General features: G+C 69.0%; 117 protein-coding genes and 1 tRNA gene (1 of these 118 cut by a window edge). 51 read left to right on the top strand and 67 right to left on the bottom strand.

What is annotated here, in order from left to right:
* Positions 1–200 precede the first annotated feature (200 nt).
* The gene (locus tag OX958_RS33010; RefSeq protein WP_270134179.1) at positions 201–905 is read left to right on the top strand and encodes a GAF and ANTAR domain-containing protein; all 705 of its coding nucleotides are present in this window, start codon (positions 201–203) and stop codon (positions 903–905) included.
* Between the two features lie 35 nt (positions 906–940).
* Here OX958_RS33010 and OX958_RS33005 read toward each other — a convergent pair whose 3' ends face one another.
* On the bottom strand, positions 941–2,854 hold the full coding sequence (locus tag OX958_RS33005) for a DUF1906 domain-containing protein (protein WP_270134178.1): 1,914 nt from the start codon (positions 2,852–2,854) through the stop codon (positions 941–943).
* Between the two features lie 391 nt (positions 2,855–3,245).
* On the opposite strand from OX958_RS33005, the gene glgX reads away from it, so the two are divergent.
* The 3 genes from glgX to treZ are packed head-to-tail and all read left to right on the top strand — an operon-like array spanning position 3,246 to position 9,489.
* Positions 3,246–5,363 (top strand): glycogen debranching protein GlgX, encoded by a 2,118-nt coding sequence (gene glgX / locus OX958_RS33000; RefSeq protein WP_270134177.1) that lies wholly within the window; start codon positions 3,246–3,248, stop codon positions 5,361–5,363.
* Positions 5,360–7,765 (top strand): malto-oligosyltrehalose synthase, encoded by a 2,406-nt coding sequence (treY, locus tag OX958_RS32995; RefSeq protein WP_270134176.1) that lies wholly within the window; start codon positions 5,360–5,362, stop codon positions 7,763–7,765. The genes glgX and treY overlap by 4 nt, the downstream gene beginning before the upstream one ends.
* 2 nt (positions 7,766–7,767) lie before the next feature.
* On the top strand, positions 7,768–9,489 hold the full coding sequence (gene treZ, locus OX958_RS32990) for a malto-oligosyltrehalose trehalohydrolase (RefSeq protein ID WP_270134175.1): 1,722 nt from the start codon (positions 7,768–7,770) through the stop codon (positions 9,487–9,489).
* A 362-nt stretch (positions 9,490–9,851) separates the two neighbouring features.
* Here treZ and OX958_RS32985 read toward each other — a convergent pair whose 3' ends face one another.
* Entirely contained in the window at positions 9,852–11,900 is a 2,049-nt protein-coding gene (locus OX958_RS32985; RefSeq protein ID WP_270134174.1) for a penicillin acylase family protein, read from the bottom strand.
* Positions 11,901–11,961: 61 nt separating this feature from the next.
* On the opposite strand from OX958_RS32985, the gene OX958_RS32980 reads away from it, so the two are divergent.
* Positions 11,962–12,426 (top strand): GNAT family N-acetyltransferase, encoded by a 465-nt coding sequence (locus OX958_RS32980; RefSeq protein ID WP_270134173.1) that lies wholly within the window; start codon positions 11,962–11,964, stop codon positions 12,424–12,426.
* A gap of 5 nt (positions 12,427–12,431) precedes the next feature.
* Here OX958_RS32980 and OX958_RS32975 read toward each other — a convergent pair whose 3' ends face one another.
* Positions 12,432–12,716 (bottom strand): hypothetical protein, encoded by a 285-nt coding sequence (locus tag OX958_RS32975; protein WP_270134172.1) that lies wholly within the window; start codon positions 12,714–12,716, stop codon positions 12,432–12,434.
* Between the two features lie 68 nt (positions 12,717–12,784).
* Complete coding sequence (locus OX958_RS32970) at positions 12,785–13,840, bottom strand: aldo/keto reductase (protein ID WP_270134171.1); 1,056 nt, start codon at positions 13,838–13,840, stop codon at positions 12,785–12,787.
* Between the two features lie 139 nt (positions 13,841–13,979).
* Between OX958_RS32970 and OX958_RS32965 the strand changes: the two genes are divergently transcribed.
* Entirely contained in the window at positions 13,980–14,414 is a 435-nt protein-coding gene (locus tag OX958_RS32965) for a MerR family transcriptional regulator (RefSeq protein WP_270134170.1), read from the top strand.
* Between the two features lie 10 nt (positions 14,415–14,424).
* Here OX958_RS32965 and fdhD read toward each other — a convergent pair whose 3' ends face one another.
* From fdhD to alr, 9 genes are all read right to left on the bottom strand, one after another.
* Positions 14,425–15,261, bottom strand: coding sequence for a formate dehydrogenase accessory sulfurtransferase FdhD (fdhD, locus tag OX958_RS32960; protein WP_270134169.1), 837 nt, complete (start codon positions 15,259–15,261; stop codon positions 14,425–14,427).
* Positions 15,249–16,580 carry a molybdopterin molybdotransferase MoeA gene (locus OX958_RS32955; RefSeq protein WP_270134167.1) on the bottom strand — a complete coding sequence of 444 codons (1,332 nt, stop codon included), beginning with the start codon at positions 16,578–16,580 and terminating at the stop codon, positions 15,249–15,251. The genes fdhD and OX958_RS32955 overlap by 13 nt, the downstream gene beginning before the upstream one ends.
* Positions 16,577–16,804 carry a formate dehydrogenase subunit delta gene (locus tag OX958_RS32950; protein ID WP_270134166.1) on the bottom strand — a complete coding sequence of 76 codons (228 nt, stop codon included), beginning with the start codon at positions 16,802–16,804 and terminating at the stop codon, positions 16,577–16,579. Before OX958_RS32950 ends, OX958_RS32955 begins: the two co-directional genes overlap by 4 nt.
* Positions 16,801–19,614: a formate dehydrogenase subunit alpha gene (gene fdhF, locus OX958_RS32945; protein ID WP_270134164.1), complete on the bottom strand. Its 2,814-nt coding sequence runs from the start codon at positions 19,612–19,614 to the stop codon at positions 16,801–16,803. The genes OX958_RS32950 and fdhF overlap by 4 nt, the downstream gene beginning before the upstream one ends.
* On the bottom strand, positions 19,592–21,127 hold the full coding sequence (locus OX958_RS32940; RefSeq protein ID WP_270134163.1) for a formate dehydrogenase beta subunit: 1,536 nt from the start codon (positions 21,125–21,127) through the stop codon (positions 19,592–19,594). Before OX958_RS32940 ends, fdhF begins: the two co-directional genes overlap by 23 nt.
* The gene (locus OX958_RS32935) at positions 21,124–21,618 is read right to left on the bottom strand and encodes an NAD(P)H-dependent oxidoreductase subunit E (protein ID WP_270134162.1); all 495 of its coding nucleotides are present in this window, start codon (positions 21,616–21,618) and stop codon (positions 21,124–21,126) included. The genes OX958_RS32940 and OX958_RS32935 overlap by 4 nt, the downstream gene beginning before the upstream one ends.
* Positions 21,619–21,685: 67 nt before the next feature.
* The gene (locus tag OX958_RS32930) at positions 21,686–22,336 is read right to left on the bottom strand and encodes a M15 family metallopeptidase (RefSeq protein ID WP_270134160.1); all 651 of its coding nucleotides are present in this window, start codon (positions 22,334–22,336) and stop codon (positions 21,686–21,688) included.
* Positions 22,333–23,304, bottom strand: coding sequence for a D-alanine--D-alanine ligase family protein (locus tag OX958_RS32925; RefSeq protein ID WP_270134158.1), 972 nt, complete (start codon positions 23,302–23,304; stop codon positions 22,333–22,335). Before OX958_RS32925 ends, OX958_RS32930 begins: the two co-directional genes overlap by 4 nt.
* On the bottom strand, positions 23,301–24,428 hold the full coding sequence (alr, locus tag OX958_RS32920) for an alanine racemase (protein WP_270134156.1): 1,128 nt from the start codon (positions 24,426–24,428) through the stop codon (positions 23,301–23,303). The genes OX958_RS32925 and alr overlap by 4 nt, the downstream gene beginning before the upstream one ends.
* A gap of 231 nt (positions 24,429–24,659) precedes the next feature.
* On the opposite strand from alr, the gene OX958_RS32915 reads away from it, so the two are divergent.
* Entirely contained in the window at positions 24,660–25,133 is a 474-nt protein-coding gene (locus OX958_RS32915) for a carboxymuconolactone decarboxylase family protein (protein ID WP_270134154.1), read from the top strand.
* A gap of 94 nt (positions 25,134–25,227) precedes the next feature.
* On the opposite strand, the gene OX958_RS32910 is transcribed toward OX958_RS32915, so the two are convergent.
* Positions 25,228–26,379: an ROK family transcriptional regulator gene (locus tag OX958_RS32910; RefSeq protein WP_270134153.1), complete on the bottom strand. Its 1,152-nt coding sequence runs from the start codon at positions 26,377–26,379 to the stop codon at positions 25,228–25,230.
* Between the two features lie 32 nt (positions 26,380–26,411).
* Positions 26,412–27,116 carry a GAF and ANTAR domain-containing protein gene (locus OX958_RS32905; protein ID WP_270134152.1) on the bottom strand — a complete coding sequence of 235 codons (705 nt, stop codon included), beginning with the start codon at positions 27,114–27,116 and terminating at the stop codon, positions 26,412–26,414.
* 354 nt (positions 27,117–27,470) lie between these two features.
* Between OX958_RS32905 and OX958_RS32900 the strand changes: the two genes are divergently transcribed.
* Complete coding sequence (locus tag OX958_RS32900) at positions 27,471–27,938, top strand: rhodanese-like domain-containing protein (protein ID WP_270134151.1); 468 nt, start codon at positions 27,471–27,473, stop codon at positions 27,936–27,938.
* A 16-nt stretch (positions 27,939–27,954) separates the two neighbouring features.
* Here the strand turns inward: OX958_RS32900 and OX958_RS32895 are convergent, their stop codons facing one another.
* Positions 27,955–28,476, bottom strand: a complete 522-nt coding sequence (locus tag OX958_RS32895; protein WP_270134150.1) for a hypothetical protein — start codon at positions 28,474–28,476, stop codon at positions 27,955–27,957.
* A 178-nt stretch (positions 28,477–28,654) separates the two neighbouring features.
* Between OX958_RS32895 and OX958_RS32890 the strand changes: the two genes are divergently transcribed.
* Both OX958_RS32890 and OX958_RS32885 read left to right on the top strand, forming a co-directional pair.
* On the top strand, positions 28,655–31,882 hold the full coding sequence (locus OX958_RS32890; protein ID WP_270134149.1) for a BTAD domain-containing putative transcriptional regulator: 3,228 nt from the start codon (positions 28,655–28,657) through the stop codon (positions 31,880–31,882).
* 102 nt (positions 31,883–31,984) lie between these two features.
* Positions 31,985–32,395 carry a hypothetical protein gene (locus OX958_RS32885; RefSeq protein WP_270134148.1) on the top strand — a complete coding sequence of 137 codons (411 nt, stop codon included), beginning with the start codon at positions 31,985–31,987 and terminating at the stop codon, positions 32,393–32,395.
* A 46-nt stretch (positions 32,396–32,441) separates the two neighbouring features.
* Here the strand turns inward: OX958_RS32885 and OX958_RS32880 are convergent, their stop codons facing one another.
* The 4 genes from OX958_RS32880 to OX958_RS32865 form a co-directional block, all read right to left on the bottom strand.
* Positions 32,442–33,263 carry a pyridoxamine 5'-phosphate oxidase family protein gene (locus tag OX958_RS32880; RefSeq protein ID WP_270134147.1) on the bottom strand — a complete coding sequence of 274 codons (822 nt, stop codon included), beginning with the start codon at positions 33,261–33,263 and terminating at the stop codon, positions 32,442–32,444.
* Entirely contained in the window at positions 33,260–33,853 is a 594-nt protein-coding gene (locus tag OX958_RS32875; RefSeq protein WP_270134145.1) for a CGNR zinc finger domain-containing protein, read from the bottom strand. Before OX958_RS32875 ends, OX958_RS32880 begins: the two co-directional genes overlap by 4 nt.
* A 96-nt stretch (positions 33,854–33,949) precedes the next feature.
* Positions 33,950–34,309 (bottom strand): nuclear transport factor 2 family protein, encoded by a 360-nt coding sequence (locus OX958_RS32870; protein WP_270134143.1) that lies wholly within the window; start codon positions 34,307–34,309, stop codon positions 33,950–33,952.
* A gap of 84 nt (positions 34,310–34,393) precedes the next feature.
* Complete coding sequence (locus OX958_RS32865; protein WP_270134142.1) at positions 34,394–35,101, bottom strand: SDR family NAD(P)-dependent oxidoreductase; 708 nt, start codon at positions 35,099–35,101, stop codon at positions 34,394–34,396.
* Positions 35,102–35,226: 125 nt separating this feature from the next.
* Between OX958_RS32865 and OX958_RS32860 the strand changes: the two genes are divergently transcribed.
* Positions 35,227–36,138: a LysR family transcriptional regulator gene (locus tag OX958_RS32860; RefSeq protein ID WP_270134141.1), complete on the top strand. Its 912-nt coding sequence runs from the start codon at positions 35,227–35,229 to the stop codon at positions 36,136–36,138.
* On the opposite strand, the gene OX958_RS32855 is transcribed toward OX958_RS32860, so the two are convergent.
* Genes OX958_RS32855 through OX958_RS32845 form a run of 3 tightly spaced genes read right to left on the bottom strand, consistent with a single transcriptional unit; the run spans position 36,129 to position 38,986 of the window.
* Positions 36,129–36,929, bottom strand: a complete 801-nt coding sequence (locus OX958_RS32855; protein ID WP_270134140.1) for a fructosamine kinase family protein — start codon at positions 36,927–36,929, stop codon at positions 36,129–36,131. The genes OX958_RS32860 and OX958_RS32855 overlap by 10 nt on opposite strands.
* Positions 36,930–36,972: 43 nt before the next feature.
* Positions 36,973–37,962: a cation diffusion facilitator family transporter gene (locus tag OX958_RS32850; RefSeq protein ID WP_270134138.1), complete on the bottom strand. Its 990-nt coding sequence runs from the start codon at positions 37,960–37,962 to the stop codon at positions 36,973–36,975.
* Between the two features lie 22 nt (positions 37,963–37,984).
* Complete coding sequence (locus OX958_RS32845; protein ID WP_270134137.1) at positions 37,985–38,986, bottom strand: saccharopine dehydrogenase; 1,002 nt, start codon at positions 38,984–38,986, stop codon at positions 37,985–37,987.
* A 79-nt stretch (positions 38,987–39,065) separates the two neighbouring features.
* On the opposite strand from OX958_RS32845, the gene OX958_RS32840 reads away from it, so the two are divergent.
* Positions 39,066–39,632 carry a TetR/AcrR family transcriptional regulator gene (locus OX958_RS32840; RefSeq protein WP_270134136.1) on the top strand — a complete coding sequence of 189 codons (567 nt, stop codon included), beginning with the start codon at positions 39,066–39,068 and terminating at the stop codon, positions 39,630–39,632.
* A 204-nt stretch (positions 39,633–39,836) separates the two neighbouring features.
* On the top strand, positions 39,837–41,000 hold the full coding sequence (locus OX958_RS32835) for a hypothetical protein (RefSeq protein WP_270134135.1): 1,164 nt from the start codon (positions 39,837–39,839) through the stop codon (positions 40,998–41,000).
* Between the two features lie 288 nt (positions 41,001–41,288).
* On the opposite strand, the gene OX958_RS32830 is transcribed toward OX958_RS32835, so the two are convergent.
* Complete coding sequence (locus tag OX958_RS32830; protein WP_270134134.1) at positions 41,289–41,558, bottom strand: hypothetical protein; 270 nt, start codon at positions 41,556–41,558, stop codon at positions 41,289–41,291.
* Positions 41,559–41,828: 270 nt separating this feature from the next.
* Here OX958_RS32830 and OX958_RS32825 point away from each other — a divergent pair, with 270 nt between their 5' ends.
* From OX958_RS32825 to OX958_RS32815, 3 genes are all read left to right on the top strand, one after another.
* Positions 41,829–42,479, top strand: coding sequence for an SRPBCC family protein (locus tag OX958_RS32825; RefSeq protein WP_270134133.1), 651 nt, complete (start codon positions 41,829–41,831; stop codon positions 42,477–42,479).
* Positions 42,476–42,979 carry an SRPBCC family protein gene (locus tag OX958_RS32820; protein WP_270134132.1) on the top strand — a complete coding sequence of 168 codons (504 nt, stop codon included), beginning with the start codon at positions 42,476–42,478 and terminating at the stop codon, positions 42,977–42,979. The genes OX958_RS32825 and OX958_RS32820 overlap by 4 nt, the downstream gene beginning before the upstream one ends.
* 204 nt (positions 42,980–43,183) lie before the next feature.
* Positions 43,184–43,330: a hypothetical protein gene (locus OX958_RS32815; RefSeq protein ID WP_270134131.1), complete on the top strand. Its 147-nt coding sequence runs from the start codon at positions 43,184–43,186 to the stop codon at positions 43,328–43,330.
* A gap of 92 nt (positions 43,331–43,422) precedes the next feature.
* Here OX958_RS32815 and OX958_RS32810 read toward each other — a convergent pair whose 3' ends face one another.
* Together OX958_RS32810 and OX958_RS32805 are read right to left on the bottom strand one after the other, a co-directional pair.
* Positions 43,423–43,752: a hypothetical protein gene (locus OX958_RS32810; protein WP_270134130.1), complete on the bottom strand. Its 330-nt coding sequence runs from the start codon at positions 43,750–43,752 to the stop codon at positions 43,423–43,425.
* Between the two features lie 499 nt (positions 43,753–44,251).
* Positions 44,252–44,324 (bottom strand) — tRNA-Lys (locus tag OX958_RS32805).
* Positions 44,325–44,534: 210 nt separating this feature from the next.
* On the opposite strand from OX958_RS32805, the gene OX958_RS32800 reads away from it, so the two are divergent.
* From OX958_RS32800 to OX958_RS32785, 4 genes are all read left to right on the top strand, one after another.
* Entirely contained in the window at positions 44,535–44,957 is a 423-nt protein-coding gene (locus OX958_RS32800; protein WP_270134129.1) for a DoxX family protein, read from the top strand.
* Between the two features lie 50 nt (positions 44,958–45,007).
* Entirely contained in the window at positions 45,008–45,517 is a 510-nt protein-coding gene (locus OX958_RS32795; protein WP_270134127.1) for a sigma-70 family RNA polymerase sigma factor, read from the top strand.
* A complete protein-coding gene (locus OX958_RS32790; RefSeq protein WP_270134126.1) occupies positions 45,514–46,176 on the top strand; it encodes an anti-sigma factor family protein in 663 nt (220 codons plus the stop codon). The genes OX958_RS32795 and OX958_RS32790 overlap by 4 nt, the downstream gene beginning before the upstream one ends.
* Before the next feature lie 303 nt (positions 46,177–46,479).
* Positions 46,480–47,151: a GAF and ANTAR domain-containing protein gene (locus OX958_RS32785; RefSeq protein WP_270134125.1), complete on the top strand. Its 672-nt coding sequence runs from the start codon at positions 46,480–46,482 to the stop codon at positions 47,149–47,151.
* A gap of 191 nt (positions 47,152–47,342) precedes the next feature.
* On the opposite strand, the gene OX958_RS32780 is transcribed toward OX958_RS32785, so the two are convergent.
* Genes OX958_RS32780 through OX958_RS32765 form a run of 4 tightly spaced genes read right to left on the bottom strand, consistent with a single transcriptional unit; the run spans position 47,343 to position 50,236 of the window.
* Positions 47,343–47,582 carry a hypothetical protein gene (locus OX958_RS32780; RefSeq protein ID WP_270134122.1) on the bottom strand — a complete coding sequence of 80 codons (240 nt, stop codon included), beginning with the start codon at positions 47,580–47,582 and terminating at the stop codon, positions 47,343–47,345.
* A 53-nt stretch (positions 47,583–47,635) separates the two neighbouring features.
* Positions 47,636–48,442 carry an arylamine N-acetyltransferase family protein gene (locus OX958_RS32775; protein WP_270134120.1) on the bottom strand — a complete coding sequence of 269 codons (807 nt, stop codon included), beginning with the start codon at positions 48,440–48,442 and terminating at the stop codon, positions 47,636–47,638.
* Positions 48,443–48,485: 43 nt separating this feature from the next.
* A complete protein-coding gene (locus OX958_RS32770; RefSeq protein ID WP_270134119.1) occupies positions 48,486–49,358 on the bottom strand; it encodes a serine hydrolase in 873 nt (290 codons plus the stop codon).
* Entirely contained in the window at positions 49,355–50,236 is an 882-nt protein-coding gene (locus tag OX958_RS32765; protein ID WP_270134117.1) for a LysR family transcriptional regulator, read from the bottom strand. Before OX958_RS32765 ends, OX958_RS32770 begins: the two co-directional genes overlap by 4 nt.
* A gap of 115 nt (positions 50,237–50,351) precedes the next feature.
* On the opposite strand from OX958_RS32765, the gene OX958_RS32760 reads away from it, so the two are divergent.
* Positions 50,352–51,281 carry an MBL fold metallo-hydrolase gene (locus OX958_RS32760; protein ID WP_270134116.1) on the top strand — a complete coding sequence of 310 codons (930 nt, stop codon included), beginning with the start codon at positions 50,352–50,354 and terminating at the stop codon, positions 51,279–51,281.
* A gap of 10 nt (positions 51,282–51,291) precedes the next feature.
* Here OX958_RS32760 and OX958_RS32755 read toward each other — a convergent pair whose 3' ends face one another.
* Entirely contained in the window at positions 51,292–52,068 is a 777-nt protein-coding gene (locus OX958_RS32755) for a GntR family transcriptional regulator (protein ID WP_270134115.1), read from the bottom strand.
* Between the two features lie 90 nt (positions 52,069–52,158).
* On the opposite strand from OX958_RS32755, the gene OX958_RS32750 reads away from it, so the two are divergent.
* From OX958_RS32750 to pqqB, 6 genes are all read left to right on the top strand, one after another.
* The gene (locus tag OX958_RS32750; RefSeq protein WP_270134113.1) at positions 52,159–53,241 is read left to right on the top strand and encodes a YeiH family protein; all 1,083 of its coding nucleotides are present in this window, start codon (positions 52,159–52,161) and stop codon (positions 53,239–53,241) included.
* Between the two features lie 155 nt (positions 53,242–53,396).
* Positions 53,397–53,495 carry a pyrroloquinoline quinone precursor peptide PqqA gene (gene pqqA, locus OX958_RS32745; protein WP_270134112.1) on the top strand — a complete coding sequence of 33 codons (99 nt, stop codon included), beginning with the start codon at positions 53,397–53,399 and terminating at the stop codon, positions 53,493–53,495.
* A 141-nt stretch (positions 53,496–53,636) separates the two neighbouring features.
* The gene (gene pqqC, locus OX958_RS32740) at positions 53,637–54,317 is read left to right on the top strand and encodes a pyrroloquinoline-quinone synthase PqqC (RefSeq protein WP_270139191.1); all 681 of its coding nucleotides are present in this window, start codon (positions 53,637–53,639) and stop codon (positions 54,315–54,317) included.
* Entirely contained in the window at positions 54,314–54,580 is a 267-nt protein-coding gene (gene pqqD / locus OX958_RS32735; RefSeq protein WP_270134111.1) for a pyrroloquinoline quinone biosynthesis peptide chaperone PqqD, read from the top strand. Before pqqC ends, pqqD begins: the two co-directional genes overlap by 4 nt.
* Positions 54,577–55,641, top strand: a complete 1,065-nt coding sequence (pqqE, locus tag OX958_RS32730; RefSeq protein WP_270134110.1) for a pyrroloquinoline quinone biosynthesis protein PqqE — start codon at positions 54,577–54,579, stop codon at positions 55,639–55,641. Before pqqD ends, pqqE begins: the two co-directional genes overlap by 4 nt.
* Positions 55,638–56,516: a pyrroloquinoline quinone biosynthesis protein PqqB gene (gene pqqB / locus OX958_RS32725; RefSeq protein WP_270134109.1), complete on the top strand. Its 879-nt coding sequence runs from the start codon at positions 55,638–55,640 to the stop codon at positions 56,514–56,516. The genes pqqE and pqqB overlap by 4 nt, the downstream gene beginning before the upstream one ends.
* A 3-nt stretch (positions 56,517–56,519) precedes the next feature.
* Here pqqB and OX958_RS32720 read toward each other — a convergent pair whose 3' ends face one another.
* A complete protein-coding gene (locus OX958_RS32720) occupies positions 56,520–58,334 on the bottom strand; it encodes a glycoside hydrolase family 2 protein (protein WP_270134108.1) in 1,815 nt (604 codons plus the stop codon).
* Between the two features lie 235 nt (positions 58,335–58,569).
* Here OX958_RS32720 and OX958_RS32715 point away from each other — a divergent pair, with 235 nt between their 5' ends.
* Entirely contained in the window at positions 58,570–59,355 is a 786-nt protein-coding gene (locus tag OX958_RS32715) for an epoxide hydrolase N-terminal domain-containing protein (protein WP_270134107.1), read from the top strand.
* Here OX958_RS32715 and OX958_RS32710 read toward each other — a convergent pair.
* Positions 59,341–60,210 (bottom strand): amidohydrolase family protein, encoded by an 870-nt coding sequence (locus OX958_RS32710; protein ID WP_270134105.1) that lies wholly within the window; start codon positions 60,208–60,210, stop codon positions 59,341–59,343. The two genes, OX958_RS32715 and OX958_RS32710, sit on opposite strands and share 15 nt — an antisense overlap.
* 60 nt (positions 60,211–60,270) lie before the next feature.
* Here OX958_RS32710 and OX958_RS32705 point away from each other — a divergent pair, with 60 nt between their 5' ends.
* Genes OX958_RS32705 through OX958_RS32695 form a run of 3 tightly spaced genes read left to right on the top strand, consistent with a single transcriptional unit; the run spans position 60,271 to position 62,045 of the window.
* The gene (locus tag OX958_RS32705; protein WP_270134104.1) at positions 60,271–60,645 is read left to right on the top strand and encodes a helix-turn-helix domain-containing protein; all 375 of its coding nucleotides are present in this window, start codon (positions 60,271–60,273) and stop codon (positions 60,643–60,645) included.
* Positions 60,646–60,654: 9 nt separating this feature from the next.
* Positions 60,655–61,713: a serine hydrolase domain-containing protein gene (locus OX958_RS32700; RefSeq protein ID WP_270134102.1), complete on the top strand. Its 1,059-nt coding sequence runs from the start codon at positions 60,655–60,657 to the stop codon at positions 61,711–61,713.
* Positions 61,710–62,045: a hypothetical protein gene (locus OX958_RS32695; RefSeq protein WP_270134101.1), complete on the top strand. Its 336-nt coding sequence runs from the start codon at positions 61,710–61,712 to the stop codon at positions 62,043–62,045. The genes OX958_RS32700 and OX958_RS32695 overlap by 4 nt, the downstream gene beginning before the upstream one ends.
* Here OX958_RS32695 and OX958_RS32690 read toward each other — a convergent pair.
* The 7 genes from OX958_RS32690 to OX958_RS32660 all read right to left on the bottom strand — a co-directional run bounded on the left by OX958_RS32690 (position 62,011) and on the right by OX958_RS32660 (position 69,312).
* Positions 62,011–63,720, bottom strand: coding sequence for a transglycosylase domain-containing protein (locus tag OX958_RS32690; RefSeq protein WP_270134099.1), 1,710 nt, complete (start codon positions 63,718–63,720; stop codon positions 62,011–62,013). The genes OX958_RS32695 and OX958_RS32690 overlap by 35 nt on opposite strands.
* 125 nt (positions 63,721–63,845) lie before the next feature.
* Complete coding sequence (locus OX958_RS32685; protein ID WP_270134098.1) at positions 63,846–65,081, bottom strand: ATP-grasp domain-containing protein; 1,236 nt, start codon at positions 65,079–65,081, stop codon at positions 63,846–63,848.
* 10 nt (positions 65,082–65,091) lie between these two features.
* The gene (locus OX958_RS32680) at positions 65,092–65,838 is read right to left on the bottom strand and encodes an esterase family protein (protein ID WP_270134096.1); all 747 of its coding nucleotides are present in this window, start codon (positions 65,836–65,838) and stop codon (positions 65,092–65,094) included.
* A gap of 40 nt (positions 65,839–65,878) precedes the next feature.
* Positions 65,879–67,006, bottom strand: coding sequence for an MFS transporter (locus OX958_RS32675; RefSeq protein ID WP_270134095.1), 1,128 nt, complete (start codon positions 67,004–67,006; stop codon positions 65,879–65,881).
* A gap of 10 nt (positions 67,007–67,016) precedes the next feature.
* Positions 67,017–68,054, bottom strand: coding sequence for an alpha/beta hydrolase (locus OX958_RS32670; RefSeq protein ID WP_270134094.1), 1,038 nt, complete (start codon positions 68,052–68,054; stop codon positions 67,017–67,019).
* Positions 68,055–68,156: 102 nt separating this feature from the next.
* A complete protein-coding gene (locus OX958_RS32665) occupies positions 68,157–68,762 on the bottom strand; it encodes a hypothetical protein (RefSeq protein ID WP_270134093.1) in 606 nt (201 codons plus the stop codon).
* Between the two features lie 34 nt (positions 68,763–68,796).
* The gene (locus tag OX958_RS32660; RefSeq protein ID WP_270134092.1) at positions 68,797–69,312 is read right to left on the bottom strand and encodes a hypothetical protein; all 516 of its coding nucleotides are present in this window, start codon (positions 69,310–69,312) and stop codon (positions 68,797–68,799) included.
* Between the two features lie 199 nt (positions 69,313–69,511).
* On the opposite strand from OX958_RS32660, the gene OX958_RS32655 reads away from it, so the two are divergent.
* Positions 69,512–69,790, top strand: a complete 279-nt coding sequence (locus OX958_RS32655) for an MmcQ/YjbR family DNA-binding protein (RefSeq protein WP_270134091.1) — start codon at positions 69,512–69,514, stop codon at positions 69,788–69,790.
* 256 nt (positions 69,791–70,046) lie between these two features.
* Here the strand turns inward: OX958_RS32655 and OX958_RS32650 are convergent, their stop codons facing one another.
* Both OX958_RS32650 and OX958_RS32645 read right to left on the bottom strand, forming a co-directional pair.
* Complete coding sequence (locus OX958_RS32650; RefSeq protein ID WP_270139190.1) at positions 70,047–70,784, bottom strand: response regulator; 738 nt, start codon at positions 70,782–70,784, stop codon at positions 70,047–70,049.
* Entirely contained in the window at positions 70,781–72,121 is a 1,341-nt protein-coding gene (locus OX958_RS32645; RefSeq protein ID WP_270139189.1) for a sensor histidine kinase, read from the bottom strand. The genes OX958_RS32650 and OX958_RS32645 overlap by 4 nt, the downstream gene beginning before the upstream one ends.
* A 178-nt stretch (positions 72,122–72,299) precedes the next feature.
* Between OX958_RS32645 and OX958_RS32640 the strand changes: the two genes are divergently transcribed.
* On the top strand, positions 72,300–73,019 hold the full coding sequence (locus tag OX958_RS32640) for a M15 family metallopeptidase (RefSeq protein WP_270134090.1): 720 nt from the start codon (positions 72,300–72,302) through the stop codon (positions 73,017–73,019).
* Between the two features lie 29 nt (positions 73,020–73,048).
* Positions 73,049–73,423, top strand: a complete 375-nt coding sequence (locus OX958_RS32635) for a hypothetical protein (RefSeq protein ID WP_270134089.1) — start codon at positions 73,049–73,051, stop codon at positions 73,421–73,423.
* Positions 73,424–74,047: 624 nt separating this feature from the next.
* On the opposite strand, the gene OX958_RS32630 is transcribed toward OX958_RS32635, so the two are convergent.
* Together OX958_RS32630 and OX958_RS32625 are read right to left on the bottom strand one after the other, a co-directional pair.
* Positions 74,048–74,434 (bottom strand): pilus assembly protein CpaE, encoded by a 387-nt coding sequence (locus tag OX958_RS32630; RefSeq protein WP_270134088.1) that lies wholly within the window; start codon positions 74,432–74,434, stop codon positions 74,048–74,050.
* Positions 74,435–74,477: 43 nt separating this feature from the next.
* Complete coding sequence (locus OX958_RS32625) at positions 74,478–75,182, bottom strand: YqeB family protein (protein ID WP_270134087.1); 705 nt, start codon at positions 75,180–75,182, stop codon at positions 74,478–74,480.
* A 109-nt stretch (positions 75,183–75,291) separates the two neighbouring features.
* On the opposite strand from OX958_RS32625, the gene OX958_RS32620 reads away from it, so the two are divergent.
* The 3 genes from OX958_RS32620 (at position 75,292) to OX958_RS32610 (ending at position 78,563) form a co-directional block, all read left to right on the top strand.
* The gene (locus OX958_RS32620; RefSeq protein WP_270134086.1) at positions 75,292–76,305 is read left to right on the top strand and encodes an ornithine cyclodeaminase family protein; all 1,014 of its coding nucleotides are present in this window, start codon (positions 75,292–75,294) and stop codon (positions 76,303–76,305) included.
* Position 76,306: 1 nt separating this feature from the next.
* On the top strand, positions 76,307–77,710 hold the full coding sequence (locus OX958_RS32615) for an aromatic amino acid lyase (protein WP_270134084.1): 1,404 nt from the start codon (positions 76,307–76,309) through the stop codon (positions 77,708–77,710).
* Positions 77,711–77,795: 85 nt separating this feature from the next.
* Positions 77,796–78,563, top strand: coding sequence for a YsnF/AvaK domain-containing protein (locus tag OX958_RS32610; protein WP_270134082.1), 768 nt, complete (start codon positions 77,796–77,798; stop codon positions 78,561–78,563).
* A 65-nt stretch (positions 78,564–78,628) separates the two neighbouring features.
* On the opposite strand, the gene OX958_RS32605 is transcribed toward OX958_RS32610, so the two are convergent.
* The 6 genes from OX958_RS32605 to OX958_RS32580 are packed head-to-tail and all read right to left on the bottom strand — an operon-like array spanning position 78,629 to position 84,675.
* Positions 78,629–79,399 (bottom strand): polysaccharide lyase family 7 protein, encoded by a 771-nt coding sequence (locus OX958_RS32605; protein WP_270134081.1) that lies wholly within the window; start codon positions 79,397–79,399, stop codon positions 78,629–78,631.
* A gap of 45 nt (positions 79,400–79,444) precedes the next feature.
* On the bottom strand, positions 79,445–80,404 hold the full coding sequence (locus OX958_RS32600) for a D-2-hydroxyacid dehydrogenase (RefSeq protein WP_270134080.1): 960 nt from the start codon (positions 80,402–80,404) through the stop codon (positions 79,445–79,447).
* Positions 80,401–81,390 (bottom strand): hydroxyacid dehydrogenase, encoded by a 990-nt coding sequence (locus tag OX958_RS32595; protein ID WP_270134079.1) that lies wholly within the window; start codon positions 81,388–81,390, stop codon positions 80,401–80,403. The genes OX958_RS32600 and OX958_RS32595 overlap by 4 nt, the downstream gene beginning before the upstream one ends.
* Positions 81,390–82,541 carry a hypothetical protein gene (locus tag OX958_RS32590; protein WP_270134078.1) on the bottom strand — a complete coding sequence of 384 codons (1,152 nt, stop codon included), beginning with the start codon at positions 82,539–82,541 and terminating at the stop codon, positions 81,390–81,392. Before OX958_RS32590 ends, OX958_RS32595 begins: the two co-directional genes overlap by 1 nt.
* Positions 82,535–83,800 carry a glucarate dehydratase family protein gene (locus tag OX958_RS32585; protein WP_270134076.1) on the bottom strand — a complete coding sequence of 422 codons (1,266 nt, stop codon included), beginning with the start codon at positions 83,798–83,800 and terminating at the stop codon, positions 82,535–82,537. The genes OX958_RS32590 and OX958_RS32585 overlap by 7 nt, the downstream gene beginning before the upstream one ends.
* A complete protein-coding gene (locus tag OX958_RS32580; RefSeq protein ID WP_270134075.1) occupies positions 83,797–84,675 on the bottom strand; it encodes a 5-dehydro-4-deoxyglucarate dehydratase in 879 nt (292 codons plus the stop codon). Before OX958_RS32580 ends, OX958_RS32585 begins: the two co-directional genes overlap by 4 nt.
* A gap of 171 nt (positions 84,676–84,846) precedes the next feature.
* Here OX958_RS32580 and OX958_RS32575 point away from each other — a divergent pair, with 171 nt between their 5' ends.
* The 3 genes from OX958_RS32575 (at position 84,847) to OX958_RS32565 (ending at position 87,765) form a co-directional block, all read left to right on the top strand.
* On the top strand, positions 84,847–85,860 hold the full coding sequence (locus OX958_RS32575) for a LacI family DNA-binding transcriptional regulator (protein ID WP_270134074.1): 1,014 nt from the start codon (positions 84,847–84,849) through the stop codon (positions 85,858–85,860).
* Positions 85,861–85,864: 4 nt separating this feature from the next.
* A complete protein-coding gene (locus OX958_RS32570; protein WP_270134072.1) occupies positions 85,865–86,929 on the top strand; it encodes a hypothetical protein in 1,065 nt (354 codons plus the stop codon).
* 182 nt (positions 86,930–87,111) lie between these two features.
* Positions 87,112–87,765: a hypothetical protein gene (locus OX958_RS32565; protein WP_270134070.1), complete on the top strand. Its 654-nt coding sequence runs from the start codon at positions 87,112–87,114 to the stop codon at positions 87,763–87,765.
* A 79-nt stretch (positions 87,766–87,844) separates the two neighbouring features.
* Here OX958_RS32565 and OX958_RS32560 read toward each other — a convergent pair whose 3' ends face one another.
* Together OX958_RS32560 and OX958_RS32555 are read right to left on the bottom strand one after the other, a co-directional pair.
* Positions 87,845–88,996, bottom strand: coding sequence for an NAD(P)/FAD-dependent oxidoreductase (locus OX958_RS32560; RefSeq protein WP_270134069.1), 1,152 nt, complete (start codon positions 88,994–88,996; stop codon positions 87,845–87,847).
* Positions 88,993–90,537 carry an aldehyde dehydrogenase family protein gene (locus tag OX958_RS32555; protein WP_270134068.1) on the bottom strand — a complete coding sequence of 515 codons (1,545 nt, stop codon included), beginning with the start codon at positions 90,535–90,537 and terminating at the stop codon, positions 88,993–88,995. The genes OX958_RS32560 and OX958_RS32555 overlap by 4 nt, the downstream gene beginning before the upstream one ends.
* Positions 90,538–90,703: 166 nt before the next feature.
* On the opposite strand from OX958_RS32555, the gene OX958_RS32550 reads away from it, so the two are divergent.
* Complete coding sequence (locus OX958_RS32550; protein WP_270134066.1) at positions 90,704–91,186, top strand: J-domain-containing protein; 483 nt, start codon at positions 90,704–90,706, stop codon at positions 91,184–91,186.
* A 13-nt stretch (positions 91,187–91,199) separates the two neighbouring features.
* Here the strand turns inward: OX958_RS32550 and OX958_RS32545 are convergent, their stop codons facing one another.
* Positions 91,200–93,347 (bottom strand): thiamine pyrophosphate-dependent enzyme, encoded by a 2,148-nt coding sequence (locus OX958_RS32545; protein WP_270134065.1) that lies wholly within the window; start codon positions 93,345–93,347, stop codon positions 91,200–91,202.
* A gap of 99 nt (positions 93,348–93,446) precedes the next feature.
* Here OX958_RS32545 and OX958_RS32540 point away from each other — a divergent pair, with 99 nt between their 5' ends.
* Positions 93,447–94,880, top strand: coding sequence for an MFS transporter (locus tag OX958_RS32540; RefSeq protein WP_270134063.1), 1,434 nt, complete (start codon positions 93,447–93,449; stop codon positions 94,878–94,880).
* On the opposite strand, the gene OX958_RS32535 is transcribed toward OX958_RS32540, so the two are convergent.
* On the bottom strand, positions 94,832–95,302 hold the full coding sequence (locus OX958_RS32535) for a GNAT family N-acetyltransferase (RefSeq protein ID WP_270134062.1): 471 nt from the start codon (positions 95,300–95,302) through the stop codon (positions 94,832–94,834). The genes OX958_RS32540 and OX958_RS32535 overlap by 49 nt on opposite strands.
* An 86-nt stretch (positions 95,303–95,388) precedes the next feature.
* On the opposite strand from OX958_RS32535, the gene OX958_RS32530 reads away from it, so the two are divergent.
* The gene (locus OX958_RS32530; protein WP_270134061.1) at positions 95,389–96,087 is read left to right on the top strand and encodes a hypothetical protein; all 699 of its coding nucleotides are present in this window, start codon (positions 95,389–95,391) and stop codon (positions 96,085–96,087) included.
* A 53-nt stretch (positions 96,088–96,140) separates the two neighbouring features.
* Here the strand turns inward: OX958_RS32530 and OX958_RS32525 are convergent, their stop codons facing one another.
* Entirely contained in the window at positions 96,141–96,803 is a 663-nt protein-coding gene (locus OX958_RS32525; RefSeq protein WP_270134060.1) for a type 1 glutamine amidotransferase domain-containing protein, read from the bottom strand.
* A gap of 72 nt (positions 96,804–96,875) precedes the next feature.
* Here OX958_RS32525 and OX958_RS32520 point away from each other — a divergent pair, with 72 nt between their 5' ends.
* A complete protein-coding gene (locus tag OX958_RS32520; protein WP_270134059.1) occupies positions 96,876–97,751 on the top strand; it encodes a LysR family transcriptional regulator in 876 nt (291 codons plus the stop codon).
* Here OX958_RS32520 and OX958_RS32515 read toward each other — a convergent pair.
* The 5 genes from OX958_RS32515 to OX958_RS32495 form a co-directional block, all read right to left on the bottom strand.
* Positions 97,748–98,197: a hypothetical protein gene (locus OX958_RS32515; protein ID WP_270134058.1), complete on the bottom strand. Its 450-nt coding sequence runs from the start codon at positions 98,195–98,197 to the stop codon at positions 97,748–97,750. The two genes, OX958_RS32520 and OX958_RS32515, sit on opposite strands and share 4 nt — an antisense overlap.
* 87 nt (positions 98,198–98,284) lie before the next feature.
* The gene (gene ku, locus OX958_RS32510; protein WP_270134057.1) at positions 98,285–99,238 is read right to left on the bottom strand and encodes a non-homologous end joining protein Ku; all 954 of its coding nucleotides are present in this window, start codon (positions 99,236–99,238) and stop codon (positions 98,285–98,287) included.
* A 45-nt stretch (positions 99,239–99,283) separates the two neighbouring features.
* A complete protein-coding gene (locus tag OX958_RS32505) occupies positions 99,284–100,165 on the bottom strand; it encodes a hypothetical protein (RefSeq protein ID WP_270134056.1) in 882 nt (293 codons plus the stop codon).
* 95 nt (positions 100,166–100,260) lie between these two features.
* Entirely contained in the window at positions 100,261–100,434 is a 174-nt protein-coding gene (locus OX958_RS32500) for a CsbD family protein (RefSeq protein ID WP_270134055.1), read from the bottom strand.
* 57 nt (positions 100,435–100,491) lie between these two features.
* Entirely contained in the window at positions 100,492–101,280 is a 789-nt protein-coding gene (locus OX958_RS32495) for a sigma-70 family RNA polymerase sigma factor (protein WP_270134054.1), read from the bottom strand.
* A gap of 269 nt (positions 101,281–101,549) precedes the next feature.
* Between OX958_RS32495 and OX958_RS32490 the strand changes: the two genes are divergently transcribed.
* Together OX958_RS32490 and OX958_RS32485 are read left to right on the top strand one after the other, a co-directional pair.
* Positions 101,550–101,693 carry a GPGG-motif small membrane protein gene (locus tag OX958_RS32490; RefSeq protein WP_270134053.1) on the top strand — a complete coding sequence of 48 codons (144 nt, stop codon included), beginning with the start codon at positions 101,550–101,552 and terminating at the stop codon, positions 101,691–101,693.
* Between the two features lie 144 nt (positions 101,694–101,837).
* Entirely contained in the window at positions 101,838–102,569 is a 732-nt protein-coding gene (locus tag OX958_RS32485; RefSeq protein WP_270134052.1) for an NIPSNAP family protein, read from the top strand.
* Positions 102,570–102,582: 13 nt separating this feature from the next.
* Here OX958_RS32485 and OX958_RS32480 read toward each other — a convergent pair whose 3' ends face one another.
* The 6 genes from OX958_RS32480 to OX958_RS32455 form a co-directional block, all read right to left on the bottom strand.
* Positions 102,583–103,152, bottom strand: coding sequence for a hypothetical protein (locus OX958_RS32480; protein WP_270134051.1), 570 nt, complete (start codon positions 103,150–103,152; stop codon positions 102,583–102,585).
* Position 103,153: 1 nt separating this feature from the next.
* Positions 103,154–103,678, bottom strand: coding sequence for a DUF6286 domain-containing protein (locus tag OX958_RS32475; RefSeq protein ID WP_270134050.1), 525 nt, complete (start codon positions 103,676–103,678; stop codon positions 103,154–103,156).
* Entirely contained in the window at positions 103,675–104,079 is a 405-nt protein-coding gene (locus OX958_RS32470; RefSeq protein ID WP_270134049.1) for an Asp23/Gls24 family envelope stress response protein, read from the bottom strand. The genes OX958_RS32475 and OX958_RS32470 overlap by 4 nt, the downstream gene beginning before the upstream one ends.
* The gene (locus tag OX958_RS32465; RefSeq protein WP_270134048.1) at positions 104,072–104,251 is read right to left on the bottom strand and encodes a DUF2273 domain-containing protein; all 180 of its coding nucleotides are present in this window, start codon (positions 104,249–104,251) and stop codon (positions 104,072–104,074) included. The genes OX958_RS32470 and OX958_RS32465 overlap by 8 nt, the downstream gene beginning before the upstream one ends.
* A gap of 58 nt (positions 104,252–104,309) precedes the next feature.
* On the bottom strand, positions 104,310–104,561 hold the full coding sequence (locus OX958_RS32460) for a hypothetical protein (RefSeq protein ID WP_270134047.1): 252 nt from the start codon (positions 104,559–104,561) through the stop codon (positions 104,310–104,312).
* 119 nt (positions 104,562–104,680) lie between these two features.
* A complete protein-coding gene (locus OX958_RS32455) occupies positions 104,681–105,154 on the bottom strand; it encodes an Asp23/Gls24 family envelope stress response protein (RefSeq protein ID WP_270134046.1) in 474 nt (157 codons plus the stop codon).
* 128 nt (positions 105,155–105,282) lie between these two features.
* On the opposite strand from OX958_RS32455, the gene OX958_RS32450 reads away from it, so the two are divergent.
* The 3 genes from OX958_RS32450 to OX958_RS32440 all read left to right on the top strand — a co-directional run bounded on the left by OX958_RS32450 (position 105,283) and on the right by OX958_RS32440 (position 107,361).
* Positions 105,283–105,855, top strand: coding sequence for an RNA polymerase sigma factor (locus tag OX958_RS32450; protein ID WP_270134045.1), 573 nt, complete (start codon positions 105,283–105,285; stop codon positions 105,853–105,855).
* On the top strand, positions 105,852–106,286 hold the full coding sequence (locus OX958_RS32445; RefSeq protein ID WP_270134043.1) for a hypothetical protein: 435 nt from the start codon (positions 105,852–105,854) through the stop codon (positions 106,284–106,286). The genes OX958_RS32450 and OX958_RS32445 overlap by 4 nt, the downstream gene beginning before the upstream one ends.
* Positions 106,287–106,437: 151 nt before the next feature.
* Positions 106,438–107,361, top strand: a complete 924-nt coding sequence (locus OX958_RS32440; protein WP_270134042.1) for a serine protein kinase RIO — start codon at positions 106,438–106,440, stop codon at positions 107,359–107,361.
* 5 nt (positions 107,362–107,366) lie between these two features.
* Here the strand turns inward: OX958_RS32440 and OX958_RS32435 are convergent, their stop codons facing one another.
* Complete coding sequence (locus OX958_RS32435; RefSeq protein WP_270134040.1) at positions 107,367–109,022, bottom strand: FAD-binding dehydrogenase; 1,656 nt, start codon at positions 109,020–109,022, stop codon at positions 107,367–107,369.
* 101 nt (positions 109,023–109,123) lie between these two features.
* Between OX958_RS32435 and OX958_RS32430 the strand changes: the two genes are divergently transcribed.
* Both OX958_RS32430 and OX958_RS32425 read left to right on the top strand, forming a co-directional pair.
* Positions 109,124–111,040 carry a DUF5107 domain-containing protein gene (locus OX958_RS32430; protein ID WP_270134038.1) on the top strand — a complete coding sequence of 639 codons (1,917 nt, stop codon included), beginning with the start codon at positions 109,124–109,126 and terminating at the stop codon, positions 111,038–111,040.
* Between the two features lie 189 nt (positions 111,041–111,229).
* On the top strand, positions 111,230–111,530 hold the 5' portion of the coding sequence (locus tag OX958_RS32425; protein WP_270134036.1) for a hypothetical protein. It continues 44 nt past the right edge of the window; only the first 301 of its 345 coding nucleotides appear in the window; it begins with the start codon at positions 111,230–111,232; the stop codon falls past the right edge of the window.

The raw sequence follows: 111,530 nt of genomic DNA, 5'->3' as shown, positions 1-111,530 counted from the left end.
CCGCGGATCCTGCTTAGGCCTGGCGCGGACGGGCACAGGACGATCACGAGGGTGCAGGAACTCGAGGTTCTGCAGCTTTCAGGCCCCGGCGTTGAGGAAACCAGCGCCGGGGTCGTCCTGTTCGGGCAGGTCTGGCGCACACTGGTGACAGGAAGCGCCGACTCCTTGGGGGGAATCGGCTTCCGTGGAGGAGCTGACGGATGACCGGACACGATGACCTGCACCTGGAGATCGCCGACGCGATGGCCGAGGTGGCCGCTTCGCTGCGTGCTCCGATCGACCTGGACGAGACGCTGGCGGTGATCACCCGGGTGGCCGCCGACACCGTCCCGGGGATCGTCGACGCGAGTATCTCGATCACCACCAAGGAAGGCCGGATCCAGACCCTGGCGCCGACCGGGCCGACGGTGATCCGGGCCGACCACCTGCAGTACGAGCTGGGTGAAGGCCCCTGTCTGGAGGCGGCGGTCGAAGAGCCGGTGGTCGCGGTGAACGACCTGGCCGCCGACCCGCGCTGGCCGGACTTCGGCCCGAAGGCGGCGGCACTCGGCTTCGGCTCGCAGGTCGCCTTCCAGTTCCGCGCCGTACCGCACGTCCGCGGCGCACTGAACCTGTACGCGACCGAGCCGAACTCGATCGACCAGGACGCGATCCAGCTGGGCAGCATGTTCGCCGGCCAGGTCGCGCTGGCGATGGGGTGGGCCCGCCAGGACCAGACGATGACCGAGGCACTGGCCACCCGCAACGTGATCGGCCAGGCCGTCGGCATCGTGATGGAGCGCTACCACCTGGACTCCGACCGCGCCTTCGCCTTCCTGACCCGCCTCTCCCAGACCAGCAACACCAAGCTCAACGCGATCGCCGCGGCGCTGGTCAGACAGGTGAACGAGAAGTCACACAGTTGAGTCCGACCAGGACGCCGCGGCATCCGTCGCTCGAGTCAGCTGACGGTGAGGACCTTGGACGGGGTCTGGGTGCCCTGGTGGTCCGCGTCGGCCAGCCAGACGACTCGGTAGGTGTAGGTGCCTCGGGCTGTTGGCTTGATGCTGAAGGTGTACTTGCCGTTGGTGGTCAGTTTGACGGTGGTGACGGCTACCCAGGTGGTGCCGGATCTGCGCTGCAGGTAGGCCGTGGTCCCGGCGTGCGGGGGGTTGAGGTAGCCGTAGAGCAGGGTGCTTGCGCCGAGCTTGATCGCGGCCGGTGTCAGGTAGCCCGACATCGCCGGGCGGACCTCCACCAGTACTGCGCTGCTGCGCGAGCCGAGCAGGTCGGCCGAGCCGTTGTAGCCCCACATGTAGTAGGTGGAGACCGCAGGCTTCTGCAGGGACGTGGCGTCGCCGGTAGCGGAGGACATGACCGTGGTGACGGTCGTCCACTTGGTCCCGTTCTTCGCCTTCGAGTACAGCGTCATCGGTACTCCGGCCAGCCCGGCCGCAGTGTCGACCCGGGTGGCTTTGCTGCTGAGGGTGACTCCGCCGGTGTACATGATCGAGGCGGAACTCGCGGCGATGGTGGCCCGGGTGCCGGCGAGGAAGGTGTCTGCTCCCGGGCCGATCTTGCCGGTGGTGTCCTTGATCCAGGCGCGGAACGTGTAGCTGGTCGCCGCCGCCAAGCCGGGGGCACCCGCAGTACTGGCTGTGCCGGCGTAGACCGCGGTACCGCTGGTGGGCAGTGCGGGCGGGGTGGCGCCGGTGTTGCGGCGCACGATGACCTGGCCCAGCTTGGTGCCGGTCGGGACCGTCCAGCGGAGCGCTGCTGTGGCGTTCGAGCCGGTCGCGTCGAAGCCGGTCACTGGGACCGGTGGCGCGGTCAGGTTCAACGCGTTGCTGTCGATGGTGATGCTGACGCCGCCATGGGTCTCGGTGACGTTGCCGACGTTCTGGTGCACGCGCTGGTGGTTGGACCAGTAGGTGGCCGGGATGAAGCGGCTGGTGCCGGCCGGGGTCGATCCCCAGTGGGCGAACCACAGGTTGTCCGGGCGGGTGTAGGCGGTGCTGTTGTAGGCGCTGGACAGGTCAACCCCGCCTGAGCTCGCACTGACGTACGTACCGCTGACGTAGCCGTGGGAGTTGAGCTCCTGCGTCCAGCCGCTCAGATAGGACAGCACGGAGGCCTTGCAGGACGCGGTCGACGGGTAGTTCTCGATGTCGCTGTAGATCGCGCTCCGCGGCGCGAACCCGAGCGCCTGCGCCGCCACAACGGCGTTGGCCGCTGCAGTACGGCCCTCGGTCAAGGCGATGGCGGGGTCCGTCGACATCTTGCTGCTGAAGGTGGTGCAGGGGGCCTGCATGCCGACATCGATCAGCAGGAACTGCCAGCCCTTCGCCGCGTTCGCGGCGACCCACTCCGGCGTCAGGTTCGGCTGGTCACAGGCACGGAGGGCGCCGCTGGTGTAGATCCCGACCGCCCGGTACGGCGAAGCCGGGTACTTCCAGGCGTCCATCGCTGCCTGGCTCGGAGCCGCGCAGGTGTCGAACCCGGGAGCGCCGATGGTCCCGGTCGCCACGATCGAGGGTGCCGCTTGAGCCTGCCGCGGCTGCTGAACGGCCTGCGCCTTGGAGGTGACCTTGCCCGACTTCAGCACCTTCCGGGCGACCTGCTCGGCGCCCGGAGCGTGGTACGCCGTCGCCAGCACGCCCGCGTCTGCCACGGCGATCTGGAGCTCGCCGTCACTCGACCGAGCCGCCCTGGTCAACGGCTCCAGCACCAGCCCCTCGCTGCGGCCGACCAAGCGCGAAGGACAGTCCGCCTGCCCCGTACTGCGCCCCAGGTACACCGCCGGCCGGTCGAACCGGACACAAGCCGTCGGGTCCTTCGCCAGGTCCACCACCGGCCAGTTCGCCGGCACGGTCACTTCGTATCCTCGATAGGAAACGGTCCGGTCACCCGCCCCCTGAGCCGCCGCCGTGGCGACCACGCCACCCACCAGCGCCACTGCGACCGAAAACACAACAGGTCTGACTAGCCTCACCAAAGCTCCTCACAACGACGGACGGCTGCTCCGGGACGTGACTGCCTGCCCCCACATCCCCAGCCCCGACGCCATCCAAGGCGAGCAGCAGCGACTTGTCGAAGAGCCCCCGGCAATCACCCCGATCCGCGGACCCTATCGGCTCCTGACCAGGCCCACACCGGATCTCTGCTGCAGCTTGCTGCAACTTTCCGGTGCTCCGGCCAGGTGAATTCATCGGGACGAAACACCCCGCCGTTCTTCGGAAGGGGGTAGGGGTGGGTACCGTCGTCGAGTGCAGAAATGGCCTGGTCGTCCTTATCCCCTCGGAGCCACGTACGACGGCTCCGGTACGAACTTCGCGCTGTTCTCGGAGGTAGCTCAACAAGTTGACCTTGCCCTGATCGACGACGACGGCTCGGAACAGCTGGTCCAGCTGACCGAGGTCGACGGATTCGTGTGGCACGCGTACCTGCCGGCGGTCCAGCCCGGGCAGCGCTACGGGTACCGCGTGCACGGTCCGTACGATCCCGCCAACGGGCACCGGTGCAACCCGTCGAAGCTGTTGCTCGACCCGTACGCGAAGGCCATCGACGGTCAGGTCGATGCCGACGAGTCACTGTTCAGTTACCGGTTCGCGAAGCCGGACGAGCTGAACACGATGGACAACCGCGCGCACACCATGCTGTCGGTGGTCACCAACCCGTTCTTCGACTGGGGCAACGACCGGCCGCCGGGCCACGCGTACCACGAGACGGTGATCTACGAGGCGCACGTCAAGGGCCTCACCAAGACCCACCCGGGCCTGCCGGAGGAGATCCGCGGCACCTACGCCGGGATCGGGCACCCGGCGATCATCGAGCACCTCAAGGAGCTCGGGGTGACCGCGATCGAGCTGATGCCGGTGCACCAGTTCGCCCAGGACGGGCATCTGCAGGAGCGGAACCTGTCCAACTACTGGGGCTACAACACGATCGGCTTCTTCGCGCCGCACAACGCCTACTCGTCCCTGGGGGGCCGCGGCCAGCAGGTGACCGAGTTCAAGACGATGGTGCAGGCGCTGCACGAGGCCGACATCGAGGTGATCCTCGACGTGGTCTACAACCACACCGCCGAGGGCAACGAGATGGGCCCGACGCTGAGCTTCAAGGGCATCGACAACGCGGCGTACTACCGGCTGGTGGACTCGGACAAATCGCACTACTACGACACCACCGGCACCGGCAACAGCCTGCTGATGCGGCACCCGCACGTGCTGCAGCTGATCATGGACTCGCTGCGCTACTGGGTCACCGAGATGCACGTGGACGGCTTCCGGTTCGACCTCGCCTCGACTCTGGCCCGCCAGTTCCACGAGGTGGACCGGCTGTCGGCGTTCTTCGACCTGGTCCAGCAGGACCCGGTGGTCAGCCAGGTGAAGCTGATCGCCGAGCCGTGGGACGTCGGCGACGGCGGCTACCAGGTCGGCAACTTCCCGCCGCTGTGGACCGAGTGGAACGGCAAGTACCGCGACACCGTCCGGGACTTCTGGCGGGGTGAGAAGTACACGTTGGCCGAGTTCGGCTCGCGGCTGACCGGCTCCTCCGACCTGTACCGCGACGACAGCCGGCGTCCGCTGGCCAGCATCAACTTCATCACCGCCCACGACGGGTTCACCCTGCGTGACCTGGTGTCCTACAACGAGAAGCACAACGACGCCAACGGCGAGGGCGGCAACGACGGTGAGAGCCACAACCGGTCCTGGAACTGCGGCGCCGAGGGCGAGACCGACAACGTCGAGGTGCTCCAGCTGCGGGCCAAGCAGCAGCGCAACTTCCTCGCCACACTGCTGATCTCGCAGGGTGTGCCGATGCTCGCGCACGGCGACGAACTGGGCCGCACCCAGTCGGGCAACAACAACGTGTACTGCCAGGACAACGAGCTGGCCTGGGTGAACTGGGACCTGACGGAGGAGCAGCAGGACCTGCTGGAGTTCACCGGTCAGCTGGTCCGGCTGCGCAACGAGCACCCGGTGTTCCGGCGCCGCCGGTTCTTCCACGGCGACACCGGCGTCGACGGACTCGGCGACCTGGTCTGGTTCACCCCGGACGGCCAGGAGATGCAGGACGGCGACTGGAGCCGGGACGACGCCCGCGCCGTCGCGGTGTTCCTCAACGGGGACGCCATCTCCGAGCCCGATCCGCGCGGTGAGCCGGTGGTCGACGACTCGTTCCTGATCCTGCTGAACAGCAACCACGAAGCGGAGGACTTCTTGCTGCCCACCAAGGAGTACGGCGAGAACTGGACGGTGGCGGTGGACACCGTCCGCCCGACCGGCCGGAGCAACGAGGTCGAGCACGCGGCCGGCAGCACCGTCCGGGTGGAGGCGCACGGCATGTTCGTGCTGACCAGGCCGCGGCAGGCAGCGCAATGACAGCGGTCCCGCAGGCCACGTACCGGGTGCAGGTGCACGCGGAGTTCGGTTTCGACGCGGCCGCCGAGATCGTTTCGTACCTGCACAGCCTCGGGATCTCGCACCTCTACCTGTCCCCGATCCTGCAGGCCGCACCCGGCTCCATGCACGGGTACGACGTGGTGGATCACAGCAGGTTGTCCGAGCCGGCCGGGGGCCGCGAGGCCTTCGACCGGCTCTCTGCGCGGCTGGACGACCAGCGGATGGGCGCGATCGCGGACGTCGTACCGAACCATGTGGCGGTGCCGACCCCGGCCCGGCTCAACACCGCCCTCTGGTCCGTACTGCGGGACGGCCCCGGCTCGCCCTACGCGGACTGGTTCGACGTCGACTGGGGGTCGGGCAACCAGCCGCTCCTGATGGCGGTGCTCGGCCAGCGGATCGGCAAGGTGCTGGCCGACGGCGAGCTGTCCGTGGACAACGACGTCCTGCGCTACTACGACCACGAGTTCCCGCTGCGGCCCGGCACGGAGTCGCTGCCGATCGCGGAGCTGGTGACCGAGCAGTGGTACCGGCTGGCGCACTGGCGGGTCGCGGACGAGGAGCTGAACTACCGGCGCTTCTTCGACGTCGACACCCTGGCCGCTGTCCGGGTGGAGAACCAGGAGGTCTTCGAGGCCACCCACGAGCTGCTGTTCTCCTTGCTGCACGAGGGGAAGCTCAACGGGTTCCGCATCGATCACCCGGACGGCCTGGCCGACCCGCGGGGCTACCTGCGGCGCCTGGCCGAGCGCACCGGCGGCGCCTGGGTCGTGGTCGAGAAGATCCTCGAAGGCGACGAAGAGCTGCCCGGGGACTGGCCCTGCGCCGGCACTACCGGGTACGACGCCCTCCTGCGTGTGGGTGGGCTGTTCGTGGATCCCGCTGGAGCAGCGCCGCTGTCGGCCCTCCACTCGGAGCTGACGGGCGAGCCCGCCGACTTCGGATCGGTGGTGGAGCAGGCGAAGCGTGAGGTCGTGAAGCACGGCCAGTACGCCGAGGTGCACCGGCTGGTCGAGTTGCTGGCGCGTATCTGCCAGGACGACGTGCGTCTGCGCGACCACACGCGCCGCGCCTTCCACCTGGTGGTCGTCGAGCTCCTGGTGAACTTCGACCGGTACCGCGCGTACGTCGTACCGGGGGAGCAGCCTGATCCGACGTCGATCCGGGCGCTGGAGCACGCGGTCGAGAAGGCTCGGCGCAACCTGGACGAGGACCAGCAGGAGACGCTCGAACTGGTCCGCGACCTGCTGCTCGGCCGCGAGGCCGGTACCGCGAGCCGGATCGACGAGCAAGCCAGGCACGAACTGATCGTGCGGTTCCAGCAGACCTGCGGACCGGTGATGGCCAAGGGGATCGAGGACACCGCCTTCTACCGCTGGTTCCGGCTCACGTCGCTGAACGAGGTCGGCGGAGATCCGCAGCACTTCGGGGTCTCGCCGGAGGAGTTCCATGCCTTCGCCGCCCGGCTGAACGATCGCTGGCCGCGCACGATGACCACGCTGTCCACCCACGACACCAAGCGGTCGGAGGATGTCCGGGCCCGGCTGGGAGTGCTGTCGGAGCAGCCGGCCGCCTGGACGGAGGCAGTTCGGTCGTGGCGGTCGCTGAGCGAGCAGCATCGCGACTCGGAGCTGGACGGCAGTACGGAGTACCTGGTCTGGCAGACGATCTTCGGGACCTGGGACGATGGCCCGATCGCCGAGGAGCGCCTGCAGGCCTATGTTCTGAAGGCCACGCGAGAGGCCAAGCGGCACACGAGCTGGACGTCGTCGAACTCGGAGTACGAGGAGGCCGTGGCGTCGTTCATCACCGGGGTGCTCGGCGACGAGACCCTGCTGGCGGCGATCGGCCGGTTCGCCGATGGGCAGTCCGAGCACATCCGGGCGGCGACGCTCGGGCAGAAGTTGGTGCAGCTCACCATGCCCGGCGTTCCTGACGTCTATCAGGGCACGGAGCTGGTCGACCTGTCGCTGGTGGACCCGGACAACCGCCGACCGGTCGACTACGGGCGGCGGATCGAGCGGCTGGCTCGTCTGGACGCCGGTGCCCGGCCGCACGGGCTGGCCGAGGAGAAGCTGCTGGTGACGGCGAAGGCGCTGCGGCTGCGCAGGCAGAACGCGGAGGCCTTCGCGGGGAGCTACAAGCCGCTTCCGACGTCCAGTGGCCATGCGGTCGCCTTCTGCCGAGGTGACTCGGTGGTGACGGTCGCTACTCGGCTGCCGGTGGCTCTGCATCGGCTGGGCGGCTGGGGCGACAGCACCGTCGTACTGCCCGAGGGGGACTGGCAGGACGTGTTGACCGGGCGCTCGGTGGGTAGTGGAGCGACTCGGATCGCAGAGCTACTGGCAGATCTTCCGGTGGCGTTACTCGCAAGGAGCTGAGCTTGCACACGTTCACCGTCTGGGCACCCGGTGCTTCCGCCGTTGCACTGGTCCTTTCGGACTCGTCGCAGGAGATGCGGAAGGGCGACGGCGGGTGGTGGTCGTTGGAGGTGGCTTCGGCTGGGCACGGCACGTCCTACGCTTTCTCTGTCGACGGCAGCGAGCCGATGCCTGATCCGCGGAGCCCTTGGCAGCCTGACGGGGTGCATGGCTCCAGCCGGGTGTTCGACTCGAGCCAGTTCGAGTGGAGCGACGCGGAGTGGGCAGGGCGCGACGTACGAGGTGCTGTCTTCTATGAGTTGCACCTCGGCACGTTCACTCCCGAAGGCACGTTGGAGGCGGCAGCCGGCCACCTCGACTACCTGGTGGCGCTGGGAGTCGAGGTCGTCTCGCTGATGCCGGTGGCCGCGTTCCCGGGTCGGCACGGCTGGGGGTACGACGGTGTCGACCTCTACGCGGTGCACGAGCCGTACGGCGGGCCTGCCGAGCTGCAGCGTTTCGTGGACCGCTGTCACGCGGTCGGCCTGGCCGTGTGTCTGGACGTCGTCTACAACCACCTCGGGCCGAGCGGGAACTACCTGGACTCCTTCGGGCCCTACTTCACCTCGAAGCACACCACTCCGTGGGGCCCCGCGGTCAATCTGGACGACGAGGGCAGTCACGAAGTACGCCGGTGGATCTGCGACAACGCGCTGCGGTGGTTCCGCGACTTCCACATCGACGCCCTCCGGCTCGACGCGGTGCACGCACTGGTCGACGACAGCCCACAGCACCTGCTGGCCCAGCTCTCGACGGAGACCTCCGCGCTGGCCTCGGAGCTGGGCCGTCCGCTCGGCCTGGTGGCGGAGTCGGACCTCAACGACCCGCGCATGGTGGAGCCGGCGGGCGAGGGCGGGCTCGGCATGACCGCGCAGTGGAGCGACGACTTCCACCATGCGCTGCACTCTCTGCTGACCGGCGAGAAGGCCGGCTACTACGTGGACTTCGGCGATCCGGCCGTCTTCGCGAAGACGTTGACCCAGGTCTTCCTGCACGACGGGTCGTACTCCACCTTCCGGGAGAAGGACTGGGGGCGGCCGGTCGACCGGGAGCGGCACAGCGGCTGGCAGTTCCTCGCCTACACGTCGAACCACGATCAGGTCGGCAACCGGGCGCTCGGCGATCGGCCGGCCCTCACCCCGGGGCAGCTGGCGATCGGGGCCGCGCTGGTACTCACATCGCCGTACACGCCGATGCTCTTCATGGGGGAGGAGTGGGGCGCCTCGACGCCCTGGCGGTACTTCACCGACCACACCGAGCCGGACCTGGCCGAGGCGGTCCGGGCCGGGCGGCGACGGGAGTTCGCGGCGTACGGATGGGATGCGGAGGAGATCCCCGACCCGCAGGACCCGGCCACCTGGCAGAGCTCGGTGCTCGACTGGACCGAGGTGGACCAGGCGCCGCACGCGGAACTGCTGCGCTGGTACCGCGATCTGCTCGCCCTGCGGTCCCGGAGCGACGACCTGCGCAGCGGAGAGCTCTCGTCGGTCGACGTCTCGTACGCCGATGCGTGGCTGGTCGTGCGGCGCGGAGCTCACCGGGTGGTGGTCAACCTCGACGACGCCGAGGTGACGGTCCCGCTCGCCGACGCACCGGCGTACCAGGTGATGGCTTTCGGCGACGCCGCGATCGTCACCGATGGTGTGCGGCTGGCGGGACATACCGTCGCCATCTACGCGAACTGAAAGATCTTTACCTGTCCGGATGGTGCAGGTAGTTCAAGAATCGCTTGTCTTGTGGCGCTTGGTGACGGACTGTAGAGAAGGCCGAGCAGGGAGCCGTGACCGGGGGGACAACCGGGAGGACACCTATGACCGTCGGAGGCGTTGACACCTACTACGACTACGAAGAGAAGCAGTGGAAGAGCAGGAGGCTGGGCGGCGGTCCTATCGACCGCGGCCCGGTCTGCCCATCGCCACGCTCCTCGTCCCAGATCCCCACCGAACGCAGACCCCGAGACCACCGCACTGCCAAGGACGCCAAGGTCTCCAGCTGATCTCACGCCAACCGCCCGGGAGCAACGCCGGCCCCCGGGCACGGTCAGCACTCACCCTTCCACGGGCACCTCGCTGTTGACCGGGGCCAGTTCGCCGCGGAGCCAGAGCGGCAGCTGATCGTGGTGATGGGGATCGCCGAGAACGCCGGACGCGCCCAGCGGGACGATCCAGGCGCTGTTGTCGCGGTCGGCGACGTCCCAGGCGTAGCGGGCGGCGGAGGCCCGGATGCAGGTGTCGGTCAGGCCGGGGACGGCCGAGGTGGACCAGACGCAGTGGTGGTCGCCGGAGACCGAAAGGTCGTAGTGTTCCTCACCTGGAGCGAAAATCGGGCTTCGTAGTGCGTGGAGCGGGGTCAGGTGGTGAGTGTCGCCCCACGGGCCGCGAGGTTTGCGGTGGGCCACCTCCTCCAGAGCCTCCTGGGTCAACCAGGAGAGGTTGACGTCCGGCAGGAGTTCGGTGGCGATCAGGTTCTCCAGCGCGAAGTAGGCGTGGGCGAGCGTGTCGAGGTACGGGACGAAGAGCTCGGGGACGTCGAGGCCCTGGTCGAGTACGGCGAGAGCCGGGTGCTCCGCGAGCCGGCGTACCAGGGCTTTGCGAACCGCGGCGTAGCTGGAGGCGATCGTGCTGGCCGCGTCCATGCGCCGGTCCCAGGCCAGGAGTTGCTGCCGGAGATCGGTTGCCTCCGGCGACAGGTTCTCGAGGTCGACGAGCAGGTCGAGCAGCGCGGCGGACGAGCCCAGCAGGGTGTCGGTGTGGATCACCGGCATCTCGCCGACGGTCCAGTCGTCGCGCTCGAGCAGGAGTTCGCGGATCCGGCGGAAGCGGTGCGGGGCGGCGAAGTCGACGCCGAGCGGCTCGGCCAGCTCGCGGCTGTTGGCCATCACGGCCACCTCGCCGACAGTGGCCCGAGGCATCGGATCGTGCCAGCCCTGCCACTGGTGCTCCGCCTCCGACCCCGGTACGACGCGCAGGCGGTTGTCCTGGTGCCGAGTCGGGACCAGCCCCGCGGTCCGGTGCAGCAGACCGCCCGCGGTGTCGGCGGCCATCACCACGTTGACCGGCTCGACCCACCGGTCGACGGCGCGATCGACGTCCTCGACTGTAGTTGCCGCCAGCAACTGAGGGAGCGCCTCGAAGCCGATCCGGTGGGTCACCCGGGGTGGGTAGCGCAGGCTGATCGCCCGGGATTCGCCGGGTCCGCCGATGATCACCGGGCCGCGGGCCGTCTCGATCACCTCGATCTCGACCGGGTCCGCACCGGCCACCTCGACCACCTCGGTGTGCCGAGCGGCCGGTTGCCAGCCGTCGGGGCCGAGCGCTTCGACCGTGGATCCGGTGCGCCGGAGCTGTTCGGAGTACAGGTCCTGGTAGTCGGCCATCGCGTTGGTGATCGCCCAGGCGACGCCGCCGGTGTGGCCGAAATGGGCGATCCCGGGAACGCCGGGGACCGCGAGACCGATGACGTCGTACTCGGGGCAGGTGAGACGGACTTGCTGGTAGACGCCGGGGCTCTCGACATAGCGGTGCGGGTCACCGGCGATGATCGGCGTACCGGTGGCTGTTCTGCTGCCCGGGATCAGCCAGCCGTTGCTGCCGGCGGTGTCCGGGCCTTCGGCGTTGAAGAGATCGAGGAAGGGTTCGCCGAGCCGGCGGGCGACGTGCTCGCGCCAGAGCTTGGTCGGGAAGCCGGCGAACAGGATGTGGATCGCGAGCCAGTTGCTGATCGGAGCCCAGGGCTGCCACCGCGACGGGACGAGGCCGGTCGCGGCGAACTCGGGCGCGCTGCCGGCGGCGCCGGGAAGGCTGCGGTTGACGCCGTCCACGTACGCCGAGGTCCAGGCGCGGGTGCCGTCGTCGAGCTGCTCCCAGCAACGCTGCGCGGTGTCGTCGAGACGTGCCTGGCGGGCGAAGACGTCCCAGGCCAGCGCCTCCCGGCCGAGGAAGGCCGCGCTCGTGCCGAGCGCGCGGTGATGCTCGAGTTCGAGCTGCCAGGCCCGGTCGGTGGCGGCGTTCTGTCCTTGCAGGTAGGCGAGGGCGAGAGGATCTCCGGCCGTCAGCTGTGGCACGCCCCAGGCGTCCCGGTCGACCTTGGCGTCCACTCGTCATCCTCGCTCTGGCTGGGTTGGGCAGCGATCTGACAAGTCAGGCTAGCGTGGCGGGATGATCCGCGCGCTCGACCTGACCGACCTGCCCACCGCCGAACGGGTGCTGGCCGTCCAGCGGCTGGCCTACGCGGTCGAGGCCGAGCTGATCGGGTTCGACGGCATCCCGCCACTGCACGAGGACCTGGCAGCGCTGAGGTCGTCGACGGAACACTGGCTCGGCCGGTACTCCGACGGCGAACTGGTCGCCGCTGTCGCCTACGAGCTTCCCGACGCCGACACGGTCGACATCAGCCGCCTGGTGGTCGACCCGGCCCAAGCCCGCCGCGGTCACGGTCGAGCGCTGCTCGACCATCTCGACGAGTTGGAGCCAAGGGCGACCAGCCTCGTCTCGACCGGTACCGCGAACGTCCCGGCGACCACGCTCTACCTGGCCCGCGGCTACACCGCCACCGGCCAGGTCGAGATAGCGCCGGGCGTCACGATCACCAACTTCCGCCGTACGCGACGACCGGATCGGTAGCCCTGTCAGTCGCGCGCGGGATCTTCGTGCGCAGGATCGTCGACCGGCTCCGCGGCCTCGACCGGTTGGAACGCCTCGACCGGCCGGCCCGCCGCCGGATCGGCCGTCGCCTGGTGCGGGCGGCGCGGCGGGTTCGGCTGCGGGCCGGCCGAGGCCGCGCCCGGGTGGTCCAGCCCGTCGAGCTCACCGTCGGGGTTGAGTTCGAGCCCCTCGGCCCGCAGGTCCTCGTTGATCTCCACCTCATCGGCTCGGTGGCCGGGTAACGGCAGTCCAGGTCGATCGAAGCTCATCGGTCCTCCTGTGGACGGGGCTGAACCCGTCCAGTACCCATCGCTGCAGGTCCGATGCGGTGCGGAGATCAGGCGGCGGAGCGATCCGCCGCCGGGCGGCGGCGTTCGGCCGGATCGGTGAGGGCGGGCGAGGACCAGAGACCGTCCGGCTGGTAGTGGTGAAGATCGGTGCCAGGGGCAACGATCTCGTCGATCCGGTCCAGTACGTCGTCCTCCAGGGTCAGGTCGGCGCCCTGCAGTGAGCTGTCCAGGTGCTCCATCGTGCGTGGGCCGATGATCACCGACGTCACCGCCGGGTGCGAGGTGACGAACGCCAGCGCGAGCTCGGGCAGCGTCCGGCCGATGCTCTCGGCCAGCGCGGTGAACTGCTCCAGTGCCTCGAACTTCGAGGCGTTGGCCGGGATCGACGGGTCGAACCGGTGTGGTGTCAGAGCCGCCCGGCCGGCGGCCAGATCCACCGGCCGGTCCTTGCGCACCTTGCCGGACAGGAAGCCGGAAGCCAGCGGGCTCCAGGTCAGCACGCCCATGTTCAGCCGCTGCGCGGTCGGCAGCAGCGACCGCTCGATCCCGCGGGTGACCAGCGAGTACGGCGGTTGCTCGGTCCGGAACTTGCCGAAGCCGCGCCGCTCGGCGACGTGGTATGCCTCGACAATCTCCTCGGCCGGGAAGGTCGAGCAGCCGAACGCCCGGATCTTGCCCTGGCTGACCAGGTCGGTCAGCACCGACAGCGTCTCCTCGATCTCCGTCGCCGGGTCCGGCCGGTGCACCTGGTAGAGGTCGATCCAGTCCGTGCCGAGCCGCCGCAGGCTCTGCTCGACCTCGTGGGTGATCCAGCGCCGCGAGTTGCCGCCGCGGTTGGGGCCCTTCCCCATCGGGAAGTGCACCTTCGTCGCCAGTACGACGTCCTCCCGGCGCCCCTGCAGCGCCTTGCCGACAATCTCCTCCGACTCGCCCGCGGAGTACATGTCGGCGGTGTCGACGAAGTTGATGCCCTGGTCCAGGGCCGCGTGGATGATCCGGGCGGAGTCGGCGTGATCGGGATTGCCGACCGCGCCGAACATCATCGTGCCGAGGCAGTGCACGCTCACCTCGATACCGGTCCCGCCGAGAGTGCGGTAGCGCATGTCCAGCTCCTAGCCGTTGTGGTCTGGTGCAGAACCTACGAGCTGGACCGCTGTCTAGGTCAAGGTGCTTCCGCTCGGCCGCGCTGGGAGGGCTGCGAAGCTCCTGGAGTTGACTCCAGGCGCGGTTAGGGTGAGCCGCATGGCTGACGGGTTGAGCATCGGGCAGGTCTCCGAACGCACGGGGCTGAGCGTGCACGCGCTGCGCTTCTACGAGCGGGAAGGCATCCTCGCCGACCCGGTACGCCGGGAGGCCAACGGGCGTCGCGTCTACAGCCAGGACGACGTCGACTGGCTGGACATGTGCATCAAGTTCCGCTCGTCGGGGATGCCGCTGGAGACCATTCGCCGGTACACGGACCTGGTCCGGCAGGGCGCCGGCAACGAGGCGGCCAGACTGGCGTTGCTGAAGAGTCACCAGGAGGCGGTCGCCGCGCAGATCGAGGAGCTCACCGAGTGCCTCCGGGTGATCACGTACAAGGTCGACATCTACACCGACCACCTCGATCGCGGTACCGCCGACAGCCTGTGGGTCGCGCCGTCGATGGTCCAGGAAGCGACCGGCCAGGCGGTCTGACGCCGGTCGGTCAGACGCGCGCCGGCACCGTGATGCGGTCGGGGTGGGAGTAGACGTTCAGCGAGCCGTTGCGGATGAAGCCGGCGAGGGTCAGCCCGCACTCGTCGGCCAGCTCGACGGCCAGTGACGAGGGAGCCGAGACGGCGCCCAGGAGCGGGATGCCTGCCATCACGGCCTTCTGGGCCAGCTCGAACGACGTCCGGCCGGAGACGATGAGGATGTGGCCGCGGGCGGGGATCAGGCCGCCGAGCAGGGCCCAGCCGATCACCTTGTCGACCGCGTTGTGGCGGCCGACGTCCTCCCGCACGACCAGCAGTTCGCCGTCGGGAGTGAAGAGTCCGGCCGCGTGCAGGCCGCCGGTGCGCTCGAACACCTCCTGCTGCTCCCGCAGCCGGTCCGGAAGGCTCGCGAGGACCTCCAAGGACACCCGCAGTGGGTCACCCGCGGGCGAGTAGCGCGACTTCACCCGGACGGCGTCCAGCGACGCCTTGCCGCAGACGCCGCAGGACGAGGTGGTGTAGAAGTTCCGCTCGACCCCGGTTTCCGGCGCCGGGACACCGGGGGACAGCCCGAGATCGAGGACGTTGTAGGTGTTGCGGCCTTCGGCGTCCCGCGAATCGCAGTACCGGGCGTCGCGGAGGTCGCCGGCACTGCCGATCACGCCTTCGGTGTGCAGGAAGCCGTGCGCGAGTTCGACGTCGTGTCCCGGCGTTCGCATCGTCACGGCCAGCGGACGGCCGTCGACCCGGAGCTCGAGCGGATCTTCGACGGCGATCGAGTCGGGGCGCGAGCGCTCGCCGTCAGGCGTGAGACGCAGGACCTTCTTGCGGGCGATCAGACGACCCATGGGCGGACTCCCGGATCCAGTGGCAGCAGTCTCGCGGCGATAGCGGCGCCCGGGCCTGGCTCGATCACGGCCAACGCGTCGGCGGCAGCAGCACCTCGCAACATGGCCGAGCCGCCATGCCCGACCGGTACCGCGCCCTGTGTCGTCACCCGCACCGGTACCAACCTGGTACTGCGCGGATGGCACGCGAGCCCACCAGGCACCGACGCCACCGCAAGCGCGTCCAGCCCTTCACCCCGCAACCGCCTGACGGCCGCGACTCCCAGCGTGAGAAACGCCGTCAACGCGGCCAGCGGGTTGCCCGGCAAACCGGCCACCAGCCGCCCGTCGGCCAGTCGGGCCAGCGCCTGAGGATGCCCAGGCCGGCACGCGACCCCATTCACGATCAGCTCCGCACCCAGCTCGGCCAAGGCTCCTCGCAGGTGATCAGCCGGTCCTGCTGCCGACGACCCGGACACCAGGATGATCTCCGCCTCGGCACCAGCGATCGCCGCCAGCAGCCCGTCCCTGGAATCCGGCAGGTGCACCACGGCGGAGGAGAGCGAAGGTGTGCAGCCGGAAGCAGCGCCGGTGCGCGGTACTGCGCCGAAGGTCGCGCCCGCTCTGGTGATCAGGGCCGGCAGCATCGGGCCGATCGCGTCCCGGACCCGACCCGGGGCGGAGGGGCCCTGGTGAACCAGTTCGTCACCGGTGATCAGGGCGACCACTCGGGGTTTGGGGATCACCGAGAGCTGGTTCAGGCCGAGCGTTGCGGCGAGACCGAGAAGTTGGGGGAGCACCAGAGTCCCTGCTGGGAGCAGCGTTTCGCCTGCCGCGCATTCTTCGCCCGCTCGGCGGATGTGCCGGCCGAGCTCGGCCGGCCCGGCTACCTCGTCGGCAAGACGGGTCGCTTGCTCGTCGGGCAGCACAGTAGTCGTCCCGGGCGGGATGGACGCACCGGTGACGATGGTGCAAGCCTGGCCTTCTTCGAGAGGCGCGGGGAGAGCTGAGCCGGCGAGGACAGCGCCGACTATCCGCCACGGGCCGGACCCGCGTACGGCGTACCCGTCCATGGCTGAGCGATCCACCGGTGGCACTGCCGTGGGGGCGACGAGCGGGGTGGCGAGAACACAGCCGACCGCCTCCTCAAGTGGAAGCCGCCGCGGGGCAAGCGGCGCGACCGCCGTATGCGCCAGTGCCCGGGCCACATCCCAGGACACCGCGGCCGCGTCAGGCCCCCTGGCAGCCCGCGTCATCTCGCCGTCGACCTGCGCCACCTCACCATCATCCGTGGCCGGTTCACGTCCGAGCTGCGCGACTTCCTCCTCGACCTGAGTCACCGCAACGTCGCCCGGACCTGGTTGGCGGCCAGGACAGCCAGCGGAGCCAGGTCATCGGCGCCGGCGTCCACATGGGCGATCAGCGCCCGCTTCATCCGGGGATCCCAGACCGTGCCGATGTGGTTCGCGATCGCCGTCGCGGCATCGGCCGGCGCCCTGTGCTCGAACTGCCGCGCGATCTCGTTCGCCAACCGCACCGGCGGCGGCAGGGCCGGCCCGCTCACGGCGCCGGCACCGCCTCGAGTACTTCGTCCGTGGCCACCGTCTCCACCAGCAGATCCACCTGCACCGCGGTGACCTTGTACTCCGGGCAGTTGGTCGCCCAGTCGGAGTTGTTCGTGGTGATCACGTTCGCCCCCGTCACCGGGTGGTGGAAGGTGGTGTAGCAGACCCCCACCGGCATCCGCTCCGACAGCCTGGCCCGCAGCGACGTCCTCCCGACCCGGCTGGACAACGCCACCATCGAGCCGTCCTCGATACCCCGCACCTCGGCGTCGTGCGGATGCAGCTCCAGGATGTCCTCCGGATGCCAGGCGACGTTCGCGGTCCGCCGGGTCTGCGCTCCCACGTTGTACTGCGACAGGATCCGTCCGGTGGTGAGGATCAACGGGTACTTGCGGGTCGACCGCTCCGTCGTCGGCACGTAGACGGTCTCCATGAACCGTCCCTTGCCGCGGGTGAACTCGTCCTCGTGCATGATCGGCGTGCCGTCGGGATGCTCCAGGTTGCACGGCCACTGCACCGACCCGACCGCGTCGAGGTGCTGGAACGACACCCCCCTGAAGGTCGGCGTGGTCAGCGCGATCTCGTCCATGATCTGCGCCGCCGAGTCGTAGTGCATCGGATAGCCCATCGCCTGCGCGATCTCGCAGACGATCTGCCACTCCTGCTTGCCGGTCTGCGGTGCCATCACCGGCCGGACCCGGTTGATCCGCCGTTCCGCGTTGGTGAAGGTGCCGTCCTTCTCCAGGAACGACGTCCCGGGCAGCAGCACGTGCGCCCATTTGGCCGTCTCGTTCTCGAACAGGTCCTGGACGACGAGTAGGTCGAGCGCGCCGAGCGCGGCGAACACGTGCGCGGTGTTCGGGTCGGACTGCGCGATGTCCTCACCCTGCACGAACAGTGCCTTGAACGACCCGTCGATCGCGGAGTCGAACATGTTGGGGATGCGCAGCCCCGGCTCGTTCAGGATCGGCGTACCCCAGAGCTGTTCGTAGACGTCCCGGGCGCCGTCGTCGGAGACGTGCCGGTACCCCGGAAGTTCGTGCGGGAAGGAGCCCATGTCGCAGGAGCCCTGCACGTTGTTCTGGCCCCGCAGCGGGTTGACCCCGACGCCGCGCCGGCCGATGTTGCCGGTCGCCATCGCCAGGTTGGCCATCCCCATCACGGTGGTCGATCCCTGACTGTGCTCGGTGACGCCGAGACCGTAGTAGATGGCGCCGTTCCCGCCGGTCGCGAACAGCCGGGCCGCCGCGCGTAGTTCCCCGGCATCGACGCCGGTGATCGACGCGACCGCCTCCGGGCTGTGCTCCGGCTGCGCGATGAAGGTCTCCCACTGCCCGAAGTCCTCGCACCGCTGCTCGACGAAAGCCCGGTCGACCAGCCCTTCGGTGACCACGACGTGCGCGATCGCGTTGACCACGGCGACATTCGTGCCCGGCGCCAGCTGCAGATGGTGGGCGGCCTCGATGTGCGGCGACCGGACCAGGTCGATCCGCCGTGGGTCGATCACGATCAGCTTCGCGCCCTGCCGCAGCCGCTTCTTCATCCGGGACGCGAACACCGGATGCCCGTCGGTCGGGTTCGCGCCGATCAGCAGGATCACGTCGGACTTCTCGACCGACTTGAAGTCCTGCGTACCGGCCGACTCACCGAAGGTCTGCTTCAGCCCGTACCCCGTGGGCGAGTGACAGACCCGGGCGCAGGTGTCGACGTTGTTGTTGCCGAACACGGCCCGGACCATCTTCTGGACCGCGTACACCTCCTCGTTCGTGGTCCGCGACGAGGTGATCGCGCCGATCGAGCCCTGCCCGTACTCCGTCTGGATCTCGCGCAGCCGGCGCGCGGTGAAACCGATCGCCTCGTCCCACGAGACCTTCCGCCAGGGGTCGGTGATCGCGGCGCGGACCATCGGCTCCAGCACCCGGTCCGGGTGACTCGCGTAGCCGAAGGCGAACCGGCCCTTGACGCACGAGTGGCCCTCGTTCGCGCCACCGTCCTTGTACGGCACCATCCGGACCAGCTCGTCACCCCGCAGCTCGGCCTTGAAGGAGCAGCCGACGCCGCAGTACGCGCAGGTGGTGACGACCGAGCGGGTCGGCATCCCGAGCTGGATGACGGTCTTCTCCTGCAGGGTCGCCGTCGGGCACGCCTGTACGCAGGCGCCGCACGACACGCAGTCCGACTCCATGAAGGAGACGCCCGCGCCGGCCGCGATCTTGGAGTCGAAACCGCGGCCCTCGATCGTCAGCGCCAGCGTGCCCTGGACCTCGTCACAGGCGCGGACGCAGCGCGAGCAGGCGATGCACTTCGAGGCGTCGAAGTCGAAGTAGGGGTTGGAGCTGTCGGTCGGCGCGTCGAGGTGGTTGGCGCCGGCGTCGACGCCGGCGCCGTACCGTACTTCGCGCAGTCCGGTGACCCCGGCCATGTCCTGCAACTCGCAGTCACCGTTGGCCGAGCAGGTCAGGCAGTCCAGCGGGTGGTCGGAGATGTAGAGCTCCATCACGCCCCGGCGCAGCTTGCCCAGCTTCTCGTTCTGGGTGCGCACCACCATGCCGGGCGCGACGGGCGTCGTGCAGGAGGCGGGGGTGCCACGGGCGCCGTCGATCTCGACGATGCAGAGCCGGCAGGACCCGAAGGCCTCCAGGCTGTCGGTGGCACACAGTTTGGGGATGTCGAGTCCGGCCTGCTTGGCCGCGCGCATCACCGACGTACCGGGTGGGACGGCGACGCCCACGCCGTCGATGGTGAGCGTGACAGTGGGCTCGCCGTCGCGGGCCGGCGTACCGAAGTCAGGTTCCTTGAGGAGCGTCATACAGACCGAAGTCCTTTCCGAAGTGGCGGACGGCGCTGCGTACCGGCAGCGGGGTGAGGCCGCCCATCGCGCACAGCGAGCCGTCGGTCATCAGGTCGCACAGGTCGTCGAGCAGGACCAGGTTCTGTCGGCGGTCCTCGCCGCGGCGGATCCGGTCGATCGTCTCGACGCCGCGGACGGCGCCGACCCGGCAGGGCGTGCACTTGCCGCAGGATTCCTCGGCGCAGAACGCGAAGGCGAACCGGGCCATCGCGGCCATGTCGACGGTCTCGTCGAACACCACGATCCCGCCGTGGCCGACCATCGCGCCGGCGGCCGCGAACGCCTCGTAGTCCATCGGCAGGCCGAACTGTTCGACCGGTAGATAGGCGCCGAGCGGCCCGCCGACCTGGACCGCGCGGACCGGCCGCCGGGTGGCCGTACCACCGCCCAGTTCGTTGACCAGCTCACCCAGAGTGATGCCGAACGCGGTCTCGACGATGCCACCACGGGCGATGTTGCCGCCCAGCTGGAAGACGTTGGTGCCGAGCGACCGGCCGGTTCCGTATGCCGCGTAGGCCGCGGCACCGTTCGCCAGGATGGTCGGGATCGTGGCCAGTGACAACACGTTGTTGACGACGGTCGGCCGGCCGAAGAGCCCTTCCAGGGCAGGGATCGGCGGCTTGGCCCGGACCATCCCGCGTTTGCCCTCGAGGCTCTCCAGCATCGAGGTCTCCTCGCCGCAGATGTAGGCACCGGCGCCGACCCGGACGTGCAGGTCGAAGTCCAGACCCGAGCCGAGGATGTCCGGCCCGAGCCAGCCGCTCTCGCGGGCGGTACGGATGGCGGCGTCGAGCGCCTCGACGGCGTCGGGGTACTCCGAGCGCAGGTACACGTAGCCTTCGGTGGCGCCGACGGCGTACGCGGCGATCGTCATGCCCTCGATCAGCGTGAACGGATCACCCTCGATCAGCATCCGGTCGGCGAACGTGCCCGAGTCGCCCTCGTCGGCGTTGCAGCAGACGAACTTCTGGTCCGACTCCGCGCCGAGCACCGTGCGCCACTTGATCCCGGTCGGGAAGCCGGCACCGCCGCGTCCCCGCAGGCCGCTCGCGACGACCGCCTCCACCACGTCGGCCGGTGACATCGCCAGTGCGGCCCGAAGTCCCTTGTTTCCTTGGTGTTCCGTGTGGTCGTCACCGGACCGCGGGTCGATCACCCCGACCCGTGCGAACGTCAACCGCTGCTGCCGCCGCATCCAGGGCAGCTCCTCCACCAGTCCGAGACTCGCCCCCAGACCGTCGAGCATCCCGCCCGCGATCAGCCCGTCGACGTCTTCCGGAACGACCGGCCCGTAGCCGACCCGCCCGTCCGTCGTCTCCACCTCGACCAGCGGTTCGAGCCACAACATGCCCCGCGAACCGTTGCGAACCACTTCGACGTCCCGGCCGGCAGTCGCGGTCACGATCCGCTCGGCGACCTCGTCCGCGCCGACCGACCGGGCCGCTGCGTCGCGCGGTACGAAGACTCTCATCGCGCTTCCCCGAGCAGTGCGTCCAGCCGGGCCGGCGTGACCCGGCCGTGCAGTTTGCCGCTCACCTGAACCGCCGGCCCCAGAGCACAGTTGCCGAGACAGAAGACCTCGTCGACGGTCAGCCGGCGGTCGTACGTCGTCTCCCCGAACCCAGCCCCTGTCCGCCGTTTCACGTGCGCGGCAAGCTCTTCCGCGCCGACCGATCGGCAGGCCTCGGCCTGGCAGATCCGCACGGTGGTCCGGCCGGCCGGCTCGCGCCGGAAGTCGCGGTAGAAGGTGACGACACCATGGACCTCGGCCACCGCCAGGTTGAGCACGTCGGCGATCACGGCGATGTCGGTCTGGTCGACGTAGCCGAGTTCCTCCTGCACCGCATGGAGAATCGGGATCAGCGCGCCACGCAGACCGCGCAACCCGGCCGCGATCCCACGAACACGCACGGCTCGCCCGGGGGCCGGGACGGAGGCAGGGGGGATGACTTCGGTCGTCATACCTCGACTGTCCCGGGCGGTCAGCAAGGCGTCAAAGCAAACCTCCCTATGACGTGATAGCCCGCAGCTACCAACTGGCGCCGGCGACCAGCCCGGCCACTTCATCGCGGTTCGCGGGCCCGTAGATGGCGTGGTCACGACCTTCGACGAAGGCCCAGTAGCGGTCGCCGAAGGACCAGTGCCACCACTCTGTGGGGTAGTTGACCAAGCCGGCCGAGGCCAGCACATCGGCCAGCAGGGAACGGTTCGTCCGGGCCTCCCGGCTGATGTTGGTGGCGTCGAAGAAACAGGCGCCGTTGCTCTGCTCGGGAGTCGCGTCGATCGGCGTACCGAGGTCGAACGGGCCGTGCTCGCCCATCAGCGTCAGGTCCACCGCCGCGCCCGCGACGTGCGGGGCGACCTCCACCGGTGACACGAACCGGCTTGCGAGGACGTGCGTCTCGGCGTCGGAGATGCCGGGGTTCAGGGCTCGCAGTTCGGACAAGTAGCTGTGGTAGATCTCCTGCTGGCTCTCGATCGCGCGCAGTCCCTCGACGACGTGCAGCCGGACGCCCGCGGGCAGGAAGCTGTCGGCGACCGCGAGTCGGTCGGCCAAACTCTCCCGGACGAACTGGCGGCCCTGGGCGGAGATGCCGCGGGTGTGGAGGTCGACCAGCGGTTCACCGCTGTCGATGGCCGGCAGCCGGGTGATGCGCTCGTCACTCAGCAGGACGGTCATGCGGCCTTCTTCCGGGCAGCGGTGGTCAGCAGGGTCTCGATCACGTCGGCGTACGAGAGGCCGGCCGCTGCCCACATGCGCGGGAACTGCGACGCGGGCGTGAAGCCGGGGAAGGTGTTGATCTCGTTGACCAGCGGGTTGCCGTCGGCCGGCACGAAGAAGTCGACCCGGGCAAGACCTCGGCAGCCGAGTGCCTCGAACACCTCCAGCGCCGTTCGCCGAAGCCGCTCGGCCAGCGCGGCCTCCAACGGTGCCGGTACGACGAATCGCGTCCGGCCGCTGTCGTACTTGGCGGCCGCGTTGAAGAAGGGCTGGTCCGGATCGGCATGGATCTCCAGCGCGGGCGCGACGTCGACTCTGCCGTCGGGGAACTCCATCACCGCCAGGTCGATCTCACGACCCTGGACCTCCTGCTCCACCAGGACCTGCGGATCCAGTTCGGCCGCGACGGCCAGGGCGGCAGCCAGCGACTGCAGGTCAGTGGCCCGCGCGACCCCGAAGCTCGAGCCGCCACTGCCTGGCTTGACGAAGACCGGAAACTCGATGCCGACCGCCTTGAGTCGCTGGACGACCGCTTCGGTGTCGCGAAGATCCGCGCCGCGCACGGTGATGCCCGGGGTGACCGGGATGCCGTGCGCGCGCAGTACGGCCTTGGTCAGGTGCTTGTCGAGCCCGACCGCGCTGGCTGCCACGCCGCTGCCGACGTACGGGACGCGCAGTTGTTCCAGGAAACCCTGGATGACGCCGTCCTCCCCGCCTTCGCCGTGCAGGGCGGGGATCGCCACGTCGCTGTCCTGCAGCAACGCGATCGCCTCGTGCTGACCGTCCTGCCAGTTGCCTGAGGCATCGATCACCAGCGGTACGACGGTGTGCCCGGACAGCTCCGCTGCCTTGGCGATCCCGCGCCCACTGGCCAGCGAGACCTGGTGCTCCGGGCTGGCTCCGCCACTGATCACGACGACCTTCACGAACTCGTCCCCTCGACGTAACGGCGCGGGACCCGGGAACCGAGCCCGCAGTAGATCTCGTGTGGAATGGTTCCGGCCCACTCGGCCCAGTCCTCGGTGACCGGTTCGCCGGCGTCACCGTTGCCGAAGACCACGACCGGCGTACCGGGCTCGATCGCCAGGTCACCGGCGTCGACGACGAACTGGTCCATCGTGATCCGGCCGATCACCGGCAGCCGGACACCCCGGACCAGTACGCTCGCCCGGCCGGACGCGGTCCGCGGGACGCCGTCGGCGTACCCGATCGGGATCAGCGCGACGGTGGTGTCCCGCTCGGCCACGAAGTCGTGCCCGTACGAAACGCCTTCGCCGGCTGGGATCCGGCGAACCTGGGCGACCTTGGTGACGAGCCGCATCGGCTGCCGCAGGCCGGCACCGGCCTCGTCGATACCGAACAGCCCGGCGCCGATCCGGACCAGGTTGCAGTCCGGGGCATCCAGGGTGAGCGCGCCGGCCGAGTTCGCCAGGTGGATCACCTCGGGGTCCAGACCTGCGCGGCGAGCCAGGCTGACCCCGGTGCGCAGGAGCGCGAGCTGCTTCTTGCTGTGCGTGGCGTCCGGCTCGTCGCCATGGGACAGATGGGACCAGATGCCTCGAACCTTGACGGCGCCGAGTGCCTCGTAGTGGGCCGCGGCTCGGGTCAGCTCGATCCACTGGCCGGGCGCGCTGCCGCCACGATGCATGCCGGTGTCGAGCTTGAGGTGCACGTGCCGCACGTTCGGGGCCGAGACGGCCTGCTGCAGTTCGGCGACCGTGGAGACGCTGACGTCGATGTCGGACAGGAGCAGCAGTTCGCTCGCGTCGTACAGCCAGATCAGGATGGGTTCGGTCAGGCCGGCGGCGCGCAGTTGCAGAGCCTCGTCGGCGCGAGCGACGCCGAGCCAGGTCGCGCCCGCCTCGACGGCGGCCCGGGCGACCTGGATCGCGCCGTGGCCGAAGGCATCGGCCTTGACGACCGCCATGATCTCGGTGCCGGGCCGAATGCGCTTGTGCAGGGTTTGTACGTTGTCCCTGACGGCCGACAGGTCGACCACGGCCTCTGCCAGCCCCACGAAGGGGCGGGTCGGGCGCTGCACCAGGTTCATGCCGTTCATTGTTGTTTCCGGCAACGGTCGCCACATCGTTTCGCGGTCGGATGTTGTCCCACCGCCACGTACGACCCTGGTACGACGCCGCGTCGTCCGGCTCGTCCTTTCGGCCGAGTCCCGGACCGCGCTCCGGCGCGGGAGACGTAGATCACGCCCGCCGGGAGTCACACTCCGCCGCGTTGTTCTGTCGTAAGTGTGTACATCCGAATCCGACAGAGGAGTCCAGCCATGGATGCGCGTCTGAACGTCTTCAGTTCTCCGGCCGCGGGCAAGCTGATGAAGCACCTCGTCTCCGCGGCCAAGGTGGTCGGCGGGTCGACCGTGCCCTACCTGACACTCGAGTTGGTGAACCTGCGCTGCAGCCAGATCAACGGCTGCGGTTTCTGCACCGACATGCACATCAAGGACGCCGTCGCCGCCGGTGAGTCGCAGCTGCGGCTCAACCTGGTGGCAGCGTGGCGCGAGGCCACCTGCTTCACCGAGGCCGAGCGCGCCGCGCTGGAGTTGGCCGAAGAGGGCACCCGCCTCGCCGACGCCAGTGGCGGGGTCTCGGACGAGGTTTGGGCCAACGCGGCCAAGCACTACGACGAGGAGCAGCTCTTCGCGCTGGTGTCGCAGATCGCTCTGATCAACAGCTTCAACCGGCTCAACGTGATCACCCGCCAGCCGGCCGGCGACTACGTGGCCGGACAGTTCAGCTGAGCTGTCGCCCGCACTGACTCCTCGGCTGGTTCAGCGGTCTCATCGCCGCTCTCGACCAGCCGAGGGCTGGGCGCGTGACGTCAGGCGCAGGTGCCTACTTGCCGAGGACGAAGGTCTGGATGGCGATCACGGCGGCGCCGCGGGCCCACTGAGTGAAGGACGCGTCCTGCAGGACGACCGGTGGCGGGACGGCCGCAGGGTGGCGGTCGGCCCGGAGGCCCGCCTGAAGTTCGTCCTGAGCGACAGCGGCCAGCCGGACGCCTTCGCCGCCGAGCATGACCACCTCGGGCATGGTGAAGTTGCAAGCGGCCGCGATGAGCCGGCCGAGAGCGTGTCCCGCGGCGCCGACCACGCGACGTGCCTCGGGATCACCGCCGGCGGCCAGGTCGAGACATTCGTCGTACCCGACCGGGCGGCCCAGAGCCTGGCCGACCTGGCTGGTGATCGCCGCTGTGGTGAGCATCGAGTCGGCGCAGCCGCGGTGGCCGCGCTCGCAGCGGGGGCCGTTCGGGTCGAGCTGGACGTGGCCGATCAGACCGAGCCCGGCCTCCGTCGTGTCGACCAGCTTGTCGTGGACGACCAGCCCGTAGCCGACCCCCGCACCGATGGTGAGCAGGCAGAACCGGCTGATCCCGCGGCCGGCACCGAACCAGTGGATCGCCTCGGTGACGGCGGTGACGTCGTTGGCGACGACCACCTGGGCGTCGGTCCGGTCAGCGACGAGCTGCTGGAACTTCACGTCCTCCCAGCCGAGGAAGTCACCGTGCAGTACGTCGCCGGTAGCGTCGACGTGCCCGCCGAGACTGATCCCGAGCCCGGTGATCCTCGGCCGCCCGGCACCCAGCGAACGCGCGATCTCCACCACCAGCTCGGCCACCGCCTCGGGGGAGTGGTCCGGCAGCACCCGCTCCTCGGTGGCGATCACCTCGGCCCGCAGTGTGGTCAACACCCCCAGCGCCGCGTCCCCGGTCAGCTTCACCCCGACGAAGTGGTGCGAAGCCGGCACGATGTCCAACGGCTGCGAAGGCCGCCCCACCCGGGGATCGGCCGGGCCACCCGCCACCTCGACCAGCAGCCCCGACTCCACCATCGGCTTCGTCAACCGGGTCAGGCTCCCGGCCGACAGCTCCACCCGCCGAGCCAGCTCGGCCCTCGACAACGGCCCGTCCAGCAGGATCTCCAACGCAACCTGCTGGGACGGCCCACCCAACGGCCGCCAAGCCCCCGTCCCCGCCGTACCTCCCACGCCACGACCCTACCGTCGCCGCGCCGAACCGATCAGTGCGGAAGCTTGCGGGTGTCGATCAACTGCTGGGCCACGTCGCGAAGTTTGGTGTTGGTGTCCTGCGAGTAGCGCTTCAGGATCGCGAACGCCCGATCGCCGTCGACATCGAAGCGCTCCATCAGGATCCCCATCGCCTGACCGACCAGCTTCCGGGCGTCGACCGCCTGCGCCATCGTCTCCTCGTGCCGCGCCGACGCGACCGCCACCGACGCGTGCCGGGCGAGGATGTGCGCGATCGCCTCGTCGTCCTCACCGAACGCGTTCGGCTCGGGCGAGTACAGCCCCAGTACGCCGACCGTCGCCCGGCTGCCCCCACCGGTGGCCAGCGGCACGTCCAGCACGCTCCGCACTCCCAGCCCCGCCACCTTCGCCGCCCACTCCGGCCACCGCGTGTCCTCGCTGGTGTCCCGGATGAGCACGGTGCTGCGCTCCCGCAGGGAGGTGATCAACGGGCCGGTCTCGGAGCTGATCTGCAACCCGAACACGTCGCCGACCACGGGATCGGTGACCGCCGCCACCTCGGGTTGCGAGCCCCGCACATAGAGCGCGATTCCGGCGAACGTGCAGTTCAGCGCCTGCAGGGCGAACTGCACCACCGCGTCGACCGTCTCCTCGACGCCGGGTGCGTCGTGCAGTTCGACAGCGAGTCGCGCGAAGGCGTCCGCGGACGTCGCCGCGGCAACCTCGAAGTCAGCCATCAAGGGGCTCCAGACATGAGTCATCGTCAGGGGTACCCCGTGGCTGGAGTGGTCCTCAGCGGACATCATGCAGCCTGATCCGCCCGAAGTGGTAGCCGAACCCCCGATCTTGTGCGGGCTGTTGCCAAGGCTTGTCCTACCCGCCGGATAGCTGCTTCTCCCGGCGGAGATATCGCTGTCCCGCGGTGGCAGAAAACCTTTGTCAGCAGGGTGTTAGGCCGTTGCCACCGCGTGCGCGGCACCACCGCCTCACTGGCAGTAATTTGTTGCAGGAGGTCTTTACTGCCACTGGTCAGGCGGGAGCCGGTGGTCGACGCTGGTGGCTCCGGATTGCGCGCGGCGAAGGAGAAGGCAATGGCCACGGTGGTTTCAGCGGTACTGCGGACAGCGGCCGCCGAGCAGGAGCGGGCGATCGCTCACTTCGCCGGCAAACTCGCCTTCGAGACGGACCCGTCGGATGTCGCCGCAGACCTCGGCGCCGGAGTCGGCGGCTGGGTTCTCGTGGACAGCAGAAGCCAGGAAAGCTGGGACCAGGGACACGTGCCCGGAGCGATCCACCTGCCGACCCGGGAAATCGCGGCGCGTGCGGCACTCGCAGTACCGGAGGGCACTCCAGTGGTCACCTATTGCTGGGGCCCGGCGTGCAACGGTGGCACCAAGGCTGCCCTCGAGTTCGCCAAACTCGGCTATCCGGTCAAGGAGATGATCGGCGGCATGGAGTACTGGACCCGTGAAGGGCTGCCGGTCGAGACCGTCGACGGCGTCACCCGCCGCCCTTCGGACCCGCTGACCGCTCCCACGGGCATCGCCTGCGCCTGCTGAGGTCGTCTGTGAGCGGTCAACTGTTCGCGGCGGCTTCGGCGGCCCAGAGGTAGTAGGTGGGGGCGACGTCCATGCTTCCCCGGCGGAGCGAACCGGGTGGCGACCCGGTCCCGCCACCATTCAGGGAGCCGACCAGGAACATGATGATCAGCAGTGGAAGCAGCGTGACCCGCACCAGCATCGCCCACGGGCCCCGGAAGCCCGGGCGGCCGCCGTCCTTGAGCTGAACTAGCCGGGTGCCGGTCAGCAGCGCGCCGAGCGCCCGGCCGTTGCCGTAGAAAACGCCGTACAGCAAGGGAACTCCGAAGATCAGGGCGATCACGCCCACCCCGACCGTCCCGTCGTCGAGAGTCGGTGCCGTCACGAGAGCGGCTGTCCCGGCCAGCACGCCGACCCCGACCACCATCGAGTCCACCAGCCAGGACGCGAACAACGTCCACGCTCCCGGGCGGACGTACCGTCGCCCGTTGCCGAGTGGTTCCACTCGTTTGGCAACGTCCGGTCCGAGGACGTCCACCGGGTTCACATACCTGTTCATGACCCGGCACCGTACCGCTTCGCGGGCCTGCCGCGAGTACGGGCGAGGTACGGGCAGAGCGACGAGCTCTGCCCGCGCTAGAGAGCGTTCGCCGAGCTCGTCCGCACTGTTGCCTGACGCAATGATCTGCGGTCCGGGCGGCCTGCGGTGAGCCGTCGATGACGGTAAGGTACGGACCGTGTCCGGACGGTCTCCCCACGACTTCGCGGGTGATGCGCCTGCCCACGGGCCGCCGGGCCGGCTCGGCGAGCTGCTGCGATCCCTCCGGTGGCAGGCGGACCTGACCCAACGCGAGCTGGCCGACCGCGCCGGACTCAGTACGGCGGCGATCCGTGACCTGGAGCAGGGCCGGACCAGGAGCCCGAAACCGGACTCGGTCGACGCCATCGCCGCGGTTCTCGCGCTCGGCAGCGACGACGCGGGCAAGCTGCACGCCGCGGCCAGGTCCCACCGTTCGCCCGCCGCGCCCACCACCGGCGCGCTGTGGATCGGCGTCCTGGGTCCGCTGGAAATCCGGTACGGCGATGCGCCGCTCACCATCAACTCGGTGCCGCAGCGCAGCCTTCTCCTCCACCTCGCCCTCGCCGCCGGTACGACGGTCGGTCAGCGCGAGCTCGCCGAGCTTCTCCTGCCGCAGCACCCACCGGCCCACGCGGGCGCCCTGCTGCGGACCCGGATCGCCCGGCTACGCCGACTGCTGGAGTCGGGTGGTGCGTCCGGCCCGGCGATCGTCAGCAGCCCGACCGGCTACCGGCTGGAAGCGACTCCCGAGACCTTGGACCTGCTGGCGTTCCGCGAGCTCGTCGCGAAGGCCGCCGACGCCGATCCGGAAACCGCGCTGGCCGGGCTCGCGGACGCCCTGGCGCTCTGGCGTGGCGACCCCGAGGCGGCCGATCCACTCCACCTGAGCATTGCGAACGAGCACGCCGAGGCCGTTCGCGCGTACGCCGCGCTGGCCCGCGAGGTCGGCGTACCGGAGCGGGCTCTGAAAGCCCTGCGGGGCTCTGTGTCGCGGCACGAGCTCGACGAGCCGCTGCACGCGGAGCTGATCCAGACCCTCGCGGCGGCCGGGCGGCAGGCCGAGGCGCTGGCGGCGTACGAACGCATCCGCGAGGCGCTCGCCGACCAGCTCGGCATCGATCCGGGTGAGCGGCTGCGTGCGGTGCAGTTGGCAGTTCTCCGCCGGCAGAGCTCTCCGCAACAGGTCGTCGTCCAGCAGACACCCTCGGCACCCCCGGACTTCGTCGGCCGCGTCGAAGAGCTGGCGACGATCTGCGGAGCGCTCAGGCGACCGGGCGCTGTCTCGTCGCGAGCCGTTCTCGTCAACGGCATCGCCGGCGTCGGCAAGACCGCGCTCGCGCTCACCGCCGCCCATCACCTCCACGCGGAGTACCCCGACGGCCAGCTGTACGCCGACCTCCGCGGCGCGGACGCTGTCGCCCCGGCGCCGCTGCAGGTACTGGGCCGGTTCCTCCGTGCTCTCGGAGTGCCCACCAGGCGGATCAGCACCGAGGCGGAGGCGGCCGCGCTGTTCCGCAGCGAGCTCGCCGACCGGCGCGTCCTCGTGCTGCTCGACAACGCTCAGGACGCGGCACAGGTCCGTTCCCTGCTGCCGGGCGCCGGCCGGAGCGACGTGATCGTGACCAGCCGACGGCGACTACCGGATCTGGTAGCGGCGGAGGTCGTCGATCTCGAACCGCTTGCCCACGCCGATGCGGCTCAGCTGATCACCTCCACCGCCCGATCGCTGGACGCGCTCGCGGAGGACGTGGCGGCGCTCGCGGAGGCGTGTGGCCGCCTTCCGCTCGCGCTTCGCATCGCCGGCGCGCGGCTCGCGACCCGCCGCGAGTGGACGGTCGCCGACCTGGCCCGCCGGCTCGACGACAGCAACCGTCGGTTGTCCGAGCTCAGCCTCGGCGAATCCAGCGTGCTCAACAGTTTCCAGCTCAGCTACGCCGACCTCGGACCCGACGCCCAGCGAGCGTTCCGGCTCTGCAGCCTGCATCCCGGCGACGACTTCAGTGCCGACAGCACCGCGATCCTGCTCGGCCTGCCCGCCGTCGACGCCGAACGGATCCTCGAGGACCTGCTCGAGGCGAACATGCTGCTGCAGCACACCAAGAATCGCTATCGGTTCCATGACCTGCTCGGTCTGTACGCCCGCCGCCTGCTGGCCGAGGACCGCGAGGCCGACGCTGCCCGGACGAGGTTGCACTCCTGGTACGCCGAAGCGGTCACGGCCGCGACCGACTGGGCCTACCCGAAACTCGTCCGGCTCGAGACCCACGGCGAGCCGGACAGGTTCTTCGCATCGGAAGAGGCTGCCCTCACCTGGCTGGGTGACGAGTTGCGTGCGCTGGTGGCGGTGGTGACGGACGAGGCCTCCGGCGACCCGCGGTTGTCCTGGCGGATCGCCGACCAGCTCCGTGGCCACTTCCTGATGTGCCGCGAGGCCGACGGCTGGATGCAGGTGGCCCAGGCCGGTAGCGCGGCCGCGATCGAGGCCGGCGACGAAGTCGCGCAGGTGGCGATGCTGATCTGTCGCAGCCAGGCGTTGGCAGCCGCCGGCCGCGACGACGACTCGTTGGCGGACTCGCTGGCCGGTCATGTCCTCGCTGTCGCCGTCGACTGGACCGCGGCAGCCGGCTACACAGCCCACCAGGTCGGCTGGCACCACCTCGAGCGAGGGACCCTGCGCGAGGCCGACCACTGGATGAGCCGCTCCATCGAGTGGACCCAGGACGAGTCGTGCAGCCATGTCCGGGCGATCGCTCTCAACGGCCTCGGGATGACGCGCCTCTACCAGGGCAGGGTGGGCGAGGCCGCCGACCTCTTCGCCGAGGCCCTCCAGAGCAAGGGAATCGGCCGCCCGGCGTCCCCGCTGATCGTTCAGGGGAATCTGGCGAGTGCGCTACGTCAACTGGGCCAGATCGACCGTGCCGCGGACCTACTGGGCGACGTGCTGGACGCCTACCGGCAGGAGTCCTACCCGCGCGGTGAGTTGTCGACGCTGGACGAGCTGGCCCGGCTGCACCTGCAGCGCGGCGAAGGCGCCACCGCCCTGGAACTGGCCCTGCGCGCGCACGACCTCGCGATTGCCGGTCGCGACCGCAAAGCGCAGGCACAGACCGTCGCGACCGTCGCTCAGGCCCATCTCGTGTTCGGCGATACCGCGGCGGCGATCAGGTACGGCGAGAAGTGCCTCAAGATCGCCCGCGGCTTCTACCCGTACGTCGAGACGGAGGCGCTGCTCACCCTGGCCACGGCCCTGCACCACACCGGGAATCAGGTCTCCGCGCTCGAGCTCGCTGCCGAGGCCGAGTCGATCGCTGCCACGTGCGGCTTCGACCTCCTCCAAGCTGAAGCCACTGCTGCCCTGGGCGCACTTCGTGCCTCCGAACCGTGACGAGAGGTACGGGCGAAGTACGGGCAGAGCGTTGACGAGCTGACCGCCTAGCGTTGGGGATCGGCGACTTCCGCCACCCATTACGGCGGTTCAGGGGACACAGTGTCGAAGCGAGTCAGGCAGGGGGCGACCATGGTCGTCGCGCTGCTTCTGCTGCCGTTCGCGGTAGCGTGTTCGAGCAAGGCGTCCCAGTGCGAGAAGGCCTTCGCGGCAGTGGCGAACTCGGTCGATGGCGTGGCGTCGGCTCACTGGGACTGCAGCGAACAGTTCGGTGGCGGCTGGCAGCGAGGCACTGTCGTGCTCGACGTGGACACCAAGGCCGAGGCCGAGAACGTGATGGAGACCCTGCTGCGGGCTTTCGCCGCCTCCCCTGACCTGCTGGACCGTTGGTCCACGCCGCAGAAGTACACCACCCAGGATCCTGCGATCGTGGTCGCGGCGGGCTCGCTCGGCTTCAACGGTACGCCGAGGGTCGGCGAGGTCCGCGCACGGTTCGGCATCACCCCCGGCTGACTGCGCGCTGCGCCCATCAAGGACAACGTGGTTCTCCGGTGCTGCATCAGCCCCAGCTGTTGAGTACCGCGCGGGTCGGGTGGAAGCGGACGGCCCGGCCGGTCTCGCCGTCGGCGTCCCAGTCGATCGTCGCCGTACCGGACAGGTGCAACGCCGTACCGGTCGCGAAGTCGAGGAAGAGCAACGCCGCCGCCGGGTCCACCGAGATGTTGCCGAGGCTGTTGAACATGTTGTTGCCCGGGAAGTCCGGCCACACCAGGTCTCCGCCCTCGACCCGGACGAAGCCCGGCTCGCCGCCCTTGTGCGAGGTGTCGGTGCCGCGGGTCGGATGCGCGGTGCCGAGGAAGAAGGTGTCGGCACCCTCGATCAGCGCCGTCTCCGCGGCCCCGAGCGTCCCGTCGGTGACGACCGGCAGACTCGACGCGGGCTGCGTCACCTCGTGCGGATGGATGTACTGCGGGCAGTTCCCGTACGCCTGCTCAGCCGCGATCTCCAGCTCACCCCCGGTACTGCGAACCAGGTCGCCGTTGATCCGCACCCGTCGCCGCAGCGCCAGGTCGATCACCAGCACGCCGACCGGCTGCCAGGCCGGTACGCCGTGCAGCGGATCGCCCGCGCCGGGCGCCGTACGGATCGTCAAGGTGCTGTCCCGCGAGTCGAGGAAGCCGAGTGGTCCGGACATCGCCGTCGTCCACAACCTTCCGTCGCTGTCGCGTGCCGTGATCGCGACGAAATCGCGCTGCGCGAGGAACTTCTTCGCGCCACCCTCCAGCGACGCCGGCCGCAGCATCCCCTCCAGCCGGGAAGCGTCGTGGGCGACCCCGGCCTTGGCCTGAACCGCCAGTTCGCCTTCATGGAAGCCGGTCATGATCGCCTCGTCTTCTCGTAGTGGCGGGCGACCCGGGTCCGGTTGCCGCAGACGCTGCCGACGCACCACTGGCGTCGTTTGTGCTCGGCCAGGAACAGCATCGAGCAGTTCGGGTTGGCGCACCGCCTGAGCCGGCTCAACCCGGCCGCGTCGGCCATCAGCTCGATCGTCTCGCGCGCGATCATCGCCAGCGCCGCGTTCCCGCCGTACTCCGGATGCCAGCGCGTCGCCACCCGCAGCCCGTCCGTGGTCGCGGCCAGTCGCAGACTCTGCGGCGCACCGGCCGCGGCAGCGTTCACGTCGTCGACCGAGGTCGCCGAAGGCTCCCGGCCCTCCAGGTGTGAACCGAGCAGCTCACGTACGGCGGTCCGCAACCGGCGCACCGCCGTACCGTCCGGGACCGGTCCCGCAGGCAACCGCACCTGCTGAAGCGCCCACCACCTGGCCAGCTGCTCGGGCGTTCCGATCAGATCCACCGGCGGATCGACGGCCAGCAGCTCGGTGTCGACCAGATCGAGCGCGACCAGCCGCTCCCCACCCATCGCGAACCCGTCCGCGATCAGCTCCCCGGCAGTCGGCTGCATGCTCATGGAGTGACTGTAGGCATTAAGTAGTTCAGAAATCAACAGCTGAACCTAATGAGAAATGTACCGATAAGGCATTAGAGTTGGCTGAACACCATGTGGTTAGGCCAGCTTGGAGACCTGGTAGTGGTCGAGCTTCCAGCCGGTGTCGTTGCGGCGGGCAACGATGCTGAGGAAGACCTCGACGGTCGGCCGGTCGACGAACGAGAAGGCGACCTCGAGATAGCCCAGCACCAGGTCGTCGCTCAGTTGCCTGGTCTCCAGCAGGTCGTAGTCGGCTGTCAGGCCCAGCGGCTGCGATTCGTAGTACTCCGCTACGCCTACCGGCCCGATGGTGTAGGGACGCAGGCCTTGGAAGATCGCGTCATCGGTGAAGAGCTTGGCCACGGCGGCCGAATCGTGGGCGGCGATCCCCGTCTTCCACTGGTCGAGCAGGCTGGTGAGAGTGCTGGTGGTGTTCATGTTCGGGGCTCCTCGAGGTGCTGTTCATCGGATCGCTTTCTCGGGTGGGCGGGCAGTGGGAGGACCGCCCGCCCGGAGCGGGAACTAGTGGCCGGCGCTCTGGCCACCGTCGACGTGCAGGATGACGCCGGTGACGAAGGGCGCGTCCTCGAGGTAGGTGACGGCACCGACGGCGTCGGAGACCTCGCCGATCTCGCCGACCGGGTGCAGGCCGGCCAGCGCCTGGTGCGTCTCCTCCGGGTGCATCGGCGTCCGGATGATGCCGAGGGCAACGGTGTTGACGCGGATGCCGCGGGCGGCGTACTCGATCGCCAGCGACTTGGTGACGGCGTTCAGGCCGCCCTTGGTCAGCGAGGCGAACGCGGACGGTACGTTGACGTTGGCGTGCTCGACCAGGCTGGTCGACACGTTGACGATGTGGCCGCCCTCCTGGGTCAGCATCGCCTTGGCCGCGGCCTGGGTGACCTCGAAGAAGCCGCGCAGGTTCACGCCGGTGACGAGGTCGAACTCCTCGTCGGTGTAGTCGGTGAAGGGCTTGGCGATGAACACCCCGGCGTTGTTGACGAGGGTGTCGATCCGGCCGAAGGCGGCCAGGCCCTGCCGGATGATCTCCTTGCCGACGCCCGGAACGGCGACGTCGCCGGGGACGGTCAGGACGAACGGGTCGTCGGAGGGCTGGATGGATCTCGAGTTCGCCACGACGGCGTACCCGAGCTTGCGGTAGGCGGTGACCAGGCCGGCGCCGATGCCCTGGGACGCTCCGGTGACGACTGCGACTTTCTGCGTGCTCACTGTGCTGCTCTTTTCCGGGATCAGGGAGAGCGATCGTTCTCCGTTGACTCGATGGTGGCTCGGCGCCGGCCGGCTTTCCACGACTTGTTCTCTCCCTGCTGAGAGGCAACGCCTACGATCAGCCCATGGAACTGCGGCAGCTGCGGTACTTCGTCGCGGTCGCCGAGGAGCTCAACTTCGGTCGCGCCGCCGCCACCCTGCACATCGCGGGGCCTTCGCTGTCCCAGCAGATCAAGGCGCTGGAGCGCGACCTCGGCCTCCGGCTGTTCGATCGCGACCGTCGCTCGGTCACCCTGACGGCGTCCGGCGAGGCGCTGCTGGCACCGGCCCGCGAGCTGCTGAAGCAGGCCGACGAGCTCCGCCGCTCCGCTGCCGGGCTCTCGAAGGCCGAACCGGTCCGTCTCGGCTACGTCAGCTGGCACCCGCCGGACCTGCTCACCCGGGTTTCGGGGATCGCGCAACTGCGGATCGACGCCTGGGTCCTGCCGTCCCACACCCAGGCCGCGCGGGTGGCCGACGGCAGCGTCGACCTCGCGATCGCGTGGATCAAGACACCGGCCCTGACCGAGCAGGGCCTGGAGGCTCGGTTCATCGGCGCCGACCGCCTGTACGCCGTGGCGCCCGGCTCCGACGACTCACCGGTCCGGGCGAAGGACGTCGTCGTCCTGGTCGACGCCGACCTCGCGACCTGGTCGTCGTGGAACGACTATGCGGAGGAGTGGGCCCACGCCAGCGGTGCCCGCCTCGAGTACGTCGATGACGGCGGGCTCACCGGACCCGCGTTCCACGAACACGTCCGGCGCCTCCGCCGTCCGGTGCTCAACAACCCCAAGCGCACCACCACGCCGACCCCGCCCGACCTGATCGAACGCCCGGTCGTCGACCCGGCGCCGTACTGGACCTGGTCGCTGATCTCCCGCAGGTCCGATCCACGAGCTGCGATCCAGTCGAGCATCCACGCCCTGACCGACGACGTCCCAGCCCTCTGCGCCGACCTCTCCACCTGCTGGCTGCCCGCCGACGACCCCTACCGATAGGCCGCGACGACGCCCCTGATCTGCGCGAGGCAGTCCCCGATCGCCCCGAAGTGGGCGACCATGCTCAGCAGCTCGCGCAGGTTCAGCAGCCGCATCCGCTGCTGCCATCCGGGCTCGGGTGGACGCAGTTCGTGGTACGCCGCGAAGAACCGCTCCGGTACGCCGCCGGAGCAGAACATCATGCTGAGATCGACCTCCGCCCAGGTCCAGCTCACCGCCGGGTCGATGAAGACCGGAAGCCCGTCGGCGGTGGCGATCACGTTCGACCTCCAGAGGTCGCCATGCGTCAGCACGGCCGGGGCCTCAGGGAGCAACTGGGGAAACCGGGCGCAGAGCTTCTCGATCCCGGTGCGGTCGGAGGCGGTGAGAACCTCTTGTGCCTTCGGTTCGCGGAGGTAGCGCAGTACTCGGTTGGTCGCGAAGAACCGCCGTCCGTTGGTGTCCCACGCGTTCTCCTGCGGGAGCCGGCCCAGCCAGCCGTCCGCCGGCCAACCGTGCCGCGGCGAGGTCTTCGTGTGCAGGGCCGCGACGGCTCGTCCGGCAGCCTCCCAGAACTGGTTGCTTCCGGGCGGGGCCGGCTCAAGGGCCTGCAACGTCAGCGAGTGGTCGGTCACGCCGATGACGTCGGGGGTTCGGAGACCCTCGGCCCGGAGTACGGCGAGACCTGCGGCCTCTGTGGCGAACACACCCGGTTGATCGTCCTCGGCGAACTTCACGATCACGGTCCGGCCGGTCAGCCGTACTCGCCAGGTCTGGTTGGCGAAGCCGCCGGTGAGCTGTTCCGCTGTCAAGATCTCAGCGCCTTCGACGGCCTGCCGGACAGCGTGCGGGACGTCAGGCACCGAGGCTCGGTTCGTCGGGGGCGGAGAGGCTCAGTACTGCGCCGGCCACGGCGGGGGAAGCGCTGATCCTGGCCTCCAGGGCGCGGAGGCGGACGGCCACGTGGGACTCGTCGTCATCGCCGGTGAGGTCGACGTCGCCGATCACCGAGATCATCCGCGGGCCGACCACCTCGAGCCGGAGATAGGTGACCCGGGCAACTTCCGGCGCCGCCAGGAGAGCTTGCAGGGCGGCTTGCCGGACCTTCGGATCGGCCTCCTGGCCGACCAGGAACCTGCGGTTGCGGTTGATCAGCAGCAGTGCGACCCAGGCGAGCAGCAGACCGACGAGGATCGAGCCGATGGCGTCGGGGATCGAGGAACCGGTCAGCTGGTGTGCGAGCAGGCCGGCGCCGGCGATGAGCAGACCGGCCAGCGCGGCAGCGTCCTCCACGAACACCGCCCGGAGAGTCGGGTCGGAGGTCGCGAGGACGTGCTCGATCAGATCCCGGTCGAGCGTGTTCGCCTCGGCGCGAGCCTGCCGGGCGGACTGCAGGAAGGAGATCCCTTCCAGGACGAAGGCGACCCCGAGGACGACGTACCCGATGGCGAAGCGCTCGGCCGGCTCCGGCGAGATGAGTTCCTGGACGCCGTGGGTGATCGAGACCGCGGCGCCCGCGACGAACAGTCCGAGGGCGGCGAACAACGACCAGACGTACGCCTCCCGCCCGTGCCCGAGCGGATGCAGCTCGTCGGCGGGTTTGTGCGCCCGGCGATTGGCGATCAGCAGAAAGATCTCGTTGCCCGCATCGGCCCAGGAGTGGGCTGCCTCGGCCAGCAACGACGCCGACGCGGTCAGTACGGCCGCCACCGACTTCGCGATCGCGATCAGCACATTGGCAACGAACGCGACCAGTACCGTCGTCAGGCTCTCGGACCCACCCGCCGCCCCGGCGCCAGGCACATCTGCCAGCAACTCCCGGCGCCCGCCTTCTTCATCCACCATCCATCAGTGGTAACACAACGACTCACCTGACGACGGCCGCCTCCACGAACTCGGCGCCTGCCTCCTGAAGCCGCGCGGTGGCGTAGGCCGGGTCGATCAGGGACTCGGGGGTGTGAATGCCTGGGGGGACCGAAGCGCCGCGGAGGGCAAGTAGGCGTTCGACGCCGAGGGCGATACCCACCGCGGTCAGCGGGCGCTGACCTGCTGAGTGGGTGAGGAAGTGAGTGGTCCGGAGCGGTGCGCCGGCTTGGTCGGTTCCTGTCAGGTCTATGCGGAGTTCCGCGGCCGGCTGGGAGCCGTCAAGGGCATCCGCCGGATTGACGGCGAAGTCGAGTTGGACGTTGGCCGCGTCGGTCGCGAACGCGAGACTCGGTACGTCGAGCACGGCGACGGTCTGGCCGGGGAGAGTGGACCCGTCCCTGCGCTCCACCTCGGCTGCCGTCTCGGTGTCAGGCAACCAGGTGAAGGCGCCGTCGCGGCGTACCAGTCCTGCCGAGGTGATCGCCGCCCAACGCTCGAGGTCGGCCAGGGCTGCCGGGCCGCCGATGTCCTGCTCGTCAAGTACGGCGCTGACGCGGATGCTGTCGACGCGGCTGAACTCCCCAGTCGCCTGCAGCGCAGCGAGCACGACAGCTCCGGCGAAGAAGTGGCTGGCGAGCATGACCGGAGACGCGGTCGGGCGGTGGGCCACCGCGACAACTTCCGGCGCGATCTCGACCGGGCCGCTGGAGATACCGAAGTACGGCAGTTCATGGTCCTGCGCGTACCGCAAGGCGTTGTAGCTTTCGTCGCGCAGCAACGCCACCACTGCTGAGTAAGTGGCGCCGGCCGGCAGGCCGAGATCGCTACGCCCGAGATCGACGGTGACGACGGTCGCGGTACCAAGGTCGTCCGCTACTCGCTGAGCGCGTTCGAGATTGCGCGCGGCGATCGTCAGCGGCAGGTCGGGATGCCATCGCCGCAGCAGGGCAGTGGTGTCGGCGCCTGCTTGGCCGGATCCGCCGAGGACCAGTACGGGTTTCATCTGAACGCTCCCTCTCGTAGCTACATTTTGTAACCTACACTTTGTAGCCTAGAGTGGAGGTCAGATTCAAGGGAGAACGATGATCCGGCTTTCCAAGGACGCTCGCCGCGAGCAGTTGCTCGACGCTGCCCTCGGCGTGGTCCGCCGGCGAGGCGCCGACGGCCTCACCCTGGTGACGCTGGCAGAGGCAGCCGGGGTCAGCAGGCCGATCGTCTACGACCACTTCGGCACCCGCGCAGGCCTCCTGCTGGCGCTCTACCGGCAGCTCGACGAGCACCACCGAACCGCACTGGACAAAGCTCTGGCGGCCGCCGACCCCACCGTCGCCGCAACCGCTCGAGTGATGAGTACGGCGTACTTCGCCTGCGTCACCGACCTCCCCGAGTCCGGCGCGCTTTCCGCTGCGCTCAAAGGCAATCCGGAGACAGAAGCGGCGCAGCAGGCGCTCGACGCGGAGTACGTAGGAACGATGGCGCGTGCGCTCACGCCGTACTCATCGTTGCCTCTGGCAACTCTCCGGCTCCGCTGCATCGGTCTCCTCGGCGCCGCCGAAGCCTTGGCCGCTGAACTCACCTCCGGCCGCACCACCGCCGCCGACGCAAGCGCGGCCTTGACAGGACTCATCCTCGGCGACCTCACCGACTGACTGGCTTGAGTCCAATCCCAGCATCTTGTTGCGGGCCTGCGTCCGTTGACCGGGTTGCGGAGGTTCGGCTAACGTCTTGCGCAGCGTGGTTGGGGCCGCGCCGAGACTCGCCGGAAGGCTGGAAGCCACCCCGTTGATCCACTCACCGGCCAGGGCATCGTGCTCCTTGTGGCCTGTGCGAGTCCAGGCGCGAGAGGATGCGTTGTGAGATTTCTGCCTGACAAGCCGAGCCTGGGATTCCTGCGCAAAGAGGCCAAGGACCTGCTGGCCGCGCTCCGCGAATCGAGTCCGGCGGCATCGCTGACCGATGCGCAGCGGGCGCTGGCAGCGGAGTACGGGATGCGGGACTGGGCCGAACTGAAGTCCGAGGTCGAGCGGCGCGCCAACGCCGTACCGGTTGCTCCGGCGGGCCTCGCCGAAGCGTTGGCTTCCACCTTCGACCTCGGCGCCGTCACCGGTACTGCGTCGCCTGTTTCGTTCACGCCGATGGGCCGTTGCTGGTCACTCGTGACCGACCGCGGCCGCTGGCTGGCCGTCACCGTCTTCGACTGGATCACGAACGAGCAAGCCGAGCTCGGCGCCCGGCTTCGCGACGCGGCGGTCGCCGTCGGGGTTGCCGCTCCAACTCCCGTCCGCAGTCCACGAGGCTGTTTGATCGAGACGGTGCAAGACCAGAACTGGCGGGTCCACGAATGGATCGAGGTCGGTCCATCGCCCGTGCTGCCGACACCTTTGGCAGTGGCCCGCGGCGTCGGTACGGCGTACGGGAAACTGCACGCGCTGGCCATCCCAAGCGAACTCCCGATCAACTGGTACCTGACGACCCATAAGTCCGACGCCGACTGGACCGACCTCCTCGCCCGAGCCCGGTCCGCTCAAAAGCCCTGGGCCGACCAACTCGCCCAAACCCTGCCTGTACTGACCGACCTGCGCCGAATCGAACCAAACGTCGACCCCACCGACCTCATCCTCTGCAACAGCAACGTCATTCCAGAACACGTCCGCATCGGCCACCACGACCATCTCGTCATTACCGAATGGGATTTCGCCGGCCCCCTCACCCCGGCCCTCGAAATCGGCATGGCCCTCTGCCAATGGACCCTCCGCCCCACCTCCAACCCCCAAGCCGCCACCGCCTTCCGCGACGGCTACCTCGAAGCCACCGGCACCTGGCCCACCCTCAATCTCTCCTCCTTCGCCTGCGCCACCACGGCCTGGCTCAACTGGACCTACAACACCATCTGCGAATCCCTCGACCCGGCCGATCCGGACCAGGCCGACGCCACCGACCGAGGCGTGCCCGACCTGCTGGCGCACCCGATCACCCGCGAGTCCTTAGAACTGTTGCTAACAGCCACCAATATTTAGGTGACCTGAGCAACCAACGTGAAGATCCGCTGCAACGGCCGGTCCTCCGTTGAGTCTCGACCGGCCTGTCGCCGACCCGGCACCACAGACACTTTCCGCCCAAGCAGGCTCATGGGGGGCGATCCCGGACGAACCAGGATGCGTTCCACGCGCATTCAACTACCCGACGCTGTACCTGGATGGGCTGAACCCGGTTAGCGGGGTTTCGCGGCACGCTGTGAATCCTCAACCACCGGCCCGGAACATAGCGAAGGGCACCGACCGCGGTAGTCGGGCCCTTCGCTGTATTCAGAGAGAGAACGCGCCCACGGTCAAGGCGATGCCCGCGAAGATGCCGACGACGTACCACTGCCCGCCTCCGGCAATGAACCCAACCAGGCTTCCCGCGGTCAGCAGAATGCTGCCGGCAATGGCGAGCGGCTTCCGGTACTCATAGATCCCCGCCAGCACCATAGCGATCACGAACAGAACGCCGGCTGCGGCGATCAGCCCGCCGATCACGAGCAGGACGATCAGGACGCGGTCTCCTGCGGTGTCCCCGAACTCTTGGCCCCCCATGGGCCCCACCCCCTTGTCGGAGGGGCAGTCTGTCGGATCGCGCCGCGGCTGGCAACGATTCCTGCGGTTCCGCGGGGTCGGGCCTGTGCGACGCGCCCGGGCGCCGCGAAGGGGATATTCGGGTTACCCCAGTCAAGGCTTATATAAGTGAGCCCTGGTATATAGTGGTTCCGTGCACGCGTTCGATGTCCTCGGCGACCCGGCCAGCCGACCAGGCTCGGCGAAGAAGCTTAGGCACGAGGAAATCCCCTGACGGACGGAGCCATGACGATGAAGGACGTACTCGACGAACTGGCCGCCGCTCGCCGGAAGATGGGTACGGCGACCCTGCCCGCCGGTGCGGCGTACACCATGGAGCTGAGGCGTCGCTACGACGCGCACCTCGACGACGTGTGGGAGGCGATCACCAGCCCCGAGCGTCTGAGTCGCTGGATGAAGCCAGTCACCGGCGACCTACGTCTCGGCGGGGCCTTCGAGCTGGACGGCGGCGAGCACGGCGAGATCCTCCGTTGCGAGCCGCCGCGCCTGCTGCGGGTGTCCTGGATGTTCGGGCCCGGGGCTGACGAGTGGCCAGGCACGAGCGAGGTCGAGGTACGCCTGTCTCCTGATTCGGCCGGGGGCACCGAGTTCGAGCTGGTCCACGCCGCGGCCGTCGGAGAGCCTATGTTTCCCATCTACGGCCCCGGTGCCGGCGGCGTCGGCTGGGACCTGCACCTCCTCGCCCTCGCCAGGTTCCTAGGCGACGGTGAGGTTCTTGATCACGAGACGTTCCAAGCATCGCCTGCCGGACACGAGTTCAGCCGGCGCAGCGCTGCAGCCTGGGGCGAGGCTCACTTGGCCGGCGGCGGCGAACCGGACCTTGTCGCGGCGGCGGTCGAGGCCACTACCGCGTTCTACCTGCCAACCGGGGACGCGCGATGAAGTACACCACCTCGATCGAGATCGCCCTGCCTCGCGCCGAAGTGCTCCAGCTGATCGTCGACCCCGCCCAGACGCCGAAGTGGCTGCGGGGCCTGGTGATGCACGAGCCACTGAATGGTGCGCACGGCCAGGTCGGCACCACCTCGCGGGTCGTGTTCCAGCTGGGCAAGCAGCGGATGGAGGCCACCGAGACCATTACACGCCTAGAGCCCGCGGACCTGCACGCAGTACCCAGCTCGGTCGTCGTGCACTACGAACGCGAGATTGCCGCCGATGGCATGTGGCAGGCCCAGCGCGACCGGCTGTTCGAAACCGGTCCGGACACCACGCTGTGGGAGAGCGAGAGCGAGTTTCGGTTCGACGGATTGCTGATGCGGCTGGTGGGCCTTGTGATGCCCGGTTCGTTCCGCAAGCAGTCGCGACAGCACATGCAGGACTTCAAGGCATTCGCCGAACAGGGGGTGGATGTCCGCCACGGGACGAACTCCGGCCAGGCCTGATCCTCCGTGGCCGCACGCGAGTGTCGTACACCGCCTGAAAACCCACTTCAAGTGCGGACAGTGCACGACACAGAATCCAGCCCTCCAAAAGGGGTCAAACAGCGCGACACGATCGACCTCACGGTCCTGCCGACCGACTGACCAACCGCCACAGCGACCTCTGCCTGCCGAAGATCTTCATCGACCCGACACCTTGGGTGTGGCTTGACTGATTGGACCTGGACCGTCTCGGCGTCGCCGACCCCGTACGCCGACCTTGCGCTGCTACTCACCAATGCCCGCGAGATGTGGCCTGACGGGATCGATCTAGACACGCAGTGGCAGCGCTTCTGTTTTCTGCTCTACCTGTGACCTGCCCGGCCGACGCCAGGAGCGGAGGTGCATGACAATGTTCGCTCGTCCGCGGACCGGGCAGCAGGTTGCGACTCCAGGTGTCGCGTTGCTCAGATGCGGATAGTTTTCGTCGACGAACAACTCTTGTAACCGGTGCGCGTGTTCGTATTGCACACATAGAAGTCGATCCGGTCCGTCGACATGAAGGGCCCCTCGACGACATCGCCTCCGTGGCAACTGCTGTCCGAGAGCGTCTGCCAGACGATGGAAGCCCTGTAGTGCAGCGTCGCCCCTCGCGCGTCACAGCTCTGGTCGTCGACGACCAGGGTGTAGGCCTCGCTGGCCGCGATGTACACCCGCCCGAACGCCCCGCCGTCCGGCGAGGTCACCGACGCCGAGACGGCATGCGCCGGAGTTGCCACCAACACCCCGCTCGCCATCACTGCGACTCCTACCAGTGCCCCCAGTGCACGTGCCTTCATCAGTCCTCCGAGAGAGATGTTTCGAGCAGGCTCGCGCCTGCCCGTTGAATGTGTCGCGACAGTACGAGTTGTCGCCGTCGCGTCTCTGCCCGTACCGCACCCGTACTTCGCGTCACCGTCACCGTCGCCGTCGCCGTCGCTGTCACCGAGGCCGCAGTTGGCGGTACGTTCGCGGGCTGGGTTGGGACAAATCGGTCGAGGAGCCGCGCCCGGCTCTGCCTGAAACCTCTCGGGCTGTCGCGCCGGGCGGGGAAGTTCGATGGGATCACTGCGACGCCGCGTAGCCACACGCCCGGAAGGCGCCGTTGGATAACTCGTCGACGCTCCCGCCATGGATAAACGCGCGCCCCGACACGCCTTGCCTTCGCGGCGGCGGGACGAGCGACGAAGGAGCGAGGTAGCCGGGGGGTGGGGAGCAGGCGACGAAGGAGCCGGCGTGGGCGTACGACGTACAGGGTGGGCCCCGTCGGACTCGAACCGACAACCCGCGGATTAAAAGTCCGCTGCTCTGCCAATTGAGCTAGAGGCCCTGGGTGTGTTGGGGACAGTCTGGCAGGTGGGAGGGGTGGATCGCGAATGGGTAGACCAGCGAGTTTGCTGGTTTCGGAGGGTAGTGGGGAGATCACCGGGTGTTGAACCGGATGGGGTGGTGGGTCGTTCTCCGGGGGTGAGGGCATCGTCGCTGCCGGGGAGCCGGGGGTGGGGGTGCGTGGACCCGTCCGTTCACGTGAGGAGTGATCATGAGTGTGCTGGAGCGCTGGCAGGATCAGGTGGTGGCGGTTTTCAGGGTGGTGATCGGGTTTCTGTTCGCCAGTCATGGGGCGGCGGCGATCTTCGGGGTGCTGGGGACCGAGCGGGTGGCGGCGCTGGTCTGGCCGAGTTGGTGGGCGGCGGCGATCCAGTTCGCCGGTGGGGCGTGTGTGATGCTCGGGCTCGGCACCCGGTACGCCGCGCTGCTGTGTTCGGGGTCGATGGCCTACGCCTACTTCACCGTTCATCAGGCCGACGCGCTGTTGCCGGTGCAGAACGGTGGGGAGAAGGCGGCGTTGTTCTCGTTCGCGTTCCTGCTGATCGCGTTTCTCGGCTCCGGGACCTGGGCGGTGGAGCGCCTGCCCGTGTTCAGGCAGCAGGAGGCACGGCAGCTGGCAACTGCGACCGAGTGACCCCGGGGCGGCCGGAGGATGATCATCTCGACGACAGGACGGGAGTGCCGATGGCCGACGATCGAGCGGCGCTGCTGCGGGAGCTGCACGACGTGCACGCTCCCTCGTTGTGGCGGTTCGTCGTCCGGCTGACCGGCGACGACCGGTTCGCCGAGGATGTCGTCCAGGAGACCCTGCTGCGGGCGTGGCGGCGCCCGCAGATCCTGACCGAGGACGAGGCGGGGGCGCGGGCGTGGCTGTTCACGGTGGCGCGCAATCTCGTCATCGACGACCGGCGCAGTGCCCGGGTCACCCGTGAGGTGGCCAGTGACGAGCTGCCGGAGAGACCGAGCGCCGACCACGCGAACGCGGTACTGGACGCGTGGCTGGTGTCCGATTCGCTGGCCCAGCTGTCGGACGACCATCGGCAGGTGATCGTGCGCGCCTACTACGGACGCCGCACGGTCACCGACATCGCCAAGGAGCTCGACATTCCGGCCGGCACGGTCAAGTCGCGGCTGCACTATGGGATGCGAGCGCTGAAGCTCGCGCTGCAGGAGAGGGGGGTGACCAAGGAATGAGTGACCCGTACCGGCAGTGGGACGCGGCCTACCTGCTCGGGGCGCTGTCGGCGAGTGATCGGCGGGCCTACGAGGAGCACCTGCGCACCTGCCCGGAGTGTTCGGCGGAGGTGGCGTCGCTGGCCGGCGTACCGGGGACTCTGGCGGTACTGCCGGACGACCGGGCGCTGGCCACGATCACTGCCCCGCCTCCGAACCTGCTGCCCGGCCTGGTGCGCAGTGTGCAGCGGGACCAGCGACGCAAGCGGTACCGGCTGGCTGCGGTGGTGGCTGCGACAGCCGCCACCGCGGCCGTGGCCGGCGTCGTCCTGCAAGGGACGCTGGGCAAGGACGAGCCGGCCGGCGACACCGTGGTGCTCGCCCAGACGGTCGCGAGCAAGCTGACCGCCGACGCTCGGCTGGTGGACGAGCCGTGGGGGACGACCATCGAGATCAGCTGCCGGTACGACGAACTGGCCACGCCGAGCGAGCGGGCCCGCGGCTACGAGCTCTATGTCACCGACGACACGGGCAAGGCCACGCTGCTCGCGACTTGGACGGCAGCCCCCGGTACGACGGTGAAGCCGGCCACCACGACCAAGCTCCATCGCGATCAGATCAAGGGGCTGGACATCCGCGGCGCCGAGTCCGGCCGGGTGCTGCTCGCGATCACCTTCTGAACTGTTGCCCTCACCCCCGATGGGGATTGACCACCGGGTGAAAGGGCACCTGAGTGCCAGGAGTGGCCGACCGCTCGAGAGGCCGGCCGTTCCAGGCCCCGGCGTTCAGAGGCGTGCGCCGGGGTCGCTGACTGTCCGGGCACCATCAGGCCCCCGGTCCACCGGATGCTCCGGCAGCACCCGGTAGGGTTTGTCCCGGTTGGGAAGTCAGCCGGGCGGCCACGCATGCCGCCCGCGATGAACGCACCGACCACGAGGACGACCCACGGTGAGAGTTCCCCTGCCACATCCGGTGGCCGCGAGGTGAACGACGAGCTGGCCCAGGTGCTGGCTCGGATGGCGCTGGAACTCTATGAGCAGCCCGATGTCGAGCAGACCGTTGAGCGTTTCCTGACCTACGCGCGCACCGCGATCGGCGTCGACCACGCGAGCGTGGTGCTGGTTCAGCGAGGTGGCGGGCTGGATTCCGAAGCTGTCACCGGCGCGCTGGCCGAGGAGGCCGACCGGCGGCAGTTCGAAGTCGGCCAGGGCCCGACCCTGGTCGCGGTCAACGACCAGCTGATCGTCGTGAGCGCCGACGTCACCACCGACCCCCGCTGGCCGGCCTGGACGGTCCAGGGACTGCGCAGCGCCCTCAGCGTGCGACTCCGTACGCCGGAGAGCACGGTCGGAGCGCTCACCCTGTACGCCCCCACTCCCGACCGCTTCACCAGCCGGGACACCGTCGTCGCCAAGGTGTACGCCGACCACGCCGCGGTCGCGGTCGCCAACGCGCGGACCGAGGCGACGTTGTGGGAGGCGATCGAGGCGCGCAAGTTGATCGGTCAAGCTCAGGGGATGCTGATGGAGAGGTTCAACCTGACCGGCGACCAGGCGTTCGGCGTACTGCGCCGCTACTCCCAGGACAGCAACATCAAACTGCGCGATGTGGCGCAGCGGCTGATCGCCACCAGGAATCTTGGCGAAAACCTGTAACGCCGGACCGGTAACGGCCGATACACCGTGTGTAACGCCACTGAGGATCCTGCCCCAGGTCAACCGCCCGAAGGGCCTGGGGCGGGGTTCTCGCCCGTCGCTCGAGGCGCCCCGACGTCGTTACACACGAAAGCCCCCGGATGCTCCCGGGGGCCTTCCTGTGTGTTCCTCCTCTGAGAACTACCGCTTGCTCAGCTCGCGTGCTCGGTCGGTCGGTCCGGCTCCGGCAGCGCGATCCGGTCCGCCGGAAGGCGTTCCGTCCGCTCGACACCGTCGTCGTCCTCGTACTGCACCGTGCCGGTCCATCCCGTGTCCTCGTGCTCGCGGCCGATCAGCCAGCCGCGCCGCCACTGGCCGTCCACCTGGACGATCACGTGGCTGGGCAACGAGAGACGGGACACCAGTTCGGTGTCGGGCTCGAACTCAGTCATGGCCGAAGGCTAGGCCGTATCGCCGACAATTGCCCATTGCGGCGTGTTCTCGATCACACCGGGCGCGGCGGGAGGACCAGTTCCAGCCGGTCGATCTCCTCGGCGTCGAGGACGACGTCCAGCTCCCGCAGTACGCCGGGCAGCTCGTCGGTACTCACGTTCCGGGTGACGACGCGGCCGTCGGCGTACTCCGTGGTGAGCTCCGGGCCGACCAGACGACGGCTGATCCCTTCGGACAGTCGCATCACCACGAGCTTGGAGCTGAACGGGGAGTCGGGGTGAGTGGCGACGTAGTGGTGGTAGACCTGGAAGTCGATCAGCCGCTGCGGCTCGTCGCCGGAGGCGTGCTGCGGGACCCAGCCGTCGGGCGTTCGTCTCGAGAGCGTCCACACGCCTGCCTCGACGGTCAGTTGGTGGTCCCAGCCGGCCTGGTCGACCACGGCGCCGTCCTTCAGCGGCATCGGGTGCAGCAGGCCGGCGCCGAAGCCCACGTCCGCCAGGAACTCCTGCCCTTCCGCCCTGACCAGCAACAGCATGTGGGTTCGCGGGCCTGACCTGTGCGGCTGGACCCGGGCGACGCGGCGCTCCACCTCGAAGCCGACTGCTTCCAGTGCCGCGGCGAACAGCAAGGCGTGTTCATAGCAGTAGCCGCCGCGCTGCCGGCCCACCAGTTTGCGCTGGATCGCGTCGAACCCGATCCCAGGATGGGTGCCCAGGATCACGTCCACGTTCTCGAACGGGATCGCCCGGACGTGCGCGGCGTGCAAGCTGTGCAGTGCGTCGACGGTGGCTTCCACCGGCGGGTGGTCGATGCGGCGCAGATAGGCGTCGAGGTCGAGCGATTCGGTCTGCCAGGTCATGCCGCTGATCCCAACAGTTCCAGTGGACTTGAAGTCAAGACCGTCAGCGCAGCTGGTCGACGGCGAGACGTGCTGCCTCGCCGATGGCCGCGTCGACGCGTGGCAGGCGATAGTCGCCCCTTGCGGCATGCGTGAACACCGCAAGGGCGTAGGCGTCGCCACCGGGCATCACGACCACTCCCACCTCGTGCCGGAGGGCGCCGAAGGTCCCTGTCTTGCCCGCGACCCGTACGCCGTCATACGGGAAGCCCGAGGCGATCCGCTGCGAGAACACCTGCTGCTGCATGACTTTCTGCGCGAACGCCGTCTGCTCGTCCGACAACAGCCGCCCGGACCACAGCTCTGCCAGCAGCGTGGTCATGTCCCTCCCGCTGCTAGCAGCCATCCCGGCAGCGTCGTACACGCCGACTGGATCCGTCTGGTCGTTGTCCGCCAGTACTGCGAACGCTGCGTCCACGTCGCTGGCACCTGTACGCCGTCGCAGCTCGCTGAGGTTCCCGGCGGCCCCACGGCGTACTGAAGTGTGTTGCAGGCCGAACGACCGCAACAGCTCGGCAAGCCGTTCCACACCAACCTTGTTGAGCAGGGCATCCGCCGCGGCGTTGTCGGAGACGGCCATCATCATCACGGCCAGATCGCGAAGAGACAGTGTCACTGGGTCGTGAAGGATCGACAGACCACTAGCGCCAGGGATGCGGTCTTCCGGCTGCAGAGTCAGTGGCTCTCGCGGGTCCAGCTCCTGCGAGTCGACCAAGTGGCAGTAGGCGGCCAGGAGGGGGAGCTTGTAGACAGAGGCGATCGGTACGACGGCGTCGGCGTCCAGGTCGACTGTCTGGTCCGGGTGGTCCAGCGAGACGGCATGGAGCCAGCCACGAGCGCCCGCGTCGTCGAAGGTGGCGCGGATGCGGGCAGTCACGACGCGACCAGAGCCTGGGCCAGCTGTGACATGACTTCGGGCGGCAGGGCGTTCGGCGTACGGGATTGGGGCCAGACGAGGCGTAGGCGCACCGGAAGCGGATCGTCGACCAGCCGGTGTCTGCCGACTCCCGCTGCTTGCAATGAGTCGTCCGGCGTCACCAGGATCGCCTGACCGGCCGCCACCATCGCCAGCGCGGCTCGGTCGTCGGTGACGACCACTGTGCCGCCGCTCGGCCGGTGGAGGCCGATGGTGTCCAGGAAGAGATCCCTGGCAGCAGGAGCTTCAGGGCGAGGCCGTACTGCGATCGGCAGTCCGCTGAGCTTGCGGAGCGGCAGCGGCTGACCGTCGTCCGGATGGAAGGACGTCGGCACTAGCGCCCAGCTCCTCAGCAGGGTGACCGGCCCTGCCTGCAGACCGTCTAGGACGGTCGGGTGGAGCACTACAGCCATCGCTAGGCGGCTCGAGGAGACCTGGTTGACGAGAGAGCTGGTCGGGGCCGAGACGGCCGTGACGCGGCTGCCCCGGACTGCCTCACCACAGGCGGCCGCTACTGCGGCGCCCACTGAGGCAGGCACCTCGGGGGCCAGTCCGAGACGAATCTCCTGGCCGTCGGGGTCCTGCGCCACGGCAGCGTGATGGAACTCGTCGATGGCGCCCAAGGCGCGGCGGGCATACGGCAGCAGCGCAACGCCGGCCGGAGTGAGCTGCACCTGCCCAAGGCCGCGCTCGAACAGCTTGGCGCCGACCATAGCCTCCAGTCGCCGAAGCCCTTGCGAGAGCGGCGGCTGGGTGATGCCGACAACCCGGGCCGCATCGCCGAAGTGCTGCTCATCCGCCAGCGCCACGAAGATCTGCAGATACCGCTCAGTCAGCATAATGCGCCTGACCTGCGTTGATATCACCAGTGCATCGCTGCATATGTAAGAGCATATTCGACATGAGGTCGTCGCCTCCCCTTGACTGCGAGTCCGGATCGAGTGAGGAGACGACGTGACGTTGAGTCGTAGAGGCGTACTGACAGGGACGGCGGCTGCCGCAGCAGGAGCTGCGGGCGTAGTCGGCTGGCGCGGCGCCGACGGTGTGGAAGCGGCCGTCAGTGCAGCGCCGCGAGAGCCGGTGAAGTTCACCTGGTGGGGCAACCACTCCTGGGAGATCAGGTGCGGCAAGTCGGTCGTGCTGACTGACCCGTGGCTGACCAGGTTCAAGACCGGGACCTATACCCAGGCCGGCGCTGACGCCGGGACCAGAGTGGTGAGCTCGCCCAGGATCATCGACCGCTATGTGAGTACGGCGAACGCCGTGCTGGTGCACCACGGGCACTACGACCACATCCCCGACGTGCCGTACGTCGCACGGAAGACCGGAGCGACGGTGCTCGGGAACGAGACACACCTCAACCTGCTGAGGGCGATGCGGACTCCTGGCGACCAGTTGTCGCAGGTGAGCGGCGGGGAGTATCTGCCGTTCGACGGGTTCACTGTCGAGGTGTTCCGGTCGGTGCACTCGTGCGGTGGGAAGCATCACCAGTTCGCCTTCCCCGGCACGCGACCGGCCGTCGTACCGGCTCGGCCGCGGACCATCGCGGACCTGGTGGAGGGCGGCACGCTCGCCTACGTGATCACGATCGGCGGGCGGCGCATCCTCAGCCTCAGCACCGCCGGCTTCGACCCGGCCTCGCTCCGGGACCTGCAGGTCGACGTGGTGCTGGCAGCACCCGGCGGTGAGCCGGGTGTCACCGACCGGCTGCTCAGCACGATCAAGCCGGTGAAGACCGTGATAGCGACCCACTGGGACGACTTCGACGAGCCGCTGGACAAGCCGGCGGTCGACTGGGGTGGCTTGGCCAAGCTCCGCGCCTCGGTCGAAGCGTCCGGCTCGACGTTCACCGTGGTCGATCACCTGCGATCGATCACCTTGTAAGCCCTGCCGGCTAAGAGAGTGCGGCGCCGGCTGCCGACGGAGCCAAGCGGTAGCCGGCGTCTGCGGAGAACTCCGCTGCCAGCGCGAAGCGATCACCCCGTACTACGGTGTGCCGCCACTCGAGCTTGCGTCCCTGGGCATGCCCCAGCCGGTTGATCGAGAAGGCCGCGGCGTCGGCCGGACAGTGCAGCAGTGCGCGCTCTGCCGGCGTCGGGTTGACCGCGCGGATGTCCTCACGGCCGTGGTCGAGCCGCAGTCCCGTGCGCTCGGCCAACTCGTTGTACAGGCTGGTGTGACTGAAGTCGGCATCCAGTAGCCCCTCCGTCAGAGACGCGGGCAGCCATACGCGGTCCAAGGCCAGCGGCTCGTCCCCAGCGAACCGGACTCGCTCCAGATAGACCAGCGGAATCGAAGCCTCCAGATCGAGCCTGGTGGCGATCACCCCGTCGGCGCGGATGTCCAGGGCCCGTACGACGCTGTGCTGTGTCAGGCCGGACGCCTCGACCGAGGAGAAGAGGCTGTAGAGCGCCCCCATCGGCTGGCGGATCTCCGGGGAGGTCGCGACCCGTGGCTGGCGACCGCGCTCGGCGACGATCAGTCCGTCGGCCCGGAGCTTGCCGAGCGCCTGGCGGACGGTGTGCCGGCTGACCTGGTACTCCTCGACCAGCACGAGTTCGCCGGGGAACAGGTCGTCGAACTCGCCCGCCCGGAGCCGGCGTACCAGCTCCTGCTGCAGCTGCTTCCACAGCGGCTGTGCACCACTGCGATCCAGCTTGCGCTCGCTCATCGGGACCTCTCTGGTCGTACCGGGTTGCCAAATGTCCGGTCATCTCCTAACGTAAATGTACGCACATTTCTTGTCAGGAGGTACCGGCTCGTGGTGCACGTCGAGGTTAGGTCACCGGCTGCGAACGACGCCGGAGCCGTCTCGAAGCCCGTCCCCGGCCGGCATTTCATCGAGCGCGTCCCCGGCTTGCTGGTGGTCCTCGCCCTGGCGGCCGTCGCGGTGCCGCTCGGGCGGCTGGTCCCGGTGATCGGCGGGCCGGTGTTCGGAATCGTGCTCGGCGTGCTGGCCGGAGTGCTGGTCCCGTCGCTGCGCGGGAGCTGGTCGCGCCCCGGCTACGAGTTCGCCTCCAAGACGCTTCTGCAGCTGTCGATCGTCGTACTGGGGACCGGGCTGTCTCTTCAGCAAGTGATCCGTGTCGGCGGTGACTCCCTGCCGGTCATGCTCGGGACGCTGGCGGTCGCGCTCGGTGGCGCCTGGCTGTTCGGGCGGATGCTGGGAGTGCGCGGGGACACCCAAACCCTGATCGGCGTCGGTACTGCGATCTGCGGCGCGTCGGCGATCGCTGCTGCCACGGCCGCGATCGGAGCGAAGAAGACCTCGGTCGCCTATGCGCTGGCAACCATCTTCACCTTCAACGTGGTCGCCGTCCTCGCCTTTCCGCCGCTGGGTCACCTGCTCGGTCTCGACGCGCAGGCGTTCGGGCTGTGGGCCGGTACCGCGATCAACGACACCTCGTCGGTCGTTGCCGCCGGCTACACCTACAGCCAGGAGGCCGGCGACCAGGCTCTGGTCGTCAAGCTGACCCGGTCCCTGATGCTGATCCCGATCGTCATCGGCCTGGTCATCCTCAAGTCCCGTCGCGAGAACCAGAAGCACGACCCGCGGAACCAGAAGCAGAAGCTGCCGTGGCGGCGGATGGTCCCGCTCTTCCTCGTCGGCTTCATCCTGGCGGCCACCCTGCGGACCGTCGGCATGGTGCCGCAGGCCTGGCAGGAAGGCCTGGCGCTGACCGGCACCTTCCTGATCACCTGCGCCCTGGTCGCGATCGGCCTCTCGATGCGGCCCGGGGAGCTGCGGCAGGCAGGCTGGCGGCCGCTGGCGCTCGGCGCGCTGCTGTGGATCTCCGTGGCGCTCAGCAGCCTCGGGCTGCAACTGGCGACCGGAACACTCTGACCGGTTTACATTCCCGAATTCCTGCGGTATGCGCATTCCAAATCGCGGAACGGGGCTAGTAAAAGTCTCTGCATAAGTCTTATCTTGCAGCTCCCGGCCCTGCCGGGCCGGGTCTCTCATGACGGCGCCCCCCGTCACGACGCAAGGAGTACACCATGGTGGAAACTACCCAGCGCGAAGCCTGGATCGCCCCTGATTTCCTCGAGTTCGAGACACCGACCGAGGTCACTTCCTACGCGGCTCGGGTCGAGTAGACCCGTACCGGCGAGGGTCCGCGCCGCGGGCCCTCGCCGCCCGGAATTCCCGAAGCCAGTCCGTCACAGGGCATTTCTCGATGCCAGGTTCCAGTTGTGACGTTCCATTGTGCATGGGTTGCGGAGGCGCGCGTGTCCACGATGAATGCCGACGAATTCACCGCCGCATTGCGCGGGCTGTCGTACCGGTACTGGGGAACGCATCCGTTCCACCGGCGCCTGCACGCCGGCGACCTCGACGAGCGCGAGCTGCGGCTCTGGGCCGCCAACCGCTGGTACTACCAGAGCATGATCCCGCAGAAGGACGCGGCGATCATCAGCAACTGCCCGCTGCCGCACGTGCGCCGGCAATGGCTCGACCGGATTGTCTACCACGATGGCACGACCGGAGCGGACGGTGGACTCGAGCGCTGGCTGCGGCTGTGCGAAGCAGTCGGCCTGACCCGCGAAGAAGTCCTGGACCAGCGCCACCTGGCGCCCGGCGTACGGTTCGCGGTCGATGCCTATGTGACGTTCGCTCGGACGAAACCCTGGGTGGAGGCGGTCGCCTCCGGGTTGACCGAGATGTTCTCCGGTCACCTGATGAAGCAGCGCGTGGCGGACATGCTGGCGGCGTACGAGTGGATCCGCGCCGAGGATCTGGCCTACTTCACCAACCGGATCGACGCGGTGTCCGGCGAAGGGCAGGCGACCGTCGACCTGGTCGTCGAGCACTGCGTGACCCGTGCGCAGCAGGACGCCGCGATCGCCGCTCTGTCCTTCAAGTGTGACGTGCTCTGGGCGATGCTCGACGCGATCGAGCGAGCGGCGGCCAAGCAATGACGGCTCCCGCGACGAGACCTCGCCTCAAGCGCGGGGTCAGGTTGACCTACGACCACACCCGCGATCTGCAGGTGCTCCTGTACCCCGAGGGCGTGCTCGTTCCCAATCCGACCGCCACCGCGATCCTCCGGCTGTGTGACGGCAACTCCACTCTCGACGAGATCACCGTTGCCTTGAGCAAGCAGTACGCCGAGGTCCAGCCGCAGCAGGTCGCCGACGTCCTCGCCCGGCTGGCCGAACGACAGGTGGTGGAGTGGTCATGACAGAGGCGCCTCTCGGGCTGACGGCGGAGCTGACCCACCGCTGCCCGCTGCACTGCCCGTACTGCTCCAATCCGCTGGAGCTACTGCAACGCGATCAGGAGCTCGAAACCGAGCAGTGGAAGGACATTCTCACCCAGGCACGCGAGCTCGGCGTGCTCCAGGTGCACTTCTCCGGCGGCGAACCTCTCGGCCGTCCTGACCTTTCCGAGCTGATCCAGCACACCGCCGACCTCGGCGCCTATGTCAACCTCGTCACCAGCGGTCTCGGCCTCAGCGAGCAACGGCTCGGCGATCTGGTCGACAAGGGTCTGTCCCACGTCCAGCTCTCGGTCCAGGCGGCCGACGCGGAGCGGGCGAACAAGATCGCCGGCACCCGTGCCCATCACCACAAGCTGGTCGCCGCCGACCTGATCAAGCGCACCGGTCTGCCGCTCAGCGTCAATGTCGTCCTGCATCGGGCCAATCACGACCAGCTCGAAGGCATCATCGCGCTGGCCGAGCAGTTGGGTGCCGACCGGCTGGAGCTGGCCAACACCCAGTACTACGGCTGGGCACTGCGCAACCGCGAGCAACTGATGCCGACGAAGGAGCAACTCGACGCGGCGACACCCGTCGTACGAGCTGCCATCGACCGGCTGAGAGGGCGAATGCAGATCATCTACGTCGTCGCCGACTACTACGAGGAGTATCCGAAGCCGTGCATGTACGGCTGGGGTGCCCGCCAGTTGACCATCGCGCCGGACGGGACCGTGCTGCCGTGCCCGGCCGCGAGCGCGATCGAGACGCTGGACCTCGACAACGCGACCGCGACGTCGCTGCACGAGATCTGGTACGGCTCGGAGTCGTTCAACGCCTACCGCGGCGAAGACTGGATGAGCGACACCTGCCGGAGCTGTGACCGGCGCGGACTCGACCACGGTGGTTGCCGGTGTCAAGCATTCCTGCTGACCGGTGACGGCGCCGCGACCGATCCGGTCTGCAAGAAGTCGCCGGATCGCGGACTGGTCGACCTGATCCTGCGCACGCCGGCGACGAAGACCGAGTTCGAGATGCGCCGATGAAGGCGATCCTGCTCGGGACGGCCGCCGGTGGTGGGTTCCCGCAGTGGAACTGCGCCTGCCCGACCTGCTCCGATCCAGGGCTGGTGCCCCGGACCCAGGACGGTCTCGCGATCAGTGCCGACGGCAACGACTGGTACCTGGTGAACGCCTCACCCGACATCCGCGCCCAGCTACTGGCCACCAAACAGCTGCGGGCCGGGCCGGGTCCACGGGAGACGCCGATCAAGGGTGTCTTCCTGACCGACGCCGAGCTGGATCACACGCTCGGGCTGATGATGCTGCGGGAGAGCGCCGGCCTCGAGGTCCACGGTCCACCCGCGGTCCTGCGGGCGCTGAACGACGACTTCGCGGTCCGGCCGATCGTGAACCGGTACGGCGCCTGGACGTGGTCGGCGATCGGCCCCGACCAGTTCCTCGTCGGTCTCCGGATCAAGGTGCTGCCGGTCAGCGACAAGCGGCCGAAGTACGTGACCGAGACGACGGGTGGACCGTGGGTGGTCGCCTACCGGTTCGAGGATCCAGCCACCGGCGGGGTGCTCGTCTACGCGCCCTGCCTGGCGACCTGGCCCGACGGGTTCGACGAGTTCGTGGACGGCGCGACGTACGTCGTCCTGGACGGGACGTTCCACGACGGTGGGGAGCTGGCCGACAAGGCGGAATCCACCGTCCGGGCGCAGACCGTGATGGGGCATCTCCCGATCGAGGCCAGCCTGGAGCGGATCCGCGAGCTCGGCGCGGCCCAGCCGGGGACGGCCTGGGCCTACACCCATCTCAACAACACCAACCCCGCCCTGGACCCGGCGACCTCGCAGTACGCCGGAATCCGGGCGGCAGGCGTCAAGGTCCCGCCGGACGGGACCGTCCTGGTGCTGTGAAACTCAGTCCTTCTCGTACGCCGCGGCGCGGGTCTGGACGTCCCTGATCCTGGCGACGTCCAGCTTGCTGCCGCGGTCGAAGCGGTAGATGCCGTTCTCCTCCTGGAAGACGTCGGTCAGCTGCGTGTAGCAGTAGCCGAACATCAGCGGGTTGTCGAGCAGCACGTCGACCAGACCGGTGAAACGGTCGTAGAAGTCGGCCTCGTCCTTGACCCGCTGGCCGTAGCCCCACGACTGGGTGTTGTCGTTGCCGGAGGCCTGCGCCGCTTCGGGATTCCACCAGATCCCGCCGAACTCGCTGCAGAAGTACGGCTGTCCGGTGTAGGCCAGCGAGATCGGCCGGTCGTCCGATCCGCCGGTGTTCGCGTACGGCGCTCCGCCGGCCAGGCCGGCCATCTGCCGGCCGAACTCGGCCGGGTCCTGCTCGTAGTTGTGCGAGTCCCAGATGTCCGTCTCGGACACCCGGTGGGAGTAGCCCGAGGTGTCCAGCACCGGCCGGGTCGCGTCGGCCGCCTTGGTGGCCAGGAACATCGCCCGGGTCACGTCGTCGAGCTGCGTGATCCGGTCGTGCAGCAGCTGGTGCGTCTCGTTCAGCGGGCACCAGCCGACGATCGACGGGTGGTTGAAGTCGCGCTCGACCGCCTCCAGCCACTGCGTCACGAACGACGCGGACGGCTGCTGGTTGTCGTTCTGGGTGCCGTTGGCAACGTTCGCGCCCCAGTCGCCGAACTCGCCCCAGACCAGGTAGCCGAGCCGGTCGGCGTGGTAGAGGAAGCGCTCCTCGAAGACCTTCTGGTGCAGCCGCGCGCCGTTGAACCCGGCGGCCAGGCCCAGCTCGATGTCGGCGACCAGCGCCTCCTCGGACGGCGCCGTCATCAGGCTCTCGGGCCAGTAGCCCTGGTCCAGGACGAGCCGCTGGAAGACGTGCTTGCCGTTGATCAGCACCGCCTGGCCGTTGATCGAGACCGACCGCAGCCCGGCGTAGCTGTCGGCCGCGTCGACGACGTTGCCGTCGGCATCGATCAGTTCCAGCCTGACGTCGTACAGGTGCGGGTCGACGGTGTCCCAGAGCCGGACGCGATCAGCCGGTACGGCGAGCACGAGGCGCGGGGCGAGGTCGAGATCCGCCCGGACCTCCGCGGCGACCACTTCGCCGTCGGCATCGGACAGGACCGCGCGGACCTTCCAGCCAGGCTTGTTGGCCGAGAGCGGCACGGACACGTGGAAGCAGGAGCCGGCGACGTCGGGGGTGATCCGCGGCCGGTTCAGGTGCACCGACGGGACCGACTCCAGCCACACGGTCTGCCAGATGCCGGTCGTCCGGGTGTAGTGACAGTCGGCGTTGAAGTACGGCTGCGACTGCTTGCCCCGCGCCTGTACGCCGTACCGGCTGTCTCGCGCGCGAACCACGATGGTGGCCTCCTCGCCCGGGGCGGCGACGCCGCTGAGCGAGGCGCTGAACGGGGTGAAGCCGCCGCGGTGCCGGACCACCTCGACGCCGTTCACCCAGACGGTGGCGTCGTGGTCGACGGCCTGGAAGTGCAGCACCGCCTCGTTGCCGGCCCAGCCGGCGGGGACGGTCACCGTGGTGCGGTACCAGACCGCCTCCAGGAAGTCGACGTTCTCGATCCCGGACAGCCGGCTCTCCGGCGCGAATGGAACGGTGATCCGCTGCAGCAGGTCGCGCTCGCGCACGCCCCGCTCCAGACCGGAGTCGGACCGGTCGATCTCGAACTGCCACTCACCGTTGAGGTTGAGCCAGTCGGGGCGGGTGAACTGCGGCCGGGGGTGCTCGGGACGGGGCGGAGCGGTGGGCATCGAAGGGCTCCCGGGAGCTGGAGGGATGCGGGCGCCATCGACAGTACAACGTTGGAATGAGCGCGGGCAATGGCCAGTTCGGACCGTTTCCGGACCAGTTCTGGACTGGCTCCGCCGTGTCAGAAGATGCAATCGTGATTGAAAGGTTGACCGCGGTGAGCATTCGGTAGGCGCCAAGCGTCATGCTGGTGGGAGACGGACAGGCCGAGGCGGGGGAGACGGTGGAGGTTCATGGGTGGCGATTGAGCGCACAGCGGAGATCCGGCAGCTGCGGCTGCGAGTCCCGCAGGCTGAACTCGATTCCCTGTACCAACGGCTGCGAGGCTTTCGGGACGGCGGCGACTACATCGCGGCCGGGCTCGACCGGATCGTGCCCGCCGCCTACGCGGACGACCTGCTCGACTACTGGGTCAGCGGCTACGACTGGCGCGCGCACGAGAGCCGGCTCAACACCTACGACCACTACAGCACCGAGATCGCCGGCCAGTTCGTGCACTTCCTGCACCTGCGCGCGGCCGATCCGAACGCCCAGCCGGTGCTGCTGACCCACGCCTGGCCGAGTGGCGTGATGGACGTCCTGGACACCGCACTGCCGTACGAGGCGCAAGGTGGTCACCACCTGGTCATCCCGTCGATCGCCTGGACCGCACTGGCGGGTCTGCCCGAGGGCTCCCCGAGCCGGCGGACCGCGGCCGGGTGGGACGAGCTGATGTGCCGACTCGGCTACAGCAACTACCGGGTGGGGGACGACCGCAACGGCCTGGCCGGGACCCCGGCGTACACGGCCGTGACCGAGTCGCAGGCCGAGCAGCGTGGGCTGGACGCGGTGGAGCTGGCCGAGGTCCGGTGGTTCAACGAGAACCTCACTGCCTTCAACGAGCGCCAGCAGGTCTCGGCGCTGGTGCTCAGCACCGCGTTGCTGGCCTGGAACGCTCAACTGGTCGACGTGTCGCTCGACCGCGACGCGCTGCTGACCGGCCTGACTCTGGCCTGGTTCGCCGCTCAGCTACCCACCGAGTAGCCGCAGGCCGTTCTCCCAGCAGACTGCTCTCAGCCAGTCGTCGCCGAGCTCCAGGTGTTCCAGGGACTCCAGCTGTACGGCGTACTCGTACGGGATGTTGGGGAAGTCGGAGCCTAGGACGACACGGTCCTGGAGGGCGGCGTACCGGGGGAGCAGGTCGCGGGGGAACGGCGCCAGGGCCTCGGTGAAGGGCGTGCAGGCCATCGTGGTGTCCAGGTGGACGTTGGGGTAGGTCTCGGCGAGCTGTAGGTGCTCGGCGTACTCCGGCATGCCCAGGTGCGCGATGACCGCGGTCAGGCGCGGGTGCTTGCGCAGTACGTCGGCCATCGGGCCGGGGCCCGTGTGGCGGCCGGGGATCGGGCCCGAGCCACAGTGCACCACGACTGGCGTTGCTGCTTCGGCCAGCTGTCCCCAAACGCTGTCGAGCTCGTTGTCCCGCGGGTCGTAGTCGCCTACCTGCACATGCACCTTGAAGATGCGGGTGCCGAGCTCCAGCGCCTCCTTCACGTACTGCGCCGCGCTGGGCTCCGGGTAGAACGTGCCGCTCGAGACGCAGCCCGGGGTGGTCGCCGCGAACTCCCTGGCCCAGGCGTTGAGTCCTGCGGCCATGTCCGGCTTGTGCGGATAGACGAGCGCGGGGAAGCGGCGTACGCCGAGTTGCTCCAGCTTCTCCAGCCGCTCGGCCACAGGGGTCCGGTAGGTGATCGGCCAGGCGGTTCCGTAGTGGGTCGCGGCCTGGTCGAAGTAGCCCCAGACCGCGTCCATCACGCGGTCGGGGAGGAAGTGCACATGCACATCCACCAGCCCGTCGAGCCCCAGCCGCTGCCACCACCCAGGTACCTCGTCGTCACGCACCTGGTCACTCTACGTCCGGCGGTACTTGCAATAGTTACGTAACTACGTACTATCCACAATGTGGAGAAGGCTGTGGATAACCGGCTCGCAGAGCTGGAAAGGCGGATCGCCGCGCTGGAATCCGCTGCGTTGTCCACAGGCACGGATGCCGTCGGCAAGCTTCCGGAAGGCGATGGCTGGGCAGCACTGGCCGGGCCGTTGGCTGCCTTGGGCAACCCTGTGCGGCTCACTCTGCTGCAGGAGATCAGCCGGGGGCGGGCGACGGTGACCGCCCTCAGCGAGGTCGAGGGGCTCGGCACCAGCGGGCAGATCTACCATCACCTGCGGCAACTCACCGCCGAAGGCTGGCTCCACACGCCGACTCGCGGTACCTTCGCCGTCCCACCACCACGCCTGGTCGCCCTTCTGGCAATCCTGGAAGCCCTGCAGAGGTAAGCCTTGAAAGTGTCACTCAGCGCGGGGATCGCTGTGCTGGTCGCGTTCGCCGTCGTGCTCGGAGGCTGGCTGGTCCGGCCCAGAACCCTCGAGCCGGAGCCGGAACGCACCGGGGACAGCAAGCTCCAGGCCTATGTCGACCAGCACTACAACGAGCCCGGACACCGCCTGGAAGTGGCGGTGATCAGCGACAACTCGATGACGTTCGCCGGTCGCGGGGCCAACGAGCACAGCTTGTTCGAGATCGGTTCGGTGAGCAAGGCGATCACCGGCCTGCTGCTGACCGACTCGGTCCGCCGTGGCGAGGTGCGGCTCGACCAGCAGGTCGGCAGCATTCTCCCGCTCGGGGACGCCGAGGTCGCCTCCGCGACGCTGGAAGAGCTCGCCACCCACTACTCCGGCCTGCCGAGAACCTCCACCAGGCCCCAGGACGTGGCGCGCTCGCTGCTGGTCAGCCTCAGCGCGGGCAACCCCTACCCGTACGACGTCGACGACCTGATCAACCAGGCCAAGGCCGACGCCGGCGGCCGGGGCGAACCGGCGTACTCGAATCTCGGTGGCGCTCTGCTCGGCCAGGCCCTGGCGAGCAAGGCGGGCCTGAGCTACGCCGACCTGCTCAGCCAGCGCCTCCTCCAGCCATTGGAGATGCGGGAGACCCGGGTGCCCAAGACCGCCGACGAGGCGGCCCCTGACGGCTACAGCTCCGGCGGTCGCCGACAGGCGCCATGGATCCAGCCCGGCTACGCCCCGGCCGGTGGGATCGTCTCCAGCGCGGGTGACCTGGCGCTGCTGGTGCAGTCACGCCTCCGGGGGATCGGTGCCGAGGCCCTCGCGCCGAGGCGGGACTTCAAGGACGGCGAAGGTGAGGACAGCGATCGGATCGGTCTGTTCTGGTTCACCAGCAAGCTTCCCGGCACCGATCGCAGCATGGTCTGGCACAACGGCGGTACGGGCGGCTACCGCTCGTTCGTCGGTCTGGACCTGGACCGGAAGCGAGCCGTGATCGTGCTGTCCGACGTCGCCGCGGACGTCGACGACTTCGCCACCGAACTGCTGGCGGCCTCATGACGATGTACATCGCGATCGCGCTGGCGGTCGGCTACCCGCTGCTCGCGCTCTGGCAGATCCGCGGCCGCAAGTTCCGGGACCGCCTGGACCTGTTGATCGTCCTGACCGTCGGCTTCCTGTTCCTGTTCCTCGCCCGCGCGACCGCGGACTGGCAGTCGCTGCCGCCCTGGCTGTGGCTGGTGGGCCTGGTCCTGATGGCCGCCGCCACCGCGTACTCCGGCTGGGCCTGGCCGCAACTGCCCTGGCTCAAGTCGGAGCATCCGGGGCGCCGGGCCGTCTCGGCGGCGATCCAGCTCTTCATCGCAGCGGCCCTTCTGGCCTTGCTGGTCTGAACGCCCGCGGACCGGCGTACGTCGACCACACGTTCAACGGCAGCGACTCGTCGGCGCCGTACTGCCCGAGGCTGGACTCGCCTTCTTTCCCGGCCCGATAGAGCACCGCGGTCGACAGTTCAGGCATCGCGCCGACCCACCAGTTGGCCGTCGTGTCCTGCGCGCCGCGGTACCGCTTGCACCGGCACTTCTTGTTGAACCGCCGCTTCTCGATGCTCAGCCCGGCTGCCCGCGCTCCCCGGCTCACCATCGAGCCGTACACGTACTGCGCGACCTTCTGGTCGAAGGCAGGAACACGTTTCGGGTCAGCGGACCACAACACCTTCCCGTGCGAGTCCCTGATCTCCTTGATCACGTGAGGACGCACTCGCAGGCCGTCCGCGGCCACAGTTCCGTAGGCCGCCGCAAGGTCCAGTGGCGAAGCCAGCGGATCAGGTCCGAGCCCCGGAGCGCCCCGGTCGGCCCTGGGGATGCGAGGGATCCCGGCCGCTTCGGCGGCCCGCGAGATGCGCTCGCCCTGACGGGAGTCGACCAGATCGAAGAAGACACTGTTGACCCCCTTGTCGCTCGGCTCGGCCAGCAGCGCGAAAGGGCGCAGCAGCGCGGCCGGAGGAGCTTTCGTGGTTGCCCAGTTCTGCTGGTTCGCGAGATAGTCCCGGCCGCCCACCAGAGCAACCACCTCGCCCGTCCGTGGCCGGACCGAGGCCAGCGCGACGTGCACGCGCGGATCGCTCGCCCCTGCGGTCGTCGCCGCTACCGCGCGCTGCTGGAGCTCACGGTCGAAGGTCGTGATCACCCGCAGCCCACCTCCGCTGAGCCGATCCCCCTCGAACCCGTACTGCGCCAGCTCCCGGCGGGCCAGGTCGAGCAGGTAGCCGGCCGGACCGGCGTACCGGTTGCCCTTGCGGCGTTTCTTCAGCACCGGAAGGGCTTTGCGGTACCTCGCCTCCTGCCCGGCCCGGATCGTGCCCAGCTCCGCCATCCCGTGCAGCACGTACCGATAGCGGGACAGCGTGCGCCCGGCGGCCTCCGGCCGGTCGGAGTCGAACCAGGTCGGGTTGTTCAGCACGGTCGCCAGGTACGCCGCCTGCGGTGCGCTCAGGTTCCGCGGATGGTCGACCCCGAAGTAGACCTGGCCGGCTGCCCGGATGCCGTAGGCCCCCTCACCGAAGTAGATCGTGTTGAGGTAGTTCTCCAGGATCGTCTTCTTGTCCTGGGTGCGGCTGACCTTGGTCGCGATGAACAGCTCGTCGAGCTTGCGCGACAGGGTGCGTTCCTGGGTCAGGTACATCACCTTCACGTACTGCTGGGTGATCGTCGAGCCGCCCTGCAACTGCTTGCCGCGGGCAATCGCCAGCGCGGCCCGGGCCATTCCCGGCAGCGAGATGCCGGGATTGGTCCAGAAGCTGCGGTCCTCGGCCGCGATGACCGCGTCCTGGACGTGTTTCGGTACCTCGGCCAGGGCCACCGACTTGCGGTTCTGCTCGTAGAACGAGCCGAGCTGGCTGGTTCCGTCGGCGTACGTGACGATCGTCGCGTTGGCCCGGAACTCCTCGTTCACCTCCGGGATCCGGGTCCGCTGGTAGCCGGCGAAGAACGCGATCACCACGGCGATCACCAGTACGAAGAACACGGCCAGGAACCAGCCGGACAGCCGTAACAGCACGCGGCGCACGTCGAACCTCCCGGAAGCGGAATGTCTCTGCCTCCGATGACGCGCTGCCGGGCCCCGATGGGTCGGCCGGGCGGCCGATCTCGTCGTAAAGGACGAGCGCCTCGTCCGTTAGGACGAGGCGCCGGCTACTTGCTCTGGTCGGTGACCCACAGCCCGGTCAGGCCGCGGAAGTGCGCGAGGAACTTCTCGTGTTCGTGCGCCGGGTAGGTGGCCGCGACCGTCTCCCGCAGGATCCGGTCGAAGTCCTCGCTCTGCGCCCACTCGACCAGTTGCTGGTCGAAGTTCGGCAGGTTCTCGGCGCACCACTCGTGGTACTTCGCGGTCTCGAAGTACTCGTCGGCCAGTGCCAGATAGCCGGCCAGCTTGGCGTCGTAGTCCAGCGACTCGTCGTCGGCGATCGCGAAGTACCGCTCGGTGTGCAGGTCGACCTTGGTCTTGCGGCCGGTCGCCAGCGAGAACACCGACCACTTCACCAGCGCGCCGATCGCCCACGGGAAGTAGTAGTGCAGCGAGGTGATCGCCACGTCCGGACAGGCGTTGGCATAGTCGATCGGGTGCACCGAGTCGCCGTGCACGAGCATCTCGCAGGAGTTGAACTCCCAGCCGAAGAAGGCGTTCACGATCCGGCTGATCGCGACCGACTGGTGGCCGGCCGACGGGCTGAGGAAGTCGTGCGAGACGGCGTACCGGTTGTGCATCGGCTCGTCCGGCCGGAAGTCCATCACCATCGTCTCGGCGCCGATCGACAGCGCCCGGGCGAACTTCTCGTACTCGACCGTCGCCTGCAGGTGCATCAGCATCTCGCCGGACTCGTCGTAGGCGGTGTGCAGGTCCTCACGGTTGTCGATCCGCGAGACCCCGCGCCAGCCGCCGCCGTCGAACGGCTTCATGTACATCGGGTAGCCGAGGTCGTCGGCGATCGCGTCCAGGTCGAACGGCTTGTTGTACTTCGCCGCGGTGTAGGCCCAGCGGACGTTGTCGACCGGGTTCTTGTACGGCACCAGCACGGTCCGCGGGATCTTCAGGCCGAGCCGCAGCATCGCGCAGTACGCGCTGTGCTTCTCCATCGCCTGGAAGGTGAACGGCGAGTTGAGCAGGTAGGTGCCGTTCATCAGCGCGGCCTTCTTCAGCCACTCGCGCGGGTGGTAGTACCAGTAGGCCAGCCGGTCGATCACCAGCTCGACCCGGACCGGGTCGTTCAGGTCGAACGGCTCGATCGTCAGCCGGTCGGTGGTGAACTCGTGCGTGCGGCCGTTCGCGGTGACCGGTCCGACCCGCCGCAGCAGCGCCTCGAACGCCTGCGGCCAGTCCTCCTCGGCGCCGAGCAACAACCCGATCAAGTGCTGAGAGCGGTCAGCCATTCCAGGCTCCTTAGACGAATCGGGGCAGGTGGTGGGCGAGTTGCTTGCGCCACCAGGGCCAGTCATGGGCTACGTCGTACCCCCACAGGTCCAGCTCATGCGGGATGCCTTTGGCGGCCAGTAGCCCGGCGGTGGCGCGCGCCGAGGGCAACGAGCCGGTCGGGTGGGTCTCCCAGTCGCCCTGACCGACGGTGAGCACCAGGAGGAGCCGCTCGCGCAGCCAGGCCAGGTGGTCACCTTCCAGGTTCGGCAGGTAGTCGGCCGGGTTGTTGAAGTACGTCGCGTCGCCGCGCTCACCCCAGGCGTGCCAGCTGGAGGCGTCGTAGTTGCCCGACTGGCAGATCGCGACCGGGAACAGGTCGGCGCGTTTGACCGCGAAGTTGAGTGCGTGGAAGGCGCCCAGGCTGCAACCGGTGGTGATGATGTCGGAGGCGCCCGGGGTGTCGCTGCCGATCGCCGGGACCACCTGGTCCAGGATCCACGACTCGTACAGGCCGTGGCGGCGGGCTCGCTCCTCCAGCGGGATGCCGCGGTCGGACCAGCTCACCTGGTCGTAGGAGTCGACGCAGTACAGCTTGACCCGGCCGGCCTCGATCAGGTCGGCGACGGCGCCGACCATCCCGTTGTTCTCGTAGTCCCAGGCCCGGCCCTGCTCGCTCGGGAACACCAGCACCGGCCGGCCGTAGTGGCCGTAGCGGATCAGTGTGCCGGGCCGGTCCAGCCCGGGTGCGTTCAGCTCGACCTGCTCGCGCTCCATCCAGCCTCACCCCTTCTCGTGTCGCCACCCTGCCATGTCTTTACGACGTTTGCCTCGTCCCAGCGCGTCCTGCCATCGGACCGAGCACGGCGACGACTACAGCGAGTACCGCGACGCCGCCCAATGCCGTAGGCAACGACCAGATGCTGGAGAACAGGCCGACGGCGGCAGGGCCGAGCAGAAAGCCCAGGTAGGCGATCGTGGTGACGGTGGAGATCGCGCCGGCTCGCCGCTCGGGTCCGGCCCAGGCGCCGGCCATGCTGATGATGGTCGGCGCGCAGACCGACGTACCGAGGCCTGCGACGGCTATGCCGACCAGCGCGAGCCACGGGTTGCCCGCTACGGCCGCCAGAGCGCTGCCCAGGGCCGCCACGATGCCGCCTGCGACCAGGAGCTGGGTGGGCCGGAGCCGGCGCAGGAGAGCGTTGCCGCTGATTCGGCCGGTCGCTGCTGCTGCGGCGAACACGGCGGGTGCGCTGGAGGCGAGCGCCGGGGCAGCGCCCAGGGTGGTGTCGAGGTGTACGGCGCTCCAGCTCTGCCAGGCGTTCTCGACTACGAAGGCCAGGGCGCAGAGACCGCCGAACACCAGCAGTGCGGGCTCCAGCCGGCGCGGGGCCTTCTCCTGTACTACGGGCTTGATCTTCGTCGAGCCGGGCAGCAGGACCAGGAGGGCCACCAGAGCGACCAGCACGAAGACACACCCGAGTACCGGCAGGGCGCCGGCCCCGGCCGCGCGGAGGGCCGCAGTACTGAGGCTGGCTACTACTACGGCGATGGAGAACAGCCCGTGAGCCAGATTCATCAGCGGTTTGCCGGTGGCCGCCTCGGAGGAGGAGCCGGTGGCGTTGATGGCTACGTCGGTCGCACCCGAGGTGGCACCGAGCAAGAAGAGTGCGCCCCCCAGCGCGACGGCTGACCCGGCCAGCGCGGGCAGCACGCCACAGGCGGCGAACAGCAGGACGGCCACGGGCAGCACCACACCGCCGTACCGGTCGATCAGGTAGCCGGTGAAGCGCATCGAGCACAGCGCGCCGAGTCCAACACACAGCAGCGCGGCGCCGAGCTGGGCGTCACTGACCCCTGCTTCGGCCTTCACCGCAGGGAGCACCGCGCCCCAGGCACCCCAGAAGAGCCCGAACGCCCCGAATCCAGCGAGTGTCTTCAGCACCCGCTCGACCCTAGTCCCAGACTCGGTTCAGCAGATCGGTCAGACAGGGATCGAAGAGATCGCGCCAAGCGGTGAAGTTGTGCATGTCCGGCGTCTCGTCGAAGGCGACCTCGAGGCCCAGCTTGGACAGCTGAGCCGCCATCACCCGGTTGTTGTGCACGTTCTCCTCCGGCGTCCCGGCGGTCATCGCGATGCTCGGGCTGCTGGGGGCAGTGCCGGCCGTGAGCACCGAGGTGACGAACTCGGTGACTTCGGCGTAGTACTCGAACTTGGACTCCTGCGGATCGGTCTCGAGCGAGAAGAACGATCCCGACTGGAGGAACAGGCCCTCGAACGTGCCCGGGTGGTGCCACTCGGCGTACAGGGCGGCGAGCGCGCCGAGGCTGGCCCCCATCAGGACCGGCTTCTTGCTCCGGTACGCCGAAGTCGCCGCCGGCAGCACGTGCTGCGTCAGAGCCTCCGCGTACTGCGGGTTGGCGGCGTACCAGAGGTTGCGGGACCCCGGCCGGATCAGCGCGAGCCGTAACGGCGGCAGCGAGCCGTCGGCGACCAGAGCGCCGACGTAGTGAGTCAGACCGGCGTACATGGCGAACTCCGGGCCGTCGTGGGCCAGCAGCAACGGCAGCTCGAACTCCGGGGTGATCCCGTCCGGCGCCCAGACCTGGACGTCGATCGGTCCCACCGGCGTCTCCTCGACCGGCAGCGGCGTCAGGCTCGACGCGATCGGCTCGATCGTGATCCAGTCCGGCTCGACGTACCCGGGCAGCGGGAGCCAGGAGTGCTCGCCGAACGCGCCACCGACGATCCGGGGGTTCGTCGGGTCCGTCCGCATCCCGGTGCCGGCGATGTCGAACAGGTACTCCATCCGGTGCACGGACGGTCGCGGCAGCCGCAGTTCCCAGCCGCCTTCGACCGGCTTGAACTCGAGCTGCTCCGCCGCGAGCCCGAGTTCCTCCCACAACCGGACGCCGGTGAGGGCGTGCTCAGGATCGCCGAGCCGGAACACCACCTCGGCGCCTTCGACCGCGCTCACCATCGTTTCGGGCATCCGACCACGGTACAGACCTCCCGCGAACAGCCGAGCGCCGCCGGGGCAGGGAGCCTCCGGCGGCGCTCGGGCGAGTCGCCGTACTGCTGGTCCGTCCGGCGGTCAGCCGCAGTGCTGGGCCTTCTCCTCGGCGGTCATCGGCGCGGTCTTCTTGGTGATCAGACCCTTGGCGTCCTTGACCGGGCCGACGGCCTCGAACTCCTGGTACCAGATGTAGTGGTCGTAGTACCGGTCCGGGAAGTGCATCTCGTACTTGCCCTTGACCCGGCTCATCTCGGTGGCCCGCTCGATCCAGCCCCGCTCACCCGGCCGGACGTCGACGCTGTCGTCCTGGCCGACGGTGCTGGAGGTCTCCCAGGTGTGCTGGTACGACGTCTCGATCGAGACCTTGAAGACCTCCGAGAAGCCGTACTCCGCGGAGACCGAGACGCCGAAGCTGTTCGACTCACCGGTCGTCTCGGACCACTTCACGGTCGAACGCTGCAGGTCGGCGGTGCAGTTGTAGACGGAGTCGCCGACCTGGTGCACGTCGCCGCGGAAGATCTCCGGCGGGCCGTAGGGATGGAAGGTACAGGTGTCGGTGCCCTGGTCGCACTTCTCCAGCAGTTCGCGACCGGTCGGCCCGTCGGCGGCGAAGGCCGGCGCCGCGGTCAGCGTGGTGGCCGCGCAGAACAGCACGGCGGTGGTGATGGCAAGACGTTTCGGCATGGCTCTACTTCCTCACTGGGATGGGGGCGGTCGATCAGCTGAAGCCGACGGAGACGGTCCGGTCGTCGAGCATCGTTCCGATCCAGCCGGTGTTCACCTTGAACGGGCCGTCACGGTCGCCGTTGAGGTCGGCCTCGGGATACAGCCAGATCTTGCAACTGGCCCACGGCTGGACCGAACTGATCCGGTTGTGCCATTCCGGCGGGAATGTGAACTGGTAATTGATGACGCCGTCCGAGCCGTCGCACAATCCCGCGCCGGTGACCGTGAAAGAATCACCGCCGTAATCACGGTTGTCGAAGAAGGTTCCCTGGATGACCTCGCCCTGAGCTTGTAGCGGCCCCTTGGTCGCAACCTGCTTGCGGGCTTGGCCGAGCGCTTCGTCGAGGGTGCCGAAACATTGCTGTCCGACTCGATCGGCGCTGCCCACACAATGCTGTGCCGAAGGTACGGCGGCGGTCGCGGCCGGATTCACCAGAATGACGCCGGATATCCCGAGAACAGTGGCCCCGGTGATCGAAATTGCTTTCCTCACGGTGGTTTGCCTCATTTCCGGGACGCTAGCGTGAGCGCTCTCACCGGGCAATGCCGTAATCACTGACAGCCGGTGACGTGGCCCGGCTGTAAAGTCGCTGCGACACGACTGTGACATCAGCCCCGCTTTGCGCAAACCGGGAGGGAAATCAATGGCCGAGGTGGCCGATATTCGCAGGGTGACGCAAGGGTTGCCGCGCAGTTATGAGGTCATAGTGCGCGACCGGATCAAGTTCCGGGTCGGCCGGATCGTCTATCTGGCGCTGTCGCGGGACGAGCAGACGATGGGGATCGGCTTCCCGAAGGAGGAACGCGAGGCGGCGCTGGCGGCGTACCCGGGGAAGTTCCTGCCGCCGAGTCGCGCCGACGAGCGGTACCAGTGGATCGAGGTCAACCTGGCCGCGGTCGACGAGCCGGAGTTGCGCGAGCTGATCCTGGACGCCTGGCGGATGTGCGTGCCCCAGAAGGTCGCCGCCGAGTACTTCGGCGAGTGACCAGGTAGGGGCTTACGGCAACGATGTGCGGAGGTTGTCATCCCTGGGGATGATTCCGGGTCCACCGGGGGGCGACTTGTGTCACGCCAGGACCGTTCTCCGGGAGGATGGGCGGCGGCCCGTCCGCAGGCACTCTTGAAGGTATGACCGGGGACTTCTTGCCGCGCCGCCGCCAGGCGTCGCTTCGTGTACAGCTGCTGACCGTTGCCCTTCTGATCGCTGCCGCCGTCGGCGGCTGGTACCTGCTGACCTGACGTCAGCCTTCCCAGCGGACCTCTGCCTCGCCGGGCCGGACAACGCCCGCCTCGTACGCGACGACGACCGCCTGGACCCGGCTGGACAGCCCGAGCTTGGACAGCACGCTGCTGACATGGGTCTTCACGGTGGTCTCACTGACGAACAGCTTGGTCGCCAGGTCGCGGTTGGACAGCCCACGCGCCATCCAGACCAAGATCTCCCGCTCGCGCTCACTCAGGTGCGCGAGCGGCCCTGCCCAGCGGCCTGCTGACGCCGGTGCGGGTTCTGCTGGGCCACTGCCGACCTGACGCTCCAGCTCCACACACCGCTCGAGCAGCACCCGCGTCGACGCCGGGTCAACCAGCGAGTCGCCGCGGTGCACCGCGCGGACGGCGGCCACCAGCAGATCCGGGTCGGTGTCCTTCAGCAGGAAGCCCGACGCACCCGCCCGTACGGCGCTCAGCACGTAGGCCTCGTCGTCGAAGGTGGTCAGCACCAGTACGGCGGGCCGCGCGCGCCCGGACTCCTTGGCCGCGGCGGTGATCCGCTCGGTCGCCTCCAGCCCGTCCATCACCGGCATCCGGATGTCCATCAGGACGACGTCCGGGTCGTACTGCGCGATCATCCGCAGTGCCTCCTCGCCGTCGCCGGCCTGCGCCACCGTGGTCAGGTCGGGCTCGTGGTCGAGGATCATCGCGAGCCCCATCCGGATCACCCCCTGGTCGTCGACCACCAGGATCTTGATCTGTTCCGTCACCTCTGCGGCGGCAACCATGCCTGCACTCTCCATCCACCCAGTGGTCCGGCGGCGACGGTCAGTGTGCCGCCGCTCGCGTGCGCGCGCTCGCGCATTCCGATCAGTCCGTTGCCGCGGCCGCTCTGCTGGCGGCGGGCGGTCTCCAGCACGTTCGCGGGCGGCGGTCCGCCGCTGCCGTTGTCGTCGATGGTGAGCAGCTCGCCCTGCGGTCCACTCTGCCAGCTCACATGCGCGGCGGTGGCCTTCGCGTGCACCATCACGTTGGTCAGCGCCTCCTGAATGATCCGTACGGCGGTCAGGTCGACGGCGGAGGCGACCTGCCGGCTGCGGGTCGGCAGTTGCATGGTCACGTCGATCCCGACCGCCTTGAGCCGGTCACCCATCCGCGCGACGTCGGCCAGGCCTGGTACCGGCGTCCGCTCGACCCCGGCGCCCGGTTCGCCGGTGTTGAGCACTCGCACGGTCTCCCGCATCGCGGTGAGCGCCTCCCGGCCGCTGGCGGCGATCCAGCGGACCGCCTCCCGGAGCGCTTCGGGCTTCTGGTCGGCCACCCGGTCGGCCGCCTGGGCGCGGATCACCACCGCGCTCATGTGGTGCGAGACGACGTCGTGCAGGTCGCGGGCGATCCTGGTCCGCTCGGCGGCGGCCGCCCGCTCGGCCTCGATCGCCCGCAGCCGCACCAGCGCGGTGTTGCGCTGTTCCAGCACGAGCATGTTCTTCCGGCGGCGCAACGCGTTGGCGCCGAGCAGGACCATGCCGCAGATCAGGGCTTCGGCGAAGACGAACAGCGAGATGTCGATGTAGCCGTAGAGGCTGTAGATGTCGCGGGGGAGGTTCGCGTAGCGCTCGCCGTACCGGTAGATGTCCTCGGAGACGTTGCTCATCACGATCGCGACCACGGCCGGCAGGCCGATCATCAACGCGGCCAGGCTGCCCATCGTGAAGAAGAGACAGGTGAACCGGCGTACTCCGCTCGCTGCCGCGAGATAGCCGACCACCAGCAGCGGGACGAGATGCAGCTCGGACTGCAGCGCGGCGTCGCTGATCGCGGGGGCGCGCAGGAGGCTGAACCCCAGCTGCTCGGCCAGGCCGGTCTCCGCCGCCGCGTAGAACAGTGGATAGAGCACCGACACGCAGAGCAACATGGCCCGTGGGATCTGCCGAACCAGCGCCACGGTCAGCACCAGAAAGATCCCGGTGATGACGGACACGCTCGGATTCGCCGGCCGCAACTGGCTGCCGTTGAGCAACGCCAGCCCTCCGAACCACACGACGCCGACCACCGCCGCGAGCAGCAGGTCCTGCTGCAGCGCGGCCAGCCGGCGCCAATAGTCCATCACCTTGCTGAGCGTAGTCGTCCGTGAAACCCTACGGCTCCTGCGCCGGAACGGGTGGTGTCTCCAACTTTTGGATGACAACCAGCGTCCGACCCCCTACCCAGGTCCGACTTATGACTCGGGGAGACGGTCCCTGGGACCGATGTGGCGCACCCGCCGAACCGAGAGGCTGTACCCCATGACCAACCACCTGCCGCCGCGCCGTGGCTTCTCGGTGCGGGCCCGGTTGCTGTCCGTGACCGGACTGGCCGTGGTCGCCTCGCTGCTGATCTGGCACAACCAGGTGGCCGACCTGCTGGACTTCGACTCCGCTGCCGACAAGCAGCCCGTCGTCGCCGGTGGGCCGAACGGTTCGCCGCCACCGCCGGTGGTACCGCCTAGCATCCCGGTGAAGACGCCGATCCGGACGCCGGCCGGGACACCGACGAAGAAGCCGACGCTGCCACGGAAGACGCCGACGACCGAGGCGACCATCTCCACCCGCGTGGACGACAAGGTGAAGTACTCCGAGGAGAGCATCGAGGGGCTGTCCCCGAAGCTGCGCGCCCGGCTGCAGAAGGCGATGAAGGCCGCCGCGGCCGACGGCGTCACCATCCGGATCAACTCCGGCCGCCGCAGCGCCGCCAAGCAGGCCCGCCTGTTCAAGGAGGCGATCGCGAAGTACGGCTCGGTCAAGGCGGCGATGCGCTGGGTGCTCCCGCCGGACAAGTCCCAGCACGTCGAGGGCCGGGCGGTCGACATCGCCCCGCAGGCCGCGATGGTCTGGCTGAACACCAACGGCTGGAAGTACGGCGTCTGCCGCACCTACGACAACGAGCCCTGGCACTTCGAGACGCGCTCCGCGCCCGGCAAGAAGTGCCCCCCACGGTATTCCAGCTCGTACGCCGAGCTCGGCTGACCACCACCGAATCAGGAGTGCACCCCGATATGACGATGACCTACGCCCAGCCGATCACCCGCCGAGCCCGCAAGCACGCCGTACCGGCCCTTTGGCGTCAGGTCGTCCGCGGCGCCGCTCCGGCCGAGCCGGTCGTGGAGCCGCAGCAGGATCGGTCGGCGTTCACCCAGCTGGAAATCTACGACGGGGTGCTGGCGGCTTTCGACCGGCGTACCGAGGTGCTGCGGACGATCAAGGGATCATCCGACCGGCTGACCGCAGCCTTCCGGATCCGGCGGTTGCTCGGCGTGAGCCAGCTCCAGGCCACCGCGATCCTCGAGCTGCAGGAGCAGGGTCTCAGCACGGCTGCCCGTAACCGGGTCGCGCAACGCGCCGGCGAGTTGCGGGCGGCGTTGGGGCGGTAGAGGCCGCCCACGCAGGCTCCTTCGTCGCCTGCTCCCCACCCCCCCAGCTACCTCGCTCCTCCGTCGCTCGTCCCGCTGCCTTTGAAGGCAAAGCGGTCTCGCTGAGGTGTCGCGAGTCCTCAACGTGCGTGCAGGTGGTAGCCAGGTGCGGGTTCTGACTGGTCTGGTTGCTATCGCACCATCTGCACCGATACCGATACTGCGCTCAAGGCGTAGTCGCCCGCTCGCGCCGGTTCACCCGCTGTTTCCTTGAAGCAGTCGTTCGCCTGGTCGAGCCGAGCGCGGGTGCTGCGTACGGCTTCCGTGTCTTCCTTGTATCGGCATTTCACTACGCATATCCGCAGTGAAATGCCGATAGGTCACGTGATGCTCGAACACGTGGGGTGAATAGGGTTGGTTCGTGAGCGTCGCGCACGCTGAGGCGTTGTCAGGACCTGCAGCGTTCGGTGGCGTCGAGGTCCTCAGGACGACCAGGGCGGCGTTGAAGTGTTGCCGCAGCGCGTTCATCACCCGCAAGAGTCTCGGCGCCACCACCTCGCTTTCAAAGGCAGCGGGACGAGCGACGGAGGAGCGAGGTAGCTGGGGGGTGGGGAGCCGGCGACGAAGGAGCCGGCGTGGGCGTCCTCAACCCCCAAGCAAAGCAAGCACAGCTTCGGCGTACGCCTGTTCGGCGTCCTGGGCTGCGTGGGTGGTGTCGGTCAGGACGACGGTGTAACCGTCGGGGGTGGCTTCGAGGCGGCGGAAGTGGGTGCCGAGCAGGTTGCGGAGTTGGTCCTCGCGGGGTAGCCAGATCACCTCGCGTTGCTCGATGCTGTCCAGCGCCCACTCGGTGGTGCCGTTGAAGCCGATCACCTTGTCGCCGTGGTAGTCGTGCACCTCGACCGTCATGTCGCTGACGACGAACACGTCGTCGTCCATCTCCCGGTCCGGTACGACGAACCGGTCGCCGGCGCCGGGCACCCACAGCGCTCCGGCCTTCCGTAACCTCCGCGCCTGCTCAACCGTGATCACCCTTCCATCGTGCCGCGCGAGGGCAAACCGGCCAACGCGCTGTTCAGCTGACGGACCGCCAGTACTGCTTCTTGTCCCGATCGCGGATCACGTAGCCGAGCTTGGCGAGCTCCAACCGGAGTTCCCGCAGATCGGCCTTGCCCTTGTCGCCCTGGTCGAACGCTTTCGACCGGGCCCGCAGCACCGCGTTCGCCGCCGGGGACAGCTCGGGATCGTCCTCGACCCAGCGCCGGAACTTGTTCTCGTGCGGGTCGCCGCCGTCGGACCAGGGGTAGCCGTGCCGGCGGAAGGCCGCCGCGATCTTGCCGGACTCGCTGGCGAACTGGTCGTGCTTCTCCCGGGCCAGCTCGGCCGAGCGGGCGTCCTGGAGCACGATCTCCTTGCCGTCCAGGAAGGCCAGCGCAACGTTCTCCCGGCGGACCACGGTGGTCTTCTGGTGCTTCAGGAACTCGACCTCGGTGCTGCTGATCGTCGTCTTCAGGGTGTCCTCGAACGCCATCGCCGCGAGCAGCAGACCGGCGAGTACGCCGACGGCGATGCAGATCGCCACCACCCACCAGCTGTCCTGTTCCGCGAGGAACTCGAGCGGGCGCTGCCAGGGCACCCAGCGCTGCTCGGCGGCCCAGTCGGCGATCCGGGGCAGGAAGAAGCCGAGCGCCAGCCCGAGCAGCGGCAGCCCGCCGTACAGGATCAGCTTGTCGAGGGCCGAGTGGCCGATCACCGTCTTGACGGACGAGTTCGTGCTCATTCGGTGAACGTAGCGCGATCCGGCGCCGCCGGGGACCGACTTTGGTACCGGACGACCGTTCTTTGGTCGGCCGGCGAATGGGGCCGGCGCCGCCTGGCACGATGCTGACATGGCTGATGGCATCTGGCTCCGGTTCCTGTCCGGCCCCGAGATCGATTCGCTCGGGCTGACCCGGCTGGAGATCGTCGACACCGTCGAGGCGGCCGTGCGCGATCACGGCGAGGGCGATACCAGCTTCGAGCCGCGGGTGCACCTGACTCCGGACAACGGCGGGATCGGGCACTTCAACGTACTGCGCGGGCATCTGAACCGGCTCGGCGAGCACGGCGTCAGCGGGGTGAAGGTGGTCGGCGACTTCGTGCCCAACTACCAGGTCGGGCTGCCGAGCGAGCTGGCGATGGCAACCTTGTTCGACCCGACCACCGGCGTACCGCTGGCGGTGCTGGACGCGACGATGATCACCGCGGCGCGGACCGGGGCGATGACCACGGTCGGCGCGCGGTACCTGGCCCGCCGGGACAGCAAGGTGCTCGCCCACGCCGGCGCTCGCGGTACGGCGTGGTGGAACGTCACGATGCTCGACGACCTCCTCGACCTGGACGAGATCCGGGTGACGTCGCGGCGGCCGGAGTCGCGGGAGCGGTTCGCGGCCGAGCTGTCGGCTGAGCTGGCCACGCCGGTGCGGGTCTTCGCGACCGCCGAGGAGGCCTTCGACGGAGCCGACGTGATCGTCGAGGCGACCCGGCTGACCGAACCGGAACCGTTGCTGCGGACCGCGGCGGTGCGGCCCGGTGCCTTCGTCGTTCCGTACGGGACGGTCAGCGCGGTCGAGCTGGATCTGCTGGACGTGATGGACAAGGTGGTGGTCGACGACTGGCGCGAGTCGCGCTCCGGCCGTTTCGGTGCGTTGCGCCGGCACGTCGACACCGGCCGCCTGACCGAGCAGAGCCTGTACGCCGAACTCGGCCAGATCGTCGCCGGCCAGAAGCCGGGTCGCGAGTCCGCGGCCGAACGCAGTCTGTTCTGGCATCGCGGACTGTCGCTGCTGGACATCGCCATCGCGCATCTGATCCTGCGCCGGGCCGAAGCGGCCGAGGTCGGCACGATGCTTCGGTTCCACTGAGATGCGGATCGACTCCGCGGCAGACCTGGACCTCTCGGACTCGGGTCCGATCGAACTCTCCGCCGCCTTGATCGACCGCCTCCGAGCCACCCGGGCCGCCGTGCTCAATGCCCTCGCCACCGGTGCGCCCGTCTATGGCGTCAACACCGGTATGGGTGCGCTCAGCAAGGTTCGGCTGACCGAGGCTGAACAGCGGATCCACCAACGCAACCTGCTGCTGGCCCGAGCCGCCGGTGGTGAGCCTTGGCTCCCACCGGCTGAAGCCCGAGCCGTCTTGATGGGCCGTCTCAAGACCTTTCTCACCGGTGACTCAGGCGTGTCCCCGGAGCTCTGTCTCCAACTCGTTGCCTTCCTCAACAGCGGGCTGAGTCCCGCGATCCCGGCAGGCGGAGCCGGTTCGGCCGGCGAGATCATTCCGCTGGCGCACGCCTTCGGTCCGCTGGCCGGAATCGGATCGCTGCTGGTGGACGGGGCAGTAGTCCCGGCCGCGGGCAAGTTGCCGTCGTTCGAGCTCGGACCCAAGGAAGGAATCGCCTTGCTGGCGGGCATACCCGGTGCCACTGGGCGTGCCTGGTTGCAGGTGAGTGTCGCCCGACGGCTGACAGACACGCTCAGTCTGACCGCGGCGGGCGGGATCGCGGTGATCGGCGCCAGTCGCGATCCCTACAGCCCCTTGTGCGCAAGGGGAGACGAGCTGCTCGCCGCCGAGCTGGAGGTGATCCTGCGAGCAGCCGGACCAGAGGCGGAGCCTCGGTCGTTGCAGGCGCCGGTCTCGTTCCGGGTCGCGGGACAGGTGATCTCGCATCTCAGGCGTTCGGTGCTGCGGCTGGAGGAAGCGGTGGAGCGTGCCTTCACCGGGGTGACCGACTCGCCGGCGTTCCTGGACGGCGACTTCGTGGGTACGGCGGGTTTCCACGGTATCGACCTGGCCGCGCACTGCGACCAGCTCGTCGCCGCGTTGGCGCACGCGGCGGAGGTTTCCACTGCCCGCATCCATCGGCTGCTCGATCCAGGGGTCACCGGGCTCAGCGCGCAGCTCGCCGTCGAGCCCGGTCCGCAGGCCGGGCTGGTGACGGTGCACAAGAGAGCAGTTGCCACCAGCCACTACCTGCGACGCCTGGCGCTACCGTCGGCGATCGGTGCGCTCGAAACCTCGGCCGGGCAGGAAGATGTCCAAAGTTTCAGTTGGGAGGCGGCCGGCGTCCTGGGGGAGGCCGTTCGGCTGACTCGTGAGGTCGCGGCCTGCGAGTTGCTCGCGGTCCATCAGGCGTTCGCGCTGTCCCGGCGGCCGGTCCCGGCGGGATTGCGCGAGTTGTTCGGCGCGGTGGCGGACGTCGTACCGCCGATTGTCGCGGACCGGCCGTTCGGGGTGGATCTGGCCCGGCTGCTCGACCGCCTGGTCTGATCACTGCTTGTTTGGTGATCGTCACTCCGGGTACTCGACGGTCGAAGGCAGTTGCCGAAGACAACGAGAACGGGGATGGTTTCCGATGAGCACCACACAGGAGCTGGAGCGGACGATCGGCCAGGACGTCTACGACGTCGAAGGACACAAGGTCGGGACGGCGTCCCACCTCTACGCCTCCGACGTGTCCGGCGCCCCCGAGTGGGTGACGGTCCGAACCGGTCTGTTCGGGAACAAGGAGTCCTTCGTGCCGTTGACCGGTGCGCGCGCGGAGCAGGACGGGCTGCACGTCGGCGCGCACAAGGACGTGATCAAGGACGCGCCGCGGATCGACGACAACGGACACCTGTCCGAGGCGGAGGCCGCCGAGCTGTACCGCCACTACAACCTGCAGGCCGGTACGCCGCGGCAGGGGATGGCCGGCCAGGGAACGAACGGGCAGGGAACGGCCGGGCAGAAGGGCATGGCTGGGCAGGAGACGGGCGGCCAGGAGTCGATGGTCCGCTCCGAAGAGCGGCTGCGCGCGGGCACGGAGACGGTCGAGACCGGTCGGGTGCGGCTGCAGAAGCACGTGGTGACCGAGGAGCAGCAGATCACCGTGCCGGTCAGCCACGAGGAGGTTCGCGTGGTTCGCGAGCCGGTCGAAGGCAGCCGGGCGATGTCCGGCGAGATCGGTGAGGAGGAGCGTGAGGTCGTCCTGCACGAGGAGCGTCCGGTGGTGGCGAAGGAGACGGTCGCCGTCGAGCGGGTCGGGCTGGAGACCGAGACGGTCCGCGAGGAGCAGCAGGTGACCGACACGGTGCGCAAGGAGCAGATCGAGGTCGAGGACACGACCAAGAAGCGCAAGCACTGACCTCTGCAGCACCCGCACCCCGCACGCCGCAGCACCCGCACCGGGTGCTGCGGCGCGGCGGTGTCCTAGCTGTGGGTCACCGACAGGCCGTAGATGGTGTTCTGACCGTAGTTGCTGGTGTTGCAGGGGGACGAGTTGTCGCAGTTGGCCTGGGTGTAGACGCCGGCCTTGAAGTAGCCGGTGGTGAAGCTGACCGGGATGGTCGTCTGCAGGGCGCCGTTGTAGTAGGCCTTGATCGAGCCGTTGCTGACCACGAACTTCGCCTGGAAACGGGTGCCGAGCACGTAGTTGCTGTCCACCAGCTTGAAGCGGGTGTCGTTGTCGCGGGTGACGTAGAGCGCCTTGCCGTCCAGCCGGAAGGTGGCGCGGTCGTCACCGTCGTGGATCTGGCCGGCGATCACCTGCGGCTTGGTGTTCGGCAGGTGGTTGATCGCCTGGTCGATCACCATCGTGTGAGTGCCGGAGTTCGAGGACCACTTGGCCTCGGTGGTGCCGTTGGTCTGCATCTCCCGCAGTTCCGAGCGGGCGTAGGTGGTGTTCGGCGTCTTCACCCCGTTCACCGCGTTCCGGAACTGGACGCCGTCGCACGACGAGGTCGGCTTGAACCACGGCGACAGCACGTAGGTGTTCAGCCGCGGCCGGGTCACCTGCAGCACCTGGGTGCCGGACTGGTTGGGGTCGTCGATCGGGAGCTGGACCTTCCACCGGGTGAGGTCCAGTACTTCAGCAGGATAGGTACAAGCAGCAGCCGGTACGGCGCTCGCACCGCCGCTGGTGAGCAGGGCGGCGCTCGCGGCGAGGGCGGACAGCAGAGCAAGGGGGCGGACGACTCGCATGATGGAACTCCTTCGGGGCGGAAGAGGTGCTATCTGGTGTTCCTCTCAGAACCACTGGGACTTGTCGACGACGTTGATCAGGTTGTCGCCGGCAACAAAACGCCGGGCGTTCTCCAGCAGGACGGCGAAGCGCCGCTCTGCCTCGTGCGGCCCGGCTCCTGCGACGTGCGGAGTGATCAGTACTTCGGGCCGGCGCCACAACGGGTGGTCGGCCGGCAACGGCTCGGTCTCGAACACGTCCAGCGCGGCACCCCGCAACCGCCCGGCCGCCAGCGCCGCGTCGAGCGCATCCAGCCGAACGGTGGGCCCGCGCCCGACATTCACGAAGAACGCCGACGGCTTGAGCAGCCCGAGCCGGCGGGCGCCGATCATCCCCTCGGTGTCCGGAGTATGCGGCACGGTCAGGATCACCAGGTCAGCCAACGGCAGTTGAGCATCCAAAGCGTCCACCGGGAGCACCTCGGTGAATCCCGGCCGGTCCTCGGGCCGGACGTCGATCCCGGTCACCCGCGTTCCGAAGGCAGCCAGGAGCCGGCCGATCTCGGAGCCGAGAGCGCCGACGCCCACCACGAGAGCCGTTGCCTCGGACAAGGAGACGACAGCCTCCGGAGCCCAGTCGGGGTTCCACGAAGCCGTCTGCTGATCCCGGACGTAGCCTGGCAAACCACGGCACATCGCCAGCACCAAAGCCAGCGTGTGGGTCGCCACATGATCGGTGTAGGTGTCACGCATGTTCGTCACCACGACCGGATGTGCCACCAGTTCCGGGTAGTAGAACCCAGGCGGCGGCCCAGCCTGCTGCGCCTGCAGCCACCGCAGCCGAGTAGTTGCCGTTAGCAACTCAACTGGCAGTACGCCGTACGCCGCGTCAGCCTCCCGCAGAGCGGCCACGACCTCCTCGGCCTCCGGTCGAACCACGGTCAAGCCCGGCACCGAAGCCATCAACCGCTCCGGCCAGTCCACGGTCGTCTCGCGCTGCGGCGGCACCATCACCAGCAGAGTCATGCCGACTTCGCCTGCCCTGACTCGAAGATCTCGTGCTGCAACGGCTCTCCGGCGAGGTAGCGCTCCAGCTCGGCGGCCATCAACCGTCCTTGCCGCCGCCGCTCCCGGTTCAAGGTGCCCGCCAGATGCGGCGTCACGACGATGTTCGCCGCCGAGAACAACGGTGACCCAGGCAGTGGCGGCTCCGGATCGGTCACGTCCAGTACCGCGAACAGGTCCGCGCGCTCCCGCAGTACTGCGACCAACGCGTCCTCGTCGATCAAAGCCCCCCGTGCGGTGTTGATCAACGTCGCGTCGTGCTTCATCGACGACAGCAGGTCCGTGCTGACGATCTTGCGCGTCGCGTCCAGCACGGGAGCGTGCAGTGAGACGACGTCAGAGGTCGCGAACAACTCCTCCAGCGAGACCAGCCGGACTCCGAGTGCCGAGGCGACCGCGGGATCGACGTACGGGTCGTAGGCCTGGAGGTCGAGTTCGTGCCGGCTGAGCAGGCGGGCGGTGGCCTGACCGGTGGCTCCGAGCGACATCAGGCCGACCACCGATCCGGCGGCGCCCGGCTCGTCGTTCGCCCTTGGCAGTGCCTCCGCCCGGGAACGCGAACCGAGCACGTACCGCCAGCCGTGTTTCAACGCGTACAGCACCTGGGCCAGGGTGAACTCGGCCACCGACTCGGCGATCACGGAGTTGGCGGTCGTCACGCGCACGCCACGCGCCCACGATTCCGGCGTCACGATCGACCGCACCGAGCCCGCGCCGTACAGGACCAGGCGGAGTCGCGGAGCGGAGGCCAGCAGCGACTCGGTCAGCTGCGGGCCGCCCCAGGCGGTGACGAGCACATCGACGTCGGCCAGCAGCTCAGGCGTCAGCTCGGCCGGAGCCAGTGGCGGGCCGATGATCCGGAGCTGCTTCTCGATCGAGGTTCGTTCCGCTTCGCCGTAGACATCGGGGAAGCGGACGAGGTCCATCACGTAGAGGCCGTTGAGCATCAGGGCACCTCCTGAACGGCGGCGCGAATGGCCGCCAGGCGCGCCGGTGATGCCAGTCCGGCGTGGTAGTACCGGAGCTGTGACGCGCCCGCCGCCACCAGTCGCGCCGCGAGCGCGGGCAGCTCGGCAGGACGTTCGCCGAGCGCGTTGACATTGGCGACCAAGGGTACGCCGGTCCGTCCGGCGGCCACCTTCATCCGGCCGATCGCCGACTCCTCGTCGTCCCAGCACTTCAGCACGAAGGCGGCCGGTGACGGCTCGAAGCCGGTCAGCTCGACCCCGACGTCCGGGCCGGTGACCTGCGGATCATCGGTTGCCATGAGCAATAATTCCCGATCGCCGGCCAGCTCGGCCGCCTCCCGGACCAGGCCGGTGATCACCTCGTTCCGGTGCCGGTAGATCGCCTCCGCGCGTTCGGTGCCGAGCGCCTCCGCCAAGCTGCCGCCCGCGAGAACTCCCTCCTGCAGTTCGCGATCGACGATCGTCCGGACGTCGATCGCGAGTCGCGAAACGTCCAGCGTGAGTCGCTCCGAGCAGGCCGGACACAGGCAGATCGACAGCAACTCGCGGGCACAGGCGGAGAGATCCGCGCCAGAGGTTTTCTCGTGCTGACTCGCATGCTCGAACCCGAGCCACCCGCAGGCCTCCAGCATCAGCGCCGGTACGTCGTACTGCTCGCAGATCTCCTGCACCGTCGTCAGCGCGTAGTCGCGCACAGCGGATTGCGCTGGGCAGAGGGCGTGACTGAAGACCTCGCCGTACGCGTTCCGCACGGCTAGCGAAGGAGCAGAGCGTCCGAGCACCGACGAGTGCGTGAGCACCACCCACGCCTCGGTTCGAAGCCCAGCAGCGGCGAGTGCGGCGGTCGCCGTGCCGAAGCGGTCATCGTCCTCGACTCCCCAGGCCGGGACCGGCGGCCGCAGTCCGCGCCAGCGCTCCGGACGGATCCGGAAGTACGCCGCCGCATGCTCGGCGTGCACCACCCGATGCGCCGGATGCCAGGCCGTCGTCGCCCGGACCGAGTGATAGGCGGCCTGGAGGGTCACGGTGTCGATACCGAGGTCGGCGAACCGCGCGGCTGCCGACGGATCGCCGACGAGATCCCAGGTGTAGGCGAAGGCGCCGTGCCCGACCGCCGCGGGCGTCACCATCGCGGAACGGCCGGATTCCAGTCCGGCTGGATCGCCCGCATCGGCGTGACGTCGTCGCGGGTGTGGACGCCGCACTTCTCGTACTGCTCGGAGAGCCGGGCCAGGGAGTCCAGGTCCAACTCGACCCCCAGACCGGGACCGGTCGGCACCTCGACCGCACCGTCGACGAAGCCCAGTACGCCGGGCTGAACCACGTCCTCGACCAGGTAGGGGTAGTGCGTGTCGCAGTCGTAGGTGAGCTCAGGCGTCGCGCCGGCCAGATGGGTCATCGCGGCGAGGCTGATGCCGAGGTGCGAGTTGGAGTGCATCGACAGGCCGATCCCGAAGGTCCGGCAGATCGAGGCCAGTTCGCGTGAGCGCCGTAGCCCGCCCCAGAAGTGGTGGTCGGACAGCACCACCTGCACGGCGTCGGCGCGGAGGGCCGGCGGCAGGTGGCTGAACGCGGTCACGCACATGTTGGTGGCCAACGGCATCGACACCTCACGGGCGACCGCGGCCATCCCGTCGATCGTCGCGGTCGGATCCTCCAGGTACTCCAGGACGCCGTCGAGCTTCCGGCCGACAGCGATGCTGGTCTCGATCGTCCAGCCCGCATTGGGGTCGAGCCGCAGCGGGTGGTCGGGAAAGGCCTCGCGCAGGGCCAGGACGACCTCGGCCTCGTCGAGCGCCGGCAGCACGCCACCCTTGAGCTTCAGCGACCTGAAGCCGTACTCGCCGACCATCCGGCGTGCCTGGGAAACGATGCCTTCGGCATCCATCGCCTCGCCCCAGCGGTCCGGCTCGTAGTCCGGCACCGGCAGATGCGCGGCGGGCTTGAAGAACAGATAGCCGCTGTACGGTACGGCGTCGCGGACCTTGCCGCCGAGCAGCTCCACCACCGGACGGCCGAGCGCCTTGCCCTGCAGGTCCCAGCAGGCGACCTCGAAGGCGGACAGCACGGTCGCCAGCGTCTTCTCGTCACTGGCCTCACCGACCAGCCCGTGGGTGGCGAGCCCGGCTGCCGTGCCGAGGGTCTCACCGATGATCCGTTCCAGACCGTTGAGGTCGAAGGGATCGAGTCCGGCCAGTCTCGGTGCCACCTGACGCAGCGCGGTGAGCACCGCGAGGTCGCCGTACGTCTCGCCGAGTCCGGTCAGGCCCTCGTCGGTGTGGACCTGCAGGATCGAGCGCAACGCGTAGGGCTGGTGGATGCCGTGGATGTTGCGCAGCGGCGGGTCCTTCATCGCGATCGGAGTGATGACGATCTGACTGAGCTTCATGCGGCCGCCGCCTTCCGGACCAGCGCCAGACCCTGCTCGAGGATCTGGTCGAGCTCCTCGAGATGCTCCGGCAGCGGGTCGGTGAGCGGTGAGCGGACCGAACCGACCTCGGTCCCGCGGCGCCGGACGGCCGCCTTGACCAGCGAGACGGCGTACCCGGCGCCCTTGTCCCGCAGCTTGACCAGCGGGAGGTAGAAGTCGGGCAGCAACTGGTCGAGTCCTGCCTCGTAAGCGTGGGCGATCTCCGGCGCAAAACAGTGCACCGCCGACGAGTAGGCCCGGACGCCGATCGCGGCGTACGAACGCGCGGTGACCTCGGCCGTCGGCAGGCCGTTGAAGTAGGTGAGCTCCGGGGCGACGGCCATGATCCGCTGGAGCAGGTCGAGGTCACCGAGACCGTCCTTGAAGCCGATCACGCCAGGGATCCGGGCCAGCTCGGCAGCACCGTCGGCGGTGAAGACCGCGTTGTCGCGCTGATACGCGATCAGCGGCAGGCCGGCCGTCGCGGCGAGACCGCGGAAGTGGTCCAGCAGACCTTCCTGCGAAGGCTTGACCAAGTACGGCGGCAGCACCAGCAGGCCGTCGGCTCCCGCGTCACGGGCGGCAGCGGCGTACTGCCGGGCGATCGCGGTGCCGTAGCCGGTGCCGGCGAAGACGGGCAGCGCGCCGGCCGCCTCCTCGACCGCGGCGCGGACCGCGGCGGCGTACTCGTCGAGGGTGAGGGAGAAGAACTCCCCGGTGCCGCAGGCGGCGAAGATCGCGGCCGGGCCCGCGTCGAGCTGGTGCCGCAGGTGCTCGCGGTACGGGCCGAGCGCGAGGGCTCCGTCGGCGTCGAACGCGGTGACCGGGAACGACGAGAGTCGGTCGAGCTGCATGGGACAACCTCTCGGTAAGCGTTTGCCCACGGACTTTAGTCCGCTGTCGGCCGCTGGGCAAGAGTTCGTCTGAAAGCGGTTTCTGAACCGGAGCTTGCGCCCGCCCGCGTGCTGCGCGACGCTGTGCAAGCGCTTTCTGCAGGGACAGCGCTCAAGCGAGAGGGAGGGTGCGTGCACAACCGCCCGGGCCGATCCCCACGGACCACGATCAGCGACGTCAGTACGGCGGCCAACGTCTCGGCCGCGACCGTCTCGCGCGTGCTCAACGGCACCGCCAAGGTCGATCCGCTGCTCGTCTCGCGAGTTCACGACGCCGTACGCGAGCTCGGCTACCGGCCGAATGCCGCCGCTCAGGGACTGGCGAGAGGGGAGTGGGGCACGATCGGCGTGCTGGTCCCCGACCTCGCGAATCCGTACTTTCCCGAAGTGCTGAAGGCGGTCTCGGCCGTCACGCGGGCTCATGGCCGCCGGATGATGGTGATGGAGTCCGACGAGGACCCCGCGCTCGAGTACGAACTGGTCGAGGACCTGATGCGCTGCTGTGACGGCGTGCTGCTCTGCTCGCCGCGGATGCCCCGCGCGGAGCTGGTCGAACTGCTGGGACGCGCGCACCCGATGGTGTTGTTCAACCGGGTCCTGCCCGGCCTTGGGGTGCCGTCGATCTCGGTGGACTTCGCCGGAGGGATGACGCAGGTCTGCGGGCATCTCGCGCAGCTCGGGCACCGGCGCGCGGCGTACCTGAGCGGGCCGCCGGCCTCATGGGCGAACGGCGAACGCATTCGCGCCTTCGAAGGAGCCCGCGCCTTCGGGCTCGAGGTGACGGTGGTCGAGTGCGGTGGCGCGACCAGTCAGGCCGGGTACGACGCCGTCGCCGCCGTGCTGGACTCGGACGTGACGGCGGTCCTCACCTACAACGATCTCGTCGCGCTGGGCGCCCTGGCGCGGCTGCGCGAGCTGGGCGTCGGCGTACCGGAGGAGCTGTCGGTGACCGGCTTCGACGACATCGCGCTGGAGCGGGTCGCGCACTCGAACCTCACCACGGTGTCGGTGCCGCGGGACGAGCTCGGCCGGCGGGCCGGCGAGATCATGGAGCGGTTGCTGGTCAACTCGTCCGACGCCGAACCGGTGTATCTGCCGATGGCCCTTCGAGTCCGCGACACGAGCGGGCCACCAGCCGTACGGTAGGCGCATGACCTCGTTGCCGGACCTGCCCGCCGAGCCGCTGCCGATGCCCAGGGCCGAGGCCGCTCCCGAGCCGCTGCCGCCGCTGGAGTCGGTGCCGACCTCTGCCGCGGGCGAGGAGTCGGCGGCACGGTTTCCTGATCTCTACCAGGCGGCGATCAACGGTCCGGCGACCTTCCGGCACCTGGTCCAGGCGCATCAGCTGGCCGCTTCGACCGACCAGCTGTCCTGCGACGCGGGCAACTGGCTGATCCCCGCGCTGTCACAGAAGTTCGGCGAGGTGCACGGTGGGATCGAGAAGGAGTACTACTGCAGCGAGGTGGTCGGCGGCTGCCTGCTGGCCAAGGACCGCGCGGTCTACTCGATCCTCAACTCACCGCCGCCGGAGCTCGTCGACGCCGAGATCGACTGCAAGGTGGTCGCGCGCGAGGCGCTCTACAACCTGCAGGGCAAGGGTGTGGTCCAGCAGCGTGAGGAGGCCACCGACCACGCCTACTCCGGGCTGACCCGGGTGATGGTCGCGGCCGATCTGGTCGCGAGCAGCGCCGGCCCCGAGGAGACCGCGGCGGCGATCGCGGCCGCGAAGAACGAGATCAGAGTGGTGAAGGCGCGGGTCGAGGTGCTGCTGCAACGGCAGGCGCGGCTCGAGTACTTCCAGGGCGTCCTCGGTGGGATCGTGCCCACGTTCGTACTGGTGATCCTGTTCGGCCTGGCCGCGAACGCCTGGTGGCGCAGCGCTCTGGTGCCCTCGGTCCTGGTCGCCGCGATCGCGATGTCGGCACTCGGCGCGACGATCAGCGTGATCCAGCGGATGGGGAACGGCTCGCTGGTGATCGACCACAGCGCCTCCCGCTGGCAGCGCACGATGCTCGGTGCGTTCCGGCCCGGTGTCGGGGCGATCTTCGGCTGCCTCGGCTATTTCACCTTGCTCGCCGGGGTGCTGGCGGCCGGCGCCGCGGTCGGCACGCCCGCCTCCGTGGCGGTCTTCGGCCTCACCGGGTTCGCGGCGGGCTTCAGTGAACGCTTCGCCACCGACATGCTCGACCAGGCGAGCAAGCTGATCACCAAGTAACGGTGGGCCGAGTGGCCCCAGGCGGCGATGTGAACGCGACACGCCGGGTGACCAGTAGCCTTTCGACCGGCTGGGTCGTTGGTTGTCCGTACCGGTCGGCGAAGGCTCGCCGCCCGGGGTGTTGGCAGTGGTGGCCGATCCACTAGCCTGGGTCGGGTTTTCGTCGGCAACGTGGAGGATTCGTGAAGCGGTTCGTAGTACCGCCGAGCTGGCCCACGCCGCCCCGCCGCAGCTGGATGCCGCCGAAGACGTGGCGTCCCGATCCGTCCTGGCCGGCCGCGCCCGACGACTGGAAGTTCTGGGTCGACGGCAAGGGCAACGCGGTCCGCGGCCCCGTCGGTCGGTACGGCGGACCCTCACGGCGCGTGGTGGCCCTCGGCGCCAGTGGCCTGGTGCTGTTCCTGGCAGTCAACTTCTGGGCGTTGTCCGCGATCGGACTGTTCGACGGCGGCCCGTCGAACTCGCAAGCCGTGCCGGTCGTCGACGACAGCACACCCACGCCGTCGGTGAAGCCGTCGACGCCGCCGCGGACGACCACGACCGCCGAGACGGCGCCTCCGCCGCCGGTGCAGAAGACCACCAGGCCGACCAGGACGCCGTCGCCGACCAAGACCAGGACGACGAAGAAGCGCGAGGACCGCGAGGACCGCGAGGAAACCAGGACGACGCCGGTCAGACCGAGCGCCACCGCGACCAGGACGACGACGAGGCCGACCCGTCCCACGCCGAGCCGCACGCTGACGCGCGAGCAGATCCTCGCCCAGTACTGCGCGGCCCAGGGCTGGGACCCGTCCTGGTGCGACCCGGACAACTGGCCCGACTCCGACGGCCCCTGAGTCCTCGCCGGGCGTTGGACCCTCGACAGCGCCGGAGTCCTCGACGGACCTACCTCCGTACCGTTTCGTGGCTGCCGGGTCAGACGATGTTCTGTTCGGCGCGCGGCCCCGAGTTCCGGAAGCGGCCGGCGTCCAGCGGTGAGACGTCCACGAAGGAATCCCTGCCCAGGTAGAGATCGCGGATGATCTCGCCGACGGCCGGACCCTGAAGAAAGCCGTGGCCGGAGAAGCCGGTCGCGTAGAGGAAGCGGCCGACGTCCGGTGCCTCGCCGATCAACGCGTTGTGGTCGGGCGTGTTCTCGTAGAGCCCGGCCCAGCCGCCCGTCAGACCGACGTCGAGCAGCGACGGCGCTCGCTGTTCCATCGCGGCGGTCAACCGGGGAAACCAGGCCTCGGAGCGATCCAGGCGGAAGCCGGGCTGCTCGTCCGGGTCCGACATGCCGATCAGCAGGCCTGGACCTTCGCTGTGGAAGTAGAACGTGCTGCTGAAGTCGATCGTCATCGGCAACCCGCGGGGCAGCCCGGGAACAGCTGCTGTCACGACGATCTGGCGACGGAGCGGAGTCACCGGCAACTCGACTCCGGCCGTCGCGGCCAGCGGTTCCGACCAGGCGCCGGCCGCACAGATCACCGTCGAGGTCGCGACGCTGCCCCGGCTGGTCCGGACACCGCGAATTTCGTTGCCAATAGCATCGATCCCGAGAACGTCGCAGCCGGTCACCAGGCGGGCGCCCAGTTTGCGGGCGGCGGTGGCGTACCCGAGGACGACGGACTCCGGCGTACAGTGCCCGTCGTTCGGTGAGAAGCAGGCCGCGAGCAGGCCATCGGGGGACAGGATCGGGGCCAGCCGGACAGCCTCGGTGACGTCGAGCATCCGGGTCGGCTGGCCGGCCGCGTTCTGCAGCCGGGTGCTCTGCTCGAACAGCTCCACCTGCTCGTTCGTCGACAGCAGGAACAGGTAGCCGACCCGGCGCAGGTCGATCTCCTGTCCGGGACGCTGACCGAACCGGGCGAAAGCCTCCAGGCTGCGCGCCCCGAGCGCGATGTTCAGGTCGTCGGAGAAGTTCGCCCGGACGCCACCGGCCGCCTTCGACGTCGACCCCGAGCCGAGCTCGTTGCGCTCCAGCAGCAGGATGCCGGTGACGCCGGCCTCGGCGAGGTGGAAGGCGATACTCGTGCCGATCACCCCGCCGCCGACGATCACCACCTCGGCCCTGGCGGGCAGCGTCATGGCAGTCTGAAGTCGAGGTCCGCCTCGACGGTGACGGTGTCCAGTTGCGCCTTCTGCAGCTTGCCCGAGTAGTCCCAGTTCATCGACTGCCAGCGGGTGAACTGGTCGAGCACCCAGATCCCACTCTGCCGGGACCCGTTGCCCGACTTGCCGTTGCCGCCGAACGGCAGGTGCGCCTCGGCGCCCGAGGTCGAGTTGTTCACGCTGACCATGCCCGCCGAGATGCCCTGCGCGAACCGGAACGCCTGACGGGGATCAGTGGTGTAGATCGAGCTGGACAGCCCGTACCCAGGTTTGTTGCCCAGAGCAATTGCTTCGTCGAGGGTCCGGTACGTCGTGACACCGACGATCGGCCCGAACGTCTCGTGCAGGAACAGTTCGTCCTCGGCGCCGACACCGTCGACGATCACCGGGTGGTAGAACAGGCCGGCCGCGGGGTCCCCGACGAACCCGTCGCGCGGATTGCCGGCGGTGATCCGGCCGGTCGCGCCGATCACGGTGTGGTGGGCGCCGATCCAGCCGAGCGACTTCTCGAACCCGGCCGCGAACTTCTCGTCCAGCAACGGCCCGAACAGCACGTCCTGGGTCGGGTCGCCCATCGCTGCCGCGCGCACCGCCGTACCGAACCGGTCGACGAACTCGTCGTGCACCGACTCGTGCACGATCACCGTGCCCAGTGACGTGCAGCGCTGTCCCGCGGTGTCGAAGCCGGAGAAGAGCGCCCCTTCGACGGCCAGGTCGAGGTCGGCGTCCTCGGTGATCACCATCGGGTTCTTGCCGCCCAGCTCGAGGCAGGGGGTCTGCAGGTGGCGGCCGCACAGCTCGCCGATCCGGCTGCCGACCTCGCTGGATCCGGTGAAGCCGACCTTGTCGACCAGCCCCGCGGCCAGGGACTGCTCCAGGCCGGCGAAGGTGTCGGGGCCGTCGGCGTACACGAGGTTGAAGACGCCCGCCGGTACGCCGGAGTGCGCGAAGATCTCGTAGAACGCGTTGGATACGACGGCCGAGTACTCCGCGGGCTTCCAGGTGACCGTGTTGCCGCACAGCAGCGCGGGCACGATGTACCAGGAAGGTACGGCGACCGGGAAGTTCCCGGCCGAGATCACCACGACCGCGCCGACCGGGCGGCGGAAGGTGAACAGTTGCTTGTCGGGCATCTCCGACGGCACGGTCTGACCGTAGAGCCGGCGCCCCTCGCCGACGAAGAAGTCGCAGGTGTCGATGATCTCCTGCACCTCGCCCAGCGCCTCCGCGAGCGGCTTGCCGATCTCGCGGGTGACGAGTGCGGCGAGCCGGGCCTTGTTGGTGGCCATCAGCCGGCCGATGTTCGCGATCACCTGACCACGCTGCGGGGCCGGCAGCGCCGCCCAGCCCGGTTGCGCGTCGCGCGCTGCCCGGGCGGCCCGGACGAAGGTGTCCGGCCCGGCGACGCCGATCGTGCCGACCACGTCGGAGGTGTTCGCCGGGTTGGTGGAAGGCGTCCTGCGGACCGGGTCCGGGACCCGCTCGCCGTTGACCACGGACAGGATGACAGACGACACGGGTGGGTCCTCTCGGTCGGATCGCGTTCGGTGCTGCCAGCCTCAGTCATCCCGCCCGGCTTGCCAACCCCACCCCGCGCGCCCTCGCCGGTCTGATTGTGAATGCAATCACAAGGCGGTAAGCTGGAGCCTGTACAGCAACCATGTCGCTGACTGGAGGGCGTACATGACCGACCGCAAGCCGCCGGGGATGAAGACCGAGGACTGGGTCGAGGCGCAGATCAAGCAGGCGCAGGCGCGGGGTGACTTCGACCAGTTGGCCGGCACCGGCAAGCCGCTGCCGAAGCTGGCGGACCCGCACGATCCGGACTGGTGGGTGAAGGACTTCATCCGCCGCGAGAAGATCGAGACCGACGCGCTGCTGCCGCCGTCGGTCCAGCTCCGCAAGGAGAAGCAGGCGCTGCAAACCAAGCTCTCGGTACTCCGCACCGAGGCCGAGGTCCGTGAGTACCTGCAGGATCTCAACCGCCGCATCCTGCTGCAGATCCGCGACGCCACCGGCGTGGTCGTCCCCGTCGGCCCGGTCGACGAGGAGGAGATGGTGGCCCAGTGGCGTGAGGGCCACGAAGCCCGTCAGGCCGCCCGCGCGGCCGCTCGACCTCCGGAGCCGGAACCGAAGCGCTCGTTCTGGCAACGCCTCTTCGGCTAGACCGCACGCGCGGTCAGTGCCGGAGCAGTTCGCGGGCTGCCGCTTCGATGGTCTCCTCGCTCAGCAGGACTTGCAGAGCAGCGTTGCCGAGCGGAACGAAGGAGTCTTCGCTGGTGACCCGGGCCATCCTGCCGGAGTAACCGGCGTCGACCAGGGCGGCGAGCACGCCTTCGGAGACGCCGCCGGAGCGGCGGGTCTCGTCGACCACCAGGACCCGGCCGGTAATAGTTGCCTCGCGCAACAGGTCTTCCAGCGGCAGGGGGGACAGCCAGCGAAGATCGAGGACCCGGACTCCGGGGAGCCGGGCGGCGACGCGCAGGCTCATCGGCAGGCCGTTGCCGAAGGTGACGATGGTGAGATCGCGGCCTTCGCCGTAGACCCGCCCGCTGCCGATCGGAACGTGCTCCGCCGGGTACGGCGCCACCCACTGCTCGTCGCCGTCCTCGTACAGGTCACGACGGTGGTACAACGCGATCGGCTCCAGGAACACCGACACGGTGCCCTCCGCGTGAGCCGCCGCCGCGCAGGTGTGCAGCATCGCCGCGGCATCATCGGGCCGCGACGGTGACGCGATCACCAGCCCCGGGATGTCGCGCAGTACGCCGATCGCGTCGTCGTTGTGGAAGTGCCCGCCGAACCCCTTCTGGTAGCCGTAGCCGGCGATCCGCAGCACCATCGGATTGCGGTACTGCCCTTGCGAGAAGAACTTCAGCGACGCGGCTTCGCCCCGCAACTGGTCCTCGGCGTTGTGCAGATAGGCGAGGTACTGGATCTCCGGCAGCGGCAGCAGCCCCGAGACCCCGGCCCCCAGCGCCAGCCCGAGGATCGACTGCTCGTCGAGCAACGTGTCGAACACCCGCGCCGCGCCGAAGGACTTCTGCAGCCCGCGCGTCACGCCGTACACGCCGCCCTTGCGCCCGATGTCCTCCCCGAACGCGAGAGCCTCCGGGTACGCCGCGAGCACGTCACCGAGCGCCCGGTTGATCGACTGGCCGAGGGTCAGGGGCTCGGTCCGGCCGGCGCCGGCCTGGTGCCCCGGCAGCGACTTCGCGACGGCCGCCCGGTCCGGGAAGGCCAGCGGCGCGGCGACGGCGGCAGCCGATCCGAGCTGCGGCAGGCCGGCCACTTCGCGGGCGATCCCGAGCACCTCGGTGCGCTTGTTCTCGTAGAGCTCGACCACTTCGTCGGCCTGGTACCCCAGGGACAGCAGCAGCCTCGCGGTACCGAGCAGCGGATCAAGCTCCTCGTCGGCGAGCAACTCGGCCGGACTCCGGTACGCCGCCTCGACGTCCGACCCGGCGTGGCCCATCAGCCGCACCGTCCGCAACCGCAGGAACGCGGGGCGCCGGTTCCGCCGGACGAAGGTCGCCGCCTCGGTCGCCATCGTCAGGGTGGCCGCGAGATCGGTGCCGTCGGCATCGAAGTACCGGAGGCCGTGACGCTGTCCGTAGGTCTGCTTGATCCAGCCGTCCGGGGTCCGCACGCTGATCCCGATCCCGTTGTCCTCGCAGACCAGCAGCAACGGCATCGGGATGCCCTGGTACGACGCGTGCAGGGCCGCGTTGATCGCACCGGTGGCGGTCGAGTGGTTGGCCGAGGCGTCGCCGAAGCTGGTCACCACGACGGCGTCGGCCGGCCAGGGCGACGGTACGCCGAGCTTGGCGGCGCGGGCGATCGAGAAGGCGACGCCCATCGCCCGCGGCAGGTGCGAGGCGATCGTGGAGGTCTGCGGGATGATCGCCAGGTCGTGCCGGCCGAAGACCTTGTGGCGGCCGCCGGAGATCGGCTCGCTGGTGGCCGCGGCGACGCCGAGCAGGATGTCGCGGAGGCCGTCCTTGTCCTGGTGCTGGGCGGCGCGGGCCAGGTAGAAGGCGCCGGAGCGGTAGTGCAGCAGGGCGGGATGGGTCGGCCGGAGGGCCGCGGCCACGGCCGCGTTGCCCTCGTGGCCGGCCGAACCGATCGTGTAGTAGCCGTGACCCTGCGACTGGAGCCAGCGGGCGGCCAGGTCGGCGTGACGGCTGCCGAGCTGGGCGTCGTACAGGCTGAGCAGGACCTCGGCGGGGTGTTCGCAGGGGACCGGTACGAGGGCCCGGACCCGCTCGGCGAACAACTCGTCGACCGCGGTCACGGCGTCGGCACTGGGTCGGAGATCCTCACCCACCCCATGATCCGCGAAGTTCCGCCGAACCACAGCCTTGCCCACGGGTCGGGCGGGTCAAAACGGTTCGGCACTGTCGGTGGCGGCTCGTAGGGTGGCGGAATGAACAAGGTCCGTTGGAGGGCAGTCCGGCCGTTGCGCCATCGCGACTACCGGCTGCTCTGGATCGGGCTGGCGGTGGCGCTGCTCGGCAGCGGGCTGTGGCTGGTTGCGCTGGCCTGGCAGGTGATCGAGCTCGGTGGCGGTCCGGTGCAACTGTCGGTGGTCACCACGGCGTACAGCGTTGGGTTGCTGGTCTGTGTGCTGTTCGGCGGGATCGCGGCCGATCGGCTCTCGCAACGCTCGGTGATGATCGCCGCGGATTCGGTGCGTGGCGTGGTGCTGCTGGTGGTCGCCGGGCTGGCGCTGGCCGGCTGGCTGGAGATCTGGCAGCTCGCGATCGGCGCGGTGCTGATCGGCGCCGGAGAGGCGTTCCTGATCCCGGCGTACACGGCGCTGGTGCCGAAGCTGCTGCCCGCGGACGAGCTATTGGCGGCCAACGGGCTGGAAGGTGTCCTGCGGCCCTTGGCTCAACAGGCGACCGGCCCTGCGCTCGGCGGGCTGGCGATCGCGGCGCTGTCACCTGGGATGGCGATCCTGGTGGCCGGACTGACGTACCTGTTCTCCGCCGGTTGCGTGATGGCGATGCGCGTCCAGCCGGAGCTCGGTGGACGGTCGGTGGAGCTCGACGACGCGACGCGCAAGGCTGCCGTGGACGAAGCAGTCGGCGACGCGGCTCCCACGGGAGTCAGTTCGATGGTGGCCGATCTGCGCGAGGCGTGGGGATATGTGCGGAGGACGCGATGGCTGCTCGCGTCGCTGCTGTTCGGGACGGGGTACGTGCTGCTGATCCTCGGGCCGCTGGAGGTGCTGCTGCCGTTCGCGATCAAGGACCAGCTCGGTGGTGGGCCGGGTGATTTCGGGCTGGTGCTGGCGGCGTTCGGGATCGGCGGGGCACTGGGCGCGTTGCTGATCTCGTCGCGCAGTCTGCCCCGGCGCTATCTGACCGTGATGACGCTGATGTGGGGTCTCGGTACGGCGCCGATCGTGGTGCTGGGGTTCGCGACGGACCTGTGGGTGATGGCGGCCGGTGCCGCGGTGGTCGGCGCGACCGGATCCGCGGCGATGGTGATCTGGGGGACGCTGCTGCAACGGCGAGTGCCCGACCACCTGCGCGGCCGGATCGCCAGCCTCGACTTCTTCGTCTCGCTGCTGCTGATGCCGGTCTCGATGGCGTTGGCGGGGCCGGCGGGCAGCCTGTTCGGGGTGACCGCGGTCTTCGTCGTGGCCGGGGTCGGCCCGGCGCTGATCTGCTTCCTGGTCGTCTGGTTCGGCCGGATGCTCGAGGACGAGCTGGCGAACCCGCTGGACGCGGCTGAGGACGATGCCGTCGAAGCGCAGCCGGAAGTTGTCGACGTGGACACCGCCCGGAGCGATGACGGCGGCGTTCAGGACGAAAGAGGCGGCGCGGAGAAGCGGATCAGCTCCGACGCCTGATCACCGGCCCAGTCGATCGGTGTCCGGGCGATCTCCTGCCAGCCCGCCTTGCGGTAGAAGCCGGCCGCACCATCGCGACTGGCCACGACGTCGAGCAGCAGGTGCCGGCCCTGCGATCGGGCGAACGTGACGGCGTGCTCCAGCAGGAGTCGTCCCAGCCCGGAGCCGGTACGCCGCGGCTCGACGAACAGCCGCTCGACCAGCGCCTCCCGGGCACCTTCCGCGGTGACGATCAGGTGACCCACGACCTCGTCGTCGACCGTGACCACCCAGCAACCGAGCGCCTCCCACGGCGACAGCCAGGCGACCGGGTCAGCCGGCCAGTTGACCGGGTAGCCGGATGCCTCGTGCACCTCCGCCAGGAGCCGGACGCAAGTTTCGAGGTCGGCCGTCGTACGGATCCGGATCGCTGGGCTAGCCACGGTTCGGATCCTTTCACGCGACCTCCGGAACCCCACGCCACCCCGACTCGTTGATTCAGCAGGCAGTTTCTCCACGGGTGGGTGAGATGCGCGTTCCCCTCTGGCTCCGGCGTACGGCGGTGTCCGCCGCCATCGGCATCGGCACGGCCGGTGTGCTGGCGGGCGTGCTGATGTTCGGCCCGCTGGCCTCGACGATCCTGCTCGTGCTGATGTTCGCGCTGATCTGGCCGCTCGCGGCGGTGGTCGGGCGCCTCGCCGACGGCACGCCGTACCGGTCACCTGTGCTGGTGGCGGCCGCCGCCGCGGGGGCGATGCTCGCCGTGCCGGGGCTGATCCGGCTGCTCACCGGGGGAGCGATCGGGGTGCTGGTCGCACTGACCGCGGCGATCATGTTCGTCCTGGTCGATCTGGCCCTGCCGGACACGCGGCGCGAGCGGCGACCGTGGGGCCTGCGAGCACGCCGGAGAAAGCCCAGGGACCCGCAGCACGATCCGGAGTACGGCGAACCGGCCGGCCTGAGCCACGCCGAGCAGGTCGCGGACGAGAAGTTGATCGCCTCGCTCCGCTGCCCACTGTCCGTCGAGGAACTCTGCGCGGTCTGGAGCGAGACGACCAAGACGCTCGCGCAGGGTGCCGGGCCGCGGGATCGGCAGGCCGTCGCCGAGGTTCGCCGGATCTGCCTGGACGAGTTCGAGCGGCGTAATCCCGACGGCTTCCGGCGTTGGCTCGATGCCGGCGCTCCCGCGGACCCTGGCACTTACCTGCTGCCCAGTTCGGGTGACTAGCGCGCAGTGTCAGAAGTTCGGTCCCCAACTCCTGCTGCCTCAGACGCAAGCCACTAGCGCGCTGTGAGGACCGCAGCGACCGCAGTCGCGGTACTGCGTGCTGATGCCGGGTTCTGTCCGGTGACGAGGCGGCCGTCCGTGACGACCTGGTCGGTGAAGTCAGCGGCCGGGTGGTGGATCGCGCCGTGGGCGGTCAGTGCGTCGGCCAGCAGGAACGGGACGACCTCGGTGAGGCCGACCGCGTTCTCCTCGGCGTTGGTGAAGGCGGCGACGTTCTTGCCGTCGACCAGGTAGCTGCCATCGGTCAGCCGGAGCTCGACCAGGGCCGCCGGGCCGTGGCAGACCGCCGCGACCACGCCGCCGTTCTCGTAGATCCCGGCGGCGAGCGAGGCGAGCGCCTTGTCGCCGGGGAAGTCCCACATCGCGCCGTGCCCACCGGCGTAGAAGATCGCGTCGTAGTCGGTCGCGGTCAGCTCGGACGCGGTCCGGGTGTGCTCGAGTTCGGCCTCGGCGAAGAACTGCTGCTGGGCCGGGTCGGTCTCGTCCACCCCGTCGACCGGCGGTTCGCCACCGGCGACCGAGACGACCTCGACCTCGAACCCGGCCGCGGTGAAGACGCTCCACGGCTCGGCGGCCTCGGAGGCATAGAAGCCTGTACTCCGGCCGGTGTCGCCGAGCTCGGAGTGGCTGGTCAGGGCAATCAGTACGCGTGTCATGGCTCCATCATGGCCAGGTCCAGCCATTGGAGACCAATAGGCAAGCAGTGGACCAGGCATAGACTTTCCGATGTGTCGATCTCCCTGGACCTGTTGCGAAGCTTCCTGGCGATCCACCGGGCAGGGTCGATCACGGCCGGTGCCGAGCAGCTCGGGTTGTCCCAGCCGACCGTGACCGCTCAGCTCAAAGCGCTCGAGGCGGTGGTCGGGCGGCCGCTGTTCGAGCGGCGGGCACGCGGTGTGGTGGCGACTGCCGCGGGCGACGACCTGGCGCGCCGAGTGGCGGATCCGATCGACCTGTTGCAGGGGCTGGCGGTCGACGAACTCGAGGAGCCGGTCACGGCGACGGTCCATCTCGGGGGCCCGGCCGACTTCATCAGCCATCAGGTGCTGCCCGCGCTGGCCGGCCGAGTCGCCGACGGGCTGCAGTTGCGGACCCGCTTCGGCCTTCCCGACGAGCTGATCGACGGGTTGGTCGCGAAGTCGCTGGACGTGGTGATCAGCTCGGTCCGCCCGCGCCGGCCCGGCGTACGGGTGACGCCGTTGTACGACGAGACGTTCGCGCTGGTCGCCGCGCCGAACTGGTACTCCGGCGGTCCGGTGAGCACGCCCGACCAGTTGCGCCACATCCCGCTGGTCGCCTATGCGGAAGAGGCGCCGATCCTCCGTCGCTACTGGCGCAGCGTCTTCGGCGTACGGCTGACGAGAAGCGTTGCGGTCGTCGTACCGGATCTGCGAGGTGTGCTGAGCGCAGTACTGGCCGGCGCGGGCGCGAGCGTCCTGCCGCTGTACTTGTGCGAGAACGACCTGCAGGCAGGAAGACTGGCTCTCCTGGCAGACCCCGAAACCCCACCACTCAACACCGGCTACGTCGCCATCCGCTCAGACGCGGGCCCTCGAAGCCCAGCCACCCACCTGCGCAGTCTCCTCCTGGAAGCCCTGCACTAGCCGGCTGCCTCCAGCAGCTTGATCCGTCTGCGCAGATAGCGCGGCCGCGAGAACTGGTAGACGAGCAGACAGAGGTAGAGCGGGATCAGAACAAGGCGCCACAGCGAACCATCGTCGAGCAAGCTGACCACGTTGATGATCAGCAGCAGACTCCAGATGACCAACGCCGCGATCCGCCAACGACGCAGCTGCGCGAGCTGGTGCTCAGCCAGCCTGACTCCGGCCGCCCGGATCTCCGGATCAGCGGGAACCGGTCGCCTGCGCTGCAGTGCCCGGAGCGCGGCACGCCGTACCGGCGCAGGTGTGTCGCCCAGCGCCGCTTGGGTGGCGAGGTCCAGCCTGCGGAAGACCAGCGTCATCGTAGCGGCGAAAAGCAGCCCGCTGATCACCCCGCCGACCAGCGCGAAGCCGCGACTTCCCCCCTCGTGCTCGCTGTACAACCCCATCGCGAGACCGAAGACCAATCCGCTCAGCAGGCACGAAACCCAGAGCGGAACCTTCTTCGGCCAAGCGCGCATGGTGGTCTGCAACTCTCAGGCGGCCTTCTTCGTACTCTTCTTGGTGGTCTTCTTCGCCGTGGTCTGCTTGGCGGCCGTCTTCTTGGCAGATGACTTCTTGGCGGTGGTCTTGCCGGCGGTGGTTTTCTTGGCAGCGGTCTTCTTCGCGGCGGTCTTCTTGGTGGTGGTGCTCTTCTTCGCCGACTCGCGGCGGGAGCGGGCGGCCTCGACGCTGGCTCGGAGGGCGGTGACGAGGTCGGTGGTGGTGGTCGCCTGGGGCTCTTCCTCGGTGAAGACGATCTCCTTGCCCTTGCGTCTGTCGGCGACCAGCTGCTTCACCCGTTCGGTGTAGCTGTCCTTGTAGTCGGCCGCGCGCCAAGTGCCGCTCATCGCCTCGACCAGGTCGACCGCCATCGACAACTGTTTGCCGCCGGACGACTTCGACGGCAGGTCGCTGAGTTCCTTCGACGGGTCGCGGATCTCGTCGGCGAAGAACATCGTCTCCAGCACCAGGACCTTGCCGTCGGCCCGGATCGCGGCGAGGTACTCCTTGCTGCGCATCACGAACGACGCGATACCGGCCCGGTTCGTCTTCGCCAGGGCATCCCGCAGCAGCCCGTACGACGAAGCGTTGTCGCTGTCCGACGGCGCCAGGTAGTAGCTCTTCTGGAAGTGGATCGGATCGATCTCGTCGAGATCGACGAACCGGGTGATCTCCAGCGAGCGGGACCGGCCCGGCGCGATGTCGGCCAGTTCCTCCTGCTCGACGATCACGTACTCGCCGCCGCCGACGTCGTGACCCTTCACGATCTTGTCGTAGTCGACCTCACGCCCGGTGCGCTCGTTCACCCGCTTGTACCGGATCCGGTCCGGCGTACCGCGCTGGAACTGGTGGAAGTCGAGCTCGTGCTCCTGCGTCGCGGAGTACAGGCCGACCGGCACCGAAACCAGGCCGAAGCTGATGAACCCACTCCAGATCGCGCGTGCCATCGTCTGTGTCCTCTCTGCGAACCGGTCCGGTTCCGGGTACCCAGATCAGAGCCGGTTGTACCGCTTGCGTGCCTCGCGACTTTCCTTCTGCGCCGCCCGGGCGGCCTTCCGTGCCTCGTCCAGCTCCTCGCCGATCCGGTGCACGGCCTCTTGCGCCGCGACGAGAGCATCGCGCGCCTCGGTGAGCTGAGTATCGAGCTCGGCCACGCCGGCTTCGGCTGCCTCCGCCGCCGCGACCGCGTCCTCGAACTCCGTCCGAGCAGCCGCTTTCTCAGCAGCCTCGCGCTCTTCCCGCTCCCGCTCGGCCTTCTCCCGCTTGGCTTTCGCGGCAGACGACTCGCTCTCAGCGTCCGGCTCGGCTTGTGCGGAGTCCTTGGCCCGGCGGCGATCCTGGGCTCGTTTGCGCCGCTCGTCGGTCAGCGCTGTGACGTTGGACGGTTCGCCGCTCTCGTCGACCACCCCGAAACCGACGTGCCGCAGCGCGCTGGTGAGCCGTGCCTCGCGGACCGCTTCACCGGCGGCGGGATCGACCAGCGCGGCATCGAGGGTCTCGCGGAGCTTCTGGGCGACGTCCGCGCTGACCTTCTGGCCTTCGCGGTCGGCCAGGCCGGCCGCCGACTTGGTGAGCTGGTCGAGCAGTTGGTGCCGCTTCGGGGTGAGATCGCGGAGTCGTTCCCCGTCGAGGTCGGCAGTGGCCGCACGAAATTCGTCACCCAGCGCCAGCAGGTCGTCCAGGTCGTCGGGAAGTTCACGAGAGACCAGGTTGGCCAGCCAGGCGGCGACCGTCGGCTTCCGCAGAGCCTTCAGCCGGGTCGAGCCGAGCTGGTCACCGGTTGCTTTCAGCTGCTTGGCGAGCTCGTTGCGCCGCGAAATGAAGTCGGCCGACGGCGCTGCGTACAGCGCGTCGGCCGCTTCGTCGAAGTCCACCCGACCGACGCTACCCGAAGATGCGGCCGCGGCCGGAGGTCAACTCCCCGTCGGTCCGGGCCGTGTCGGGCCCGAACCGCACAGGTGGTGGTGGATCAGTTCTTGAAGGCGTCCTTGGCCTTTTCGCCCGCCTGCTTGAGATCTGCGACGGACTTGTCCGCCTGGCCCTCGGCCTGCAGGTCTTCGTTGTCCGTCGCGTCGCCAGTCTTTTCCTTCATCTTGCCCTTGGCGCTGTCGGCTGCGTTCTTCATCTTGTCGCCGATACCCACGATTACTCCTCTGCCGTTGCGAATCGGATACCTCCCAAGTGCCCGGGCGCCCGGATCTCAATCAGCGGGACGGGTGAGATCCTCACGAAGCCGGTCGAGAATTCCGCGGAGCAGCCGGGAGACCTGCATCTGACTGACGCCGAGCTCCTGGCCGATCTCCTCCTGGGTGAGGCCGCCACAGAACCGCAGCGCCAGGATCTGACGGTCACGGTCGTCGAGATCGGAGACGGCCGGAGCGAGAGTGTGCACGTTCTCGACCAATTCGTAGCCGTCCTCGGCATCGGCCACGGTGTCGGCCAGCCGGGCACTGTTGTCGGCAGCGGCCGGAGCATCGAGCGAGAGGGTGGTGAAACAGCCACGGACCGACGCGGCCTCGGCGACCTCCGCCGGCTCGGTGCCCAGCGCTTCCGCTGTCTCCTCGTCGCTGGGCAGGTGACCGAGTTGCTGGGTCAGCTCCGGCTCGGCCGCCGCGATGGAGCCCTGCATCTCCTGAACCCGGCGCGGCGGCCGGACAGCCCAGGCGCAGTCCCGGAAATAGCGCTTCAGCTCGCCGCGGATCGTCGGTACGGCGTACGAGAGAAAAGCTGTGGAGGCGTCCGGACGATAGCCGTTGGCCGCCTTGACCAGGCCCAGATAGGCGACCTGCTCGAGATCGTCGGTGTCCACGCCCTTGCGGCGGTAGCGGGAGGCGATCGACCGGGCGACGGGCGCGTTCAGGATGATCACTTCGTCGAGCAGCTGCTGGCGGCGCGGAGCGGGCAGCCCGTCCGCCTGAGCGAGTAGCTCCTGGGTGGAGTCGGCGATCAACTGCTGAGCTTGCGTACTACGAACAGGTGCGATCGTCACGGTGAGAAACCTCGTCGTGTCGTCCTGCGGCGGTGGCGTCATTGCTGAACCACTTGCTCCACCAGACCAAACGAGAACCGCAGATGCAAGCCCGCCGGTGTTACAGCTGTTTGAATCCCACTCCGCGGACGGGCCCGGGGTTTGCGTTCCGCGACGGCGGGCACCAGACCGGGCAGCAAGATCGTCGGATGGGGTCCCGACGCGTCATCGCACGGGGTATCAGCCGCCGGAGCTCGGTGTCCGGCTCCGGCAAAGAGAAAGGCACGATCATGCTCACGATTCTCTGGATCATCGCGGCGATCCTCGTCATCTCCGGGATCGTCTCCCTTGTTCGCGGTCAGCTCCTGATGGGCGCCGCACTGATCGTCGTCGGCCTGCTGGTCGGGCCGGGCGGCGTGAGCATCTTCACGTAACCAGGAAGTACTTGGTTGGCCGCAGCCCCCGGCCTCTGGCCGGGGGCTGCGGCGCTGATCGGCCGGGTCTTCCGATCCTCGATGAAGACTGACAGCGAATGTCAGGTTTCACCGGTTGACTGAGGGCAACCGAAGGGAAGACGAATGAGCGCCGAGAAGTGCTGTTCCGTGGTGGATCTGCGCCAGTACACCCTGCATCCAGGGCGGCGGGACGAGCTGATCCGGATCTTCGACGAGGCGTTCGTCGAAGGACAGGAGCAGCACGGTCTGCACGTCTCCGGTCAGTTCCGCGACCTCGACGACCCGGACCGGTTCGTCTGGCTCCGTGGCTTCACCGATCTGCCGGCCCGCGCCGCGGCCTTGAACGGGTTCTACTACGGCCCCGTCTGGAAGGCGCGTGGTGGGGAAGCCAACGCAACGATGAAGGACTCGGACAACGCGCTCCTGCTACGGCCGATCGAGCTCAGCGCCGGCTATCCGAAGCTCGACACCGACCGGCCGCCGATCGGTGCCACCGAGATCCCGTCCTCCGTCGTCGCCGGAGCCGTCTACCATCGCGGCTCGGCCGACGACGGGTTCGACGAGTACTTCGCCGACCGGATCGTGCCGGTGCTGACCGGAACGGGCGCCACCCCGGTCGCCACCTTCGAGACGCTGGTTGCCGAGAACAACTTTCCGGCGCTGCCGCTGCGGGACGAGATCGTGCTCGCCTGGTTCGCGACCTTCCCGAGCGACGCCGCGTACGCCGAACATCGCCGTCAGCTGGAGTTCTCGGCGACCTGGCAGCACAAGGTGCTGCCCGAAATCGTCTGCCGCTCGGTCGCGCCACCGCAGCAACTGCAGCTGCGGCCGACCGCACGATCGCAGTTCCGCTGAACAGGTGCGGTTCTCAGACCACCCGTGGAGTCGCGGCCGGGCGACGGGCGGTGCGGAGCAGGACGCGGGCGCGCAGCTCCTCGCGCCCGACCATCTGGTGCAGCTCGGTCAGCACCTGCTCGGTGGCGAGGCGGACCTGGTCGAGATCTGCCTCGGGCTCGATCGTGGTCTTGAGCTCGGCGACCACCTCGCCCCGGTCGGTGATCAGGTGACCGGTGCAGGACCGGACGTCCGGCGTACCGGCGAGGACCTGCGCGGCGGCTCCGACGGCCGAATCGACATCGGCGCTCAGCCGGCCCGCCGCCGAACTGCCGGTCAGGGAGAGCCGGTTGATCCGGCGCCGCGGGAGGTGCCGCAGCAGCCAGCTCAAGGCCAGCAGGACAAGGAGGATCCCGGCCGCACCGATTGCCCACGGCCACCAATCCTCGGTGACCAGGGCCGGCAGGTCAGGAAGCCGGATGCGGGCCGGTGCGTCCGGGAAGACGTCGTAGCGCCAGGCGAGCGCCGCGGCGCCACTCGCGAGCAGGAGCAGGCCCAGAACGAAGGCTGCCAGCCGGTCGAGGGCGATCAGTCCACGGCCCATCTCAGTGTTCCTCCAGTCGCACGCGGGTGCGGATACGAGGTGGGCGGCTCAGCGGTGCTAGCCGGCTGGTGACCGCGGTGGTGAGTTCTTCGCCGACATGCGCGCCGTCGGTGGTGGTCACGGCCTTCACCGTGATCCTCCGCCGGCCGGCCGAAGTCGTTGCCGAAAGCACCGATCCGAGCTCCGAGGCGGCACCGGCGGCGAGGCGGGCGGCATCCTGCGGGCGGATCCAGACCGCGGAGTCACCGACCTGCCACTGCGTCGTACGGCGAGGCTTGAGCGCCGCGACCAGGAACCACAGGCCGATCAGCACCGCGGCGATGCCCGCGGGCAGCATCCAGTCAGCGGGCTCGACCAGCTTGAGGCGCTCGGCCAGCCAGCCGGACCAGGAGTCGCCCTGGACGACATCGAGCGCCTGCAGGGCGTCACGGACGGCGGCGGCGCCGAGCAGCCCGAGAGCGACGGCGGCGATGACGCCGACCGGTACCACGGCCGGAGTACGGACCGGTCGTTTGGCTTTGTTCACAACACCCTCCGCGGCTGCGCGACCGCGAGCTCGCGGACGGGAAGGACAGTGTCGATCTCCACGTCGACGGTGTCGACCACGAGACCGGTCAGCGCGTTCACCTGGCCGGCCACCGCCGTGCGGGTGTCAGCGGCGACCTGGGCGAGCGGGCGGCCCCACAGGACGGCGATCCTGAGCTGGAGCCGGACCCGCTCGCCGGTCTGCCGCGCCTCCGCACGCGGTAGACCCCGGCCGAAGGTCGCGTCCTGCCGCGCCACCCCGGGGACCCTGGTGGCCGCCACTTCGGCGATCCGCTCGGTCACCCGGGTGCTGATCTCCGTTCGCCCCCGGGTGCCCGGTTCCCCCGCGGCGGCCCCGAAGTCGGTCGCGGGGTCGGTGGCGAGCAGAGCGTCCTCAGCCACGGCGCTTCGGCCGGAAGACGTCGTCGATGGTCTTCGCGCCCTCCAGATAGCGGCCGACCGCGTAGCCGACGCCGCCGAGGACGAGCGCGAGCAAGAACCCCAGGAACCCGCCGGCCGCGGCCGCGACCGCGAGCAGCAGCCCGGCGAACAAACCGATGATCGGATAACTCACGAGATCTCCTTGGCGACAGTGACATTCAACGGACACTCAACGGACGCTGAACGGAAGCTCAGCGGGTGGTGGCAGGCACGGCGACGACATCTTCGACGGTGACGAACGCCGGCACTCCGGTCAACTCCTCGACCAGATCCCGGATCACCGCGGCGGTGGCCCGAACCGGCTCGCCCCAGACCAGCGTGACATGGACCTCGGCCCGCTCCGCGGTGATCCGGATGCCGGAGACTCGCCGCCCCGGCAGATAGGTCGCGACCTCCCCGAACACCCCGCCGTGCAGACCGACGACTCCGGGCACGGAACGCACCAGGTTCGCCACCTGCTCAGCCAGTTCGGCCTGCTGATCAGCGGCGGTGGGCGCGGGCTTCGGTGGAGCTGCCGCGGTGGGGGTTCCTCCGGGTGAGGTTCCGGAGGACGGAGGGCGGGTCACTGGACTCGGCGTTCCTGCAGGTCGTCGGTGGTGTCTTCGGTGTCGTCCTCGCCGTCGAGGTGGACGTCGCTGACGGCGATGTTGACCTCGGTGACCTCCAGGCCGGTCATCCGCTCGACCGCGCTGATCACGTTGCGGCGGATGCCCTGGGCCAGATCGGCGATGGCCACGCCGTAGTCGGCGACCACCTCGATGTCGATCGCGGCCTGCTTCTCGCCGACCTCGACCGAGACGCCCTGGGACAGGTTGGTCCGGGAGCCGGGGATCCGTTCGCGCAGCAGCCCGACGGCGCGGGCGGTGCCGCCGCCGAGGTTGTGCACGCCGGCCACTTCGCGGGCAGCGATCCCGGCGATCTTCGACACCACGGTGTCGGCGATGCTGGTCCGGCCGTAGTCGCTCACCAGAGCGCTCGGCAGCGTCTCGGCCGCGATCTCGGTGCCGATCTTGGCGTTCGAACTCGTGTCAGCCATGCTGTCCCCTCGATTTGATTGCCTACTGCAACATTTGCGCACTGCTTGACACCCGGTAGGACGAGTCGGCACCCACAGATGTCACGCCGATCGCCTAGGTTGTTCGTGTGAACGGGGTCACTGGATCGGTGCGAGTTACCGTACGGCCGCGGGCCGACGGTTGGTCGCAGGCCGGTGACGACGCGCTGCGCCGGGCCGCCGCCCTCGGGGACGCGGACGCGTTCGCGGCGGTGATCGAGCGGCACGGCCCGGCCATGTTCCGGTACGCGCGCCGTATGCTCAACGATCACGGCGATGCCGAGGAGGTGGTCCAGGATGCGTTCGTGGCCGCTTGGAAGGCGCTTCCCGACTTCCGTGGCGACGCCAAGCTGCGCACCTGGCTGTTCACTCTCACCGCCCGCAAGGCGATCGACCTGCTGCGCAAGAAGCGGCCGACTCCGGTGGAGGACGAGATGTTCACCGGGCTGGCCGGCGGTTCGGACCCGGTCGAGCCGGCCGTCCGGACCGAACTGCTCGAGGCGCTGGACGCCGCGCTGGCCGAACTGCCCGATCGGCAGCGCGCGGTCTGGCTGCTGCGTGAGGTCGAGGAGATGAGCTACCACGAGATCGCCGAGGTGCTGGTGACGACGCCGACAGTGGTGCGAGGGCAGCTGGCCCGGGCCCGCGGAGCGCTCCAGGAGAAGCTGGAGGACTGGCGATGAGCGACGACATCCTGCGCCGCGCCGCGGCCGAGGCGCGCTCGGCGTCCGAGCCGGGCTGGGTCGACATCTCCGCCTCGATCCAGCAGAAGCTGCGCTCGGTCACGCGTCGCTCCCGGCCGATCCTCGCCGAGGCCGACAACGGCGGCCCCCTGTACGTCGCCGACCACGTCCTGGTCAGCCACCTCCGGGTGGCGGTCAACGCGTTGCCTGGCTGCGAGCTCGCCCGGGTCTCGTTCGTCGGCGAGGGCGGTCATGTCACCGGCGCGGTGGTCGAGGTGATGGCGCCGTACGGGCAGGACCTCGCCGCCCTGGCCGCCCGGATCAGGACGCTCACCTTCGAGGTCGTCACCGAGCTGCTGGGTCCGGTCGAGCCGCCGTTCGGGACCGACGGCATCGACGTCACCGTCACCGATCTGACCGACCTGCGATAAATCGGTTGCGCCGCCCGGAGCCGGGCCGCATCCTGATCCCGAACCGTGCAGCTACGACTGCTGCCTGGACTAAGGAGGGCTGGACGAATGGCCATCACTGCGCTGCGGCACGTCCGCGTCAGCCTCACTTCTTTCTCCAGGAGCAGATCCGATGTCTTCCGACGTCTTTCGTACCGACCACCAACTCTCTGATCTCGACGATCGCTGGGCCCGGCCGGCCGGCGACGAACCCGAACCGGACGTGGCCGACGCCTTCGTCTTCCACTTCAGCGAAGTGGCAGAAGAACTCGCGGACGGTCAGCGCTGGTCCACCTGGCTGGATGTCGAGCGCGGTTCTCGCGGCCCGGAACCACGCCCCTCGTGGGTCGTGACGGAACAGGCCGCGATCGACACCGAGCTCGGCATCCTCAAAACCGGTAAGGAAGCCGATGTCTTCCTGCTCGAACGGGCAGTGGAGCAGATCGGCGACGCACCGTCCCGGCGGTCGTTGCTGGCCGCCAAGCGGTACCGCAGCGAGGAACACCGCTCGTTCCACCGCAGTACGTCGTACGTCGAAGGCCGGCGGACCCGCAACAGCCGTGACTCGCGGGCGATGGCGAAGAAGTCGTCGCACGGCAGGAGCGTCGCGGCCGGGCAATGGGCCTACGCGGAGTGGGACGCGCTCTGCCGGCTCTGGAAGGCCGGTGTCCCGGTGCCCTATCCGGTGCAGGTCGACGGCACCGAGCTGCTGATGGAGTTCATCGACGACGGGGACGGTGGCGCGGCGCCGCGGCTGGCGCAGGTCCGGCCCAAGGGCGAGCTGCTCGCCTCGTACTTCGAGCAGCTCCGCGACGGCATGCGCGAGCTGGCCAGGGCGGGGTTGGCCCACGGGGACCTGTCGCCGTACAACGTGCTGGCCCAGGGGGACCGGATCGTGATGATCGATCTCCCGCAGGTGGTCGACATCGTCGGCAACCCGAAGGGGATGGACTTCCTGCTCCGCGACTGCCACAACATGTGCACGTGGTTCACCAGCCGCGGCCTGGAGGTCGACGAACAGGAACTCTTCGCCGACCTGCTGACGATGGTGTTCTAGGACGGCTAGGAAACCGCCTTGGCGGCGGCGCGACCCGCGGTCCGGCCCGTGAAGAGGCACCCTCCGACGAAGGTGCCTTCGAGCGAGCGGTACCCGTGCATCCCGCCGCCGCCGAAGCCGGCCACCTCGCCGGCCGCGTAGACGCCCGGCAGCGGCGTGCCGTCGGCCCGGAGGACGCGGGAGTCGAGGTCGGTCTGCAGACCGCCGAGTGACTTGCGGGTCAGGATGTTCAGCTTCACCGCGATCAGCGGACCGGCCTTGGGGTCGAGGATCTTGTGCGGCGGCGCGACCCGGATCAGCTTGTCGCCGCGGTAGTTGCGGGCACCGCGCAGCGCCGTCACCTGCAGGTCCTTGGTGAAGGTGTTGTCCAGTTCGCGGTCGCGGGCCAGGATCTGGCGTTCCAGTTCGGAGTACTCGATCAGGTCCGAGCCGGTCACCTCGTTCATCCCGCGGACCAGGTCGGACAGGTTGGTGCGGACGACGAAGTCGGCGCCCTTGTCCATGAACGCCTGCACCGGCACGGTCGCGCCGCCCTTGGCCCGGCCGAGGACACCTCTGATGTCCTTGCCGGTCAGGTCGGGGTTCTGCTCCTGCCCCGACAGCGCGAACTCCTTCTCGATGATCTTCTGGGTCAGCACGAACCAGCTGTAGTCGTAGCCGGTCCGCATGATGTGCTCGAGCGTGCCCAGGGTGTCGAAACCGGGGAACAGCGGCACCGGCAGCCGCTTGCCGGTGGCGTCGAACCAGAGCGAGGACGGCCCGGGCAGGATCCGGATCCCGTGCATCGGCCAGATCGGGTCCCAGTTCCGGATGCCCTCGGTGTAGTGCCACATCCGGTCGCGGTTCACGTACCGGCCGCCGGCCGCCTCGGTGATCCCGAGCATCCGGCCGTCCACGTGCGCCGGTACGCCGGAGATCATCTCCTTCGGCGGCTTGCCCATCCGCTCCGGCCACGACGAGCGGACCAGGTCGTGGTTGCCGCCGATGCCGCCCGACGTCACGATCACCGCCTGCGCGGTCAGCGCGAAGTCCGCCACCTCGGTCCGCGAACTGGTGACGCCACGCGCGACGTCGCTCGGCTCGAGCACCTTGCCGCTGACGCCGTCGACGACCCCGCCGGTCACGGTCAGCTCGTCGACGCGGTGCCGGAAGCGGAACTCCACCAGGCCCTTCGCGACGGCCTCGCGAACCCGGCGCTCGAAGGGCGCGACCAGCCCGGGTCCGGTGCCCCAGGTGATGTGGAAGCGGGGGACGGAGTTGCCGTGGCCGTCGGCGTTGTAGCCACCGCGCTCGGCCCAGCCGACGACCGGGAAGAACCGGACGCCCTGGGCGTGCAGCCACGAACGCTTCTCGCCCGCGGCGAAGTCGACGTACGCCTCGGCCCACTGCCGGGCCCACTGGTCCTCGTCGTCCAGCCGGTCGAAACCGGCGGAGCCGAGCCAGTCCTGGAAGGCGAGATCGCGGGAGTCCTTGATGCCCATCCGGCGCTGCTCGGGCGAGTCCACGAACATCAGGCCGCCGAACGACCAGAACGCCTGCCCACCGAGCGAGGCCTCCGGCTCCTGGTCGAGCAGCAACACCTTCTTGCCCGCGTCGGCCAGCTCGGCGGTGGCCGCCAGCCCGGCCAGTCCGGCTCCCACCACGATCACGTCTGCATCCATTGGTGCCCATCCCCTCGCGTCGGTCGTCCATGTATAGCCGACTGGCTGGTAACCCCGAACCGCGCTGGACGTAATTGCGCAAAATTGCAAGAATTTACTGAGTGACGACCCTTTTCGCGCAAGACCTCGTCCTGCCCACCGCCGATCTCGGGGCGGAGAACCCGCTGCCGCCGCTGCGCTCGCTGCAGGAGCTGCACCAGATCGACAACCTCGCCGAGCTCTCGCCGGAGATGCGCGAGAGCGTCGGCTACGGCCGGCTCGGCAGCACTCTGCCGTGTCTCGATCAGGACGGCTACGGCCGCGAGTTGGTCGAGCGCGCGTTGCCCTCGCTGGTTCTGGAGAACAGTCACCTCCGGGCGACGATCCTGCCGAGCCTGGGCGGCCGGCTCTACTCGCTGGTGCACAAGGCGAGCGGTCAGGAGTTGCTGTACCGCAACCCGGTACTGCAGCCGGCCAATCTCGCGCTGCGCAACGCCTGGTTCGCGGGCGGCGTCGAGTGGAACCTCGGCAGCACGGGGCACTGGACCGGTACCTGCGCGCCGATGCACGCGGCTCGCGTCGAGGGCCCGGACGGTACGCCGGTACTGCGCCTGTGGGAGCTGGAGCGCACCCGCAACCTGGTCGTCCAGCTGGACTTCTGGCTACCCGAGGACTCCGGCCAGCTGTATGTCGGGGCACGGATCCAGAATCCGTCGAGCGAGACGGTTCCGGCGTACTGGTGGTCGAACATCGCGGTCGAGCAGTCCCCGGGGACGCGGGTGCTCGCCCCGGCGGACCAGGCCTGGCGGTTCGGCTACGGCAATCGGCTCGACCTGGTCGGCGTACCGGAGTACGAGGGGAGTGACCTGACCTACCCGATGCGGCACCAGCGCGCGGTCGACTTCTTCTTCGAACTGCGGCCGGACGAGCGGCCGTGGATCGCCTCGGTCGATGCTGAAGGCAACGGCTTGGCGCAGGCCTCGACGGATCGGCTGCGCGGGCGGAAGCTCTTCGTGTGGGGCGAGGCCGAAGGTGGGCGGCGCTGGCAGGAGTGGCTCGCGCCGGGGTTGCAGGGCCACGGGTACGCCGAGATCCAGGCCGGCCTGGCGCGAACCCAGATGGAACACCTGAAGTTGCCTGCCGCAACTGACTGGCAGTGGCTGGAAGCCTATGGGCGCGTCTCGGTCGATCCTGAGGTCGCGCATGCGGAGGACTGGAAGGCGGCGCGCACCGCGACGAGCGCAGTACTGGAACCGGTGCTGGCGTCGTTGGCCACCAGGGAAGCGGATTGGCTGACCGTCATCGACGCCGAGCCGGTCGAGCTTCTTGCTCAAGGGTCCGGGTGGGGCGCGCTGGAGTTGCGGCGTACGGGGTGGACAGTCTCTGCCGGTACGCCGTTCGCCGGCACCACGATGACCGAGCGCGAGCGTGCCTGGTTGCCGGTGCTGGAAGGACGAATGCCGGAGCCGGAGTCAGCAGAGGCAGCGCCGGACGGCACGTTGGTCGGCTGGAAGGACCTGCTCGAAGCCGTCGAGGACGACAACTGGCTGATCTGGTACCACCGCGGCGTCGCCCGCTGGTACGCCGACGACGAAGCGGGTGCGATCGAAGCGTGGCAGCAGTCGCTGGAGCGCCGGCCGACCGTCTGGGCCAGCCGCAATCTCGCTGTCTCCTCGGACGACAGCAAGCTGTGGGAACTGGCGATCAGGCAGACGCGGGGCGACCTGCTAGCGCTGTCGGTGGAGGCGCTCGACTGGGCCGTGGAGAAGCGCGACGACCGGCTTGCCGCCGAGATCTACGAGAAGGCCTCGGCGACAGTGCGATCGCAGCCGCGGATCAAGCTGGCCTGGGTCAAGCACCTGCTGCAGACCGGCGACGCGGCCGGCGCGCAGGCCTTGCTGGACGAGGGAATCGAGCTTGCCGGGCTGCGCGAGGGCGGGAACCCGTTGGCGGAGTACTGGCAGTGGGCGCAGCGTGAACTGGGAACGTCACGGCCGGTGCCGTCGCGGTATCAGTTCGGCATGGCGGGCGACAGCTGAAACACAATTGTCCTTACGTGGGAACCGACTGGACTCAGCCGCCGTCCCACCGTTGTGCGGGAAGCCCCGCGCAGCCAGTTTCGACAAACGACCGCGTCGCCAGCGGGCGGCGCGTCGGGGGTGAGTGCCATGTTGACTATCGTTGTATTCGGTGGTTTAGGCCTGGTGCTGCTGGTCACGGCATGCATCGTGGCAGACATCGTTGCGGGCGTCCGGCGCCGCAGCGACGGGATCGAGAAGACAGCCGGACGAGTGACGCGGGTGCGGGGACCGGTCCGCGGACAGCTCGAAAGTGGTGCGACGGCGGAATGCCTGGAGATCACCGTCGAGTACTACACGCGGCACGGTGAGGGCCCGTTCCAGGTCCAGCGGATGATTCCGCTGGCCTCGGCGAGCACCTACGCCAAGAACGACCGGGTGATCGTCAGCTACGACATCCGGGCGCCCCGCCGGGCCCGGATCGCGGGCAAGGTCAGCCACTGGCCGCAGA

The sequence above is a fragment of the Kribbella sp. CA-293567 genome, assembly GCF_027627575.1.
Taxonomy (GTDB): Bacteria; Actinomycetota; Actinomycetes; order Propionibacteriales; family Kribbellaceae; genus Kribbella.
This window is presented reverse-complemented; position numbering and strand designations above follow the sequence as displayed.

Coding starts and splice junctions, on each gene's coding strand:
- OX958_RS32965 (WP_270134170.1), top strand. CDS start 13,980: ATGGCTGACGGGTTGAGCATCGGGCAGGTCTCCGAACGCACGGGGCTG.
- OX958_RS32680 (WP_270134096.1), bottom strand. CDS start 65,838: ATGGAGCGCGAGCAGGTCGAGCTGAACGCACCCGGGCTGGACCGGCCC.
- OX958_RS32820 (WP_270134132.1), top strand. CDS start 42,476: ATGAAGTACACCACCTCGATCGAGATCGCCCTGCCTCGCGCCGAAGTG.
- OX958_RS32755 (WP_270134115.1), bottom strand. CDS start 52,068: ATGAGCGAGCGCAAGCTGGATCGCAGTGGTGCACAGCCGCTGTGGAAG.
- OX958_RS32625 (WP_270134087.1), bottom strand. CDS start 75,182: ATGAGCACGAACTCGTCCGTCAAGACGGTGATCGGCCACTCGGCCCTC.
- OX958_RS32605 (WP_270134081.1), bottom strand. CDS start 79,399: ATGCGAGTCGTCCGCCCCCTTGCTCTGCTGTCCGCCCTCGCCGCGAGC.
- OX958_RS32975 (WP_270134172.1), bottom strand. CDS start 12,716: ATGAGCTTCGATCGACCTGGACTGCCGTTACCCGGCCACCGAGCCGAT.
- OX958_RS32635 (WP_270134089.1), top strand. CDS start 73,049: ATGACGATGACCTACGCCCAGCCGATCACCCGCCGAGCCCGCAAGCAC.
- OX958_RS32540 (WP_270134063.1), top strand. CDS start 93,447: ATGAACAAGGTCCGTTGGAGGGCAGTCCGGCCGTTGCGCCATCGCGAC.
- pqqA (WP_270134112.1), top strand. CDS start 53,397: ATGGTGGAAACTACCCAGCGCGAAGCCTGGATCGCCCCTGATTTCCTC.
- OX958_RS32695 (WP_270134101.1), top strand. CDS start 61,710: ATGACGATGTACATCGCGATCGCGCTGGCGGTCGGCTACCCGCTGCTC.
- OX958_RS32775 (WP_270134120.1), bottom strand. CDS start 48,442: ATGACCTGGCAGACCGAATCGCTCGACCTCGACGCCTATCTGCGCCGC.
- OX958_RS32845 (WP_270134137.1), bottom strand. CDS start 38,986: ATGAAACCCGTACTGGTCCTCGGCGGATCCGGCCAAGCAGGCGCCGAC.
- OX958_RS32810 (WP_270134130.1), bottom strand. CDS start 43,752: ATGGCGAGCGGGGTGTTGGTGGCAACTCCGGCGCATGCCGTCTCGGCG.
- OX958_RS32935 (WP_270134162.1), bottom strand. CDS start 21,618: ATGACGACCGAAGTCATCCCCCCTGCCTCCGTCCCGGCCCCCGGGCGA.
- pqqC (WP_270139191.1), top strand. CDS start 53,637: ATGAATGCCGACGAATTCACCGCCGCATTGCGCGGGCTGTCGTACCGG.
- OX958_RS32850 (WP_270134138.1), bottom strand. CDS start 37,962: ATGGTGGATGAAGAAGGCGGGCGCCGGGAGTTGCTGGCAGATGTGCCT.
- treY (WP_270134176.1), top strand. CDS start 5,360: ATGACAGCGGTCCCGCAGGCCACGTACCGGGTGCAGGTGCACGCGGAG.
- pqqB (WP_270134109.1), top strand. CDS start 55,638: ATGAAGGCGATCCTGCTCGGGACGGCCGCCGGTGGTGGGTTCCCGCAG.
- OX958_RS32685 (WP_270134098.1), bottom strand. CDS start 65,081: ATGGCTGACCGCTCTCAGCACTTGATCGGGTTGTTGCTCGGCGCCGAG.
- OX958_RS32665 (WP_270134093.1), bottom strand. CDS start 68,762: ATGCCGAAACGTCTTGCCATCACCACCGCCGTGCTGTTCTGCGCGGCC.
- OX958_RS32580 (WP_270134075.1), bottom strand. CDS start 84,675: ATGCAGCTCGACCGACTCTCGTCGTTCCCGGTCACCGCGTTCGACGCC.
- OX958_RS32570 (WP_270134072.1), top strand. CDS start 85,865: ATGACCTCGTTGCCGGACCTGCCCGCCGAGCCGCTGCCGATGCCCAGG.
- ku (WP_270134057.1), bottom strand. CDS start 99,238: ATGGCACGCGCGATCTGGAGTGGGTTCATCAGCTTCGGCCTGGTTTCG.
- OX958_RS32615 (WP_270134084.1), top strand. CDS start 76,307: ATGCGGATCGACTCCGCGGCAGACCTGGACCTCTCGGACTCGGGTCCG.
- OX958_RS32550 (WP_270134066.1), top strand. CDS start 90,704: ATGACCGACCGCAAGCCGCCGGGGATGAAGACCGAGGACTGGGTCGAG.
- OX958_RS32830 (WP_270134134.1), bottom strand. CDS start 41,558: ATGGGGGGCCAAGAGTTCGGGGACACCGCAGGAGACCGCGTCCTGATC.
- OX958_RS32840 (WP_270134136.1), top strand. CDS start 39,066: ATGATCCGGCTTTCCAAGGACGCTCGCCGCGAGCAGTTGCTCGACGCT.
- pqqD (WP_270134111.1), top strand. CDS start 54,314: ATGACGGCTCCCGCGACGAGACCTCGCCTCAAGCGCGGGGTCAGGTTG.
- OX958_RS32860 (WP_270134141.1), top strand. CDS start 35,227: ATGGAACTGCGGCAGCTGCGGTACTTCGTCGCGGTCGCCGAGGAGCTC.
- OX958_RS32515 (WP_270134058.1), bottom strand. CDS start 98,197: ATGGGGTTGTACAGCGAGCACGAGGGGGGAAGTCGCGGCTTCGCGCTG.
- OX958_RS32970 (WP_270134171.1), bottom strand. CDS start 13,840: ATGCGCTACCGCACTCTCGGCGGGACCGGTATCGAGGTGAGCGTGCAC.
- OX958_RS32915 (WP_270134154.1), top strand. CDS start 24,660: ATGGATGCGCGTCTGAACGTCTTCAGTTCTCCGGCCGCGGGCAAGCTG.
- OX958_RS32980 (WP_270134173.1), top strand. CDS start 11,962: ATGATCCGCGCGCTCGACCTGACCGACCTGCCCACCGCCGAACGGGTG.
- alr (WP_270134156.1), bottom strand. CDS start 24,428: ATGAACCTGGTGCAGCGCCCGACCCGCCCCTTCGTGGGGCTGGCAGAG.
- OX958_RS32620 (WP_270134086.1), top strand. CDS start 75,292: ATGGCTGATGGCATCTGGCTCCGGTTCCTGTCCGGCCCCGAGATCGAT.
- OX958_RS32610 (WP_270134082.1), top strand. CDS start 77,796: ATGAGCACCACACAGGAGCTGGAGCGGACGATCGGCCAGGACGTCTAC.
- OX958_RS32930 (WP_270134160.1), bottom strand. CDS start 22,336: ATGACCGTCCTGCTGAGTGACGAGCGCATCACCCGGCTGCCGGCCATC.
- OX958_RS33010 (WP_270134179.1), top strand. CDS start 201: ATGACCGGACACGATGACCTGCACCTGGAGATCGCCGACGCGATGGCC.
- OX958_RS32445 (WP_270134043.1), top strand. CDS start 105,852: ATGAGCGACGACATCCTGCGCCGCGCCGCGGCCGAGGCGCGCTCGGCG.
- OX958_RS32490 (WP_270134053.1), top strand. CDS start 101,550: ATGCTCACGATTCTCTGGATCATCGCGGCGATCCTCGTCATCTCCGGG.
- OX958_RS32640 (WP_270134090.1), top strand. CDS start 72,300: ATGACCAACCACCTGCCGCCGCGCCGTGGCTTCTCGGTGCGGGCCCGG.
- OX958_RS32905 (WP_270134152.1), bottom strand. CDS start 27,116: ATGGCTGACTTCGAGGTTGCCGCGGCGACGTCCGCGGACGCCTTCGCG.
- OX958_RS32670 (WP_270134094.1), bottom strand. CDS start 68,054: ATGCCCGAAACGATGGTGAGCGCGGTCGAAGGCGCCGAGGTGGTGTTC.
- OX958_RS32800 (WP_270134129.1), top strand. CDS start 44,535: ATGAGTGTGCTGGAGCGCTGGCAGGATCAGGTGGTGGCGGTTTTCAGG.
- OX958_RS32480 (WP_270134051.1), bottom strand. CDS start 103,152: ATGGGCCGTGGACTGATCGCCCTCGACCGGCTGGCAGCCTTCGTTCTG.
- OX958_RS32895 (WP_270134150.1), bottom strand. CDS start 28,476: ATGAACAGGTATGTGAACCCGGTGGACGTCCTCGGACCGGACGTTGCC.
- fdhD (WP_270134169.1), bottom strand. CDS start 15,261: ATGGGTCGTCTGATCGCCCGCAAGAAGGTCCTGCGTCTCACGCCTGAC.
- OX958_RS32485 (WP_270134052.1), top strand. CDS start 101,838: ATGAGCGCCGAGAAGTGCTGTTCCGTGGTGGATCTGCGCCAGTACACC.
- OX958_RS32435 (WP_270134040.1), bottom strand. CDS start 109,022: ATGGATGCAGACGTGATCGTGGTGGGAGCCGGACTGGCCGGGCTGGCG.
- OX958_RS32875 (WP_270134145.1), bottom strand. CDS start 33,853: ATGAGCATGCAGCCGACTGCCGGGGAGCTGATCGCGGACGGGTTCGCG.
- OX958_RS32440 (WP_270134042.1), top strand. CDS start 106,438: ATGTCTTCCGACGTCTTTCGTACCGACCACCAACTCTCTGATCTCGAC.
- OX958_RS32790 (WP_270134126.1), top strand. CDS start 45,514: ATGAGTGACCCGTACCGGCAGTGGGACGCGGCCTACCTGCTCGGGGCG.
- OX958_RS32795 (WP_270134127.1), top strand. CDS start 45,008: ATGGCCGACGATCGAGCGGCGCTGCTGCGGGAGCTGCACGACGTGCAC.
- OX958_RS32825 (WP_270134133.1), top strand. CDS start 41,829: ATGAAGGACGTACTCGACGAACTGGCCGCCGCTCGCCGGAAGATGGGT.
- OX958_RS32595 (WP_270134079.1), bottom strand. CDS start 81,390: ATGCTCAACGGCCTCTACGTGATGGACCTCGTCCGCTTCCCCGATGTC.
- OX958_RS32870 (WP_270134143.1), bottom strand. CDS start 34,309: ATGAACACCACCAGCACTCTCACCAGCCTGCTCGACCAGTGGAAGACG.
- OX958_RS32455 (WP_270134046.1), bottom strand. CDS start 105,154: ATGGCTGACACGAGTTCGAACGCCAAGATCGGCACCGAGATCGCGGCC.
- OX958_RS32765 (WP_270134117.1), bottom strand. CDS start 50,236: ATGCTGACTGAGCGGTATCTGCAGATCTTCGTGGCGCTGGCGGATGAG.
- pqqE (WP_270134110.1), top strand. CDS start 54,577: ATGACAGAGGCGCCTCTCGGGCTGACGGCGGAGCTGACCCACCGCTGC.
- OX958_RS32525 (WP_270134060.1), bottom strand. CDS start 96,803: ATGACACGCGTACTGATTGCCCTGACCAGCCACTCCGAGCTCGGCGAC.
- OX958_RS32585 (WP_270134076.1), bottom strand. CDS start 83,800: ATGAAGCTCAGTCAGATCGTCATCACTCCGATCGCGATGAAGGACCCG.
- OX958_RS32780 (WP_270134122.1), bottom strand. CDS start 47,582: ATGACTGAGTTCGAGCCCGACACCGAACTGGTGTCCCGTCTCTCGTTG.
- OX958_RS32900 (WP_270134151.1), top strand. CDS start 27,471: ATGGCCACGGTGGTTTCAGCGGTACTGCGGACAGCGGCCGCCGAGCAG.
- fdhF (WP_270134164.1), bottom strand. CDS start 19,614: ATGACGCTCCTCAAGGAACCTGACTTCGGTACGCCGGCCCGCGACGGC.
- OX958_RS32660 (WP_270134092.1), bottom strand. CDS start 69,312: ATGAGGCAAACCACCGTGAGGAAAGCAATTTCGATCACCGGGGCCACT.
- OX958_RS32940 (WP_270134163.1), bottom strand. CDS start 21,127: ATGAGAGTCTTCGTACCGCGCGACGCAGCGGCCCGGTCGGTCGGCGCG.
- OX958_RS32590 (WP_270134078.1), bottom strand. CDS start 82,541: ATGGTGACGCCCGCGGCGGTCGGGCACGGCGCCTTCGCCTACACCTGG.
- OX958_RS32645 (WP_270139189.1), bottom strand. CDS start 72,121: ATGGACTATTGGCGCCGGCTGGCCGCGCTGCAGCAGGACCTGCTGCTC.
- OX958_RS32530 (WP_270134061.1), top strand. CDS start 95,389: ATGCGCGTTCCCCTCTGGCTCCGGCGTACGGCGGTGTCCGCCGCCATC.
- OX958_RS32720 (WP_270134108.1), bottom strand. CDS start 58,334: ATGCCCACCGCTCCGCCCCGTCCCGAGCACCCCCGGCCGCAGTTCACC.
- OX958_RS32560 (WP_270134069.1), bottom strand. CDS start 88,996: ATGACGCTGCCCGCCAGGGCCGAGGTGGTGATCGTCGGCGGCGGGGTG.
- OX958_RS32600 (WP_270134080.1), bottom strand. CDS start 80,404: ATGACTCTGCTGGTGATGGTGCCGCCGCAGCGCGAGACGACCGTGGAC.
- OX958_RS32880 (WP_270134147.1), bottom strand. CDS start 33,263: ATGACCGGCTTCCATGAAGGCGAACTGGCGGTTCAGGCCAAGGCCGGG.